This is a genomic window from Cellulosimicrobium funkei (genome assembly GCF_900155925.1).
In the GTDB taxonomy this organism is placed as follows: domain Bacteria; phylum Actinomycetota; class Actinomycetes; order Actinomycetales; family Cellulomonadaceae; genus Cellulosimicrobium; species Cellulosimicrobium funkei.
The window spans coordinates 512748-628090 of sequence record NZ_FTMI01000001.1 but is presented as its reverse complement, the minus strand read 5'-3'; the positions used below and the strand labels follow the sequence as shown (position 1 = coordinate 628090).

At 74.7% G+C, this 115343-nt stretch carries 96 protein-coding genes and 4 tRNA genes (2 of these 100 cut by a window edge); 64 read left to right on the top strand and 36 right to left on the bottom strand.

Translation table 11 applies throughout. The features are described 5' to 3' along the window. The 4 genes in view from BXA05_RS02700 to BXA05_RS02685 are tightly spaced (at most 40 nt apart) and all read right to left on the bottom strand, a layout consistent with a single transcriptional unit that may run on beyond the window. On the bottom strand, window positions 1-1270 hold the 5' portion of the coding sequence (locus tag BXA05_RS02700) for a sugar porter family MFS transporter (protein WP_076403738.1). 173 nt of this gene lie to the left of the window's left edge; the window shows 1270 of its 1443 coding nt (coding positions 1-1270); its start codon is at window positions 1268-1270; the stop codon falls past the left edge of the window. 40 nt (window positions 1271-1310) lie between these two features. Further along, window positions 1311-1733 carry a sensory rhodopsin transducer gene (locus tag BXA05_RS02695; protein WP_076403736.1) on the bottom strand — a complete coding sequence of 141 codons (423 nt, stop codon included), beginning with the start codon at window positions 1731-1733 and terminating at the stop codon, window positions 1311-1313. Beyond that, the gene (locus BXA05_RS02690) at window positions 1730-2503 is read right to left on the bottom strand and encodes an SDR family NAD(P)-dependent oxidoreductase (protein WP_009864426.1); all 774 of its coding nucleotides are present in this window, start codon (window positions 2501-2503) and stop codon (window positions 1730-1732) included. The genes BXA05_RS02695 and BXA05_RS02690 overlap by 4 nt, the downstream gene beginning before the upstream one ends. Then, the gene (locus BXA05_RS02685) at window positions 2500-3642 is read right to left on the bottom strand and encodes a mandelate racemase/muconate lactonizing enzyme family protein (protein WP_061267215.1); all 1143 of its coding nucleotides are present in this window, start codon (window positions 3640-3642) and stop codon (window positions 2500-2502) included. The genes BXA05_RS02690 and BXA05_RS02685 overlap by 4 nt, the downstream gene beginning before the upstream one ends. Window positions 3643-3753: 111 nt before the next feature. Between BXA05_RS02685 and BXA05_RS02680 the strand changes: the two genes are divergently transcribed. Together BXA05_RS02680 and bsh are read left to right on the top strand one after the other, a co-directional pair. Further along, window positions 3754-4395, top strand: coding sequence for a GntR family transcriptional regulator (locus BXA05_RS02680; protein WP_021482493.1), 642 nt, complete (start codon window positions 3754-3756; stop codon window positions 4393-4395). 122 nt (window positions 4396-4517) lie between these two features. Beyond that, window positions 4518-5465, top strand: a complete 948-nt coding sequence (bsh, locus tag BXA05_RS02675) for a choloylglycine hydrolase (RefSeq protein WP_076403734.1) — start codon at window positions 4518-4520, stop codon at window positions 5463-5465. Between the two features lie 4 nt (window positions 5466-5469). On the opposite strand, the gene BXA05_RS02670 is transcribed toward bsh, so the two are convergent. Next, window positions 5470-10140 carry a RodZ family helix-turn-helix domain-containing protein gene (locus BXA05_RS02670; protein ID WP_076403732.1) on the bottom strand — a complete coding sequence of 1557 codons (4671 nt, stop codon included), beginning with the start codon at window positions 10138-10140 and terminating at the stop codon, window positions 5470-5472. A gap of 171 nt (window positions 10141-10311) precedes the next feature. On the opposite strand from BXA05_RS02670, the gene BXA05_RS02665 reads away from it, so the two are divergent. Next, on the top strand, window positions 10312-10836 hold the full coding sequence (locus tag BXA05_RS02665; protein WP_061267213.1) for an FBP domain-containing protein: 525 nt from the start codon (window positions 10312-10314) through the stop codon (window positions 10834-10836). Then, window positions 10836-11402 carry a TetR/AcrR family transcriptional regulator gene (locus BXA05_RS02660; protein WP_205688625.1) on the top strand — a complete coding sequence of 189 codons (567 nt, stop codon included), beginning with the start codon at window positions 10836-10838 and terminating at the stop codon, window positions 11400-11402. Before BXA05_RS02665 ends, BXA05_RS02660 begins: the two co-directional genes overlap by 1 nt. Window positions 11403-11479: 77 nt before the next feature. On the opposite strand, the gene BXA05_RS02655 is transcribed toward BXA05_RS02660, so the two are convergent. Then, window positions 11480-12613 carry a diacylglycerol/lipid kinase family protein gene (locus tag BXA05_RS02655; RefSeq protein WP_076403730.1) on the bottom strand — a complete coding sequence of 378 codons (1134 nt, stop codon included), beginning with the start codon at window positions 12611-12613 and terminating at the stop codon, window positions 11480-11482. Window positions 12614-12686: 73 nt separating this feature from the next. Here BXA05_RS02655 and serS point away from each other — a divergent pair, with 73 nt between their 5' ends. Beyond that, the gene (gene serS / locus BXA05_RS02650; RefSeq protein ID WP_061267210.1) at window positions 12687-13970 is read left to right on the top strand and encodes a serine--tRNA ligase; all 1284 of its coding nucleotides are present in this window, start codon (window positions 12687-12689) and stop codon (window positions 13968-13970) included. Then, entirely contained in the window at window positions 13967-14797 is an 831-nt protein-coding gene (locus BXA05_RS02645; RefSeq protein WP_255218741.1) for an HAD family hydrolase, read from the top strand. The genes serS and BXA05_RS02645 overlap by 4 nt, the downstream gene beginning before the upstream one ends. A 93-nt stretch (window positions 14798-14890) precedes the next feature. On the opposite strand, the gene BXA05_RS02640 is transcribed toward BXA05_RS02645, so the two are convergent. After that, window positions 14891-15907 carry a hypothetical protein gene (locus BXA05_RS02640; protein ID WP_143311010.1) on the bottom strand — a complete coding sequence of 339 codons (1017 nt, stop codon included), beginning with the start codon at window positions 15905-15907 and terminating at the stop codon, window positions 14891-14893. Window positions 15908-16140: 233 nt separating this feature from the next. Continuing rightward, the gene (map, locus tag BXA05_RS02635; protein WP_021482979.1) at window positions 16141-16932 is read right to left on the bottom strand and encodes a type I methionyl aminopeptidase; all 792 of its coding nucleotides are present in this window, start codon (window positions 16930-16932) and stop codon (window positions 16141-16143) included. 172 nt (window positions 16933-17104) lie between these two features. On the opposite strand from map, the gene BXA05_RS02630 reads away from it, so the two are divergent. From BXA05_RS02630 to BXA05_RS02610, 5 genes are all read left to right on the top strand, one after another. Further along, entirely contained in the window at window positions 17105-18133 is a 1029-nt protein-coding gene (locus BXA05_RS02630) for a LacI family DNA-binding transcriptional regulator (protein WP_244550364.1), read from the top strand. 271 nt (window positions 18134-18404) lie between these two features. Then, window positions 18405-19811 (top strand): ABC transporter substrate-binding protein, encoded by a 1407-nt coding sequence (locus BXA05_RS02625; protein ID WP_061267207.1) that lies wholly within the window; start codon window positions 18405-18407, stop codon window positions 19809-19811. Window positions 19812-19988: 177 nt separating this feature from the next. After that, window positions 19989-20972 (top strand): carbohydrate ABC transporter permease, encoded by a 984-nt coding sequence (locus tag BXA05_RS02620; RefSeq protein WP_034652574.1) that lies wholly within the window; start codon window positions 19989-19991, stop codon window positions 20970-20972. Further along, a complete protein-coding gene (locus tag BXA05_RS02615; RefSeq protein WP_021483010.1) occupies window positions 20969-21919 on the top strand; it encodes a carbohydrate ABC transporter permease in 951 nt (316 codons plus the stop codon). The genes BXA05_RS02620 and BXA05_RS02615 overlap by 4 nt, the downstream gene beginning before the upstream one ends. A 110-nt stretch (window positions 21920-22029) precedes the next feature. Then, complete coding sequence (locus BXA05_RS02610) at window positions 22030-22950, top strand: EamA family transporter (protein WP_076403726.1); 921 nt, start codon at window positions 22030-22032, stop codon at window positions 22948-22950. A 13-nt stretch (window positions 22951-22963) separates the two neighbouring features. Here the strand turns inward: BXA05_RS02610 and BXA05_RS02605 are convergent, their stop codons facing one another. Both BXA05_RS02605 and BXA05_RS02600 read right to left on the bottom strand, forming a co-directional pair. Next, on the bottom strand, window positions 22964-23596 hold the full coding sequence (locus tag BXA05_RS02605; RefSeq protein ID WP_034652579.1) for a bacterial proteasome activator family protein: 633 nt from the start codon (window positions 23594-23596) through the stop codon (window positions 22964-22966). Between the two features lie 54 nt (window positions 23597-23650). Then, a complete protein-coding gene (locus BXA05_RS02600; protein WP_076403724.1) occupies window positions 23651-24628 on the bottom strand; it encodes an NAD(P)H-quinone oxidoreductase in 978 nt (325 codons plus the stop codon). A 230-nt stretch (window positions 24629-24858) separates the two neighbouring features. On the opposite strand from BXA05_RS02600, the gene BXA05_RS02595 reads away from it, so the two are divergent. The 5 genes from BXA05_RS02595 to BXA05_RS02575 all read left to right on the top strand — a co-directional run bounded on the left by BXA05_RS02595 (window position 24859) and on the right by BXA05_RS02575 (window position 30948). Next, window positions 24859-28752 carry a sensor histidine kinase gene (locus BXA05_RS02595; RefSeq protein ID WP_170963121.1) on the top strand — a complete coding sequence of 1298 codons (3894 nt, stop codon included), beginning with the start codon at window positions 24859-24861 and terminating at the stop codon, window positions 28750-28752. A 36-nt stretch (window positions 28753-28788) separates the two neighbouring features. Continuing rightward, window positions 28789-29238 carry a roadblock/LC7 domain-containing protein gene (locus tag BXA05_RS02590; protein WP_021483502.1) on the top strand — a complete coding sequence of 150 codons (450 nt, stop codon included), beginning with the start codon at window positions 28789-28791 and terminating at the stop codon, window positions 29236-29238. Between the two features lie 10 nt (window positions 29239-29248). Continuing rightward, the gene (locus tag BXA05_RS02585) at window positions 29249-29659 is read left to right on the top strand and encodes a DUF742 domain-containing protein (protein WP_021483501.1); all 411 of its coding nucleotides are present in this window, start codon (window positions 29249-29251) and stop codon (window positions 29657-29659) included. A gap of 448 nt (window positions 29660-30107) precedes the next feature. Next, window positions 30108-30761: a GTP-binding protein gene (locus tag BXA05_RS02580; RefSeq protein WP_061267205.1), complete on the top strand. Its 654-nt coding sequence runs from the start codon at window positions 30108-30110 to the stop codon at window positions 30759-30761. Window positions 30762-30860: 99 nt separating this feature from the next. Then, window positions 30861-30948 (top strand) — tRNA-Ser (locus BXA05_RS02575). A gap of 9 nt (window positions 30949-30957) precedes the next feature. Here BXA05_RS02575 and BXA05_RS02570 read toward each other — a convergent pair. Beyond that, window positions 30958-32772 carry a GMC oxidoreductase gene (locus tag BXA05_RS02570; protein WP_083711428.1) on the bottom strand — a complete coding sequence of 605 codons (1815 nt, stop codon included), beginning with the start codon at window positions 32770-32772 and terminating at the stop codon, window positions 30958-30960. Window positions 32773-32868: 96 nt separating this feature from the next. Between BXA05_RS02570 and BXA05_RS02565 the strand changes: the two genes are divergently transcribed. Beyond that, window positions 32869-34146, top strand: a complete 1278-nt coding sequence (locus BXA05_RS02565) for a threonine/serine exporter family protein (protein ID WP_076403720.1) — start codon at window positions 32869-32871, stop codon at window positions 34144-34146. 86 nt (window positions 34147-34232) lie between these two features. Next, a tRNA-Ser gene (locus tag BXA05_RS02560) sits at window positions 34233-34321 on the top strand. A gap of 179 nt (window positions 34322-34500) precedes the next feature. Here the strand turns inward: BXA05_RS02560 and BXA05_RS02555 are convergent. Both BXA05_RS02555 and BXA05_RS02550 read right to left on the bottom strand, forming a co-directional pair. Then, window positions 34501-35874 carry a hypothetical protein gene (locus BXA05_RS02555; RefSeq protein ID WP_061267187.1) on the bottom strand — a complete coding sequence of 458 codons (1374 nt, stop codon included), beginning with the start codon at window positions 35872-35874 and terminating at the stop codon, window positions 34501-34503. Next, complete coding sequence (locus tag BXA05_RS02550) at window positions 35871-36638, bottom strand: ABC transporter ATP-binding protein (protein WP_076403718.1); 768 nt, start codon at window positions 36636-36638, stop codon at window positions 35871-35873. The genes BXA05_RS02555 and BXA05_RS02550 overlap by 4 nt, the downstream gene beginning before the upstream one ends. 230 nt (window positions 36639-36868) lie before the next feature. Here BXA05_RS02550 and BXA05_RS02545 point away from each other — a divergent pair. From BXA05_RS02545 to BXA05_RS02535, 3 genes are all read left to right on the top strand, one after another. After that, a tRNA-Arg gene (locus tag BXA05_RS02545) sits at window positions 36869-36941 on the top strand. A gap of 117 nt (window positions 36942-37058) precedes the next feature. Then, window positions 37059-37661 carry a TetR/AcrR family transcriptional regulator gene (locus tag BXA05_RS02540; protein WP_076403716.1) on the top strand — a complete coding sequence of 201 codons (603 nt, stop codon included), beginning with the start codon at window positions 37059-37061 and terminating at the stop codon, window positions 37659-37661. A gap of 136 nt (window positions 37662-37797) precedes the next feature. Then, complete coding sequence (locus tag BXA05_RS02535; protein WP_170963120.1) at window positions 37798-38724, top strand: alpha/beta fold hydrolase; 927 nt, start codon at window positions 37798-37800, stop codon at window positions 38722-38724. Here BXA05_RS02535 and BXA05_RS19520 read toward each other — a convergent pair. Beyond that, entirely contained in the window at window positions 38699-38947 is a 249-nt protein-coding gene (locus tag BXA05_RS19520; RefSeq protein WP_076403714.1) for a hypothetical protein, read from the bottom strand. The genes BXA05_RS02535 and BXA05_RS19520 overlap by 26 nt on opposite strands. Before the next feature lie 324 nt (window positions 38948-39271). On the opposite strand from BXA05_RS19520, the gene BXA05_RS02525 reads away from it, so the two are divergent. After that, entirely contained in the window at window positions 39272-39895 is a 624-nt protein-coding gene (locus BXA05_RS02525; protein ID WP_076403712.1) for a GyrI-like domain-containing protein, read from the top strand. Between the two features lie 78 nt (window positions 39896-39973). On the opposite strand, the gene BXA05_RS02520 is transcribed toward BXA05_RS02525, so the two are convergent. The 5 genes from BXA05_RS02520 to BXA05_RS02500 all read right to left on the bottom strand — a co-directional run bounded on the left by BXA05_RS02520 (window position 39974) and on the right by BXA05_RS02500 (window position 48418). Beyond that, window positions 39974-40687: an anaerobic ribonucleoside-triphosphate reductase activating protein gene (locus BXA05_RS02520; RefSeq protein WP_076403710.1), complete on the bottom strand. Its 714-nt coding sequence runs from the start codon at window positions 40685-40687 to the stop codon at window positions 39974-39976. Between the two features lie 257 nt (window positions 40688-40944). Continuing rightward, complete coding sequence (locus BXA05_RS02515) at window positions 40945-44922, bottom strand: discoidin domain-containing protein (protein WP_076403708.1); 3978 nt, start codon at window positions 44920-44922, stop codon at window positions 40945-40947. A gap of 253 nt (window positions 44923-45175) precedes the next feature. Then, entirely contained in the window at window positions 45176-46078 is a 903-nt protein-coding gene (locus tag BXA05_RS02510) for a carbohydrate ABC transporter permease (RefSeq protein WP_074805223.1), read from the bottom strand. Further along, window positions 46075-46977, bottom strand: a complete 903-nt coding sequence (locus BXA05_RS02505) for a carbohydrate ABC transporter permease (RefSeq protein ID WP_061267180.1) — start codon at window positions 46975-46977, stop codon at window positions 46075-46077. The genes BXA05_RS02510 and BXA05_RS02505 overlap by 4 nt, the downstream gene beginning before the upstream one ends. Before the next feature lie 139 nt (window positions 46978-47116). Then, a complete protein-coding gene (locus BXA05_RS02500) occupies window positions 47117-48418 on the bottom strand; it encodes an ABC transporter substrate-binding protein (protein ID WP_076403706.1) in 1302 nt (433 codons plus the stop codon). Window positions 48419-48787: 369 nt separating this feature from the next. On the opposite strand from BXA05_RS02500, the gene BXA05_RS02495 reads away from it, so the two are divergent. The 8 genes from BXA05_RS02495 (at window position 48788) to BXA05_RS02460 (ending at window position 61579) form a co-directional block, all read left to right on the top strand. Then, window positions 48788-49906: an ROK family transcriptional regulator gene (locus BXA05_RS02495; protein ID WP_244550363.1), complete on the top strand. Its 1119-nt coding sequence runs from the start codon at window positions 48788-48790 to the stop codon at window positions 49904-49906. Window positions 49907-49956: 50 nt separating this feature from the next. Then, on the top strand, window positions 49957-51033 hold the full coding sequence (locus BXA05_RS02490; protein ID WP_076403702.1) for a substrate-binding domain-containing protein: 1077 nt from the start codon (window positions 49957-49959) through the stop codon (window positions 51031-51033). Continuing rightward, window positions 51030-51842, top strand: coding sequence for an ATP-binding cassette domain-containing protein (locus tag BXA05_RS02485; protein WP_083711284.1), 813 nt, complete (start codon window positions 51030-51032; stop codon window positions 51840-51842). Before BXA05_RS02490 ends, BXA05_RS02485 begins: the two co-directional genes overlap by 4 nt. Further along, window positions 51839-53053, top strand: coding sequence for a sugar ABC transporter permease (locus BXA05_RS02480; RefSeq protein WP_076403700.1), 1215 nt, complete (start codon window positions 51839-51841; stop codon window positions 53051-53053). The genes BXA05_RS02485 and BXA05_RS02480 overlap by 4 nt, the downstream gene beginning before the upstream one ends. A gap of 1 nt (window position 53054) precedes the next feature. Then, complete coding sequence (locus BXA05_RS02475; RefSeq protein WP_206158449.1) at window positions 53055-54182, top strand: LacI family DNA-binding transcriptional regulator; 1128 nt, start codon at window positions 53055-53057, stop codon at window positions 54180-54182. Window positions 54183-54467: 285 nt separating this feature from the next. After that, window positions 54468-59903 carry a GH92 family glycosyl hydrolase gene (locus BXA05_RS02470; protein WP_083711282.1) on the top strand — a complete coding sequence of 1812 codons (5436 nt, stop codon included), beginning with the start codon at window positions 54468-54470 and terminating at the stop codon, window positions 59901-59903. Window positions 59904-60053: 150 nt separating this feature from the next. Beyond that, the gene (locus BXA05_RS02465; RefSeq protein ID WP_076403698.1) at window positions 60054-61334 is read left to right on the top strand and encodes an AGE family epimerase/isomerase; all 1281 of its coding nucleotides are present in this window, start codon (window positions 60054-60056) and stop codon (window positions 61332-61334) included. A gap of 53 nt (window positions 61335-61387) precedes the next feature. Continuing rightward, complete coding sequence (locus BXA05_RS02460; protein ID WP_043652996.1) at window positions 61388-61579, top strand: hypothetical protein; 192 nt, start codon at window positions 61388-61390, stop codon at window positions 61577-61579. A 73-nt stretch (window positions 61580-61652) separates the two neighbouring features. On the opposite strand, the gene BXA05_RS02455 is transcribed toward BXA05_RS02460, so the two are convergent. Next, window positions 61653-61723 (bottom strand) — tRNA-Gly (locus BXA05_RS02455). Between the two features lie 154 nt (window positions 61724-61877). Between BXA05_RS02455 and BXA05_RS02450 the strand changes: the two genes are divergently transcribed. The 12 genes from BXA05_RS02450 to BXA05_RS02395 all read left to right on the top strand — a co-directional run bounded on the left by BXA05_RS02450 (window position 61878) and on the right by BXA05_RS02395 (window position 74172). Continuing rightward, window positions 61878-62450, top strand: coding sequence for a TM2 domain-containing protein (locus BXA05_RS02450; RefSeq protein WP_061267174.1), 573 nt, complete (start codon window positions 61878-61880; stop codon window positions 62448-62450). A 176-nt stretch (window positions 62451-62626) separates the two neighbouring features. Further along, window positions 62627-63202 carry a dCTP deaminase gene (gene dcd, locus BXA05_RS02445; protein ID WP_034652708.1) on the top strand — a complete coding sequence of 192 codons (576 nt, stop codon included), beginning with the start codon at window positions 62627-62629 and terminating at the stop codon, window positions 63200-63202. A gap of 65 nt (window positions 63203-63267) precedes the next feature. Continuing rightward, window positions 63268-64338: a hypothetical protein gene (locus tag BXA05_RS02440; protein ID WP_043653002.1), complete on the top strand. Its 1071-nt coding sequence runs from the start codon at window positions 63268-63270 to the stop codon at window positions 64336-64338. 195 nt (window positions 64339-64533) lie between these two features. Further along, window positions 64534-67605, top strand: a complete 3072-nt coding sequence (locus tag BXA05_RS02435; RefSeq protein ID WP_076403696.1) for a Na+/H+ antiporter subunit A — start codon at window positions 64534-64536, stop codon at window positions 67603-67605. An 11-nt stretch (window positions 67606-67616) separates the two neighbouring features. Next, window positions 67617-68219: a Na(+)/H(+) antiporter subunit C gene (locus BXA05_RS02430; RefSeq protein WP_083711424.1), complete on the top strand. Its 603-nt coding sequence runs from the start codon at window positions 67617-67619 to the stop codon at window positions 68217-68219. Beyond that, window positions 68216-69829, top strand: a complete 1614-nt coding sequence (locus BXA05_RS02425; protein WP_076403694.1) for a Na+/H+ antiporter subunit D — start codon at window positions 68216-68218, stop codon at window positions 69827-69829. The genes BXA05_RS02430 and BXA05_RS02425 overlap by 4 nt, the downstream gene beginning before the upstream one ends. Beyond that, window positions 69826-70425: a Na+/H+ antiporter subunit E gene (locus BXA05_RS02420; protein WP_076403692.1), complete on the top strand. Its 600-nt coding sequence runs from the start codon at window positions 69826-69828 to the stop codon at window positions 70423-70425. Before BXA05_RS02425 ends, BXA05_RS02420 begins: the two co-directional genes overlap by 4 nt. Continuing rightward, complete coding sequence (locus BXA05_RS02415; RefSeq protein ID WP_076403690.1) at window positions 70422-70829, top strand: MrpF/PhaF family protein; 408 nt, start codon at window positions 70422-70424, stop codon at window positions 70827-70829. The genes BXA05_RS02420 and BXA05_RS02415 overlap by 4 nt, the downstream gene beginning before the upstream one ends. After that, entirely contained in the window at window positions 70829-71332 is a 504-nt protein-coding gene (gene mnhG / locus BXA05_RS02410; protein WP_083711281.1) for a monovalent cation/H(+) antiporter subunit G, read from the top strand. The genes BXA05_RS02415 and mnhG overlap by 1 nt, the downstream gene beginning before the upstream one ends. A gap of 58 nt (window positions 71333-71390) precedes the next feature. Next, the gene (locus BXA05_RS02405) at window positions 71391-72383 is read left to right on the top strand and encodes a cation diffusion facilitator family transporter (RefSeq protein ID WP_083711279.1); all 993 of its coding nucleotides are present in this window, start codon (window positions 71391-71393) and stop codon (window positions 72381-72383) included. A gap of 154 nt (window positions 72384-72537) precedes the next feature. After that, window positions 72538-73494, top strand: a complete 957-nt coding sequence (locus BXA05_RS20210; protein WP_211435809.1) for a CAP domain-containing protein — start codon at window positions 72538-72540, stop codon at window positions 73492-73494. 135 nt (window positions 73495-73629) lie between these two features. Next, window positions 73630-74172: a DoxX family protein gene (locus BXA05_RS02395; RefSeq protein WP_076403688.1), complete on the top strand. Its 543-nt coding sequence runs from the start codon at window positions 73630-73632 to the stop codon at window positions 74170-74172. A gap of 29 nt (window positions 74173-74201) precedes the next feature. Here the strand turns inward: BXA05_RS02395 and BXA05_RS02390 are convergent, their stop codons facing one another. The 4 genes from BXA05_RS02390 to BXA05_RS02375 all read right to left on the bottom strand — a co-directional run bounded on the left by BXA05_RS02390 (window position 74202) and on the right by BXA05_RS02375 (window position 78141). Beyond that, window positions 74202-74783 (bottom strand): methylated-DNA--[protein]-cysteine S-methyltransferase, encoded by a 582-nt coding sequence (locus BXA05_RS02390; protein WP_076403686.1) that lies wholly within the window; start codon window positions 74781-74783, stop codon window positions 74202-74204. After that, window positions 74780-76384 (bottom strand): AlkA N-terminal domain-containing protein, encoded by a 1605-nt coding sequence (locus BXA05_RS02385; RefSeq protein WP_076403684.1) that lies wholly within the window; start codon window positions 76382-76384, stop codon window positions 74780-74782. The genes BXA05_RS02390 and BXA05_RS02385 overlap by 4 nt, the downstream gene beginning before the upstream one ends. A gap of 33 nt (window positions 76385-76417) precedes the next feature. Further along, window positions 76418-77095 carry a YczE/YyaS/YitT family protein gene (locus BXA05_RS02380; RefSeq protein WP_076403682.1) on the bottom strand — a complete coding sequence of 226 codons (678 nt, stop codon included), beginning with the start codon at window positions 77093-77095 and terminating at the stop codon, window positions 76418-76420. 68 nt (window positions 77096-77163) lie between these two features. After that, complete coding sequence (locus BXA05_RS02375; RefSeq protein ID WP_076403680.1) at window positions 77164-78141, bottom strand: alpha/beta hydrolase; 978 nt, start codon at window positions 78139-78141, stop codon at window positions 77164-77166. A 106-nt stretch (window positions 78142-78247) separates the two neighbouring features. Here BXA05_RS02375 and BXA05_RS02370 point away from each other — a divergent pair, with 106 nt between their 5' ends. After that, complete coding sequence (locus tag BXA05_RS02370) at window positions 78248-79579, top strand: enoyl-CoA hydratase/isomerase family protein (RefSeq protein ID WP_168944758.1); 1332 nt, start codon at window positions 78248-78250, stop codon at window positions 79577-79579. A gap of 74 nt (window positions 79580-79653) precedes the next feature. Here BXA05_RS02370 and BXA05_RS20205 read toward each other — a convergent pair whose 3' ends face one another. Further along, window positions 79654-81012 carry an LppM family (lipo)protein gene (locus BXA05_RS20205; protein ID WP_076403676.1) on the bottom strand — a complete coding sequence of 453 codons (1359 nt, stop codon included), beginning with the start codon at window positions 81010-81012 and terminating at the stop codon, window positions 79654-79656. 297 nt (window positions 81013-81309) lie between these two features. Here BXA05_RS20205 and clpB point away from each other — a divergent pair, with 297 nt between their 5' ends. From clpB to BXA05_RS02320, 10 genes are all read left to right on the top strand, one after another. Beyond that, window positions 81310-83931: an ATP-dependent chaperone ClpB gene (gene clpB, locus BXA05_RS02360; RefSeq protein ID WP_076403673.1), complete on the top strand. Its 2622-nt coding sequence runs from the start codon at window positions 81310-81312 to the stop codon at window positions 83929-83931. A 430-nt stretch (window positions 83932-84361) separates the two neighbouring features. Beyond that, window positions 84362-84691, top strand: coding sequence for a hypothetical protein (locus BXA05_RS19925; RefSeq protein WP_170963119.1), 330 nt, complete (start codon window positions 84362-84364; stop codon window positions 84689-84691). A gap of 25 nt (window positions 84692-84716) precedes the next feature. After that, window positions 84717-85241: a hypothetical protein gene (locus tag BXA05_RS02355; protein WP_143311009.1), complete on the top strand. Its 525-nt coding sequence runs from the start codon at window positions 84717-84719 to the stop codon at window positions 85239-85241. Beyond that, on the top strand, window positions 85238-85732 hold the full coding sequence (locus BXA05_RS02350) for a hypothetical protein (protein ID WP_076403669.1): 495 nt from the start codon (window positions 85238-85240) through the stop codon (window positions 85730-85732). The genes BXA05_RS02355 and BXA05_RS02350 overlap by 4 nt, the downstream gene beginning before the upstream one ends. Before the next feature lie 50 nt (window positions 85733-85782). After that, window positions 85783-86829 carry a peptidoglycan-binding protein gene (locus BXA05_RS02345; protein WP_143311008.1) on the top strand — a complete coding sequence of 349 codons (1047 nt, stop codon included), beginning with the start codon at window positions 85783-85785 and terminating at the stop codon, window positions 86827-86829. A gap of 56 nt (window positions 86830-86885) precedes the next feature. Then, window positions 86886-87527, top strand: a complete 642-nt coding sequence (locus tag BXA05_RS02340) for an ATP-binding cassette domain-containing protein (RefSeq protein WP_244550362.1) — start codon at window positions 86886-86888, stop codon at window positions 87525-87527. Continuing rightward, window positions 87524-88693, top strand: coding sequence for a hypothetical protein (locus tag BXA05_RS02335; protein ID WP_143311007.1), 1170 nt, complete (start codon window positions 87524-87526; stop codon window positions 88691-88693). Before BXA05_RS02340 ends, BXA05_RS02335 begins: the two co-directional genes overlap by 4 nt. A gap of 95 nt (window positions 88694-88788) precedes the next feature. Further along, window positions 88789-89772 (top strand): diacylglycerol/lipid kinase family protein, encoded by a 984-nt coding sequence (locus BXA05_RS02330; RefSeq protein ID WP_083711277.1) that lies wholly within the window; start codon window positions 88789-88791, stop codon window positions 89770-89772. 62 nt (window positions 89773-89834) lie between these two features. Beyond that, window positions 89835-90590, top strand: a complete 756-nt coding sequence (locus tag BXA05_RS02325) for a UdgX family uracil-DNA binding protein (protein WP_076403663.1) — start codon at window positions 89835-89837, stop codon at window positions 90588-90590. Window positions 90591-90664: 74 nt separating this feature from the next. After that, entirely contained in the window at window positions 90665-91390 is a 726-nt protein-coding gene (locus BXA05_RS02320; protein ID WP_170963118.1) for a YqjF family protein, read from the top strand. A 2-nt stretch (window positions 91391-91392) separates the two neighbouring features. Here the strand turns inward: BXA05_RS02320 and BXA05_RS02315 are convergent, their stop codons facing one another. The 4 genes from BXA05_RS02315 to BXA05_RS02300 form a co-directional block, all read right to left on the bottom strand. After that, window positions 91393-92052: a response regulator gene (locus tag BXA05_RS02315; RefSeq protein WP_076403661.1), complete on the bottom strand. Its 660-nt coding sequence runs from the start codon at window positions 92050-92052 to the stop codon at window positions 91393-91395. After that, window positions 92049-93353, bottom strand: a complete 1305-nt coding sequence (locus tag BXA05_RS02310; protein ID WP_076403658.1) for a sensor histidine kinase — start codon at window positions 93351-93353, stop codon at window positions 92049-92051. The genes BXA05_RS02315 and BXA05_RS02310 overlap by 4 nt, the downstream gene beginning before the upstream one ends. A gap of 145 nt (window positions 93354-93498) precedes the next feature. Next, on the bottom strand, window positions 93499-94392 hold the full coding sequence (locus BXA05_RS02305) for a hypothetical protein (protein ID WP_076403657.1): 894 nt from the start codon (window positions 94390-94392) through the stop codon (window positions 93499-93501). Then, entirely contained in the window at window positions 94392-95105 is a 714-nt protein-coding gene (locus BXA05_RS02300) for an ABC transporter ATP-binding protein (RefSeq protein WP_076403655.1), read from the bottom strand. Before BXA05_RS02300 ends, BXA05_RS02305 begins: the two co-directional genes overlap by 1 nt. A gap of 292 nt (window positions 95106-95397) precedes the next feature. On the opposite strand from BXA05_RS02300, the gene BXA05_RS02295 reads away from it, so the two are divergent. Continuing rightward, on the top strand, window positions 95398-96207 hold the full coding sequence (locus tag BXA05_RS02295; protein ID WP_061267151.1) for a peptidoglycan-binding domain-containing protein: 810 nt from the start codon (window positions 95398-95400) through the stop codon (window positions 96205-96207). Between the two features lie 88 nt (window positions 96208-96295). Continuing rightward, the gene (locus BXA05_RS02290) at window positions 96296-96967 is read left to right on the top strand and encodes a TetR/AcrR family transcriptional regulator (RefSeq protein WP_083711273.1); all 672 of its coding nucleotides are present in this window, start codon (window positions 96296-96298) and stop codon (window positions 96965-96967) included. A 21-nt stretch (window positions 96968-96988) separates the two neighbouring features. On the opposite strand, the gene BXA05_RS02285 is transcribed toward BXA05_RS02290, so the two are convergent. The 5 genes from BXA05_RS02285 to BXA05_RS02265 all read right to left on the bottom strand — a co-directional run bounded on the left by BXA05_RS02285 (window position 96989) and on the right by BXA05_RS02265 (window position 101839). Then, a complete protein-coding gene (locus BXA05_RS02285; protein WP_083711420.1) occupies window positions 96989-97651 on the bottom strand; it encodes a DUF4190 domain-containing protein in 663 nt (220 codons plus the stop codon). 170 nt (window positions 97652-97821) lie between these two features. Then, complete coding sequence (locus BXA05_RS02280; RefSeq protein WP_076403653.1) at window positions 97822-98472, bottom strand: DUF4190 domain-containing protein; 651 nt, start codon at window positions 98470-98472, stop codon at window positions 97822-97824. A gap of 90 nt (window positions 98473-98562) precedes the next feature. Beyond that, complete coding sequence (locus BXA05_RS02275; RefSeq protein ID WP_076403651.1) at window positions 98563-99348, bottom strand: exodeoxyribonuclease III; 786 nt, start codon at window positions 99346-99348, stop codon at window positions 98563-98565. Window positions 99349-99407: 59 nt separating this feature from the next. Continuing rightward, complete coding sequence (locus tag BXA05_RS02270) at window positions 99408-100148, bottom strand: response regulator (protein WP_083711271.1); 741 nt, start codon at window positions 100146-100148, stop codon at window positions 99408-99410. After that, on the bottom strand, window positions 100145-101839 hold the full coding sequence (locus BXA05_RS02265) for an ATP-binding protein (RefSeq protein ID WP_241005689.1): 1695 nt from the start codon (window positions 101837-101839) through the stop codon (window positions 100145-100147). Before BXA05_RS02265 ends, BXA05_RS02270 begins: the two co-directional genes overlap by 4 nt. 183 nt (window positions 101840-102022) lie before the next feature. On the opposite strand from BXA05_RS02265, the gene BXA05_RS02260 reads away from it, so the two are divergent. From BXA05_RS02260 to BXA05_RS02230, 7 genes are all read left to right on the top strand, one after another. Further along, complete coding sequence (locus BXA05_RS02260; protein ID WP_076403647.1) at window positions 102023-103093, top strand: Bug family tripartite tricarboxylate transporter substrate binding protein; 1071 nt, start codon at window positions 102023-102025, stop codon at window positions 103091-103093. Next, window positions 103090-103803: a tripartite tricarboxylate transporter TctB family protein gene (locus tag BXA05_RS19510; RefSeq protein WP_143311006.1), complete on the top strand. Its 714-nt coding sequence runs from the start codon at window positions 103090-103092 to the stop codon at window positions 103801-103803. Before BXA05_RS02260 ends, BXA05_RS19510 begins: the two co-directional genes overlap by 4 nt. Beyond that, a complete protein-coding gene (locus tag BXA05_RS02250; RefSeq protein ID WP_043653871.1) occupies window positions 103796-105355 on the top strand; it encodes a tripartite tricarboxylate transporter permease in 1560 nt (519 codons plus the stop codon). Before BXA05_RS19510 ends, BXA05_RS02250 begins: the two co-directional genes overlap by 8 nt. After that, complete coding sequence (locus BXA05_RS02245) at window positions 105355-105753, top strand: universal stress protein (RefSeq protein WP_061267146.1); 399 nt, start codon at window positions 105355-105357, stop codon at window positions 105751-105753. The genes BXA05_RS02250 and BXA05_RS02245 overlap by 1 nt, the downstream gene beginning before the upstream one ends. Window positions 105754-105811: 58 nt before the next feature. Next, window positions 105812-106576, top strand: a complete 765-nt coding sequence (locus BXA05_RS02240) for an SDR family NAD(P)-dependent oxidoreductase (RefSeq protein WP_061267145.1) — start codon at window positions 105812-105814, stop codon at window positions 106574-106576. Window positions 106577-106606: 30 nt separating this feature from the next. After that, window positions 106607-107194: an orotate phosphoribosyltransferase gene (gene pyrE, locus BXA05_RS02235; protein WP_021483023.1), complete on the top strand. Its 588-nt coding sequence runs from the start codon at window positions 106607-106609 to the stop codon at window positions 107192-107194. Between the two features lie 231 nt (window positions 107195-107425). Continuing rightward, complete coding sequence (locus BXA05_RS02230; protein WP_076403645.1) at window positions 107426-111820, top strand: HtaA domain-containing protein; 4395 nt, start codon at window positions 107426-107428, stop codon at window positions 111818-111820. A gap of 106 nt (window positions 111821-111926) precedes the next feature. On the opposite strand, the gene BXA05_RS02225 is transcribed toward BXA05_RS02230, so the two are convergent. Together BXA05_RS02225 and BXA05_RS02220 are read right to left on the bottom strand one after the other, a co-directional pair. Continuing rightward, window positions 111927-112700 (bottom strand): HAD-IIA family hydrolase, encoded by a 774-nt coding sequence (locus BXA05_RS02225; RefSeq protein WP_021482670.1) that lies wholly within the window; start codon window positions 112698-112700, stop codon window positions 111927-111929. A gap of 1 nt (window position 112701) precedes the next feature. Beyond that, window positions 112702-113409 (bottom strand): VTT domain-containing protein, encoded by a 708-nt coding sequence (locus tag BXA05_RS02220; protein ID WP_082774328.1) that lies wholly within the window; start codon window positions 113407-113409, stop codon window positions 112702-112704. Window positions 113410-113614: 205 nt separating this feature from the next. Between BXA05_RS02220 and BXA05_RS02215 the strand changes: the two genes are divergently transcribed. Continuing rightward, the gene (locus tag BXA05_RS02215) at window positions 113615-114322 is read left to right on the top strand and encodes a TrmH family RNA methyltransferase (RefSeq protein ID WP_128957622.1); all 708 of its coding nucleotides are present in this window, start codon (window positions 113615-113617) and stop codon (window positions 114320-114322) included. Between the two features lie 109 nt (window positions 114323-114431). Continuing rightward, window positions 114432-115343 carry the 5' portion of a class II fructose-bisphosphate aldolase gene (fbaA, locus tag BXA05_RS02210; RefSeq protein WP_021482032.1) on the top strand. 111 nt of this gene lie beyond the right edge of the window, so only the first 912 of its 1023 coding nucleotides appear in the window; the start codon lies at window positions 114432-114434; its stop codon lies off the right edge, out of view.

Here is a 115343-nt window from a genome sequence, read left to right as displayed (position 1 = left end):
TGACGGCGATGCCCGCCGCCCAGTTCGCGGCGGCGGCGAGCGACGCGGCGCGGGCGCGCAGCAGGTTGGGGAACATCTCCCCGACGAGGATCCACACCACCGGACCCCACGAGACGGCGAAGGCCACGACGAAGACGTTCGCCGCGACCAGGGTCACGACGCCCCACGCGTCGACGAACGCGACGCCGTCCGCGGTCTGCTGCGCCTGGGCGAACCCGGTCGCCATGACGGCCAGGGCGACCGTCATGCCCACCGACCCCACGAGCAGCAGGCGACGCCGACCCACGCGGTCGACGAGGAAGATCGCGACGACGGTCGCCGCGACGTTGACGAGCGACGTGAGGGCCGAGAGCCAGAAGGCCTGCTGCTCGCCGAAGCCCACCTGTGCCCAGAGCGACGTCGAGTAGTAGAAGATGACGTCGATCCCGACCAGCGCCTGGAGCGCGGCGAGCGCGATCCCCAGCCAGACGATGGGCTTGAGGCGGCCCGGGCCGGAGAACAGGTGGGACCACGCCGGCCGCGCCTCGTGGAGCGTCCCCTCGATGGTCGCGACGCCCAGCAGCGCGTCGCCCTCCGGGACGCGGTGGAGGCGGCGCAGCGTGCGGGCGGCGCCGTCCCGGTCGCCGCGCATCACGAGGTACCGCGGCGACTCGGGCAGCAGGACCGCCGCGACCACGTACGCCACCGACGGGACGACCGCGACGAGGAACATCCACCGCCAGGCGGGCAGGCCGAGGGCCAGCTCCGCCTCGGCCCCGCCCGCCGCGCGGACGAGGAACGCGTTCGAGACGAGCGCGGCGAAGATGCCCAGGACGATCGACATCTGCTGCGCCGTCGCGAGCCGCCCGCGCAGCCGGGCGGGGGCGATCTCGGCGATGTAGAGCGGGGCGACGACGGACGCCATCCCCACCCCGACGCCCCCCAGGAAGCGCCACAGCGCGAGGGTCGGGCCGTCGTGCGCGACGGCGCACAGCACCGACGTGGTGACGAACAGGGTCCCGGCGACCATCATGAGGCGCCGTCGCCCGAAGCGGTCCGCGATCGTGCCCGCGGAGAAGGCGCCCACGGCCGCGCCGAGCAGCGCGCTCGCGACGATCACCCCGACGAGCGCGCTCCCGACGCCGAGCTCGGCCTTGAGGGCGTCGACGGCGCCGTTGACCACGGCCGTGTCGAAGCCGAACATGAACCCGCCCAGCGCCGCCCCGACGGTCGACGCGACGACGAGCGGGGTGAGGGCGCCGTGGCCGAGCCGGCCCGTCGCGGCGTTCACGGCGTGCCCCGGCGGGAGGTCGTCGGGGTGGAGGTCTGCGTCATCGGAGGTCCTCTCGAAGGGTGTCGACCGGGTGGGCGATCGTGCTGAACAGGGCGTTGGCGGCCTGCCGCGAGTCGAGCCGCGTGTGCTGGACGACGACGGGCGCCGACGCGACGACGACGGCCGAGTAGTCGGTGCCGCGGGGCACGGGCTCGGGGTCGTCGAGGTCGTTGAGCGTCACGTGGCGCACCCGCTCGGCGGGCACCACCACGACGTAGGGGCCGGCCGGCGGGCGGTCAGCGAAGTAGAGCCGGATCTCGACGCGCGCGTCGTCGGGGCCGGCGTTGAGCAGGCACAGGCTCTCGTGGCTCGCGAGGGTCGGGTCGTCGCCCGTGCCGTACGGCGGGATCCAGCCGTCGCCGATCGCCCAGCACGTCGCCCCGACCCGGGGGCGACGTGCCGGGGCGTCCGGCGCGCTCATACGCTGATCGACGACTTAGCGAGGACGCCGCCGTCGCACCCGACGAGCGACCCGGTCGTGTACGACGAGCGGTCCGACAGCAGCCAGAGCACGGGCTCGGCGATCTCCTCGGGCCGCGCGAGCCGACCCAGCGGGACCTCGTGCTCGATCTGCGCGCGCGTCGCGGCGATCTCGTCGGCGGGCACGTTGGCCCACATGAGGGGGGTCTCCGTCGGGCCGGGGACGATCGCGTTCACCCGGACCCCGTGGCGCGCGTAGTCGACCGCGAGGGTGCGGACCATGGACGACACCGCGCCCTTCGAGGCGCCGTACGCCGTCGCGCCCCCGGCCGCGAAGCCGACCGTCGCGGCGGGCGAGCCGCACAGCACGACGCTCCCGCCGTCGCCGTCGATCATCGCGCGCAGCACCTCGCGCACGACGAGGAACGTGCCCGTCACGTTGACGTCGAGCACGCGGCGCCACGTGGCCGGGTCGAGCTCGTGCGCCGCCCCGCCCACGTCGATCCCGGCGCCCGCGAAGAGGCCGCGCAGCGGCGGTCCGGATTCCGCGGCCGTGCCGACCGCCGCCGCGACGGCGGCGGCGTCGGTCACGTCGAGCACGTGCGCGCGCCCGTCCCCGCCCGCCTGCCGGGCGAGGTCCACGGTGGCCGCGGCGCCGTCGGGGTCGAGGTCGAGCACGTGCACGAACCAGCCGTCGCGCGCCGCGCCCACGGCGACCGCGCGGCCGATCCCCGACGCCGCGCCCGTCACGACGAGCGACCGCGGGCTCACGACGCGCTCCCGAGCAGCGCGTCGACGTCGCAGTAGCGCGCGAGGCGGTCGCGGTCGAGCGTGATGCCGAGGCCCGGGCCGTCCGGGATCGGGAGCATCCCGTCCGCGTCGAGCGTCCAGCGGTCGGTCGTCAGGTCGTCGATGTAGGGCGAGCCGGTGACGTACTCGACGAGGTCCGTGTCCGGCAGGGCGGAGGCGAGCTGGAGGTCGGTGGCGAGCCCGACGGCGGTGTTCCACCCGTGCGGCACGAGCTTGACGCCGTGGTCGTGCGCGGACCACGCGATGCGCCGCAGCTCGCTCGTCCCCCCGACCTTCGTGACGTCGGGCTGCACGATGTCGAGGGCGCCGCCCTCGATCCACGGCTGGAACGCCTGCCGACGCGTGAGCACCTCGCCGCCCGAGATCGGCACGGGCGAGCGCCGGCGCAGGTGCGTGTAGTCCTCGATCGCGTCCGGCGGGAGCGGCTCCTCGAACCACGCGACGCCGTACGCGTCGAGCATGCGCGCGGTGCGCAGGGCCCACTTGTAGCCCTGGCTCCACGCGCTGTCGCTGCCACCGGCGTCGACCATGAGCATCGCGTCGGGGCCGACGGCGTCGCGCGCCGCGGCGACGATGCGCTCGTCGAGCCGCTCGTCGACCCGGCCGAAGGGACCCCAGCCGATCTTGAACGCGGTCCACCCCTCGGCGCGCAGCGCGGTGAGGTGGTCGCGCAGCGCGTCGGGCTGGTCCATGAGCAGGGACGCGTACGGGCGCACCCGGTCGCGGTACCGCCCGCCGAGCAGGCGCCCGACGGGCTGGCCCGTCGCCTGGCCGAGGAGGTCCCACAGCGCGGTGTCGACGCCGCTGATCGCGTGCGTGATCGACCCGCCGCGGCCCATCCAGAACGTCGTGCGGTGCAGCCGCTCGCTCGTGCGCTCCGGCTCCAGCGCGTTCGCCCCCAGGAGCAGGGGCCGCAGGACGTCGAGCGCGCCGCGCACGAGGTCCTCGGTGGTGAACACGCTGCCGACGCCGACGAGACCCTCGTCGGTGTGGACGGCGACGAGGGTGTGCACGACGTCGTCCTGCCGCAACTCCTCCTGCCAGCCGCCCTCGGGGGTGGCGCCGCGCAGCCCGGCGGCGGTGATGGCGGTGATCCTCATGGGTGTCCTCTCGTCGGTGCCGTGGACCGCGACTCTAGGTCGCTGGATGGTAGATGGTCAACCATCGGCCACCCACTAGGGTGGAGCCCTCCCGAGTGAGAGGTCGCCGTCGTGCCCGTCCTGCCCGCATCGCCGCCCGAGTCCCGGCGCGACTGGGTCCTGCGTCACCTGCGCGAACGCATCGCCTCCGGCGACCTGGCCGCCGGGGACCGCCTCGTCGAGCGCGACCTCTCCGCCGCCTACGGCATCAGCCGCGGCCCGGTGCGCGAGGCGATCATGGTGCTCGAGCAGGAAGGGCTCGTCGTCTCCCACCCGTACCGCGGCGCCGTCGTGGTGGACATCTCCCAGGAGGAGATCGCCGAGATCCTCGTCCCGGTGCGGACCGTCATCGAGAAGGTCGCGTTCCGCTCGGCGGCGCGTGCGCAGGACCCCGCGCTCCTGGACGCGCTCGACCGCACGGTGGCGGCGATGGAGCGCGCGGCGGACCCGCTTGACGCCCGTCGCCTCGCCGACCTCGACCTCGAGTTCCACGAGGCGGTGATCGCCGCCGCGAGCCACACGCAGTCGCTGCAGATCTGGCGGCTCATCCAGCCGCGCGTCCGCGCGTACTTCGTCCGCGACGCGCCGCACCACGAGGACCCGCACGCCGTCGTCGAGCAGCACCGGGACCTGCTCGCGGCGCTGCGGTCGGCCGACCCGGACCGCGCGGAGCGCGCGGTCGAGGAGCACATCGCCGTCTACCTGCAGCCCTGAGGCGCGCCCCTGCCGGTGGCCCCATCCGGAGCCCGGACGCACCATGGGAGGACGGGGCACGACGTCGTGACCCGGCGGCGCGCGGTCCCGCGTGCCGTGCCGACGACGACGGGGGCAGCGCGATGTGCACAGGGATCAGGTTCTCGGACGACCAGGGCAGCGTGTACCTGGCACGCAACCTCGACTGGACGAGCGGCTACGGGCAGCAGGTCGTGGTGACGCCCACGGGCTACGCGCCGCGCTCGCCGTTCGGCGCCGTGCGCTCGATCGAGCACGCGGTCATCGGCATGGGCATCGTGGAGGAGGACACCCCGCTCTACTTCGACTGCGGCAACGACGCGGGCCTGGCCGTCGCGGGGCTCAACTTCCCGGGCTACGCGGCCTACGCGCCCGGGCCGGTCGACGGCGCGGTCAACGTCGCCGCGTTCGAGCTCCCGCTGTGGGTGTGCGCGCAGTTCGCGAGCGTGGACGAGGTCGAGGCGGCCCTCGCGGACGTGGTGGTCGTCGACCGTCCCATCAACGAGAAGTACCCCAGCTCGTTGCTGCACTGGATCGTCGCCGACGCGCAGCGGGCGATCGTGCTCGAGCACACGGCGGACGGCCTGCACGTGTTCCAGGACGACGTCGACGTGCTCACGAACCAGCCCGGGTTCGACTGGCACCACGAGAACCTGCGCAACTACCTCAACGTCTCGCCGGACTTCCCCGAGGACACGGTCGTGGGCCGGGCCCACCTCGCCCCGTTCGGCTCGGGCTCGCACATGCGCGGCGTCCCCGGCGACTACTACTCGCCGTCCCGGTTCGTCCGGGCCGCGTACGTCAACTCCCACTACCCGACGAAGGGCACCGAGGAGGAGAACGTCAGCCGCGCCTTCCACACGCTGCAGCAGGTCGCGATGGTCGACGGCTGCGCCGCGATGGGGTCGGGCGAGTTCGAGATCACGGTGTACACCGGGCTCTTCTCGTCCCGCACCTCGACGTACTACTGGAACACCTACGAGGACCCGGCGATCCGGAGCGTCGCCCTCGGTGACCACGCCACGGGCGGCACGGAGCTCGTGCTCGTCTAGCGCGTCACGACGCGGCGCTCTCGACGCGCGTCGCGGAGCCCGCCCCGGTGCGCTCGTCCGGGTCCTCGCCCTCGCCCTCGGCCGTGCCGTCGGCGTCGTCCGCCGCATGGAGCGCGGCGACGGTGAGCAGCGGCACCGCCGGGATGAGCGCGACGAGCGCGATCCGCACGCCGAAGTCGTTGACGAGGGAGCCCGCGACGGCCACGATCCACAGGGCGAGCAGGGTCGGGCGCACGAGCGGCCACGCGGCCTCCGTGCGTGCGAACCAGCGCGGCGTGAAGCGCCGGGGCCAGAAGAGCAGCAGCGCGGTCGCGACGAGCACGGCGATGGTCAGCCACACGGGCACCCCGCCCAGCACGGACCGCGCGGCGTAGCCCGCCTTGCGGAGCAGCGTCTCCCACGCCGACCCGTCGACCACCTGCTCGACGAACCGCCCGAGGTGCGAGCGCTCGTCGGCCGGGCGCAGCCAGTCGAGCACGCCGACGGCGGCGACGAGCGCGACGCCCGCCGTGGCGACGAGCAGGAAGCGGCGCCACGTGACGCGCGCGCCCGAGGCGGCGAGGCCCAGCACCGCGAACGCGGGCACGACGACGAGACCGCCGCCGAGGTCGGCGCCGAGCGTCGGCCACACGTCCACGACCATCGTCACGAGGCCGATGACCCCCACCGTCGCGGCGGCGACGTAGCGGTGGCCGCGCGCGACGAGCCACTGCGCGAGCGCCGCGGCGACGACGAGCGCCGCGACCGCGTACACGGAGAACGTCGGGTTCCCGAACCCGTAGAACCGGGCGCCGAACGTCGGTGCCGAGCCGAGCGGGCTCGCCCGGTTGAGCGGGGTGCCGACGAGCGCGTCGAGCGTGAGCACGGCGAACGTGATGCCCGCGACGATCCCGGGCCCGAGCCACACCGGCCGACGCGGGGCGAGCGCGCCCAGGCCGGCGACGGCCGCCGTCGCGAGGACCGTGGAGACGACGATCGCGAGGGTCTGGTTCCCGAACCGCCACCAGCCCGTGAGCGACACCAGGAAGGCGGCGGTGGGCACGGCGGCGACGACGAGCGCGGAACCCCGGGCCCAGTGCGCCGCCCGGGCCCAGCGGGCGCGCGCACGGTCGCCCGTCGCTCGCCTGGCGCGCGGCGCGAGCAGGAGGCAGAGCCCGGCGATCGCGAGCCCCGCGTAGAGCGGCACGTCGACGAACGCGGTGTAGACGGCGCGGCGCACGTGGTCGCGGGTCGTGAGGTCGGCGAGGGCGTCGGCGGTCGACGTCGCGTCGGCCGGGCGCGGCGAGCCCCAGGCCAGCGGCGTGTCCTGGATCCGCGCCGGGGTGGCTGCGCCCGCGGCGTCGAGCACCGTCGCGGGGACGTCGAGCACGCGCGCGACGCCGTCGGTCCGGGTGGCGGCGCTCGTCAGGTAGCGCGACTGGTCGGGGCCGTCGGACGACGGGCGCACGAGCGCCGTGCCGAGCGCCGGGCGCGTGCCGGGCGTCCCGGCGACGTCCACGACGAGCACGGTCGTGCCGCTCGGAGCGGCGTCGAGCACGGCACCGACGGTCGCGTCGACCGCGGTGAGGCGGTCGGCGCGCAGGGTGCTGCGCAGCGTGGCGCGCTCGTCCGCCGGGAGGTCGGGGTCGACGAGCGGCGGGGTCGCGTCGCCCGCGTCGACGACGGTCACGGGGCACGCGAACGCGTCGGAGCCGGGTGCGGTCGCGCCTGCGAGGTCGCGGTAGCGCGCGACCTGGCCCGCGGAGTCCGCGAGGGCGACCGCGGCTCCGGGGCCCACCGCCGTCGCGCACACCGCGCCGTCGGCGCCGGCTGCGGCGAGCGCGTCGCCGAGGACGCCGAGGCGCGCCTGGTAGCCCGAGCCGCGCTGGAGCGCGACCAGGTCGTCCCACCCCTCGACCCGCGCACCGTCCACGCCGTCGGGGGCGGGCTGTACCGTCGGGCACGCCCACGCGCCGTCGGGCGCGCGCTCGGTCGTGACCTCGGCGAGCTGCCCGGCGGAGAGCGCGAGCCAGCCGCCGACGGTGCAGCGGCTCGCCGCGCCCGTGGGCTGGGAGACGCCGCCGGCGCCCGCGCCGTCGGTGAGCAGGGCGTGGAGGTTCGGGGTGGCGGACGACGTGACGTCGCTCCACGTGACGCCCGTGGTCCCGACGACGACGACCGGCCGGTCCGTCGCGATCGCGTCGGAACGGGTCACCGACGCCTCGCCGCCCGCCGGGGCGGCGCTGGCCGCCGGTCGGAGCCCCGTCGAGGCGAGCACCGTGGCGGCGAGCAGGACGACGAGCAGGAGCCCGCCTCCCACCGTCGCGAGCATCGTTGGCATGCGCCGGATCCCCGGCTCGGGGACGGCTCCCGCGGTCTGCCGGGGCGCGGGGCGCGCGAGGAACCCCGGGACGATCATCGCGGTCGCGACCACCACGACCATGACGGCGATGATGACGCCCGAGTCGTTGAGGACGGAGCCGACACCCGCGACGACGACGAGCGCGACGACGAGCGGGCGCAGCACCGGCCAGGTCTCGTAGGCCCGCGCGACCTCCGGGAGGCGGAAGCGCTCGGGGCGCAGCACGGCGACGGCCACGAGGACCACGAGCACCGCGGCGACCGCGCCGAGCGGGTTCGCGAGGGTCGCCCACGCGCCGAGCGCCTTGCGGCCGATCACGTCGAGCGCGGCGCCGTCCACGACGGTCTGGACGAACCCGCCGAGGTGGGACCGCCCACCCGGCAGCAGCCAGTCGACGACCGCGACGACCACGACCACGAGCACCGTCGCGAGCGCGACGACGAGCGCGCGCAGCCAGGTGATGCGGATGCGGCCCACGAGGAGCGCGAGGACGGCGAACGCGGGGACGAGGGCGAGGATGCCGCCGAAGTCGGCGCCGAAGGCTGGCCAGCCGTCGATGACGACCGTGACCACCCCGACGGCGACGACGGACCAGGCCGCGAGCCGACGCCGTCCGCGGGCGGTCGCGGCCGACGCGAGGCCGCCCGCGAGCACGAGGCCGGCGACGGCGTACACGGCGAAGGTCACGTTGTTGAAGCCGTAGAAGCGCGTGAAGCCCACGACGGCGGACGTCCCGAGCAGGGACGCCTGCTGGAGCGTCGTGCCGGTCGCGCCGTCGACGGTGAGCACGAGCCACGTCACCCCCGCGAGGGCCGACGGCAGCGCCCAGGGGCGCCGCGGGAGGAGACGTGAGACGACCCACGCGACGAGGGCGACGACGACCGCGCTCACCGCGAGCGCCAGCGTGAGCGCCGGGGCGGGCGCGCTCCACACCCACCAGCGGGACAGGCTCGCGAGCGACGCCGCGACGGGAGCCGCCGCGACCACCATGAGCACGGCGGAGAGCACGCGCAGGCCGCGCGGCCCCGGGCCGGGCTCGCGGCCGCGGCGGACGGCGGCGCGGCGCGCCCACAGGACGCCGCCGAGCGCGAGGACCAGGGTGGCGACGAGGAGGCCCACGAGCACGGGGTAGAGCGTGGGGATGGTGCTCGTGAGGACGTTGAGGTATTGCCGGTTCTCGACCGTCCGGGCCACGTCCATGCGACGGACCTCGCCCTGCTCCAGGGCGGCGCCCTCAAGGCCTTCGGTGCTGCCGCCCGCCGACTCCACGACGGTCGCCGTCAGGTCGGTGAGCTGGACGATGCCGTCCTTCTGCGTGCTCGGCGAGTGGAGCCACCGGCTCGTCGGCTGCCCCTTGCGCCAGTCGACGACGACCTGGAGCCCCGTCTCGCCGACCGGTCCGGCGGACACGCCGGCCACGACGACGCGCGTGCCCCGATCGACCTCGTCCATGATCCGGGCGAGGGCCTCGTCGAGCTCGTCGAGGCTCTCCCCGCGCCCGGTGGCCGAGTCGACGATCTCGCCCTGGTCGACGACCGTCACGTCGCACGCGTCGAGGCCGCCGGCGGGGAGGGCGGCGAGCGAGGGCGTGTACCGCTCGACGTGACCGACGGCGTCCGCGAGCATCACCGCGGCACCCGGCCCGACGGCGGTCGTGCAGACGCCCGTCCCGGCGATCCGGGCTGCGGCGGTCCCGGGGTCGTGCCGTGCCGCCTGCGCGGGCGTCTCCTCCGTGGCAGGCGCCGTGAGGACGGCCCAGCCGGGGACGTCCGCGGGGCGTGCGTCGGGCGTGGTCGTGCCGGTCGTCGCGACGGCGGGCACGGGCACGGGGAGGCAGCCGCTCGCCGGCTCCTCGGCGTCGGCGGGGAGCGGCTCCGCGGGCTGCTCCGCCGTCTGGGCCGAGACCATGCGCCCCGCCGACAGCGTGAGCCACGCGTCGGTCGTGCACACCGTGCGCCCGAGGTTGAGCGACGCGACGGACCCCGTCCGGATCATCGACCACAGCGTGGGCGTCGCGGTGGGGGAGACGTCGCTCCAGTACAGGCCGGCCACCGCGACCAGGACGACGGGCCGCGGGTCGTGCGTCGGCGCGGCGGCGAGCGGGCTCGCGGTCTCGGCGACGCCGGCCGCTGTGCCCGGGCCTCCCGACGCGACCGCCGGGGGCGCCCCGGTCGTCGCCGCCGCGGTGGTCGCCGTTGCCGGGCCCGCCGTCGCGAGGAGCGTCAGCAGCAGCGCGACGGCGGTGGCGAGCGCCGCCGTCCGCCGCCCGAGGCCCCGGTCCCGGCGGACGGGCTGGGTGCGGGCAGGGGGGAGCGCGGCGGCCGGGAACGTCACCGGACCAGCCTACGGGGGCGCGACGCGCCGCCCCCGACCGCCCCGGCCGCGTCCGCGCAGGTCCGCGCGCGACGCTCACGCGGCCTCCACGGGGGCTGCGCGCAATCTTCTGGACGGGCAGACTTGGGAACGTGTACAAATTGTATCCATGTACAAGTTTAAGGAGCGACGGTGCGTGCGCTGACCCGCGCCGAGGCGCGGTCCGCGATCGTCAACGTCGACCCGGCGGAGGGGAAGGTCCGCCTGCCCGGCCACTTCGACGCGCTGCGCTGGGAGGAGCTCGACTACCTCGGGTGGCGCGACCCGCGCGCGCCCTCCCGCGCGTTCCTCGTCGCGGACGTCGACGGGCGCGCGGTCGGGGCGCTCCTGCGCCAGAGCCCGAGCCACGCCGAGGCCGGGTCGCGCGCCGTGATGTGCGCCCTGTGCCGCTTCTCGCGGCGCTTCAACGAGGTCGCGCTGTTCGCGGCGCACCGGCCGTCGCGTGACCCGCGGAAGCGGCTCAGCAGCGTGGGCCTCCTGCTGTGCACCGACCTCGACTGCCATCGCAACGTCGGGACCGTCCGGTCCGGCGGTCCGCTCGACCCCCCTCCCGACGAGGTCGTGCGGACTCGTCGGGAGGGCCTGCGGGCGCGTACCGTCGCGTTCCTGCACACCCTGACCGACGGCGCCCCGACGGCGCGGACGAGGAGTCGTTGATGGCCTACCTGCCGCGCGCGGAGCGTCGGGACTCCATCGTCGCGGCAGCGGCGGCCGTCGTGCGCCGCGACGGGCTCGGCGCCGTCACCGCGCGCGTCGTCGCCGACGAGCTCGGCGGGTCGCCGGGGCAGATCCACCACCACTTCGCGTCGACGGACGAGCTCGTCGCCGAGGCGTGGCGGCGGTACGCCGACGTCGAGATCGGCGCCTTCGAGGAGGCGGCCCGCGGCCGCTCCGCCCGTGCCGCGCTCGAGCTCTTCTTCGAGGACCTGCTCGGGCCCGGCGGTGACGGCCAGGCGCTCGCCCGGTGGGCGGAGGCCGGGGCGCACGCGCAGCTGCGGCCCGCCGTCGCGCGGGCGTACGTGGAGACGCTCGGGCTCCTGACCGACGTCCTGGCGGACGTCCTCGGCGACCGCGGCGACGCGCGACGTCGGGAGGCGGCGGGACGCCTGCTCATGGTCGGCGTCGGTCTCGCGGGCCTCACTCGCGTCGGTGGGGAGCGGGTCGTCCCGCCGGCGGCGGTCATGCGGTCGGCGATCGACGCGGAGACGGCCCGCGCGGACTGACCGCGTGGACCGACCGCGTGGACCGACCGCGCGGCGCCGACTGCGGGCCGGCCGTGCCCGTGGCCCGCCGCCGCGCGTCAGGCCGTGCGGACCACCAGCGCACCCGGGTCGACGCGCGTCTCGATCTCGACGGCGAGGCCCAGCACGTCGCCGTCGACCTGCGCCTGCTCGCCCTCCTCGACGCGCACCCGGACCCGCCGGGCGCGCGCGTGGTCGATGCGCCCGATCTTGGCGGGCAGGTCGTTCCGCACGCCGAGGCCCTGCATGACGACCTCGCCGAAGAGCTGCGCCCACCCCACGACGCCGCCGCGCGTGTCGACCGCGGCGACGTCGAGCACGCCGTCGTCGATCACGGCGTCGGGCAGGAGCGTGATGCCGCCGGGGAGCCGCCCGCAGTTGCCGATCATGAGGGAGCGCAGCCGCGCGTCGACGGGCGGCGAGTCGTCGAGCTGGATGCGGGCCCGCATGCGCCGGCCGTGCAGGTGGCGGATCCCGGCGACGAAGTACGCGACCCACCCGACCTTGGCCTTGAGCTCGTCGTCGGCGTCGGCGACCATCGCGGCGTCGAACCCGAGGCCCGCGATGACGAGGAAGATGTGCTCCTTGCCGGGCTCCCGGACAGGGTCGAGGGTCGTGCCCTCCACGTCCCCGGGGCCCGCGGGGTCCGCGTACCGCAGGACCGTGACCCAGCCGACGTCGATCGGGCGGTCCGACCCCGCGATCACGACGGCGAGCGCCGCGCGGGCGTCGCCCACGGGCAGGTCGAGGTTGCGCGCGAGGAGGTTGCCGGTGCCGACGGGCACGAGGCCCATCGTTCGGCCGCTGCCGACCATGCCCTCCGCGACCGCCCGCACGGTGCCGTCCCCGCCCACGGCGACGACGACGTCCGCCCCCTGGGCGAGCGCGGCACGGGTCTGCCCGACGCCCGGGTCGGCGACCGTCGTCTCGAACCACAGCGGGTCCGGGAGCGCGGCGTCGGCGAAGGCGCGGCGCACCACGGCCTCCAGCCCGACGACGTCGGGCTTCGACGGGTTGGCGACGAACGCGACGAGCTCGCGCGGGTCGTCGTCGAGGGGCGTCTCCTCGACGGGGAGTTCCGCACCGTGCGCGCGCCGCAGGCGCGACTGCTGGGCGCGCAGCCCCAGCGCGACGACGAGGGCCACGACGGCGACGGCGAGCGCCGCGATCGCGACCCAGAGGGTCCAGGCCATGGCGACACCGTAGCGGGGTCGTGGCTGTGGAGGACCACGACCGCTGCGCCGCCGGGTTCGTTAGGCTGCTGGCGTGATCGACCTCCGCCTCCTGCGCGACAACCCCGACATCGTCCGTGCCAGCCAGGTCACCCGTGGTGACGACCCCGCGCTGGTGGACGCCGCCCTCGACGCCGACGCGCGCCACCGCGCCGCGCTGAGCGAGTTCGAGAGCCTGCGCGCCGAGCAGAAGTCCCTCGGCAAGCAGGTCGCGCAGGCGCAGGGGGAGGAGAAGCAGGAGCTGCTCGCGCGCACCAAGCAGCTCGCCGCCGACGTCAAGGCGCGCCAGGCCGACGCGGACGCCGCGGCGGAGGAGCTGCGCGGGCTGCTGTTCCGCATCTCCAACGTCGTCGAGGGGGCGCCTCCCGGGGGCGAGGACGACTACGTCGTGCTGCGCGAGGAGGGCACGATCCGCGACTTCGCGGCCGAGGGGTTCACGCCGCGCGACCACCTGGAGCTGGGCGAGGGCCTGCGCGCGATCGACACCGAGCGCGGTGCGAAGGTCTCGGGCGCCCGGTTCTACTACCTCACGGGCGTGGGTGCGCGCCTCGAGCTCGCGCTGCTCAACGCGGCGATGGACACGGCGGTCGCGGCGGGCTTCACGCCCGTCATCACGCCGACCCTCGTGCGGCCCGAGGTCATGCAGGGCACCGGGTTCCTCGGCGCGCACGCGGACGAGATCTACCGCCTGGAGAAGGACGACCTCTACCTCGTCGGCACGAGCGAGGTCGCGCTCGCGGGCTACCACGCGAACGAGATCGTCGACCTGTCGGGCGGCCCGCTCCGGTACGCCGGGTGGAGCGCCTGCTACCGCCGCGAGGCCGGCTCGCACGGCAAGGACGTGCGCGGCATCATCCGCGTGCACCAGTTCCACAAGGTCGAGATGTTCTCCTACTGCGACCCGGCCGACGCCGCCGCGGAGCACCAGCGCCTGCTCGGCTGGGAGGAGCAGATGCTGCGCCTCGTCGACCTGCCGTACCGCGTCATCGACACCGCGGCGGGCGACCTCGGGTCGAGCGCCGCGCGCAAGTTCGACTGCGAGGCGTGGCTGCCCACCCAGCAGCGCTACCTGGAGCTCACGTCGACGTCGAACTGCACGACGTTCCAGGCGCGCCGCCTCAACGTGCGCGAGCGGGTCGAGACGGACGGCAAGACGGAGACGCGGACCGTCGCCACGCTGAACGGCACCCTCGGCACGACGCGCTGGATCGTCGCGATCCTCGAGAACCACCAGCAGCCCGACGGGTCGGTCCGCGTGCCCGAGGGGCTGCGGCCGTACCTCGGCGGCCTCGAGGTCCTCGAGCCGGTGGTGGCGTGACGGACCCCCGGGAGACCACCGATGCGGCCGAGCCGCTGCTCGTCGCGCTCGACATCGACGGCACGCTCATGTCCTACGACCAGGAGCTGTCGGACGACGTGCGCGACGCCGTCGCGGACCTGCGCGCCGCGGGGCACCACGTGGTGCTCGCGTCGGGACGGTCGCTCATCGCGATGACGCCCGTCGCGGAGATCCTCGGGATCGACCGCGGCTGGGTCGTCGCGTCCAACGGCGCCGTGACCGCGCGGCTGGACCCCGACGAGCCCGACGGGTACGTCCTCGAGGACGTCGTGACGTTCGACCCGGGCCCGGCCCTGCGGCTCCTGCGCGAGCACCTGCCCGACGCGCGGTACGCCGTCGAGGACGTCGGCGTCGGGTTCCGCATGAACGAGCTCTTCCCCGACGGCGAGCTCGACGGCGTGCACCGCGTGGTCGAGTTCGACGAGCTGTGGTCCGGCGAGGTGACGCGCGTCGTCGTGCGGGCGCCGGGGTCGACGAGCGAGCAGTTCCACGAGCTCGTGGAGCGGCTCGGCCTCGACGACGTCACGTACGCCGTGGGCTGGACGGCGTGGATGGACCTCGCGCCCCTCGGCGTCACGAAGGCGACCGGCCTGGAGCTCGTGCGCCGCACCCTGCACGTCCAGCCGCACCGGACCGTCGCGGTCGGCGACGGCCGCAACGACGTCGAGATGCTCCGCTGGGCGTCGCGCGGCGTCGCGATGGGCCACGCGGACGACGTCGTGCAGGCGGCGGCCGACGAGGTGACCGGCACCATCGAGGACGACGGCGCGGCGCGCGTCCTGCAGAGCCTCCTGCCCGCGCGGTAGAGCTGCGGTACCCCGAGGTAGAGACGCGGTCATCTCCGGGCTCCCACCGGGGGCAGGACGGCGGGCCGGTCCGCACCCGACCGGGCGTACGCCTCAGGGCCGTGTGAAGGTGACCTTTCCCGCCGCGTCGCGCGAGACGGTCCCGGTGTACGAGGCGCGCACCTCGGCGGGCAGGTCGCCGTCGTCCCAGAGCAGGACGGTGTACTCCGCCGTGGCCTGGTACGCCCCCTCGACGTACCGGATCTCTGGCCCGGGTTCGGCGAACCACTCCGTGCGGGAGGTCTCGCGTGCGTTCTCGACGAGCTCCGACGGGCACGACGGACCGGTGAGACCCTCGTCCTCGCAGGCGGCCCGCAGATCCTCGATCGCCTCCTCCACCCCCGGCTCGACGTCGGGCCGCAAGGTCGGGGTGAACGCGAAGCCCTCGGCCACGACCCCGTCCTCCCGGACGACGTCGGGCACGTAGGCCGTGAACGACGAGCCCCGGCGCAACCCTTCGAGGAGACCGGTCGGGTCGGTGTACTCGACGGCATAAGCACCGGGGAGCAACGTGACGGGGGTGAGCTCTGCCGCCGGGTACTCGACCTGGCCGTTGACCGTCAGCGTGCCGGACACCGGCTGACCCGCACCGATCGTGTCGGCGGTGCCCAGGTCGCTGATCGTCGTGCGGTCGCCGTCGCGGGTCGTCCGGACCTCCAGGCTCACGGGGCCGTCGACGCCGTCGAGGGTGAACTCGACCGTCACGCTCGCGCCGGCCGACGAGCCGGAGGACGCCACCACGCGTGCGTCGGTGGGCCGAGCCACGGAGGCACGGTAGAAGTCGTCGTCGACGAGATCCTCGTCGAGGTCGACCGTGGTGAGCGCCGCCGCGTCGCTCGCCCTCCCGGCCTCCAGGCTCGCGAAGAAGTCCTCGACCACCGCGACGCTCTCGGTCGTGTCGGTGTCGACCGTGCCCGGCGCGCACCCGGCGAGCACGACGGCGACGGCGAGACCGCCGGTGAGGCGGGCAGCGGCTCGCCGCCGCCGAGCGTCGCGGGGGCAGTCGGCCACCCTGGTTCGCGCGTCCCCGGAGCCTCGGTCGAGGTCGCGTCCGTGAGCGTCGTGCGTCATCCCTACATCCTCTTCGATCGACGACGAGAGCGTGGCGCCACGCGTCACGCGCGCCCGGACGGTGCGGCCGAGGGGGGAGGGCGGTGACGTCTCACGGTGCTCGGACGTCGCTCGGCGCCTGCAGCGACGATGCCCGCCGGCCCGGGTACCGCGGCTCTACCTCGGTGGACCGGGGCTCTACCTCGGCGGACCGGGGCTCTACCTCGCGGTACCGGGGCTCTACCTCGGGACGGTCAGTCGCGGGGCTCGCGCGCGGTGAGCACGACGGGGCCGTCCTCGGTGATCGCGACTGTGTGCTCGCTGTGCGCGCCGCGCGACCCGTCGGCGGAGCGGAGGGTCCAGCCGTCGGGGTCGGTGTAGATCTCGTCGGTGGTCTCGAGGAACCAGGGCTCGATCGCGATGACGAGGCCCGGCTTGAGCGGGAACCCGCGCTTGCGGCGGCCGTCGTTCGGGATGTGGGGCTCGCCGTGCATGGTGCGGCCGACGCCGTGCCCGCCGAAGTCGGTGTTCACCGAGTAGCCCGCGGCGTGCGCGACGTCGGCGATGGCGGCGGAGATGTCGCCGACCTTCTTGCCCGGCTGCGCGGCGGCGATGCCCGCCTCGAGCGCGCGCTCGGTCGTCTGGATGAGCCGGGCGTCCGCCTCGCCGAGCGCGCCCGCGCGCGGCGTGCCGACGACGAACGACAGCGCCGAGTCCGCGACCCACCCGTCGACCGAGGCGGCGAAGTCGATGCTCAGCAGGTCGCCGTCGCGCAGCGCGTAGTCGTGGGGGAGGCCGTGCAGCACGGCGTCGTTCACGGACGTGCAGATCACCTTGCCGAACGGGCTCGCGCCGAACGACGGGTGGTAGTCGATGTAGCAGGACTCGGCCCCGCGGTCGCGGATCATCCGGTGCGCGACCTCGTCGAGCTCGAGCAGGTTCGTCCCGACCTTCGTGGCGGCGCGCACCGTGGTGAGGACGTCGGCGACGAACCGTCCGGCGGGCCGCATCTGCTCGATCTCCCGCGGGGTCCTCAGCTCGATCATCGTGGTCCTTCCGGTTCGCAGGTGGTGGTGCCCGACGACGGCACGGCGGGCTCGTACGTACCGAGCGGTGCCGAGGGGCGGGCTCGACCACGATATCGGTCCCGGCGAGGGCAAGCGCTTGCATCGATCTGCTCACGATGCGGCACGGCGCCTCGCCAGGGTCCGTCCCGGCGTGGCAGCATCACCCGTCGTGGCAGGTATCGACGACGTCGCCCAGGCCGCCGGGGTGTCCACGGCGACCGTCTCGCGCGCCCTGCGCGGCCTGCCGAACGTCTCGGAGGCGACGCGCCTGCGGGTGCTCGCGGAGGCGGCGCGGCTCGGGTACGTGCCCACGCCGTCGGCGTCGTCCCTGGCCACGGGGCGGACCCGGACGATCGGCGTGCTGACCCCGTGGGTGAACCGGTGGTTCTTCGCCAACGTCATCGAGGGCGCCGAGCGCGCCCTGCGCGACCTCGGCTACGACGTGCTGCTCTACACGTTCGACGTCCGGCGCACGTCGTCGCGCCGCCGGGTCGACCCGAGCGTGCTGCGCCACCGCGTGGACGGGACGCTCGTCGTCGGGCTGCCGCTGGACGACGACGAGGTGCGCTCGCTCGTCGGGCTGGCGCGCCCGCTGGCGTTCGTGGGGTCCGGGCCGGCGGAGCAGGTGACGGTCCGGCTCGACGACGTCGCGACCGGGCGCGCGGCGACGCGCCACCTGCTGGACCTCGGGCACCGGGTGATCGGGCACGTGACGGGGGTGCCGGACCTGGTGTCGTCGTGGTCCCCGCCCGTGGAGCGCGCGCGGGGGTACGTGCGCGCGCTCGAGGAGGCGGGTGTCGTCGTGCAGCCGGACCTGGAGGTGAACGGCGACTTCGACGTCGCGGGCGGCCGCGAGTCGACCGCGGAGCTGCTGCGCCGCCGCCCGGACGTGACCGCGGTGTTCGCGGCGTCGGACGAGATGGCGATGGGCGCGATCCTCGCGGCGCGCGACCTCGGCCGGCGCGTGCCGGAGGACCTGTCCGTCGTGGGCGTGGACGGCCACGACCTCGGCGAGCTCGTCGGCCTGACCACGATCGCGCAGGACGCCTACCAGCAGGGCTTCGACGCGGCGCTCCTGCTGCTCGACATGATCAACGGTGCCCCGGTGCCCGAGAGCCTGACGTACCCGACGGAGCTCGTCCGGCGCGGTTCGACGGCGCCGCTCCCCCCGGGCGCGTAGGGCCGGCCGCGACCCCTGCCCACACCGGGACGCCCTGCGGGCGCACGGTGTGGGAGCGCGGCCAGCCTTCCGGGCCCCGAGAGAGCGCGCACCCGCCGCGCGTGACGGAATCGTTACGCAAACTCACCTCCGCTGTGCTTGCACCCCGGGGATGCAACCGCTTGCATGGTGGGAGGGCGAGAGCGCACCCGCGCTCGCGACGTCGCGATGCGCCCGGTCCTCACCGGACCGGGGTGACGGCGTCCGGACCCACGACGAGGTGGAGGCTGAGATGACCAGGACCACGAGGACCAGCGCGGCGCGTCGCCGCACGCTGGCGGTCGCCGCCGGCGGCGCGAGCCTCGCGCTCGTGCTCGGGGCGTGCAGCAGCGGGGGCGGCGGCGGGGGCGACGACGAGTCGCCCAGCGCCGAGGTGGACTGCGCCGACTTCGAGCAGTACGGCGACCTGTCCGGCAAGACCGTCACGGTCTACTCGACGATCGTCGACACCGAGGCCGAGCAGCAGCAGGCGTCGTACGAGCCGTTCGAGGAGTGCACCGGCGCGACGATCGAGTACGAGGGCTCCAAGGAGTTCGAGGCCCAGCTCCCCGTCCGCATCCAGTCGGGCAGCGCGCCCGACATCGCGTACCTGCCGCAGCCCGGCCTCCTGCGCCGCATCGTCGCGGACTTCCCCGACGCGATCCAGCCGGTCGGCGACCAGGCCGCGGCCAACGTCGACCAGTACTACACGGAGTCCTGGAAGGAGTACGGCACCGTCGACGGCACGCTGTACGCGACGCCGCTCGGCGCGAACGTGAAGTCGTTCGTCTGGTACTCGCCGTCCATGTTCGAGGAGGCGGGCTACGAGGTCCCGACGACGTGGGACGAGCTCATGGAGCTCTCCGACCAGATCGTCGCCGACAACCCGGAGGGCGACGTCAAGCCCTGGTGCGCCGGCATCGCGTCCGGCGAGGCGACCGGCTGGCCGGCCACCGACTGGATGGAGGACGTCGTCCTGCGCACGGCGGGCCCCGAGGTCTACGACCAGTGGGTCAACCACGAGATCCCGTTCAACGACCCGCAGATCGCCACGGCCCTCGCGACGGTCGGCGACGTGCTGAAGAACGAGGACTACGTCAACGGCGGCCTGGGCGACGTGAGCAGCATCGCGACGACCGAGTTCACCGAGGGCGGGTACCCGATCATCGACGGCCTGTGCTACATGCACCGCCAGGCCACGTTCTACCAGGCGAACTGGACGACCCTCGACCCCGACCTCGAGGTCGCCGAGGACGGCGACGTGTGGGCGTTCTACCTGCCGGGCGAGTCGGCCGACGACAAGCCGCTGCTCGGTGGCGGCGAGTTCGTCGCGGCGTTCAACGACCGTCCCGAGGTCCAGGCCTTCCACGCGTACCTGTCGAGCCCCGAGTGGTCCAACGCCAAGGCGAGCGTGACCCCGCAGGGCTGGATCAGCGCCAACAACGGCCTCGACCCCGAGCTGCTGCAGTCGCCGATGGACCAGCAGGCGTACGAGCTGCTCACGGACGAGAGCTACACGTTCCGCTTCGACGGCTCGGACATGATGCCCGCCGCCGTCGGCGCCGGCTCGTTCTGGTCCGAGATGACCGAGTGGATCGCGAGCGACAAGTCCGACCAGGCCGTGCTCGACGCCATCGAGGCGTCCTGGCCGACGTCCTGACCCGCGAGCGGCCCGGGGGCTGACGGCGCGGCGCGAGCCACGTCGTCGGGCCCCGGGCCCGCGCGTCGACCCGGGGGCGGGTCGCCCTGGCAGGACCCGGGCGGCCCGCCCTCGCCGACCGTCCCTCGTCGTCCACCTCGTCCTCCCGGCCGCCGCCGGCCACCTCAGGAGCCTCACATGGACTGGTTGCTCGAACCCTCCGGGACGGGGGGCAAGCTCGCGGTGATGGTCGTCGCGATCCTGCTCTTCGTCGTCGTCATGGGTCTGATCCTCTTCCTCGTCGACCGGCCGAAGCGCGTGCCCGGCTGGGTCGTCGCGATCGCGTTCGCCGGGCCCGCGGTCGTCATGCTCGCGTTCGGCCTGCTGTACCCAGGGCTGCGCACCATCCGCGACTCGTTCTACAACCGCACGGGCTCCGCGTTCGTCGGGCTCGACAACTACGTCACCGCGTTCACGCGGGACGAGTTCCAGATCGTCCTGCGCAACACGGCGATCTGGGTCATCGTCGTCCCGCTCGTCTCGACGTTCCTCGGGCTGGTGTACGCGGTCGTCGTCGACCGGTCCCGCTTCGAGAAGCTCGCGAAGACCCTGATCTTCCTGCCCATGGCGATCTCCATGGTCGGCGCGGGCATCATCTGGAAGTTCATGTACGAGTACAAGCCGGCCAGCCAGCCGCAGATCGGCCTGTTCAACCAGGTCCTCGTGTGGCTCGGGCTGGAGCCGCAGCAGTTCCTGCTCAGCGCGCCGGCGAACACGTTCTTCCTCATCCTCGTGATGATCTGGATCCAGGCCGGGTTCGCCATGACGATCCTCGCCGCCGCGATCCGCGCCATCCCGGACGACATCGTCGAGGCGGCCCGGCTCGACGGCGTCGGCGGCATGCGGATGTTCCGCTACATCACCGTGCCGAGCATCCGCCCGGCCCTCGTGGTCGTCCTCACGACGATCGCCATCGGCACGCTCAAGGTCTTCGACATCGTCCGCACGATGACGGGCGGCCGGTTCGAGACGTCGGTCGTGGCGAACGAGTTCTACACGCAGGCGCTGCGCCAGGGCGAGCAGGGCCTGGGCGCCGCGCTCGCCGTCATCCTCTTCGTGCTCGTCATCCCGATCATCGTGTACAACGTGCGGCAGCTGAAGCAGGCGGAGGAGATCCGATGAGCACCCCACTGTCCGCCTCCGTGCCCGACGCCCCGCTCGTCGACGAGACCGTCGAGGAGGGCAGCGGCAAGGGCGTCGTCGCCGGCCTGGACGCGCGCGCCGACAAGGTGCGCCGCAAGGTCTCGTCCCGGCCGGCGTCGATCATCGCGATCGTGCTCGCCGTCCTGTGGACGATCCCGACGTTCGGGCTCCTCGTCACGTCGTTCCGGCCGCCGCGCGAGATCCGCCGGTCGGGGTGGTGGGAGGCGTTCGCGAACCCCGAGTTCACGGTCGACAACTACACGGACGCGCTGTTCGGCGGCTCGACGAGCTTCGCGACCTACTTCGTCAACTCCCTCGTCATCACGCTGCCCGCGGTGATCATCCCGATCACGCTCGCGTCGCTCGCCGCGTACGCGTTCGCGTGGGTGAACTTCAAGGGCCGCAACCTGCTGTTCGTCGCGGTCTTCGCGCTCCAGATCGTGCCCATCCAGGTCACGCTCGTCCCGCTGCTCACGCAGTACGTGGACTGGGGGATCGACGGCTCGTTCTGGCCCGTGTGGCTGTCGCACTCGATCTTCGCGCTGCCGCTCGCGATCTTCCTGCTGCACAACTTCATGAAGGACATCCCGCGCGAGCTCGTCGAGGCCGCCCGCGTCGACGGCGCGGGGCACGTGAAGATCTTCTTCCAGGTCCTCATGCCGCTCCTCGTCCCCGCCATCGCGGCGTTCGGCATCTTCCAGTTCCTCTGGGTGTGGAACGACCTGCTCGTCGCGCTGACGTTCGCGTCCGGCCAGGACACCGCACCGATCACGGTGCGGCTCGCCGAGCTGTCCGGCTCGCGCGGCGCGAGCTGGCACCTGCTCCCGGCGGGCGCGTTCATCTCCATGGTCGTGCCCGTGGTCGTGTTCCTGGCGCTCCAGCGGTACTTCGTGCGCGGCCTGCTCGCCGGCTCGGTCAAGGGCTGACGCCGGCCGCGGCGAGATGGTGGCGGCGGCCCGTCCCGCACGGCGGGCGGGCCGCCGTCGCACGACCGGCGTGCGACGTCTCCGGGCGGGCGCGGTCGTAGAGTCGGTCGGTGCCCACCCGAACCGCCGCCCTCGACCGCGTCCCGGCACCGGCGCTGTTCGTCGTCTCGGGCCTCACGCAGTACCTGGGCGCGGCGATCGCCGTCGGGCTGTTCGCCGTCGCCGGGGCGGTCGAGGTGGGCTGGCTGCGCATCGCGGCCTCCGCGCTGCTCCTGCTGGCCTGGCGCCGCCCGTGGCGGCGGCGCTGGACGCGGCACGACCTCGCGTGGGCCGCGGTCTTCGGGGTCGCGCTCGCGGCGATGAACCTCGCGTTCTACGTCGCGATCGACCACCTCCCGCTCGGCACCGCCGTCGCGATCGAGTTCCTCGGCCCGGTCGCGGTCGCGGCGGTCACGGGCAGCGGCTGGCGCGAGCGCGGCGCCATCGCGGTCGCGGCGGCCGGGGTCGTGCTGCTCGCCGGCGTGACGGTCGGGTCCGACCTCCCGCACGACGACGCCGTGCTCGGCCTCGCGGCGATCGCCGTCGCCGCCGCGTGCTGGGCCGCGTACATCGTGCTCGGCCGCCGGGTCGCCGTCGGGGGCTCGGGCGTCACGTCGCTCGCGGTCGGGATGGCCGTGGGCGCGCTCGCGTTCGCGCCGTTCCTCGCGCCGGACGCCGTCCCGGTGCTCGGCGACTGGCGGCACGCCCTGGCCGTCGCGGGGATCGCGCTGTTCTCGTCCGTCGTGCCCTACGCGCTCGAGCAGGTGATCCTGCGCCGCGTCAGCGCGGCGACGTTCTCGGTGCTCCTCGCGCTGCTCCCGGCGACGGCGGCCGTCGTGGGCGCCGTCGTGCTCCGGCAGGTCCCGAGCCCCCTGGAGCTGGTCGGCCTCGTGCTCGTCTCCGGGGCGATCGCCATGACCGCCGCGCGCCCGGGCGCGAGCGGGCGCGGGGAGCCGGACGGCGTGCTGCCGACCGACCCCCCGCCCGCCTGAGCGGACCGGGGCCTCAGAGGTACTGGCCGGGCGAGGGGCGTCCGTCGTGCTCGTCCGGGCGCGGCTGCTGCCCCGGCATCCCGCCGGGCGCACCGTGGCCCATGGGCGGCAGCGAGCCGGGCGGCAGAGCCCGGCGCATCTGCGAGAGCTGCGCCTGCGCGGCCATCTGCTGCGCGACGAGCGCCGTCTGGATGCCGTGGAACAGCCCCTCGAGCCAGCCCACGAGCTGCGCCTGCGCGACCCGGAGCTCCGCGTCCGTCGGGACGCTGTCGTCCGAGAACGGCAGCGTGATGCGGTGCAGCTCGTCGACGAGGTCTGGCGAGAGGCCCTCCTCGAGCTCCGTGAGGGACCGCTCGTGGATCTCCGCGAGCCGCGAGCGCGCCGCCTCGTCGAGCGGGGCGTCGCGCACCTCGTCGAGGAGCTTCTTGATCATGCCGCCGATGCGCATGACCTTGGCCGGCTCCTCGATGACGGTCGCCGGGTTGCGGTCGGGGTCGGTCGAGTCGTCGCTCTCGACGACGCTCACCCCCGTGCCGTCAGGCATGACCACGGTGGAACGGCCGGGCTCGTCGTCGCCCTGCGCGGTCGCCGCAGGGTCGGGAGCGGTGGGCTCGTCGGGACGGGGGTCGCGCGGTTCGTCAGCCATGGGTCCAGTCTTGCGCGTGCCACCCCCGCGCGCACCGACGGGCGCGACCCGCCGTCACGGGACGAGCAGCACCTTGCCGAACACCTCGCCCGAGTCGAGCAGCTCGTGCGCGCGCGCCGCCTCGTCGAGCGGCAGGCGCGCGTGCACGACCGGCCGCACCCGGCCGTCCTCCACCAGCGGCCAGACGTGCGTCAGCACCTCGTGCACGATGCGCGCCTTCTCCTGCGGCGGGCGGGCCCGCAGCGTCGTGCCGGCCACCGTGGCACGCCGGGCGAGGAGGAGGCCGAGGTCGAGCTCCGCGCGTCGTCCCTTCTGCATGCCGATGACGACGAGGCGACCGCCCGTGGCGAGGACCTCGAGGTTGCGCGGCAGGTAGGCGGCCCCGACGACGTCGAGCACCACGTCCGCGCCGTGGCCGCCCGACGCGTCCCGCACCGCGGCGACGAAGTCCTCCTCACGGTGGTCGACGGCGAGGCTCGCCCCGAGCGCCAGGCACCGGTCGGCGCGGCCGCGACCGCCCGCGGTCACCGCGACGTGCGCCCCCAGCGCCGCGCCCAGCTGGACGCCCACCGTCCCGACGCCGCCCGAGCCGCCGTGCACGAGCAGCCACTCGCCGGGCGCCAGGCGGCCCACGTCGACCACGTTGCTCCAGACCGTGCACACCGCCTCGGGGAGGGCGGCCGCGTCCACGAGGTCGACCCCCTCGGGGACGGGGAGCACCTGCGTCGCGCGCACCCGCACCTGCTCCGCGTAGCCGCCGCCGTCGAGCAGCGCGACCACCCGGTCGCCGACCGACCAGCCCGACACAGCGTCCCCGACGCGGGCCACCGAGCCCGAGACCTCGAGGCCCGGCCAGTCGGGTGCGCCGGGCGGGGGAGGGTAGGATCCAGCGCGTTGTAGCAGGTCAGCACGGTTCACGCCAGCGGAAGCGACGTCGACCACGAGCTCGTCCGGCCCAGGGGTCTGGTCAGGGAGCGTGGAAACCGTTAGTTTCTCAGGGCCACCGGGGCCCGATATCGTGACGCCTCGCATCTCGCCGAGACTACGCGGACGGCCCCGGAGGCGCCGGATCACCGACGGGGGCACCGCGTGACGAGGGCGATTGTTCGTGCTCCTCGCGGATTAGGTGTCCGGGGGAAGTGCACCGATAGTTAGTACGCACGACCGGGGAGCGAGCCCGGGAGGCGCCGCTGCCACGCGCGTCGACCATGCCGCCGAACGGGTGGACCAGGTGATGGAGGCAGGTTCGTATGCTCCGCAGGTTGAGCGTCCGCGGGAAGATCCTTGCGGCACTCGCGGTGCCCGTCCTCGTCCTCTTCGCCGCCGCGGCGATCATCTCGGCCCAGGCCATCGGGACCGCGCGCGACGCGAGCCAGACGAGCGCGCTCGTCGCGGCGCTCGCGGCGCAGGACGCGGCCGGGACGGAGATCGCGGCCGAGCGCACGTACTCGTTCCTCGACGCCAACAGCACGCGCGACACGGCCGAGGAGGCCGAGGCGCAGATGATGGCGCAGCGCGAGAAGACCGACCGCGCGCTCGACGCGCGCGACCGCGCGTACGAGCGGCTCAACACCTCCGCGCTCGACCCCCGCGTGCGCAAGGCCGTGGCCGACACGATCGGTGACCGGTCTGAGCTCGTGGGTGTCCGCCAGGCGATCGACCGGTCCGGTCTCGGCCAGCTGCAGCGCAACTCGATGTACAGCGACCTCATCGACGCGGCGCTGGACGTGCCGCGCACGCTCGCGGACACCACCCCCGACCGCAGCCTCGCGCAGTACCTCGACACCTACGTGCTCCTCGACGAGCTGCTCGCCCAGCAGGCGCTCGAGCAGCCGCTGGCTGGAGCGGTGCTGCAGGCCGCGCAGGCGGGCCAGCAGAACACCGTCACCAACCAGCAGGCCGCCGTCCTCGTCACCACCGGAGACACGCTCGCCGCCCGCGCGCGCGCCGCGGTCCGCCAGCTGCCCGGGGAGTTCCGCCTCGAGACGCCGACGGCGACCTACAACCAGATCCGGCAGAACCTCATCGGGTCGCGCCCGGCAGCCACCCCGCCCAGCCAGGCGGCGCAGTGGCCGACGCTCTCGCAGGAGGACCGCGACCAGACCGCCCCCGTGCGCGACGCGGTGCGCACCGAGACCGCGGAGAAGGCCTCGGACCTCGCGGGGGCCGCCACGACGCGCGCCGTGATCACCATCCTCGTGACGCTCGCCGCGGTCGTCGCCTCGATCCTCGTGGCCGGCTTCATCGCGCGTGCGATCGTCAACCCGCTGCGGCGCCTCACCGACGCCGCCGAGGACGTCCGTGACCAGCTCCCCAAGCTCGTCGAGCAGGTCGCCGTGCCTGGCCAGGGTCCGGGCATCGACCTCGCGCCGATCACCGTCGAGTCCAGCGACGAGGTCGGCCAGCTCGCCACCGCGTTCAACGACGTGAACCAGACGACGATCAAGGTCGCCCGCGAGCAGGCCGCGCTGCGTGGCTCGATCGCCGAGATGTTCGTCAACGTGGCCCGCCGCGACCAGGTGCTCCTCAACCGCCAGCTCGCGTTCCTCGACGACCTCGAGCGCTCCGAGGAGGACGCGGGCACGCTGTCCAACCTCTTCCGCCTCGACCACCTCGCGACCCGGATGCGCCGCAACGCAGAGTCGCTGCTCGTGCTCGCCGGCATCGACTCGGGCCGTCGGGTGCGCCAGCCGATGCCGGCCTCCGACGTGATCCGTACCGCGTCCTCCGAGATCGAGCTGTACGACCGCGTGCGCCTCAACCTCGTCGTCGACCCGCTCATGCTGGGGCACAACGCGCTCAACGCGGCGCACCTGCTCGCCGAGCTCCTCGAGAACGCCACGATGTTCTCCGAGCCGCACACGCCCGTCGAGGTCACCACCGGCCGCGACGCGGACTTCGTGCACATCACCGTCCGGGACCACGGTCTGGGCATGACGGCCGAGGAGATCGCGGAGGCGAACCGGAAGGTCGCGACGCACGCGGCCTCGGACGTCGTCGGCGCCCAGCGCCTGGGCCTGTTCGTGGTCGGCCGCCTCTCGGAGCGGCTCGGAGCCAAGGTCCGCTTCAGCGCCGGGGGCGACGAGCAGGGCACCGAGGTCGTCGTGTCCTTCCCGGCCGTCCTCTTCGTGCCCGACTCGAACGTCCCGCTCCCGCAGCCGACGGACCCGTTGGAGACGAGCACCCAGGCCGCCGCGCAGCAGCTCACGAGCACGGGCGTGATGCCGGCCCTCCCCGCCGAGCCCGCCGCTCCCGCACCCGTCCCGACGGCGTCCGTCGCGGCCGTGGAGCCCGAGGCGCCCGCCGCCGTGCCGGTCGACCTCGACGCGCTCACCGACGGCACCACGCAGACGGGCATGCCGCGCCGTCGCTCCCGCACGGTCGACCCGGCGGCGGCCGCGCCCAGCGCGTCGTTCGCGTCCGGCCCGCAGACGGGCGCGATCGTGCTCCCGCCGCTCGCGACCCCGGCCCTGCCGGACGAGCTGCCCGCCGCGGACGAGGCCTGGACCCCGCCCGCGGAGGTGGCTCCCGCCGCGTCCGCGCTCCCGAGCCGGTCGCGTGCCGCCGCGACCCCGGTCGAGCCCGTCTCGGCCGAGATCCCGGTGCTCGACGTCAGCACCCGCAGCGCGCTCTTCTCGAGCTTCCGTCCCGTGGGCGAGCGGCCGGTCACCGAGAACCCGGTCGAGCTGCCGGTCGCGCCGGACGTCACGGCGACCGACATCCCGCTGGTGAGCGACGTGCCGACGGCCGAGGCCGCCGTCCACCACGAGGTCGTCTGGACCCCGCCGGAGGTCGCGGAGCAGCCGGCCGCCCCGAACGCCGTCACGGGCGCGGGGCAGGCCTGGGCACCCGAGCAGGGCTGGGTCCCGGAGCAGCCTGCCGAGCAGACGTGGACCCCGGAGCAGCCCGCCGAGCAGGCCTGGGAGCCCGAGCCTGCGCAGGAGACCGCGTCCGCGGGCTGGGCGCCGTCGTCGTTCGCCGAGGAGCCGCTCGACGCGACCCGCGTCGTCCCGCCCGTGGCGGCGCAGCCGGAGCAGCCCGCGGCCGAGCGCGCGCCGCTCGCCGACCGGAGCCGGGCCGCGGCCGACGCGACCGAGGTCCGGCCCGTGGCGCCCTCCGCCCCGGAGCAGACGGACGTCCCGGTCGTGGCCGAGGGACGTGCCGCGGACGGCGCCGAGGAGATCCCCGCCGAGCTCTCGTTCGAGGCGCTTCCCCGCTTCGAGGAGCTCATGGCCGACCTCCCGACGCGCCGGTCGCTGCGCGAGAGCCAGGCGCGCAAGCGCGGTCTCTTCGGTCGTCGTCCGCGGACGACCGCCACGCCGCAGGCGACGCGACCCGCCGGCCCCTCGGCCGAGGCGCTCGCCTCGCGCCCGGCCGGGTCGACGCCGGCACCGGCGGCGGCCGCACCCGCGGCGTCGAACCCGGTGGCACCTGCGCCCGCGGCGCCCGCCCCGGTCCAGGCGGCCCCGGCCGCGCGGCAGGAGCCGGGCGCGCCGGCGCGCACGTCCGCGTTCGCGCCGCGCGCCGACCTCCCTGCTGCGCCCACGCCGTCCTTCGCCCCCGAGGCGCCGGCGGCCGCGGTGCAGGAGACGCGGAGCCTCCCCCCGGTCCAGGACGACCCGTACCCCGCGGCCCGGCCGTCCGTGCCCGAGCCGGCGGCCTCCGCCGCCGCGTGGGACGCCGCTCCCGCCAGGGACGCGGCGTCGGGCTACGGTCCGCCGAGCCCGCTCGCCCGGCGTCCGGTCGCGGAGTCCCTCGAGCCGCTGGACGCGGGCTACGTCTCCGACTCGGTCGAGGCGCGGTCGGACTGGATGGCGTCGGCGGTGCTGTACGAGGAGATGTCCACCCTGCTGCAGGGCAGCACCGATTTCCAGGAAGCGACCTTGGCGGACCCGAACGACGGCATCTACCAGCCGCTCAAGGTCGACGCCGCGGCGTCGGGCCTCGCGCGACGCTCGCGCGGCGAGGAGCGCGACGGGTACGTCGACCGCTTCACGGCGCGGATCGACCGCGACCCGGAGCAGCTGCGGGCGCGCCTGTCGGCGTTCCAGTCGGCGACCGCCCGCGGGCGCGTCGAGGGGCAGGACGAGACGAGTTCGACGTGGAACCCCGAGGCCATGGATTATGTCCCTGATTCAGCGCCGCAGGCGCGGTGACGACATGCCGTCTGCGGCAACTGACGAGGAGGAACAGTGAACGCGCTCAGCACCGAGGCCACGAACTTCGGGTGGCTGCTCGACAACTTCGTGCGGACCGTACCGGGCAGCCGGCACACGCTCGTGGTGTCGGCGGACGGCCTGCTCATGGCGATGTCCGACCAGCTCGACCGGACGAGCGGTGACCAGCTCGCCGCGATCGTCTCGGGCATGTCGAGCCTGACCCGCGGTGCGGCCCGCCAGCTCAACGGCGGGAACGTCCGGCAGGCCATCATCGAGATGGACAACGGGTTCCTGTTCCTCATGAACGTGTCGAACGGCTCCGTCCTGGGCGTGGTGGCCGAGGCGAACTGCGACATCGGCCTCATCGGCTACGAGATGGCGCTCCTCGTCTCGCGCACGGAGGCGACCCTGACGCCGCAGCTCATCTCGGAGATGCGGGGTAGCCTTCCGGTCGACGGTGCGACCCGAACCCCGGTGGGATGAGGACTGATCGATGACGAACGTACCTTTCGGCAGCATGGGAGCCCACGACGGGTACGAGGCGGCGACCGTCCGCCCGTACGCGGTGACGGGTGGTCGCGTGCGGTCCGCCACGTCCGACCTCCCGCTCGAGGCGCTCGTCGAGGTCATGCCGGGTGCCGTGAACAGCTTCGGGCTGCCGCCCGAGAAGCGCTCGATCCTCCAGCACGCCGCGCACACGTACGTCTCGATCGCCGAGCTCTCCGCGCTCCTGCGCCTGCCGCTCGGCGTGACGAAGGTGCTCGTCGCGGACCTGCAGGAGGACAACTACATCACCGTCCACACGTCGACCCCGCTCAACGTCCACACGGGTCACGGCAGCAACCACTCGGGCCTGTCCCTGAGCGTCTTGGAGAGTGTTCTCAATGGCATTTCCACCCTCTGACGGCTCGGGGAGCGGGCCGCAGGCAGGGCAGCCGTCCGGGGCGAGCGGGGGTGCGCCCGGCGGTCAGCCGGCGCTGCGCCAGACGGCGTGGGCTCCGGTGAGCGCACCCGTCGGCGTGCCGACCCAGGCGGCTCCGGCGACGCCCGGCCAGCCCGCGGCACCGCAGCAGCCGGCCGCCGCCCAGCCCGTCGCTCCGGCGGCACCGCAGCCGGCGGCACCGCAGCCCGCCGCGCCGGTGGCCACGCAGCCCGCGACGGCTCCGGCCGCACCGCAGCCGGTCGCTCCGGCTCCGGCCGCCGCGCAGCCCGCCCCGGCTCCGGCCGCCGCGCAGCCTGCGTCGGCTCCCGTCGCGCAGGCCGCGGCCCAGCCGCGCACCGCGCCGCAGCCCCTGGCCGCCGCGCAGCCCGTGGCTCCCGCCCAGCAGGCGCCCGCTCAGCCGGTCGCCCCGGTGCAGCAGGCGGCCCCCGCGCGCCCGGTCGCGGCAGCGCCCGCGGCTCCGCCCGCTGCGGCGGCGCAGCCCGGTGGTGCCGCAGCGGCGTCCCGAACCGCGCCGACGGTCGTGAAGATCGTCGTCGCGGGCGGCTTCGCCGTCGGCAAGACGACGTTCATCGGCTCGATCTCGGACGTGGAGCCGCTCAACACCGAGGCCGCGATGACGGAGCACTCGGTAGGCGTCGACGACGCGGGCGGCGTGTCCGACCGCAAGACGACGACGACCGTCGCGATGGACTTCGGCCGCGTCTCGCTGCCGGGCAACCTGTGGCTCTACCTGTTCGGCACGCCGGGCCAGGACCGCTTCCTCTTCATGTGGGACGACCTGGTCCGCGGCGCGATCGGCGCCGTCGTGCTCGTCGACACCGACCGCCTGGAGCAGTGCTTCCCGGCGATCGACTACTTCGAGTCGCGCAACATCCCGTTCGTCGTGGGCGTCAACTGCTTCGACGGCGTCGCCAAGCACAAGCTCGAGGACGTCCGCGAGGCGCTGCAGATCCCGCCGCACGTGCCGATGCTCTACACGGACGCGCGCTCGCGCGCGGCGACGAAGCAGACGCTCATCGCGCTCGTCCAGCTCGCGATGCGCCAGCTCCGCGGCGCGGCCTGACCGCTCCCGCACCCCGCGCCACGCACGACGGCGGGCCGCCCTCCACGGGTCGGCCCGCCGTCGTCGTGCAGGGGCGGGGCGTGCCACAATGGCTCGCCGGGAGGGCTGACAGAGCGGCCTAATGTGACGGTCTTGAAAACCGTTGTGCGGCAACGCACCGGGGGTTCGAATCCCTCGCCCTCCGCCAGTCGTGCCGTCAGGCCGGGTCGGGAGCCGTGCTCCGTCCCGGCCTGACGCGCGCCGGGCGCAGGGCCGCCGGGGCGTGCGCCGGGACGAGCGGGTGCCGCGGTGCGACCGGGCCCAGCACCGCGTACGCAGCGCCGAGCGGCGGGCGCACGTCCTTCTCGCCCGCGTTGGGCCAGAGCGCACAGGCCCGTTCCGCGAGCGCCGTGATCGTGAGCGACGGGTTCACCCCGAGGTTCGCGCTCACCGCGGACCCGTCCATGACGTGCAGGCCGGGCTGACCGTGGACACGGTGGTACGGGTCGATCACGCCCGTCCGCGGCGAGGTGCCGATCGCGCACCCGCCGAGGATGTGGGCCGTCATCGGGACGTCGAAGGGCTCGCCGACGGTCCCTCCGGGCATGCCGCCCATGCGCCGGGCCATGCGCCGTGCGGTGTCGTTCCCGGCCGGGATCCAGGTCGGGTTGGGCGCGCCGTGCCCCTGGCGGGACGTGAGGACCTTGCGGCCGAGGAACCCGCGCCGCAGCGAGGTGGTGAGCGAGTTGTCGTGGCTCTGCATGACGAGCGCGATGATCGTCCGCGACGACCAGCCGCGCAGGTCGGCCATCGCCGGCAGGTCCCGACGTCGGCGCCACAGCTCGCGCAGCCAGGTGCGCCACCGGCTCGGACCACCGTCCGTGAGGACCGTCTGGAGCAGCCCCATGGCGCCCGACCCCTTCCCGTACCGGACGGGCTCGACGTGGGTCCGGGCGTCCGGGTAGAACGACGACGTGATCGCGACGCCGCGCGAGTAGTCGGGCGCGTCGGGCCGTCGCTGGTGGTCGCGACGCCGGACCGTGGCGCCGAGCAGGGCCTCGGAGTTGGTGCGCGTGAGGTGTCCCAGCCGCTCGGAGACCCCCGGCAGGTGTCCCGAGTCCCGCATGGCGTGGAGGAGTCTCTGCGTGCCCAGCGCCCCCGCGGAGAGCACGACGTGGCGTGCCGTGTAGCGCTGCCGTCCTGCCCAGGGGCGCCCCGAGCGGTGGGCGAGGACCTCGTGCAGGACGCCGCCCGCGCCGTCGGGCACGGGCCGCACCTCGGTGACGGTCGTGAGCGGCAGGACCTGGGCGCCGCCGCGCTCGGCGAGGTAGAGGTAGTTCTTCACGAGCGTGTTCTTCGCCCCGACCCGGCACCCCGTCATGCACGCGCCGCACTCGGTGCAGCCGCGCCGCGCGGGCCCGGCCCCGCCGAAGTAGGGGTCGGGGGCGGTGACCCCCGGCTCCCGTGTCCCGCCTCGGCCGAAGAACACACCGACCGGCGCCTTCACGAAGGTGTCGCCCACCCCGGTCTCGCGGGCCACGTCCTCCAGGACGTCGTCCGCGGGGGTGCGCCCGGCGTAGGTGGTGACGCCGAGCATCCGGCGCGCCTGGTCGTACCAGGGCGCCAGCTCGGTCCGCCAGTCGGCGACGTCGGCCCAGGCGGGGTCCGTGAAGAAGTCGTCGAGCGGCTCGTACAGCGTGTTCGCGTACACGAGGCTGCCGCCGCCGACACCGGCGCCGGCGAGGACGAGCACGTCGCGGAGGCGGTGGATGCGCTGGATCCCGAAGCATCCGAGGGCGGGTGCCCACAGGAACGACCGGAGACGCCACGACGTGCGGGGGAGCTCCTCGTCGGTGAAGCGGCGGCCCGCCTCGAGGACGCCGACGCGATAGCCCTTCTCGGTGAGGCGCAGGGCGGTGACGCTCCCGCCGAACCCCGAGCCGACCACCAGCACGTCGAAGTCGGTCGGGACGCGCGGGCCACCGCGCCCGGGTACGTCGGCGGGGGCGGTGCGGAGGACGTCGGCGGCCATGGGCAGACGGTACGTCACGACGGCGCGGGGCTCTGGCCGGGAGGTCCGGGACCTTCGGCGAGTGCCGGGCGCGGGACGGTACGGGATCATGGCGTCGTGACGCCTGAGCCCTCCCCGGCCGACGAAGCCGGTCTCGAGCCCGTCGACCTCATCCGCCGGTCGGGCACCGTGCTGCGGATCGGTCGGCTCGCGCTGTCGGCGGGCACCGGCAGCTACCGCGTGAAGTCGCACATGACGCGCGCGGCCCGGGCGCTGGGCCTGGACCGCATCGCGGCGCACGTGACGCTGACGGAGATCACCGCGACGTCGTACCGCGGGCCGATCTTCCGCACGGAGCTCACCGAGGTGCGCTCCATCGGGATCAACGCGGACCGGCTCGCGCAGCTCGAGCGCTTCTCGGCCACGCTGCCGGCGGGGGCCGACCTCGACGAGGTCGACGCGGAGCTCGACCGGATCGCGCGCCGACCGCCGCTCTACGGGGCGTTCCTCAACGCCCTGTGGGCAGGGATCGCGTGCGCCGCGTTCGCGTTCCTCAACCACGGCGGCCTCGTCGAGTGCGGCGCCGTGCTCGTCGCGGCGGCGCTGGGGCAGGGTGTCCGGCGCGCGATGCTGCACCGGGGCATCAACCAGTTCGGCGTGACGATGCTCGCGGCCGCGGTCGCGAGCGTCGCGTACCTGGGGCTCGTGTTGGGGCTCTCCGCGCTGGCCGGGGTCGAGGGCGGCCACGAGGCGGGGTACGTCTCGGCGGTGCTGTTCCTCGTGCCCGGGTTCGCGCTCGTGACGGGCGCGCTCGACCTCGCGAAGCTCGACTTCTCGGCGGGCGTCGCGCGCGTGACGTACGCGCTCATGATCCTCGCGTCCGCGGCGCTGGCGGTGTGGGGCGTCTCCGCCGCCGCGGGCCTCGCCCCGGACCCGGTGCCCGCCCCGGTCCTCGCGGAGCCGCTGCTGTTCGGCCTGCGCGCGGTCGCGAGCTTCCTCGGGGTGCTGGGGTTCGCGCTGATGTTCAACAGCCCCTGGGCGATGGCGCTCGGGGCGGCCTCGATCGGCATGGTGGCGAACGTGGGGCGCCTGCTCCTCGTCGACGCCGACGTCGTCCCGCAGGCGGCCGCCGCGGCGGCGGCGCTGCTCGTGGGCCTGCTCGCGGCGACGGTCGCGCCCGCGCTGCGCGTCCCGCGCATCACGGTGTCCGTCCCGGCCGTGGTCATCATGGTCCCCGGCGTCACGGCGTACCGGGCGGTGTACGAGTTCAACAGCGGCGCGACGGCGCAGGCCCTCGCCTACGCCGTCGAGGCGGGTCTCGTGATCGTCGCGCTCGCGATCGGGCTCGCCGTCGCCCGCATGCTCACCGACCGGGAGTGGACCTTCGAGCGGTAGGAGGGGACGCCGTCGGGCCGGCGGTTTGGTCTGGTGGCGACGCCCTTGTACCCTGGGCGACGCAGGCTCTCCGCGGAGTCCTGCGAGGAGACGTCGCATAGTCAGGTCTAGTGCGCCACCCTGCTAAGGTGGTAACGGGGCAACCCGTTCGAGGGTTCAAATCCCTCCGTCTCCGCTCAGGAAGGTCTCGGTGTGCACGCACCCGGGGCCTTTTCTGTTGCCCGGGATCATGCGGCCTGCACCGCCCGACGCGCGGGCGGGGCGGCCGGGCTCGTGGCCGAGCCCCTGCCGCCCCGGCGCCGTCACCGGCGCTGCGTGACAGCCCGACGTCGGGCCTGCTCCGTGGGCCGTGCCCTACGCCGTGCCGGTCGTCGCGAGCGCCGACCGCACGACGAACCGCGACGCGCCCGCCCCGGCGAGCACGAGCGCGGACGCCCCCAGGACGCACAGCAGGAACTGCAGGGCGACGCTCGCGTTCGTGAAGGCGTTGATGCCGAGGACGGGCACCATGAACAGCAGCACGGCCGCGGTCGCGACGCCCACGCTCACGACGAGCGGCACGAGCGTCTCGCGGAAGCGCGCCCGGTCGAGCGTCCGCAGGTCGGTGCCCGCGAGGACGAGCGTGCGGTACTCGCCGCGCTGGTCGATGACCCGGCCCGCCTGCATGACGCCCGTCGAGACGGCGGCCAGGACGCCCGCGATGGCGAGGGTGAGGAAGCCGCCCGTCTTGATGTCGACGAGGAACTGGGCCTCCGCCGGGTCGGACGCCATGCCCGGGTCGAAGAGCGCGAAGATGCTCGCGAGGCCCGCGATGAACGTCGCGAGCGCGACCCCGCCCACGGACCGCCACGCGGTCTTCGGGTTGTCCACGATCCGCCGCCCGGCGAGCAGCGTGGGCACGCGGCGCGCGGAGCCGGCGGTGATCCTGCCGACGACCCAGATGACGAACGGCCCGACGAGGTTGAGCGTCGCGAAGCCGATCAGCAGGATGACGACGACGACGGTGATCCCCACCGCGGCCGAGCCGAACGACAGGTTGGTCGCGACGATCATCGCGACGGCCGCGAGCCCGGTCGCGAGCAGGCGCACCGCCTTGAGGCCCGGGGGAGTGACGCGCGCGGCGACGCCGAGCGGCGTGATCGCGACGCGCCGGAGGCTGACGAGCGCGGACACGAGCGCGACCGCGACCACGAGGACGACGGCGCCCAGCAGGGCGGGCACGCCGACCCACAGCTCGGCGACGTCGAACGTGCGGCCCTGGAAGCGCAGCTGCGCGACGAGCGGCAGGAGGGCGCCGTAGCCGACCAGCCCGACGAGCGCCCCCGTGACGGCCTGGGCGGCGGCGTCGAGCACCGTGAGGGACGTGACCTGGCCGGTCGTGGCCCCCGCGAGCCGGAGCGCCGCGAGGCGCGCGTCGCGGCGCGCGACGGCGAGCCGCGCGGCCGCCCCGCCGAGCGTCACGAGCGGGATGAGCAGCAGGAGCGAGGCGATGCCCGCGAAGATCGGGTACTGCGTGTCGTACGACGTCACGGCCGCGTCCACGCCCTCCTGCATGCCCTCGATCCCGCCCGCGCGGCCGAGGAACGCGCCGAACCCGCCCACGACGACGAGCAGGATCGCGGTGGTCGTGGCGAACGCGATGACGGCGAGCACGTTGGTCAGGCCCTGCGGGTCGCGCTCGTCGGCGCTGCGGCGCCGCAGGAGCCACCAGAGGTCGACGGTCCTCATCGGGCGCTCTCCTGACCGGGGACGGCCGGGGCGGCCACGTCGTGGCCGGGCGCGAAGAACTCGCCGGAGATGACCCCGTCGCGCATCGTCACCGTGCGCGAGCAGTGCCGCGCGACCCCGGCGTCGTGCGTCACGACGACGAGCGCGGCACCCGAGTCGCGGGTCGCGCGCGTCAGGACGTCGAGCACCTCGGCGCCGGTCGACTGGTCGAGGGCGCCCGTCGGCTCGTCGGCGAACACGACGCCCGGCGACCCGACGAGGGCACGCGCGATCGCGACGCGCTGCGCCTGCCCGCCGGAGAGCTCGCCCGGCCGGCGCTGCTCCATCCCGGCGAGGCCGAGGTGGGCGAGCCAGCGGGCGGCGACCGCGGTGGCCTCCGCGCGGGCCGTGCCGGCGAGCATGAGCGGCAGCGCCGCGTTCTCGACGGCGGGCAGCTCGGGCAGGAGCTGGCCCGACTGGAAGACGAAGCCGAAGTCCTGGCGGCGCAGGATCGTGCGCCGCGCCTCCGAGAGCGTCGCGACGTCCTCGCCGCGCCACGACACCGAGCCGGACGTCGGCGTGATGATGCCCGCGAGGCAGTGCAGGAGCGTCGTCTTGCCGGACCCGGACGGGCCCATGATCGCGAGCGACTCCCCGGGGCGGACCGTGAGGCTCACCCCCGCGAGGGCGTGCGTCGCGGTCTGCGCGGAGCCGTAGACCTTGGTGAGCGCGCTCGCGACGAGGGGCGAGCCGCCGGGGACGGGAGTGGGGCCGGTGAACGTCATGCGTCGATCGTCCGCCGGGGAGCGGTGCCGCCGCGTCGGGCTGGGGACGGGACGTCGCCCGGCGCGGGTCCGACCGTGGGGGGACCGTGCGGCGTCGTCCGTGCGGCGAGGGTCGGACGGCGTGGCGTCCGTCACGCCGCGGCCTCCGGGCCCGGATCCGGTTTGGGATCAGGGCGAGGACGCGGTAGTGTTCTCGACGGCCGGTGAGCGATCAACGGCCAGCACGACCAGCGCCCGTAGCTCAACGGATAGAGCATCTGACTACGGATCAGAAGGTTGGGGGTTCGAATCCCTCCGGGCGCACAGCGGAACGGCCCCACCCGACGGGTGGGGCCGTTCGTCGTTTCCCGCGCGTCTCGTGACCCCGCGTCCGGGCGACCGGCCCTCCCGGTTTCCGCACGATCGTGCTACGTTCGCCGGGTGACCAAGGGCGACGACACGCGGCAGGCGATCCTGCACCGCGGCGTGGAGGCCGCGTACCGCGTCGGCCTGGCGGGCCTGACGATCGGTGAGCTCGCGCGTGCCACGGGCATGTCGAAGAGCGGGCTCTACGCCCACTTCCGCTCCAAGGAGTCGCTCCAGCTCGCGGTGCTCGACCAGGCGCGCGCGGAGTTCGTCGACACGGTCGTGGCGCCCGCGCTGCGCACGCCCCGCGGCGAGCGGCGCCTGCGCGAGCTGTTCGAGCGCTGGCTCGTGTGCGACCTGCGGCAGCAGCCCGGCGGCTGCCTGTTCGTCAAGGCGGCGACCGAGCTCGCCGCCCAGGAGGGGCCGGTCCGCGACCAGCTCGTGCGCGACCACCAGGACCTGTACGACGCCGTCGCACAGGTCTACCGGACGTGCGTCGCCGAGAGCGGCTTCCGCGACGACGTGGATCCTCAGCAGTTCGCGTCGGAGCTGTACGGGGTGATGCTCGCGCTGCACCACGCGCACGTCTTCATGGCCGACCCGCTGGCCGAGGACCGGGCGCGCCGCGCGTTCGAGGCGCTCCTCGACGCGTCGCGCGCACCGGTGCCGGTCGCCTGAGCGCCTGCCCCGCACCCGACCCACCCCGACGGAGAGGATCCTCGTGACCACCTCGCGAGCCGAGAAAAGCACGACCGTTCGGCTGGAACGACGGCGCGCCGCGCGCCGTCGGAAGGCCGCGGCTCGACTCGCCCTCGTGCGCGCTCGGTTCGCGGTGCTCCAGACGGTGTCGCCCCGGCGGGCCGCCCGGCTCGCCCTCGACCTGTGGTGCACCCCGCCCGACGGCGCAGGTCGTCGCCGCGACGACCGCGCCGTCGCCGGTGCGCTGAGCACCGTGACGACGTCGTCCGGCGCGCGGGTCGTCGTCGAGACGTGGGACCCGCACGCCTCCGCGGACGACGCGCCCGACGGGACCGCGGGACACGGGGCGGGGGCCGGCGTCGTCTACCTCGCGCACGGGTGGGGCGGGCGGCGCGGCCAGCTCGGCGCGTTCGTCGAGCCCCTGCGTGCCGCGGGCCACCGCGTCGTCGCGTTCGACGCGCCGAGCCACGGGGACTCCGGGCCCGGCCGCCTCGGGCCGCGGCGCAGCACGATGCCCGAGCTCGCGGACGCCCTCGCCGCGGTGGTGCGCGAGCACGGGGAGGCGACGGCCGTCGTCGCGCACTCGCTCGGTACAGCGACGACCGTGCTCGCGGTGCGCGACGGCCTGCCCGCGGGGCGCCTCGTGCTCGTCGCGGCGATCGCCGACGTCCTCGGGCAGCTCGACGGGTTCGCCGACCTGCTCGGCCTGTCGCGCCCGACGCGCGAGCTCCTCCGGAGCCGACTCTCCGACCTGGCCGGGCGCCCGCTGCCCGAGCTCGACGTGCGCGAGACGCTGCGCACCCACCCGGTGCCGCCGGCGCTCGTCGTGCACGACCGCGCCGACAAGGAGGTCCCGTACCCCGTGGGTGCCGCGCTCGCGGCGGCCTGGCCCGAGGGCGAGCTGCTCACGACCGACGGGCTCGGGCACCACCGGCTGCTGCGCGACCCCGACGTCGTGCGGGCGGTCGTCGACTACGTGACCCCGCCTGCCGCGCGGCCCGACCCGGAGCCCGTCGTCAGGCCGGCGGCCGGTAGCCGGTGACCTGCGTGAGCGCCCGTGCCCGGTTCGAGCGCGCGAGCATCACGCAGCCCGGGACGAACGCGCCGAGCAGGAGCGGCCCGACGACGAGCATCGCGGCCCACATCATCAGGGCGAGGTAACCGGCGGCCGAGTTGTTCGACGGGTCGCTGTCCGCGTAGGCGAGCAGGCCGATGCTCAGCGCGCCCGCGGCGACCATGAGGACGACCGGCACCCAGATGAGCACCCAGGCGGTGCGTCGGTACCTCGGTGTGAAGGCGGCCACCGGCGGCGGGGGCGGCGGTGCATACCCCGGTGCCGGATATCCGAGGCCCGGGTGCTTCGGGTGCGCGGAGTGCGGCGGATACCCGGGACCCGGGTGCCCGGGGTGCGGCGGGTAGGCGGGGTGCGGCCCCGCTGGGGGGCCGCCGTACGCGGACCCGTGCCGCGGGTCGTGCGGGGGTTGGGGCGGCGGTGAGGTCACCCGTCCTGGATATCAGGCGTGCGGGCGTCGTGCGCGGACCGTCCGGCGGCGCGCCCGCGTGTCGGCGGGGCCCGGTAGCGTCGGACCATGCCGTCGGACAAGGTCGACCTCAAGGCGTTCCACCGCGAGCTCTACGCGCCGCCCCGCGGCCGGTTCGTCGAGGTGGACGTGCCGACCCTGGCCTACCTCGCCGTCGACGGCGAGGGCGACCCCAACACGGCGCCCGCCTACGCGCAGGCGGTCGAGGCGCTGTTCTCCCTCTCCTACGCCGTGAAGTTCGCGAGCAAGCGCGCGGGGCGGGACTACGTCGTCGGGCCGCTCGAGGGGCTGTGGACGGCCGACGACCCGGGGACGTTCGCGCGCCGCGAGAAGGGCGCGTGGCGGTGGACCCTCCTCGTCCTCCAGCCCGACTGGGTCGACGAGGACACGGTGGTCGCCGCCACGGAGACGCTCCGGGCGAAGAAGGAGCCCCCGGTCGCGCTCGACCTCGTGCGCCGCACGAGCCTCACGGAGGGGCGGTCGGTGCAGACGCTGCACGTCGGCCCGTACGACGACGAAGGCCCGGTGCTCGCCGAGCTGCACGACGTCTACCTGCCCGAGCACGGGCTCACGTTCGCCGGGCCCCACCATGAGATCTACCTGAGCGACGTCCGGCGCACCGACCCCGCGAGGCTGCGCACCGTGCTCCGCCAGCCGGTCCGCCCGGTCTGACGCGCGGGCCCGCCCGGCGCCGCCACGCCCGATCGGGCCGTCGCATGCGGCCCGACCCCGCGCACCCGCGGCGCGACGTCAGGCGGCGACCCGCCGCCGCGCCCAGGCGAGGTCGGTCGCGTCGAGCACGTCGGTGAGGCGGCGGCCCGCGAGGCCGCGCGCCCAGGCGGGGGACGCGCCGTCGGGCACGGCCTCCTGGAGCACCCACTCGCGCACGCCGAGACGGCGCAGGTGCGTCCCGAGGGCGAGGAGCTCGGTGCGCGAGTGCACGCTCGGGTCGACGGTCGTGCGCACCTCGTGGTCGACGCCCGAGCGCAGGATCACGGCCAGCGCCTCGAACGCGCGCCGGCCCGACGGGATCGTGCCCGTCACGACGGGGTAGCGGGACGGCAGGTGCTTGATGTCGAGGCCGACCCAGTCGACGAACGGCAGGAGCCGGGCGAGCCGCGCCGGCCACGGGCCGGCCGTGTGGAGCCCGACGTCGAGGCCGAGGCCCTGCACGTCGTCGATCGCGCCGAGCAGCCCTGGGTGCAGGGTCGGCTCGCCGCCCGAGAACACGACGCCGTCGAGCAGGCGACGGCGCGGCGCGAGGAACGCGACGACCTCGGACCAGGGGACCGTGTCCTGCGGCGGCGGGCCGCCGAGCGCGGCGACCGCGCACAGCCCCGGGTGGTGGCAGTAGCCGCAGCGCCACGGGCAGCCCTGGGTGAGGACGGTGGCGACCCGACGGCCGGGCCAGTCCGTGACGGACAGCCGGTCCAGTCCGGCGACCACGAGGCCGGGGCGGGTCATCGGCGGCTCCTTCGGACCACGACGGCCCGGCGGTCCGGACCTCCCGGCGGCGGTGCCGTCAGGACCTCGAACGTATCCTCGCGGGCCCCCGCGCCGGACCGGCCGAAGGTCCCGACCTGGCGGGCCCGATCCAGGCCAGATCCGCGCCCGGTCCAGGCCCGACGCAGGCTCACGCGGACGCGCGTGCCGGACGCGGCGGACCCGGGGCCGCGCGCCCTGGGCGGGCGCACGACCCCGGGTCCGGGGGACCGGGACGGTCAGCCGCAGGCGGGCTGCCCGTGCTCCGGCGTCGCGACGGTCTCGCGCTCGTCGGCGTCGTCGGACGGCGCGGCCGTCGCGGTCACGGGGCCGGTCGTGGTCCCGCGGACGGCGAACGACTGGTACGCGTTCTTCCCCGGGCTGACCGCGGGGAAGCTCTTCGTGCCCCACGGGGTGGCGACGTCGACGTCGAGCGGGACGTCGTCGTCGTTCACGACGCGCACCGCCAGGTACGCCTTGCCCGCGAGGCACCGCACCTCGGCCGTCGCGGTCACGGCGACGGCGGCCGGCGACGCCGGGTCCGCCGCGCCGGGCGCGAGCACCCGGAGGGCCGTGAGGCCCGGGTCGCCGTCCTGCCACGACGTGCTCAGCGCGACGTACCGCGCCGTGCGGTCGACGGCGAGCGTGCCGCGCACGCCACCGGCGCTGATCGTGCCGACGTCGGTGAAGGTGAGGCCGTCGTCGCTCACGGAGACGACGGACCCCGGCGCGCCGCCGCGCTCCCACGCGGCGACGACCGTGCCGATCTCGCGCGGCGACCCCAGGTCGGTGACCATGCGGCCGTCCGGTCCGGGGACCCACGACGTCGCGGCGTCGCCGTCGACGGCGCGCGAGGGCGACGTCATGCCCGTGGGCAGCACGGACGCGGGGAACGTGAGCGTGCTGAGCGCGTGGTCCGCGACGGGGAACGGGGTCGCGTCCCGGAGGGTGACCCGCGTGCCCGACGGCGTCGCCCCGACCGTGCGCGTCGCGCCCGTCTCGGCGTGGCGCAGCTCGACCGGCGCCCCGTCGCCGGTGACGCGGAACGAGCGCGCGTCGGCGACGGCGACCGTCACCCCCGCGGGAGCATGCCCGGCCGGCGTGGCGACCGTCGCGCGCGGCGCGAGGACGACGGCGTCGCCCGCGGGGACGGTGACCGCGAGCGTCGAGGCGTCCGCCCCGACGGTCTGGGTGCCGGCGTAGACCGGGACGGCCCCGCCGTCGTGCGGGACGGTGAGGGTCGTCGCGACGTCGGCGCCCGTGAGGTTGAACGCGACGACGTACCCGTCGACCGCGCTCACGAGCACGCCCGCCGTGTCGGCCGTGGGCACGCGGGCCCCGGCCTGCGCGGCCGTCGCCGCGGCGTCGCCCGGGACCATCTCGACGAGCCGGGGCCCGGCCGCGCCGTCGGTGAGCCGCACGACGTGCCGCGTGTCGGTCGCGCGCGAGACGGTCACGGGGGCGTCCGAGCCGCGCACGACGAACCCGGCCTCGCCCTCGACGTTGAGCCAGTCGCCGTCGCTGCTCAGCACCTGGTCGCCCGTGTATCGGAACGACGCGGCGTCGTGCCACGTCTGCCCGTCGAGCGACGTCTGGACGCGGTACTCCTGGCCCGCGGCGACCTCCCAGCCGAGCTGGACCTGGCTCACCGCGGTGGGTGCGCCGAGGTCGACCTGGACCCACGAGTCGGGCTTGGTGCGGTCCGCGACCGCGACGGCCCAGCGAGTCGTGGCGGAGCCGTCGGTGACGGCGCTCGCGGGGTTCGACCCGTTGGCGCTCGACGCGGTGGCCGGCTTGCCCGCGGCGACGTCCGTCCCCGTGGGCGAGAAGGCGCGCAGGTGGTAGAGCGAGTAGCCGTACGTCGCGTCGCCGCGCACGCCCTGCATGCGGACGTAGCGCGTGGTGACCGGCGCGGGCTCGTCCGCGCCCGCCGGGGTGAGGTCGACGGTGTCGAGCCGCGCGACGTTCACGTCCGCCGGGGCCTTGCCGTACGCGGTCGCGGTGGTCCACGTCTGGCCGTCGGTCGACGTCTGGACGAGGTACCGCGCGCCCGCGCTCGCCTCCCACGCGAACCGCACGGCGCCCACGGTCGTCTCCTCGCCGAGGTCTACCTGGATCCACGAGTCCGGTCGCGTGCGCTCGCCGACCGCGACGGCCCAGCGGGTCGACGGGTTGCCGTCGGTCACGCGCGCCGCGGTGCGGCCGCCCGCCGTGTCCTGGCTGGACGCGGTCGCGACCTTCCCGGCGGCGAGGTCGGTCGTCGACCCCTCGTCGCCGTAGGCGTGGAACGCGAACATCGAGTAGCCGTACTGCGGGTGGCCCTGCTGCCCGAGGAGCCGGACGTACCGCGCCGTGACGGGCGCGAACGACAGGTCGTCGACGCGCGCGGCCTTCGCGTCCGCGGGGTCGGCCGGACGCGTCACGGGGAGCGTCGCGGTGGTCTCGCCCTCGGCGGTCGTGTAGGTGCGCGACCCGTCGAGGCCCGAGTAGCCGTTCATGGCGAGGTTGCGGACCGACAGGCTGGCGTCCTCCGTGCCCGCCCCGGTCGACGCGTAGACGGCCGCGCCGGTCGGGAGCGTGACCTGACCCGCGTAGCCGCTGCCGACCCGGAACACCGACGACGTGCCCTCGAAGCCGTCGCGCGGCCCGGTGTACGTCCGCACGTGCCGGTCGTCGACCGTCGCGCCCGTCGTCGGGTAGAGGAACGGGGTCGAGCCGGAGACGTGGAACAACCACGAGTCGTGCGCGGGGACCCAGGGGAACTTGACGAAGCCCTTGCGGCTCGACGCCGCGGCCCACGCGTCCGCCGTCTGCTGGACGGTCAGGCCGGGCCCGGCGCCGAAGTCGCGCACGCCGGAGAGGCGCTCGAAGAACTCGTCCTGCGGCGTCGGCTCGACGGGGCCCTCGGGCGACTCGGCGGCCTCGACGTGCAGGAGGTAGGAGATCGCGATCTCGGCGCGCGCCTCGGGCTCGTACTTGGGCTCGCCCGAGAACTTCGCGAGCCGGTAGACCGGTGCGTACGACTGGTAGTCCTCGAGCGCGGCGGCGAGGTTCGCCTCGGCGCGCGCGGCGTCGGGGTCGCGCAGGACCTGGCCGAGGAACGCCATCGGGATGGCGTCGCGGCCGTAGAGGAACTCGCGGTCGGCGACCATGGGCATGAACGGCTCGCCCGCGTCGGACATGACGAGCTTGATCGACTCCCACAGCTCCGCCGAGTTGGGCTGGTGCGTGAGGATCTCCGGCAGCGGCTCGTCGCGCAGGAGGAAGTGGATCGCGTTGCGCCCGCCTGACCGCCAGATGTCGGACTGGTAGTGCGGGCCGAACGACCCGTGGTTCTCCACGAGGTACGTGTCGTGGATGGTCTGCATGGTGTTCGTCGACACGGGCCTGCCCGCGACGACGGCCGGGTTGTTCCGGTCGGCCGTCGGCTGGCCCGCCGCGTTGCGGCCCCAGTCGCCGAGCTGCTCGGCCCAGCGCGCGGCGTCGGGGTCGTCGGGCGCCCACGCGAGGCCGGGCGCGAGGGCCTGCGTGTAGACGCCGACCTCCTCCTGCGCGGTGTCGCCCTCGTGCTTGCCCGTCGGCCAGTCCGCGGTCCACGAACCCGAGAGCGGGTCCTTGCCGAAGTCGAGGTCGGCCGTGTACGTCGACTGGCCCGTCGCGATCGTCGTGAGGTTGGCCTGCGTCGTGGCGTCGAGCTCGTCCCACAGCAGCGTCCCGGCCGCGAGGAAGTAGGACTGGAACGTCGAGTCCCAGAACAGCTTCTTGCCCCACGCGCCCGCCGGGTCCACGAACCGGTTGGTCGCTGCGTAGTGCCGGATCGTCGCGAGCGTGCGGGCACGCAGCGTCTCCTCCGGGACCCCCGCGAGCTCGGCGTCGTACTCGCCGTGGGTCAGGAGCACGGCGTTGCCCAGCACGACGGCGAAGTTGAAGTCCTTGAGCTGGTACACCCCGGCGGACTCGTCCCAGACGGTCTCGACCCAGCGCGTGTGCCGCAGCAGGGCGCCGTAGTAGTCGGCGGCGGTCTCGTCGGGGGCGCCGTACGCGGGCGCGGCATCGGCCGTGGTCGACGCCGGGGCCGCGGGCGGGGCGGCCGGCGCGCCCTGGGCGGTCCCGGGGGCCAGGAGGAGGGAGCCGGCCGTCGCGAGGGCGAGGGCGGCGGTCGTGCTGCGGCGTCGCGCGCGGCGCGCGGCCGGAGGCCGGGCGGGTGATCGGGTCATGGTGGGGTCTCTCGTCGTCGTCGTCGGGAGCGGGGTCCGCCGTGGACGGCGGTGCGGCGCGAGGTGCGGGTGCGGGGTGCGGAGCGCCGGTGCCCGCCATCCTGACAGCGCTGTCTGGCAGAGTCCAGAGGTTCGGCGAAACTGCCGCGGGTGAAGCCGCGGGCGGTGGGGAACGCGTCGAGGCCCGTCGGGGAGCGTGGCGGTGGCCATGCTCCCCGACGGGCCTCGGGACCGCGGTGGGCGGCCGGTCGGGTCAGCCCTTGACCGAACCGGACATCAAACCCCCGACGAAGTACTTGCCGAGGACGATGTACACGAGCAGCGTCGGGAGCGACGCGAAGAGCGCGCCGGCCATCGAGACGCCGTAGTTCTGCAGCAGCGCGCCGTTCGCCAGGTTGTTCAGCGCGAGCGTCACGGGGCCGTTCTGGCTGGAGGAGAAGAACACCGCGAAGAGGAAGTCGTTCCACGCGGACGTGAACTGCCAGATGAGCACGACCACGAAGCTCGGGATCGAGATCGGCAGGATGATCGACCAGTAGGTGCGCAGCATCCCGGCGCCGTCGACGCGCGCTGCCTCGACGAGCTCGTGCGGCACGGTCATGTAGTAGTTGCGGAAGATGAGCGTCGTGATGGGGATGCCGTAGATGACGTGCAGCAGGATCAGCGACGGCACGCCGCTCGGGATGCCCAGGCCCAGCACGAGCTGGTTGAGCGGGATCATCACGGCCTGGTACGGGATGAACATCCCGAAGAGGATGAGCGTGAAGACGATGTTCGCGCCCTTGAACGACCAGCGGGAGAGCACGAACCCGTTGAGCGACCCGAGGAAGGCCGCGATGATCGCGGACGGCACGACCATCTGCACCGTGCGCCAGATGGCGGGGGACAGCGCGGTCCACGCCGTCTGCCAGTTCTCCGTCGTCCACGTCTGCGGGAGCGACCACGCGCGCGCCGGCGACGCGTCGCCCGCGCCCTTGAAGCTCGTCACGAAGAGCACGTAGACGGGGATGAGGACGATGACGAGGAACAGCACGAGCGCCGCGTACTTGAGCGTGCGGCCGACCGAGAAGCGTTCGCGCGGCGTGCGGCGCGCGGGCCGGCGCGGCGTGCCGACGACGTCGGGGGCGGGGACGGCCGGCGTCGAGGTGGTCGTCATCGCTTCTCCTGACGGTTGGTGCGGATCAGGTAGGGCACGATGACGACGGCCACGATGATCAGCAGGATCGAGCCGACGGCTGCCGCGTTGGCGTAGTCGAAGCTCGACTTGAAGACGTACATGTCGACGGCCGGAACCTTGGTCTGGTAGTTCGCGGGCTTCGAGATCGACATGATGAGGTCGAACGCCTTGAGCGACATGTGGCCGATGATGATGAGCGCCGAGAGCGCGATGGGCGAGAGCTGTGGGAACAGCACGTGGCGGTAGAGCTTCCACTCGCTCGCGCCGTCCATGCGGGCGGCCTCGCGCAGCTCGTCGGGGATGCCGCGGAACCCGGCGAGGAACAGCGCCATGACGTAGCCGGAGAGCTGCCAGATCGCGGGGATCGCGATGGCCGTGATGCCCCACGTGACGTTGTTCCACCAGTTGTTCTGCAGGAAGTCGAGCCCGACGATCTGGAACAGCCGGTTGAGGCCGCTCGCCTGCTCGCCCTGGTTCGAGTTGAGCAGCCAGCGCCACACGACACCGGACGCGACGAACGACACGGCCATGGGGAACAGGTAGACGGAACGGAAGATCCCCTCACCCTTGACGGGCTTGTCGAGCATCCACGCCCACAGGAAGCCCATGAGCATCGTGCCGGCGAGGAAGACCACCGTGTAGAGCACGAGGTTCTTCAGCGAGTGCTGGAACGCTTCGCTGCCGAGGAGGGCCGTGTAGTTCTCGAACCACACGACGACCGACGGCTTCTGGCCCGTGGCCTGTGCCGCGGTGTGGTTGTCCGTGATCGACGTCTGGAAGTTCGCGCCGATCAGGCCGTAGACGAACACGCCGACGAGGATCAGCGAGGGCGCGAGCAGCAGCAGCGCTGGGCCGGCGCGTCGCAGTGACTTGAGCATGGTGGGTCTTCCCGGTCGTGGGGGCGTGGGCCGCGGCGCGGGGAGCGCCGGCGTCCCGGGGACGTGTTCCGGTCGCGCTGGTCCGCCGCGCGCCGTCGGGACGTGCCCGACGACGCGCGGCGGCTCCGGCGGAGCGGTGTCAGCCCTGCGCGGTGGCGGCGGCGAGCTCGGACTGGTAGGTCGCGAGGTCGGACCCGCCCGACGTGAACTTGCTCGTCGCGTCGGAGATCGCGTTGAGCGTCGCGACCGGGGCGGCGGCGCCGTGCGCGAGCGAGGAGACGATCGTGTCGTTGCCGAACGACTCGATCGCCGTCTGCTGGTACTCCGAGAACTCGGCGGGGTCGGCGTCGGTGCGGGCCGGGATGGAGCCCTTGGCCTTGTTGAACGCGACCTGGCCCTCGAGCGAGCCCACGGTCTCGAGCCACGCCTTGGCGCCGTCGGGGTGCGGGGCGCCCACCGGGAGGGTGAACGAGTCGGCGAGGAAGTCGAACACGCCGTCGGTGCCCGGGACAGGGAACGCGGTGAAGTCGGTGCCGAGCGTCTTGCCCTGCTCCTCGAACGCCGCGACGGCCCAGTCGCCCATGACGTTGAACGCGGCGTTGCCGTCGATCACCATCTGGGTCGCCTCGGGCCAGTCGAGCCCGTCACGGTCGGTGTTGGTGTAGCTCATGAGCTTCTCGAAGTCCTCGAGGGCGGCCGTGACATCGGCACCCTCCCAGTCCGTCGAGCCGTCCCACAGGCCGTTGTAGCCCTCGGCCCCGAGGTCCGCGAGGAGCACGGTCTCGAGGAGGTTGACCTGGGTCCAGGTCGTCGCGACCGACAGCGGCGTGACGCCCGCGGCCTTGAGCTTGTCGAGGTCCGCCATCCAGGCGTCGAGGTCCGCGTAGGTCGCGGCCGGGTCGACGCCGTTGGCCTCGAGGACCGTCGGGTTCGCCCAGACCACGTTCGCGCGGTGGATGTTCGACGGGATCGAGTAGATCGCGCCGTCGTCGGACTTGAGGCGGTCCACGAGGTCGGCCGGGAAGACGTCGGTGAGGCCGAACTCGTCGTAGAGCGAGGAGACGTCCTCGATCTGCGCGGCGTCGATGTAGTCCTGGAGCTCGGCACCGGCGTGCGCCTGGAACGTGTCCGGCGGGTCCTGGGCCTGGAGGCGGGACTGGAGGAGGTCCTTGGCGGCCGAGCCGGCGCCGCCGGCGACCGCGCCGTTGATGAACTCCACGTCGGGGTGCTGCTCCTCGAACACGCCGACCAGCGCGTCGAGACCCGCCTTCTCGGAGCCGGCGGCCCACCAGGTGAAGACCTCGACCTCGTCGCCGCCCCCCGAAGCGCCCCCGTCACCGGTGCCCCCGTCACCGGAACCACCGCCGCTGCACGCGGCGAGTGCGAGACCCACGAGGGCGGCCGTCGCCACCGTCGCGCTCGTCCTGCGATCGATTCGCATCGTGATATCCCTACGCCTTCTTCGGTCGTGGGGGACCGGCGGACGACCACGTCGCACCGGCCGGGCGCATCGGTGCGCCCTCGAACCCGAGGCCCATACAACGGCGGCCGACGCTTGATGTCAAGAAATGAACGCAAGCGACGCCGAATCGTGATGTTCGCGTCAAGGCATGGATTCAAGGCCGAGCGCCGCGCGGCCAGCATCATTCTGACAGCGCTGTCCAATTCCTGTCGAGCCCTGCCCCCGACCGGCACCGCGACGCGCCCACCTGGGCGCGCGCGTCCCGGCGGTATCCTGGCCGACGTGCGCGCTGACCGGGTGACACCGGGCTCGCAGACTTCACTGCGTGAGGCCAACCGAGCCCGGATCGTGAGCGCCGTCCAGCAGCGTGGCTCCCTCACGCAGATCGAGCTGGCCGGCGTCACCGGGCTGTCCCCGGCGACCGTCTCCAACATCGTCAAGGAGCTCACCGGCGCGGGCGTCCTGCACACCTCGCCGTCCACGCGCAGCGGACGGCGCGCCCTCCAGGTGACCCTCGCGCGCAACCTCGGGCTCGTCGCGGGGGTGCACTTCGGCACGCGCTCGATGCGCGTCGCGCTCGCGGACGCGTCCATGCGCGTGCTCGCCGACCAGCGCATGCCGCTCGCCCCGGACCACCGCGCCGACACCGGCCTCCAGCGCGCCGCGCTCCTCGTGGGGGAGATGGTCGCGTCGGTCGACGCGTCCCCCGACGAGCTGCTCGCCGTCGGGGTCGGGGTGCCCGCGCCCGTGGACGTGCGCGCCGGGCGCATCGCGACCGTCGGCATGATGCGCGGCTGGGACGGCGTCGTCGTCCCCGAGCTGCTCGAGGCCGAGCTCGGCGCGCCCGTGACGGTGGACAACGACGCCAACCTCGGCGCCCTCGCCGAGACCCGGTTCGGGGCGGCCGTCGGGCACGACGCCGTCGCCTACCTGCGCGTGTCCCACGGCGTGGGCGGCGGGCTCGTCCTGGGCGGGCGCGTCGTGCACGGCCGCGCGGGCGTCGCGGGAGAGATCGGGCACGTGACGATCGACGAGAACGGCCCGGTGTGCCGGTGCGGCAACCGCGGCTGCCTCGAGATGTACGTCGGCGCGGGCGTGCTGCTGTCCATGCTCTCCGAGAGCCGCGGCCACCTCACGTTGCGCGACGTCATCGCGCGGGCCCAGGAGGGGGACCCGGGCTGCCGCCGCGTCCTGTTCGACGCCGGTCAGCACCTCGGCGTCGCGGCCGCGAACCTGTGCAACCTCGTCGACCCGGAGATCGTCGTCGTCGGCGGGCAGCTCGCCGAGGCGGGCGAGTCGCTGCTCGGCCCGCTCCGCACCGCGCTCGAGCAGCGCACGGTCCCCAGCACGGCCGGCCCGGTGCGCGTCGTCGCGTCCGAGCTCGGGTCGGCCGCCGAGGTGCGCGGTGCGCTCGCCGTCGCGCTCGACCTCGCGCGCGTCAGCGGCTCCCTGGGGGTGAGCGCATGAGCGGGGACGGGGCTCGCCCGGGGAATGCCCGCCGTCGCGCGCGGGGTGCAGTGACGACGGGTGTGGCGGCCGTCGTCGTCGCGCTGCTCGCGCTCGTGGGCTGTGCGCCGCCGGAGGAGCCGGCCGGGCCGTCGGAGGGGACCATCGGGCTCCTGCTGCCCGAGGCCAAGACCGCACGCTACGAGACGACCGACCGCCCGACCTTCGTCGGGGTGGTCGAGCGGCGCTGCCCGTCGTGCGAGGTGCTGTACGCGAACGCCGCCCAGGACGCCGCGAACCAGCAGCAGCAGGCCGAGTCGATGCTCGCGCGCGGCGCGGACGTCCTCGTGCTCGACGCGGTCGACGCCGTCGCCGCGGTGAGCGTCGTCGCCGAGGCCCAGCGACTCGGCGTGCCCGTCATCGCCTACGATCGCTTCGTCGACGGCGCGGACTACTACGTCTCGTTCGACAACGAGCTCATCGGGTACCTCATGGGGGAGGCGCTCGTCGGCGCGGTCCTCGACCGTGCGGAGCAGGACCCGCCGGCGCAGGGCCGGCGGCCGGGCGTCCTGCTCGTCCAGGGCTCGCCGACCGACCCGAACGCCGCGGAGCTCACCGCCGGCGCACACCGCGCGCTCGAGGGAGAGGACATCGACGTGCTCGCCGAGTACGACACGCCCGACTGGAGCCCCGACAAGGCGACCGAGTGGGTCGAGGGGCAGCTCACGCAGTACCCGGGTCGCGTCGACGGCGTCTTCGCGGCGAGCGACGGCATCGCGGGCGGCGCCATCGCCGCGATGAAGGCCGCCGGCCTCGACCCGGTGCCGCCCACCACGGGCCAGGACGGCGAGCTCGCGGCCGTCCAGCGCGTCGTCTCGGGCGACCAGTACATGACCGTCTACAAGGCCACGACGGAGCAGGCGCGCACGGCCGCCGAGCTCGCCGTGCGGGTGCTGCGCGGCGAGGACCCGCGCGCGACCGTGGTGATCGACGGCGTCCCGAGCCTCCTGCTCGCGCCGCGCGCGGTCGGCGTCGACGACGTCCGGCGCGTCATCGTCGACGGCGGCGTCTACACGGTCGACGAGATCTGCACCCCGTCGTACGTCGACGCGTGCGTCGACGCGGGTCTCCTGGAGGCGGCACCGTGAGCGCCCCCGTCCTGACCCTGCGCGGGGTCTCCAAGAGCTTCGGCGGCGTCCGGGCGCTTGTCGACGTCGACGTCGAGGTGCGCGAGCACGAGGTCCTCGCCGTCGTGGGCGACAACGGCGCCGGCAAGTCGACGCTCGCGGGCGTCGTCGCGGGCGCGTTCCGCCCCGACGCGGGCGAGGTGCTGCTCGACGGCGCGCCCGTCGTGCTCGACTCGCCGGCGGCCGCGCGCCAGCACGGGATCGCGGCGGTGTTCCAGCAGCTCGCGCTCGTCGACGACCTCGACGTCGTCGAGAACGTGTTCCTCGGGCAGGAGGTCCTCCACGGGCCGTTCCTCGACGAGATCGCGATGGAGCGCGAGGCGTGGGGCCTGCTCGACCAGCTCGCCGCGACCGTCCCGTCCGTGCGGCAGCCGGTGCGCACGCTCTCGGGCGGCCAGCGGCAGGTTGTGGCGGTCGCACGCGCCCTCCTGGGGTCGCCGCGCGTGCTCGTCCTCGACGAGCCGACGGCGGCGCTCGGCGTCCGGCAGACGGCCGAGGTGCTCAACCTCATCGAGAAGCTGCGCGAGCGCGGGCACGCCGTCGTCCTCATCAGCCACCAGGCGGGCGACCTCCAGGCCGTCGCCGACCGCATCCTCGTGCTGCGGCTCGGCCGCGTGCACGGCGAGTTCCCGGGCGACACGTCCTACGAGGACCTGCTCGCCGCGATGACCGGCGCCGTGCGCCCGGCGCGCCCGGGCGGACCGATCGGGAGCGCGGGCGGGACCGAGCGCGAGCGGCGCACGGGCGGCACCGGGGCGGTGCACCGATGAGCGTCCCCGGCCGCACCTCGGGCGCGGCGCTCGACCGGCCCCTGACGGGCGCGCTGTCCGGGTCCGTCGTGCAGCAGCTGCGCGGCGCGCACCTCGGCATGCTGCCGATCGTCGCCGCGCTCGTGCTCATCTGGGTCGTGCTCGGCGCGATCAACCCCGCGTTCCTCTCCGCGGAGAACCTCGTCAACCTCACGCTCCAGAGCGCCCCCACGGGGATCATCGCGCTCGGCGTCGTGCTCGTGCTGCTCGTCGGCCAGATCGACCTGTCGGTCGGTTCGGTGAGCGGGCTCGCCGCGGCGGTGCTCGCCGTCGGGACGGTCGGGCTGGGCTGGCCGGTCGGGATCGCGATCGTCGCGGCGTTGGCCGTCGGGGTCGTCGTCGGGCTCGGGTACGGGCTGCTCTCCACGCGCCTCGGGCTCGCGTCGTTCGTCTTCACGCTCGCGGGCCTCCTGATCCTCGCGGGCGTGCAGCTGCGCGTCCTCGGTCCCAAGGGTTCGATCAACCTGCCGTTCGAGTCGTGGCTCGTGCGCACGGTCCAGCAGGGCTTCCTCGCCCCCGCGGTCGCGTGGGGCCTCGTGGTCGTGGTCGTGGCGGGGTACGCCGCGCTGCGGGTGACCGACCACGTGCGCCGCGTCCGGGCGGAGCTCCCCAGCCCGGGCCTGGCCCGCGTCGCGGTCCGGACGGCGGTCCTCGCGGCGGTGCTCGTCGCGACGGTCGCGTACCTCGGGACGGCGCGCGGGATCGGCTACACCGTGGTGCTCTTCGTGGCGCTCGTGGTCGTGGTCGACGTGCTGCTGCGCCGCACGCGGTGGGGACGCTCCGTGCGCGCCGTCGGGGGCAACCGGCGCTCCGCGCTCCTCGCGGGCGTCGCGGTGCGCCGCACGGTCGTCTCGTGCTTCGTCGCGTGCTCGACGTTCGCGGCGCTCGGCGGCGTCCTCGCCGCGGGGCGGCTCGCGGCGGCGAACCAGGGGACCGGCGCGGCGGACACCTACCTGACGGCGATCGCGGCCGCGGTCATCGGCGGCACGAGCCTGTTCGGCGGGCGCGGGAGCGCGTGGTCGGCGCTGCTCGGCGTGCTCGTGCTCCAGTCCATCGCGAACGGGCTCACGCTGCTCAACCTCGACACGGCCACGCGGTACATCGTGACCGGAGCGGTCCTGCTGCTCGCTATCGTCGTCGACATGCTGATTCGTGGTCGACGGGAGGTCTGAGATGGTGATGCAGGGGGAGAGCGCGGGGACGGTCCCGCCGGGCGAGGTCGGGGTCGTGGTCCCCGACATCCCGACGGGGGCGGCCGTGGCGCGTCCGCACGGCGGACGCGGAGGCCGGCGCCCGACGCTCGCCTCCGTCGCGGAGGTCGCCGGCGTGAGCCTCAAGACGGCCTCGCGCGTCCTCAACGACGAGCCGAACGTCGCGCCGCAGACGCGCGCCAAGGTCCAGGAGGCCGCGCAGCGGCTCGGCTTCCGGCGCAACGCCGTGGCCGCGGACCTCGCGCGCGGCGGCTCGTCGCGGCTCGTCGGCTTCGTCACCGGCGACCTCGCGAACCCGTTCTACTCCGCGCTGGCCAGCGGCATCGAGCGTGAGCTCCGCCACCACGGCCTCCAGCTCATCACCACGAGCTCGGACGAGGAGCCGGAGCGCGAGCGGTCGCTCACCGAGGCGCTCGTCGAGCGCCGCGTCGGCGCGCTCGTCGTCACCCCGACGTCGACGGACCACTCGGGCCTGCGCCGCGAGCTCGAGGACGGCCTGCCGGTCGTGTTCATCGACCGCCCCGCGCGCGGCGTCGAGGCGGACACGGTCGTCATCGACAACCGCGGGGGAGTGCGCGACGCCGTGACGCACCTCCTCGCGCACGGGCACCGCCGGATCGCGCTCGTGGGCGACGTGTCGCGCCTGTGGACGTTCCAGGAGCGTCGCGACGAGTTCGTCGCGACGCTGCGGGCCGCGGGCGTCGAGGACCCGGGCCGGTACGTGCGGGACGGCGCGCACGACGCCGACCTCGCGCGCGTGTTCGTCGCGGACCTCCTCGCCCTGCCCGAGCCCCCGACGGCGTTCGTCACGGCGAACAACAAGATCACGGTCGGCGCGCTCCACGCCCTGCGCGACCGCGAGTCGTCGGGCGGGGCGGCGGACGTCGCGCTCGTCGGCTTCGACGACTTCGAGCTCGCGGACCTCCTGCACGTGACGGTCGTGGGGTACGACGTCGTCGAGATGGGCCGGCAGGCGGCGGCGCTCGCGGTGTCCCGCGCCGAGAACCCGGAGCTCGCCCCGCGGCTCGTCGTGGTGCCGACGCGGCTCGTCGTCCGCGGCACGGGGGAGGTCCCCGGCCCCGCGGCCTAGGCGTGGCCGCGGTGCCCGTGCGCGTGTCGGTGCGAGCGCGGTCGTGCTGACGGCGTACGACCTCCTCCGCGGTCGAGCGGGTGGCGCGAAAGTCACACTGAGCGTGACTTTTGCGCCAGGGGGTCCTCTTGTCGGCGCCCTGTCGGCAGAGCCCTGACCGCGTTGACAAAGCCCGGAGCCGACGCATAAGTTCAGGTCGCCCCTGACAACGCTTCCCCCCTGCGCGTTGTCAGGGGCACCCCTGCAGCCTGACAGCGCTGTCAGACGATCGAAGGAGATCGCGGCATGACCAGACCACTCCCGTCCGGACGCGCGGTAGCGCGGTCCGGCAGCGGCCGCGCCCGGCCTCTCGGCCTCGTGCTCGCCGCCGCACTCGCCGTCCCGCTCGGGGTGCCTCTCGCGGCCCCCGCGGGAGCCCTCGCCGCCGCTCCCGCCGCGGCCGCCGAGCCGGGCGACTTCTCGTCGTCGTTCGAGTCCGGCGACCCGGCGGCGCTGCCCACCACGGTGGCCGAGCGCGACGGCGCGCCCTGGCAGGCGAACGTCGGCTCGTTCACGGCCGGCCTGCCCGGGAGCGTCCTCGGGCAGCTGAAGGGCGTCACCGCGAGCGCGCAGAACCTGCCCAACGAGGGCGCGGCGAACCTCGCCGACGGCAGCTCGGGCACCAAGTGGCTCGCGTTCGCGTCGACCGGCTGGGTCCGGTACGAGTTCGCCGAGCCCGTCTCGTTCGTCGCGTACACGATGACCTCCGGCGACGACGCCGCCGGTCGCGACCCGAAGACCTGGACGGTCGAGGGGTCGAACGACGGGTCCACGTGGACCGCGCTCGACCGGCGGACGGACGAGGACTTCCCGAACCGCCAGCAGACGCGCACGTTCGAGCTCGAGGCGCCCACCGCGGCGTACACGTACCTGCGCCTCAACGTCACGGCGAACTCGGGCGACTCCATCGTCCAGCTCGCCGGGTGGGACCTCTCGGCCGACCTGAGCGCCGGCCCGTCCGCGGCACCTATGACGACGAAGGTCGGCACCGGGCCGCGCGTCAGCTTCACCAACAAGGCGGGCGTCGGTTTCTCCGGCCTGCACTCGCTCCGGTACGACGGCTCGCACCTCGCCGACGGCGAGACCTACGCGACGAACGTGCTCTACGACGACGTGGACGTCGTCGTCGGCGAGGACACGCGCCTGAGCTACACGATCTTCCCCGAGCTGCTCGACGACCTGCAGTACCCGTCGACGTATGCGGCGGTGGACGTCCTGTTCACCGACGGGACCTACCTGTCCGACCTCGGCGCGCGCGACGCGCACGAGACGGTCGCGACCGCGCAGGCGCAGGGCGAGGGCAAGATCCTCTACGCGGACCAGTGGAACTCCGTGCGGGTCGACCTCGGCGACGTCGCCGCGGGCAAGACCGTGGACCAGGTGCTGCTCGGGTACGACAACCCCGGCGGCCACGCCGGGACGAAGTTCGCGGGCTGGCTCGACGACGTCGCGATCACGGCGGAGCCGGCCACGATCGACGGGTCGAGCCTCGCCAACTACGTGGACACGCGCCGCGGCACGCTCGCGTCGGGCAGCTTCTCGCGCGGGAACAACATCCCCGCGACGGCGACGCCCAACGGGTTCAACTTCTGGACGCCGTACACGAACGCCTCCTCGCAGAGCTGGCTGTACGAGTACCACAAGGCCAACAACGCCAACAACAAGCCCGTCCTCCAGGGCTTCGGGATCTCGCACGAGCCGAGCCCGTGGATGGGCGACCGCAACCAGCTGACGTTCCTCCCGTCGACGGCGTCGGGGACGCCCGACGCCACGCTCTCGACGCGCGGCCTCGAGTTCGACCACGCCGACGAGACGGCGCGGCCCGACTACTACGGGGTCACGTTCACCAACGGGTCCGCGATCGAGGCGACGCCCACCGACCACGGCGCGGTGCTCCGCTTCAGCTACCCCGGAGCCAAGGGCCATGTGCTCGTGGACAAGGTGGACGGCTCCTCCAAGCTCACGTACGACCAGGCCACGGGCACGATCTCCGGCTGGGTCGAGAACGGCTCGGGCCTGTCCGTGGGCCGCACGCGGATGTTCGTCGCCGGCACCTTCGACCGTAGTCCGACGGCGGTCGGGACGGCGGCGGGCAACCGTGCGGACGCGCGCTTCGCGACGTTCGACACGTCGTCCGACAAGACGGTCGAGCTGCGCGTCACGACGTCGTTCATCAGCCTCGACCAGGCGCGCAAGAACCTCGACCTGGAGGTGACGGGCAAGACCTTCACGGAGGTCAAGGCCGCCGCCGCGCAGGCGTGGAACGACCGCCTGGGGGTCATCGAGGTCGAGGGCGCGAGCGAGGACCAGCTCGTCACGCTGTACTCGAACCTCTACCGCCTCAACCTGTACCCGAACTCGCAGTTCGAGAACACGGGCACGGCGCAGGAGCCGGTGTACAGGTACGCGAGCCCGGTCTCCGCGACCACGGGCTCCGCGACGGACACGCAGACCAACGCGAAGATCGTCGACGGCAAGATCTACGTGAACAACGGGTTCTGGGACACGTACCGCACGGCCTGGCCGGCGTACTCGCTCCTCTACCCGGAGCTCGCGGCCGAGCTGGTCGACGGGTTCGTCCAGCAGTACCGCGACGGCGGCTGGATCGCGCGCTGGTCCTCGCCGGGCTACGCCGACCTCATGACGGGCACGAGCTCCGACGTGGCGTTCGCGGACGCGTACCTCAAGGGGTCGCTCCCCACGGGCACGGCGCTGGAGGCGTACGACGCCGCGCTGCGCAACGCGACCGTCGCGCCGCCGAGCAACGCCGTGGGCCGCAAGGGCCTGCAGACCTCGCCGTTCCTCGGGTTCACGCCGGAGTCCACGCACGAGTCCGTGTCGTGGGGCCTGGAGGGCCTGGTCAACGACTTCGGCATCGGCAACATGGCCGCCGCCCTCGCGGAGGACCCGGCGACGCCGGAGGAGCGCCGCGAGACGCTGCGCGAGGAGTCCGCGTACTTCCTCGAGCGGGCCACGCACTACGTCGAGCTGTTCGACCCCGAGGTCGACTTCTTCGTGCCGCGGCACGAAGACGGCACGTGGGCCGTCGACCCCGAGACGTACGACCCGGAGGCCTGGGGCGGCGGGTACACCGAGACGAACGGCTGGAACTTCGCGTTCCACGCCCCGCAGGACGGCCAGGGCCTCGCCAACCTCTACGGCGGCAAGCAGGGCCTCGAGGACAAGCTCGACGAGTTCTTCTCCACGCCGGAGAAGGGCGCCGGCAACGGCGGCATCCACGAGCAGCGCGAGGCGCGCGACGTCCGTATGGGCCAGTGGGGCATGAGCAACCAGGTGTCGCACCACATCCCGTGGCTCTACGACGCCGCGGGCGCGCCGTCGAAGGCGCAGGAGAAGGTCCGCGAGGTCACCCGCCGCCTGTTCGTGGGCAGCGAGATCGGCCAGGGCTACCCGGGCGACGAGGACAACGGCGAGATGTCGTCGTGGTGGATCTTCGCCTCGCTCGGCTTCTACCCGCTCCAGGTCGGCTCGGACCAGTACGCGGTCGGTTCGCCGCTGTTCGACAAGGCGACCGTGCACCTGCCGGACGGCGACCTCGTCGTCAACGCCGAGAACAACTCGGTCGACAACGTCTACGTGCAGTCCCTCGCGGTGGACGGCGAGGCCCGCACCTCGACGTCACTCTCCCAGGCGGACCTCTCGGGCGGCACGACGCTGGACTTCGTCATGGGTCCGGAGCCGTCGGACTGGGGCACGGGCGAGGACGACGCGCCGCCGTCGCTCACCGAGGGCGACGAGCCCCCGACGCCGGTGCAGGACGCGACGACGGCGGGCCTCGGCACCACCACCGTCGCCGACGGCGACGCGACCACGAGCGCCGCGGCGCTCACGGACAACACGTCCGGGACGCGCACGACGTTCGCCACCACGACGCCGTCGATCACGTGGGCGGGCAACGGCATCCGCCCGACCGTCGGGTCGTACACGCTGACCTCCGGGGCGAGCGGGACGGCGTCGCCGTCCGCATGGACCCTCGAGGGTTCCGACGACGGCGAGACGTGGACGACGCTCGACGAGCGGTCCGGCGAGCAGTTCCGCTGGGCCCTGCAGACGCGGCCGTTCACGGTCGCGGAGCCGACGGCGTTCGCGCGGTACCGGGTCACGGTCACCGCGACGTCGGGCTCCGGCGCGCTGTCGCTCGCCGAGGTCGAGCTCCTCGCCGACCCGAAGGAGTCGGGGGCCGAGGAGCTCACCCTCTCGGCCGCGCCGGACCGTGACGGCGTCACGGGCCGCGAGGTCTCGGGCTCGTTCGCGACCCTCACCGGGGTCGAGGGCGACGTCGCGGCGCTCGACGTGCAGGTCGCGTTCGGCGACGGCTCCGAGCCGGTCGCCGGGACGCTGCGGGCGGGCGCGTTCGGCGGGTACGCGGTGGACGCCGCGCACACGTGGACCGCACCCGGCGTCTACCCCGTGACCGTCACGGTCTCGGGCGAGGGGATCGAGACCGTCTCGGCCTCCTCGTACGTCAGCGTCTCGCTCCTGCGCGAGGGCTCGCTGCTCGCCGCGTACGACAACGTCTGCATCGGCGACGCCGGGACGACGGTCGGCTCGTGCGACGGCCAGGGCGTGTTCTTCGACCGGGCGCAGCTCGCGGCGAAGGGCTTCGTCCAGGGCGAGCGCGCGACGGTGCCGGGCACGGACCTCGCGTTCGACGTCCCGGCGGTCCCCGCCGGGCAGCCGGACAACGCCACGGGCGACGGGCAGACCATCGAGCTCGACGTCCCCGCGGACGCGGAGCAGCTCTCGGTGATCGGCACGGGCACGGAGAAGAACCAGCAGGCCACCGGCACGCTGACCTTCGACGACGGCTCGACCCAGCCGATCGACCTGAGCTTCGGCGACTGGTCGGGCGCGGCCCGCAACCCCGTGTTCGGCAACATCCCCGTCGCGGTGACGGACAGCCGCCTCCGCGGTGGCAGCCCGCAGACCGGCACCCCCGCCGCGTTCTTCGCGACGGCGCCGATCACCCTCCCCGAGGGCAAGCGGCCCGTGAGCCTCACGCTCCCGGACCAGCCGGGCGAGCTCTCGCGCGACGGCCGCATCCACGTGGTCGCGGTCGCGCACGACGGCACGTTCGCCGAGCACCCCGCGCTCGAGGTCACGGCCGCGGAGGGCGTGACGCTCGCCGTCGGGCAGACCTCGGACGTGGCGCTCGCCCAGGTGGCGGGCGGCCGCGAGGGCGCCGACCTCCGGGCGGCGGTCACGTGGGGCGACGGCTCCGACGTCGCGGCCGGCACGGTGGCCGACGGGTCGGTCTCCGGCTCGCACGCCTACACGGCGGCCGGGACGTACACCGCGTACGTCGTGGTCGACGACGGCTGGACCAGCCGGGTGGTCGAGGTCCCCGTGACCGTGACCGAGGCGGAGCCGGCCCTCGCCGTCGACGTCACGGTGAGCACCCGCTGCCTCGCCGGCAAGGCGTACGTCGCGGTCCGCGCCGAGAACGGCGAGGACGTGCCGCTCGCGATCCGGCTCGTCACGCCGTTCGGCACCAAGGAGGTCGCGGCCGTCGCGCCGGGCGCCAACGCCTACCAGTCGTTCGCGACGCGGGCCACGGCGGTCGAGGCCGGCACCGTCACCGTCGAGGCGACGCGCGGCACCGGCGACGAGGAGGTGACGGCGTCGATCCAGGCCGACTACGCCGCCGTGACCTGCGGCTGAACCCCTGAGCCCGCCCCGCCCCGCGTCCGACCGGGGTGAGGCAGGCATGCACCACCGGCGGTGCCCCGGGATGATCGTCCCGGGGCACCGCGCCGTACGGGCACCGCGCCCGGTGCGGCGCCACGCACCCAGCACGAGAAGGACCGAGAGATGACCGAGCACCCGACCGAGCAGCCCACGCCAGCGACCGACCTGCGGCGCTGGCGTCGCGAGCAGCTCGCCGACCTGCTGCGCTTCGGCGAGGCGTCGCTGCGCGCGGACGGCGCCGCGCAGTGGCTCGACGACGACGGGCGCCCCGACCTGTCGCAGCCGGTGCACACGTGGATCACGTCGCGCATGGCGCACGTGTACGCGTTCGCGTCGCTCCTCGGCGTGCCGGGGGCGGGGGAGCGGGCCGACGCCGCGCTTCACGGGCTGCGGGCGGTGCTCGTCGACGCCGAGAACGGCGGCTGGGTCTCGTCGCGCGGCCCCGCGCGGCGCCCGGGCGACGGCCACGACCCGGCGGCGGGCGAGGCCGTCCCGGTGGACGGGACGAAGAGCGCCTACGCGCACGCGTTCGTGGTGCTCGCCGCGGCGTCGGGCACGATCGCTGGCCGCGAGGGCGCGCGCGAGCTGCTCGACGCGGCGCTCGCCGTGCTCGACGAGCGGTTCTGGGAGCCCGGACCGCGGATGCACGCCGACGAGTGGTCGCGCGACTGGACCGTGCTCGACGAGTACCGCGGCGTCAACGCGAACATGCACTCCGTCGAGGCGCTCCTCGCCGCGCACGACGCGACGGGCGACCCCGAGTGGCTCGCGCGCGCGGCGTCGGTCGCGGACCGCGTCGTGGGGTGGGCGCGCGAGAACGCCTGGCGCATCCCCGAGCACTTCGACGCCGGCTGGAACCCCCTGCCGGACTACAACGCGGACCGCCCCCGCGACCCCTTCAAGCCCTACGGGTCGACGCCGGGCCACGGCCTGGAGTGGGCACGCCTGCTGCTCCAGGTCGACGTCGCGGCCGGGACCCCCGGCGCCCGCACCGACGCGGCGGTCGCCCTCTTCGACCGGGCCGTCGCGGACGGCTGGGACGGCGAGCACGGCGGCGGCTTCGTGTACACGGTCGACTGGTCGGGCACGCCGGTCGAGCCCCGGCGCTACCACTGGGTCGCGGCGGAGGCCGTCGCGGCCGCCGACGTGCTGGGCCGCGTCACGGGCGACCCTCGGTTCGCCGAGGCCGCCGCGGGCTGGTGGGAGTGGATCGACGAGCACCTCGTCGACCACGAGCGCGGGTCGTGGCACCACGAGCTCGACACCGCCAACCGGCCCGACGGCGTCACGTGGGTCGGCAAGCCCGACGTCTACCACGCGGCCCAGGCCGTGATCCTGCCCGACCTGCCGCTCACCGGCTCCCTCGCCGCCTCGGCCAAGGCCGCGGGCAGCATCCTGGGCTGACGCCCGGGCCTCGGACCGCCGAACCCGGGGTCGCGCGCCACGTCACCGTCGCCGTGGCGCGCGACCTCGGGCTCGGCGACGACACCCCCATCAAGAATCGTTTTCTTGAGGGGGGTTCCGTGTTCGTCGGGAGCGTCCGGTGGCACGCTCGCACGCTCTTCGCCGCGCGTGACGTCGCCACCGAGGGCGATCTGCGCCTGTCCCGGGTGTGGACGGCAGACGATCTGCTGGCGGCGTGGCCGTGACGAAGCGCGTCCGGCCTGAGGCCCACGACGACGAGAGCCCCGCACCGGACCGGTGCGGGGCTCTCGCAGGCTGAGCGGGTGACGGGAATCGAACCCGCGCTATCAGCTTGGGAAGCTGAAGTTCTACCATTGAACTACACCCGCGCGGCGCCGGTGGCGTCCGCCCCGGGCCCTCTGGGAGGATCCTCGGCGAACCAGCGCGCGACCCGATCATAGCGGACGACGCCGGTGATGCCAGAACCGCCCGCACCACGACCAGTCCCGCGCCGACGAGCGGCGCGCCGCCCGAGGAGCCGCCTTGTCCGAGAACCCGTACCAGCAGCAGCCCGACCCGTCGCAGGGGAGCCCCGCCCCCGGCGACCCGGTCTACGGCGGCCCCGCCACGCCGTCGGGCCCGACGCCGGGCTCCGGCCAGCAGCCCGGGGCCGGTGACGCGTACGGCCAGCAGGCGTACGGGACGCCGGGTGCTCCGGGCTACGGACAGCCGACGCCCGACCAGGGCTACGGCTCCGCCCCGCAGCCGGGCTACGCCCAGCAGGGATACGGCCAGCAGCCGGGCTACGCGCAGCCCGGCGCCTACGGTCAGCCCGGCGCGTACGGCCAGCCCGGCTACGACCCGGCGTACGACCCCCAGGCGAAGTCGCGCCTCGCCGCGGGCCTGCTGGGCATCCTCGTCGGCAGCCTCGGCATCCACCGCTTCTACCTCGGGTACACCGGCATCGGCCTGACGATGCTGCTCGTGTCGGTGCTGTCCTTCGGGTTCGCGGCGCCGGTCATCGCGATCTGGGGCCTGGTCGAGGGCATCCTCTACCTGACCTCGAAGACGGGCTACTACTCCGTGGACTCGACGGGCCGCCCGCTGCGCGCCTGACCTCCCGTCCGCGGGCGGGGGCCGCGCCGCCTCGACGACGAGCCGGCGCGGCCCCGCGCCCGACGGCGCTCGGCCCGCGCTGACCCAGGGCGCCGGTCGGGGGTGCCGATCCAGGGCGCCGATCCACGGTGCGGAGCCCGGTCCGGGCACGCTCCGGCGTCGGCTAGCGTGGGCCCGTGCTGCTCTCCGACCGCGACATCCGGGCCGAGCTCGACGCCGGCCGCGTCCAGCTCGAGCCGTACGACCCGGCGATGCTCCAGCCGTCGAGCATCGACGTGCGCCTCGACCGGTTCTTCCGGCTGTTCGACAACCACAAGTACCCCTTCATCGACCCGTCGCAGGACCAGCCCGACCTCACGCGGCTCGTCGAGGTCGACCCGGCCGAGCCGTTCGTGCTCCACCCCGGGGAGTTCGTGCTCGGGTCGACGTTCGAGACGGTCACGCTGCCCGACGACGTGGCGGCGCGCCTGGAGGGCAAGTCGAGCCTGGGCCGCCTGGGCCTCCTCACGCACTCCACGGCGGGGTTCATCGACCCGGGCTTCTCCGGGCACGTGACGCTCGAGCTGAGCAACGTGGCGACGCTGCCGATCACCCTGTGGCCGGGCATGAAGATCGGCCAGCTGTGCTTCTTCCGGCTGTCCTCGCCCGCCGACAACCCGTACGGCTCCAGCGTCTACGGCTCCCGCTACCAGGGCCAGCGCGGCCCGACGGCCTCCCGCTCGTGGCAGAACTTCCACCGCACCGACGTCTGAGCGCGGCCCGCCGCGTCGGACGCCGCTCGACCCCGCAGGACCCGAGGACCGGAGGACCGCACCGCATGAGCCCGCTCCCGCCGCTGCCGCACCCCGCCGGGCCCGGCGCCGCGCAGTCCTACCAGGCGCGGCACGTGCTGGGGCTGCCCGCCGACGTCCACGTGGACGAGGTCGAGACGCTCGCGCTCTCGCGGTTCGCGGGCGCGCGCTGGGACGTCGCGCCGGAGGGCACCGAGCCCCTCGTGCCGCCCGCGCGCACCGCGCGGCCGGGCGAGCCGGGGGTCCTGCGCACGTCGCGCCACACGACGCTCACCGGCCCGTACGCGGGCCCCGGCTCGGGCGTGCCGGGCACCGCGCTCGTGTTCGACGTCGTCTGCCCCCGCGAGCGCGGGGACGTCCCCTACCCGGGCGGCGGGGACCGGGACGGCGTCGGGCGCGCGTTCCCCGGCGGCCTGCCGGTCCGGGAGGAGGAGCGCGTGGTCGCGTTCCTCGTCGCGGCGGCGCGCCGCCTCGGCGGGTCGGTCCGGACCGACGTCGGCAACCCGGCGGGGGCGGGCGTCGTCCTCACGCCGGACCCGGGTGTCGCCGTCGACATGACGCTGTACTCGGACGTGTGGCTCGACCCGCACGCCGCGCTCGCGCTCGTCGGCCGGCTCCACCCCCGCACGCGGCTCGCGACGGAGGGCAAGCCGTACGAGGGGCCGCCGAAGGGCATCGCGGAGCTGCCGCTCTACCCGGGCGAGAAGATGGACCCCGAGCTGCGGCGCGCGCTGCACGCCGCGGCGGACGACGTCGACATCAAGGCGCTGACCGCCGGTGCGGTGCTCGACGGGTACGGCCTCCTCGTCGACCTGGGCATGGACGGGCTCGTCGCGGTCGAGGTCGGCGGCGAGGAGGCGCTGCCCCTCCTGCTGCGCGGGCTGCCGTGGACGGTGGGCGGGGCGGTGAGCTACCGCGTGCGCTGGGAGCCGCAGGACCTCGCGGAGTCCCAGCGGGAGCAGCCGTCGCTCGACCACCAGATCGCGCGCAAGCGCGCCGCGGAGGTGGTCACGCAGGTCACGCGGACGCTGCACCAGGCGGTCGGCGGGGAGATCGCGGACGAGGCGGAGTTCCTCGTGGACCCCGAGGATCTGTGACGGCCTACTGAGGAATCGGTCACGGACGGGGCTACGGGCGCCCCGCACGGCTGAGGAGTCGGTAAAATGGTTCTCGGCCCGGCCTCGTCGGCGCCGTGAACTGTCGTGCCCTGCGGCTTCCCCCCGCCCGGGCGCGGCGATGACAAGTCCAGCAAGAACTTCGCCCACCCGCCCCCGACCCGGACGGAGCGGCCCGTGCTCTACGTGCTCCTTGCCCATCTCGTGATGGCACTGGGCGCGCCTGCACTCGTCTCGTTCCTCGGCCGCCGGGCGTTCCTCGTCATGGCGCTCGCGCCGGCGTCCGCGGCGGCCTACGCGCTCGCCTGGACCGACCGCGTGATGTCGGGGGAGCACCCGACGCAGGTCATCGAGTGGGTGCCCGGGCTGGGGCTCGAGCTCGCCTTCCGCATGGACACGCTGTCGTGGCTCATGCTGCTGCTCGTCGGCGGCGTGGGCGCCCTCGTCCTCGTCTACTGCTCGGCCTACTTCTCGCCCACCGCGCAGGGCCTGCGGCGGTTCGGCGGCGTCCTCACCGCGTTCGCGGGGGCGATGGTCGGGCTCGTCACCGCGGACGACATGCTGCTCCTGTTCGTGTTCTGGGAGCTCACGACGGTCTTCTCGTACCTGCTGATCGGCCACTACGCCGACCGCAAGGCGAGCCGTCGCGCCGCCATGCAGGCGATCATCCTCACCACCGCGGGCGGCCTCGCCATGCTCGTGGGGGTCGTGATCCTCGGTGTCCAGGGCGGGACGTTCCGCATGTCCGAGATCATCGCGGACCCCCCGACGGGCGGCGCCGTGACCGCCGCGATCGTCTGCCTCCTCGTGGGCGCGGCGAGCAAGTCCGCGCTCATCCCGCTGCACTTCTGGCTCCCCGCCGCGATGGCGGCGCCTACGCCGGTGAGCGCCTACCTGCACGCGGCCGCGATGGTCAAGGCCGGTGTCTACCTCGTCGCGCGCTTCGCGCCCGCCTACTCGGACACGACGGTCTGGCGCACGCTCGTCGTCGTGCTCGGCGCGGGCACCCTGCTCGTGGGCGGCTACCGCGCGCTGCGGCAGTACGACCTCAAGCTCGTCCTCGCGTTCGGCACCGTGAGCCAGCTCGGCCTCATCATCCTGCTCGTGGGCCTCGGGACGCGCGGGGCCGCGCTCGCCGGGCTCGCCATGATCGGCGCGCACGCGATGTTCAAGGCCTCGCTGTTCCTCGTCGTCGGCGTGGTCGACGCCGCGGCCGGCACGCGCGACCTGCGCCGCCTCACGGGCGTGGGCAAGGCCCTGCCGTGGACCGCGGTCGCGGGCGGGCTCGCCACCGCGTCGATGATCGGGCTGCCGCCGTTCGCCGGGTACGTCGCGAAGGAGGCGGCGCTCGAGTCGCTCCTGCACGGCGAGGGGCCGGTCTGGGTCGACACGGTCGTGCTGTGGTCGGTCGTCGTCGGCTCGATGTTCACGGTCGCGTACGGCCTGCGCTTCTGGTGGGGCGCGTTCGCGTCCAAGCCGCACCTCGGCCGGTCGCCCGCGCGCGCCAACGCGCACGAGAAGGCGTGGGGCGCCGGCGCCGGTACCGGCACCGCGCGCCGCCCGGTCGTCGAGGCCGAGGAGCCGCCGATCGACCCGGCGCGTATCCACCGCCAGCCGTTCCTGCTCGTGGGCCCGGCCGTCGTGCTCGCGGTCCTCGGCCTCGCGACGGCGCTCGTGCCGCACTTCGGCGAGGACCTCCTCGCCCCGTACGCGGACACGTACCCCGTCGGCGAGCCCGGGCACCTCGTCCTGTGGGCCGGCTTCACGCCCGCGCTCGCCCTGACGGTCCTCGTGCTCGCGGTCGGTGTCGTGCTGTTCTGGCAGCGGTCGCGCGTCGAGCGGTTCCAGGCGTCGCTGTGGACGGGGCCCGAGGCCGACGTCACGTACCGCAAGGTCATGCGCAAGCTCGACGACCTGGCCGCCGACATCACGGCCGTCACGCAGCGTGGTTCGCTCCCGTTCTACCTCGGCGCGATCCTCGTGGTCCTCGTGCTCGGCCCGGGCGTCGTCATGGTCGCGCAGACCGCGTGGCCCGAGCAGCTCCGGGCCTGGGACCGTCCCGCGCAGCTCGTCGCCGTCGCCGCGATCTGCATCGCCTCGGTGCTCGCCGCGCGCTCGCGCCGCCGGCTCAAGGCCGTGATCCTCGTCGGGATCGCGGGGTACGGCAACGCCGTCCTCTTCCTCCTGCACGGCGCGCCCGACCTCGCGCTCACGCAGGTCCTCGTCGAGACGATCACGCTCGTCGTCATGGTGCTCGTGCTGCGGCGCCTGCCCGCGTACTTCTCGAACCGGCCGCTCGCGGCGAGCCGGTGGGTCCGCCTGGGCATCGGCCTCGCGGTGGCCGTCGTCATGATGGGCTTCGCGCTCGTCGCGCCGCTCGCGCGCGTCGCGACGCCCATCTCGGTGGACTTCCCGGCCGAGGCCTACGAGTTCGGGCACGGCAAGAACATCGTCAACGTGACCCTCGTGGACATCCGCGCGTGGGACACGATGGGCGAGATCTCCGTCCTCCTGGCCGCCGCGACGGGCGTCGCGTCGCTCGTGTTCCTGCGCTCGCGCAGCGGCGAGATCCTGCGCGCGTCGGGGGCCCGACCCGCGACCACGGCCACCGGCTCCGGCGTCTGGAGCGACACCGACGACCCGGGTGCCGCGCTGCGCCGCCGCGGGGTCACGGAGAAGGACCAGCCGCGCATGCTCGTGTGGCTGAGCGCCGGGCGCACCCTCGCGCCCCAACGGCGCTCGGTGATCTTCGAGGTCGTCACGCGCGTGCTGTTCCACGCCATGATCGTCTTCGCGCTCTTCCTGCTGTTCTCCGGCCACAACGCGCCGGGCGGCGGGTTCGCGGCGGGGCTCGTCGTCGGCATCGCGCTCATCGTGCGCTACCTCGCGGGCGGGCGGTACGAGCTCGGCGAGGCCGCGCCCGTCCACCCGGGTCTGCTCCTCGGGACGGGCCTGTTCCTGTCCGCGGGCGTGGGTCTCGTCGCGTTCCTGCTCACCGGCAACGTGCTCGGCAGCGAGGCCTACGACCTCGCGCTCCCGCTCGTCGGGGAGATCCACCTCGTGACGTCGCTGTTCTTCGACGTCGGCGTGTTCCTCGTCGTCGTGGGCCTCGTCCTCGACATCCTGCGCACGCTCGGCGCCGAGATCGACCGGCACGCGGAACGCGCCGCCGCGGGCCGCGAGCCCGGCGAGGACACGGGGCCGTTCGAGGCCATGGAGCCCGACTCGATCGGAGGTGGCCGCCGGTGAACGTCATCGACATGACGCCCAGCGTCGTCCTCGTCCTCGCGATCGGCGTGCTGTTCGCCGCGGGCGTCTACCTGCTCCTCGAGCGGAGCCTCACGCGCGTCCTGCTCGGGTTCATCCTCATGGGGAACGGCGCCAACCTGCTCTTCCTCGTCGCCGGCGGGCGCGCCGGGGGCGCGCCGCTCATCGGCACGACGCCCGAGGAGGACATGAGCGACCCGCTCGTCCAGGCGATGGTCCTCACGGCCATCGTCATCACGCTCGGCATCACGGCGTTCGTGCTCGCGATGGCCTACCGCTCGTGGCAGCTCCACGGCCACGACGAGGTGCAGGACGACCTCGAGGACCGCCGCGTCGCGCGGCACGCCGCGCGCAACGCGCCCGCGTTCGAGGACGCGGACACGGAGGAGAGCGGCGCCACCCTGGACGACGAGGCCGCCCAGGTCCGCGACGAGACCGACGGCGACGGCGACGGCGTCACGGACGGCGAGGAACCGCCGTCGGGCCCGGCGGGCCAGGACGCCGGGGACGCGACGGACGGCCGCACCGTCGGCTCCGACGCCCGGGACGACGCACGACCTGACGACCGACGGACCGACGGGAAGGAGCTGCGATGAGCCTCACCGCCGCGGCCCTCGTCCCGCTCCCCGTCGTCCTGCCGCTCGTCGCGGCCGGCCTCGCGCTCGCGCTCTGGCGCCACCCGCGCGCCCAGCGCATCATCACCGTGGCCGCGCTCGCGCTCGTCCTCGCGGCGTCCGTCGGCCTCCTGGTCGCGGCCGACTCGGGGCCGATCGTCGTCGACGTCGGCGGCTGGGCGGCGCCCGTCGGGATCGACCTCGTCGCGGACCGGCTCTCGTCGCTCATGCTCGTGGTGTCGAGCTTCGTCATGCTGTGCGTTCTGCTGTACTCGCTCGCGCAGGGCGTGGCGGACGGCGACGAGGAGGCGCCGGTCGCCATCTACCACCCGACGTTCATGGTGCTCGCGGCGGGCGTGTTCAACGCGTTCCTCTCGGGCGACCTGTTCAACCTCTACGTCGGGTTTGAGATCTTCCTCGCCGCGAGCTACGTGCTCCTCACGCTCGGCGGCACGGGCGAGCGCATCCGCGCCGGGTCGATCTACGTGGTCGTGGCGCTGCTCTCCTCGATCGTCTTCCTCGTCGCGATCGCGCTGACCTACGCCGCGACCGGCACGGTCAACCTCGCCCAGCTCTCGGAGCGGTACGCGGAGATCGACCCGGGGACGGCGCTCGCGATCCAGCTCCTGCTGCTGCTCGCGTTCGGCATCAAGGCGGCCATCTTCCCGCTGTCCGCGTGGCTGCCCGACTCCTACCCGACGGCGCCCGCGCCCGTCACGGCGGTCTTCGCGGGCCTGCTCACCAAGGTGGGCGTCTACGCGATCATCCGCACGCAGACGCTGCTCTTCCCCGAGGACAGCGTCGTCGACGACGTCCTCATGTGGCTCGCGCTGCTGACCATGGTCGTCGGCATCCTCGGCGCCGTCGCGCAGAACGACATCAAGCGACTGCTGTCGTTCACGCTCGTGAGCCACATCGGCTACATGATCTTCGGCATCGCGCTCGCGTCCGAGCCGGGCATGGCGGCCGCGATCTTCTACGTGGTGCACCACATCACGGTGCAGACGACGCTGTTCCTCGTCGTCGGCCTCGTGGAACGCCGCGGCGGGTCGACGTCGCTCGACCGGCTCGGCGGGCTCGCCAAGCTCGCGCCCGGGCTGGCCATCCTGTTCTTCATCCCGGCGATGAACCTCGCGGGCATCCCGCCGCTGTCGGGCTTCCTCGGCAAGGTCGGCCTCCTCGAGGAGGGCGTCGCCCAGGGCACGCCGCTCACGTGGGCGCTCGTCGTGGGGTCCGTCGTGACGTCGCTGCTCACGCTGTACGCGATCGTCAAGGCGTGGAACAAGGCCTTCTGGCAGACGGCGCCCGTCGAGATCCCCGCGGACGCGCGCCTGCCGCGCGGCATGGTCGGCCCGGCGACGGCGCTCGTCGCGTTCGGCCTCGCGCTCACCGTGGTCGCGGGCCCGCTCTACTCGTACACCGAGCGCGCCGCCGCGACGCTGCTCGACGGCCACACGTACGTCGACGCCGTGTTCCCCGGCGACTCCGACCGCGGCCAGGGCGAGTCGAACGAGGTCGCGACGGGCGAGAGCGACGGCACGGAACCTGTCGGCACCGAGCCGGCGGGCACGGGCGGAGGTGCGGACGGATGAGCCTGCACCGCCGCCGCCGCGCGCTCGCTTCCGGCTGGTTCGCCCGCGTCACCACGCAGTGGCGCACCGTCCTGTGGCTGACGATCGTCTGGGTCATGCTCTGGGGCGACCTGTCCGTGGGCAACGTGCTCGCGGGCGTCATCATCGGGTTCGCCGTCATCACCTTCTTCCCGCTGCCGTCGATCGCGGCGCGCGGGAAGTTCCGGCCGTGGCCGTTCCTCGTGCTCGTGGGGCGCTTCGTCTCCGACCTGGTCGTCGCGTCGTTCCAGGTGAGCCTCCTCGCGCTGAACCCGCGGCACACGCCGCGCGGCGCCGTCGTGGGCGTGCGGCTGCGGAACCCGTCCGACATCTACCTGACCATCACGGCCGAGCTGTCGTCGCTCGTGCCCGGCTCGATCGTCGTCGAGGCGCACCGCCTCACCGGGATGCTCTACCTGCACGTGCTCGACGTCGAGACCGCGGGCGGCGTGGAGAAGGTCCGCGAGGACACGCTCGCGCTCGAGGCGCGCGTGCTGCACGCGTTCGCGTCGAACGACGAGCTGCGGGCCGCCGGCCTGTACGACGTCCCGTCCGCGCGAGAGGTGGCCGAGGCATGAGCGACACCGTCTACCTCGTGATCGTCGTGGTGAGCGCCGTGCTGCTCGCCGCGGGGGCGAGCCTCGCCGTCGCGCGCGCCGAGCGCGGTCCGTCGATGCTCGACCGCACGATCGCGCTCGACGTCTTCACCACGACGCTGGTCGGGGCGATCGCGCTCGAGGCCGCGTTCTCCCGGCGCACGGACACCATCCCGATCCTCGTCGTGCTCTCGCTCGTCGGGTTCGTGGGCTCGGTGACGATCGCGCGGTTCGCGTCGGTCGAGCCCGAGGACGAGGGCCGCATCCGCACGGCCGAGGAGATCGCCGCCGAGGACGCCGCCCGCCGCGAGGCCGAGGAGTCCGACCGGGACTCGGCGGTCGACGCCGAGCACCACGGCGGCGCTCCCGAGGGGGAGGTGCGCTGATGGACCCGACCACCGGCCTGTGGGACACGATCGCCGACGTCGTGTCCGCGCTCTTCCTCCTGTGCGGCGCGTTCCTCGCGTTCGCCGCGGGCGTGGGCGTCGTGCGGTTCCCCGACCTGCTGGCGCGCATGCACGCGGCGACCAAGCCTCAGGTGCTCGGGCTGATCCTCGTGCTCGCGGGCCTGAGCCTGCGGCTGCGCTCGTGGGGCGCCGTCGCGACGCTGTTCCTCGTCGTCGTGTTCCAGCTCCTCACGTCGCCCGTCGCGGCGCACATGGTCGGCCGTGCGGGCTACCGCACGGGCAAGGTGCGCACGGACCTGCTCGTCGTCGACGAGCTCACGCGCGACCAGGAGGCGGCCGAGCGCGAGGACATGGGCGAGCACGACGACGCCGACCCGCACGGCGAGCCGGGCGCCACCGGCGGCGTCGAGCTCGCCGACACGGGCGACCCCGGGCCCGACGGCGCGGGACGCCCTGCCGACGCGGAGGGCTCGTCGCGCTGACACCGCCGCGCGCCCGGTCCCGCGCGCGGGTCCCGCACGCGGCTGGTAGACCGGCAGCATGCCCGACGCCCCCACGCCCGCCCCGCCGCAGCCGGAGTCGCGCAACCCGCGCGTCGCGCGACCGGAGGGTGGCGGCGACAGCACCGTCACGGTGATCGTCGCGTTCCTCGCGAACGCGCTCATCGCGGGCGCGAAGACGGTCGCCGCGACGGTGACCGGCTCGGCGTCGATGCTCGCGGAGGCCGTCCACTCGTGGGCGGACACGGGCAACGAGATCTTCCTCCTCGTCGCCGACCGGCGCTCGCGCCGCCCGGCGGACACCGAGCACCCCCTCGGGTTCGGCCGCGAGGCGTACGTGTGGTCGATGTTCGCGGCGATCGGGCTGTTCGCGGTCGGCGCGGGGGTGTCGATCACGCACGGCATCCAGGAGCTGGTGCACCCGCAGCCGGCGGACGACTTCGTGGTCGCCTACGCGGTCCTCGCCCTGGCGTTCGTGCTCGAGGGGGTGTCGTTCCTGCGCGCCCGGCGGCAGGCGCGGGCCGAGGCGCGGGCGGCGGACCGCGACACCTTGCACCACGTGCTCGTCACGTCGGACCCGACGCTGCGCGCGGTGTACGCGGAGGACGCCGCCGCGCTGATCGGCCTCGTGGTCGCGTTCGGGGGCGTCCTGGCCCACCAGCTCACCGGGTCGCCCGTGCCCGACGCCGTCGGGTCGATCGTCGTCGGCCTCGTCCTCGCGGTGGTGTCCGTCGTGCTCATCGACCGCAACCGGCGGTTCCTCGTGGGGGAGGCGGCGATGCCGGCGACGCGCGCCGCGGTGCTCGCGGGCATCCGCGACCTGCCGGAGGTCGAGCGCGTCACGTACCTGCGGCTCGAGTACGTCGGGCCGCGCGCGCTGTACCTCGTGGCGAGCGTGGACCTGCGCGGCGACGAGTCCGAGACGTCCGTCGCCCGTCGGCTCGACGAGCTCGAGCGCCGGGTGACGTCCGTGCCGCTCATCGCGGGCGCGGTGTTCACGGTCTCCGCCCCGGAGGAGCCGTCGATCGTCTGACCCGGCGGCCGACCCCCCGTCGAACGGGCGCAGAACGGACGAAGCGGTACACATCCATGTTCCTGATGGGTAGGGTCGAGCGATGGTCTCGCAGCGCACGCCCCGGCACCGTTCGGCGGGGGCGGCGCCCGCGCCGTCTTCCGAGTCGTCTCCTGTGCCCGCGTCCTCCGCCGCGCCCGCACGCCGGCGCGGCGGCCCGTTCGCCCGGCACCTGCGGTCCGGTCCGCGCGTCGCGGTGACGTCGGGCGTCGCCGCCGCCCTGCTCCTCGGCCCTCCGCTGGGCCTCACGGCCGCGACGGTGACGGGCGAGATCCGGCCCGAGCACGTGGGCTCGCTCGGCCCCGTCGTCGCGGCGCTCCCGTGGCAGGGGAGCGCGCCGCAGGAGTGGCTCGCGGGGCGCGACCCGCGCGACGACCGCGCGTCGCGCACCCTGGCCGACGCGCGGGACGACCAACCCGCGGACGCCCCGACGGCGCCCGGCGCGCCCGGGGCCGACGACGCGCCGCCCGCGGAGACTGCGCCCGCGCCCGCGGCGACCGAGGAGCCTCCCGCCGAGCCGGTGCCGACGCCCACGCCGGAGGACGTGCCGCCCGCCGAGGGCGCGGCGGACCCGGCCGGCCCGGACGGCGCGACCGCGTCGGGCCCGACGCCCGGCAGCGGAACGGCCGACGGCGCCGCGCCGGCTGCCGGGACCGCCTCGGCCGCCGGGGCGGCGGCGCCGGGCGGAGCCGGTCCCGGGGCGCTCACGGCGGAGGGCGCGGCGGTCGTCGAGCTGACGAACGCGGAGCGGGCCGCCGCCGGGTGCGAGCCGCTCGCCGTCGACGACCGGCTCACCGCCGCGGCGCAGCTCCACAGCGAGGACATGGACGCGCAGGGGTACATGGACCACACGAGCCTCGACGGCCGCTCGCCGTGGGACCGGGCGCACGCGCAGGGCTACCTGAACCCGGGCGCCGAGAACGTGGCGAAGGGCTACCGGACCGCCCAGGACGTGGTGCGCGGGTGGATGGACTCGCCGGGCCACCGCGCGAACATCCTCGACTGCGGCCTGCGGGAGATCGGCGTCGGGCACGCGAACGGGGCGTGGACGCAGGTCTTCGGCTGGGGCTGAGCCCCGGCCCCTCTCGGCGGCGGGCGCACCGCCCGTCCCGCGTGTCGCGGGAGCAGCCCCACGCGCGGTGAATATCGCAGGTCCGCTATCTTATCGCCGGAAAGTGGAACGCTACTGCTCGACGAGGAGTTCAGAATGGCCCCCACCGGACCCGCCGCACCGACCCCGTCCACCCTCGCCCCCGCTGCGGAGGGGCCGCGGCGCGCCGCGGCCCGGCGGCTCCGCGAGGGGCTCTGCGAGCGCCTCGCCGCCTGGTCCGTGCCGGCCCTGCGGGTCGCCCTCGGCCTCGTCTTCCTCGTCTTCGGGGTGCTCAAGTTCTTCCCGGGCGCGAGCCCGGCGGAGCAGATCGTGCGCCGCACGGTCGAGGCGCTGACCTTCGGCCTCGTCGACGGCACCGCCGCCGTGGTCCTCACGGCGGTCGTCGAGACGGCGGTCGGGCTCGCGCTCCTCACCGGTCGTGCGCTGCGGGCCGGGCTCGTCGTGCTCGCCGTCACGCTGGCCGGCGTCCTCTCCCCGGTCGCGCTCTTCCCGGGCGACCTGTTCGGCGACGGCATGACCCTCATGGGTCAGTACGTGCTCAAGGACGTCGTGCTCGTCGCCGCCGCCGGGGTGGTGGCGGCGGCGACGCTCGGGGCCCGGTTCACGCTCGCGGAGCCGGCGCGCGCTCCGGCGGCGTGAGATGCCGGGCCGGTCCGTCCGCGCCGGGCTCAGCGCGCCGGTGCAGAGACGGTCGCCCGGGCCTCGCGGTCGAGGAGGCTGCGCTTGACGTCCAGTCCGTAGCGGAAGCCGCCGAGGCTGCCGTCCGTGCGCAGGACGCGGTGGCAGGGCACGAACAGGGCCGCCGCGTTCATCGCGCAGGCGCCCGCGGCGGCGCGCACGGCGGCGGGCCGCCCCGACAGCTCGGCGTACCGGGTGTAGGTCACCGGGTCGCCGGGCTCGACCGTGCGCAGCACGTCCCACGCGTGCGCGCGGTAGGGGCCCGAGGCCTGCCGCACCGGCACGGCGTCGATCGCGCGCACGTCGCCCGCGTAGTAGGCCCGGACGGCGGCGACGGCGGTCGCGACGGCGGGGTCGCCGTCGGGCACGGGGGAGACCGTCGCCGGGCGCAGGCCGGGGTGCACGAGCGCGACGAGGTCCGCGGGCTCGTCCGTCCAGCCGGACGCGAGGACCGCGCCGGCGGCGTCGACGACGACCGTGAACGGGCCGTCGGGCGTGGTGAGCGTCGTGGTGGCGGCCGGGCTCGTGCCTGCCGTCGCGGTGGTGGTGGTCGGGGCGGGTGCGGTGGTCACGGGGTCTCCTTCGCAGGGGTCGGGGTGGGCGCGGAGGCGCGCCAGAGGTGCATCGCGGCGTACGAGCGCCACGGCGCCCAGAGCTCGGCGCGGGCGGCGAGCGCGCGGCGGTCGTCGGGCAGGCCGAGCGCGGCGGCGCCGACGCGGAGCGCGAGGTCGCCGTCGAGCAGGACGTCGGGGTCGTGCAGCACGCGCATCGCCACGTACCCGGAGGTCCACGGCCCGACGCCGGGCATCGCCTCGAGCGCCGCGCGCTGGGCCGCGGGGTCGTCGGCCGGGGAGAGGGCGAGCGACCCGTCGGCGAGGGCGTGCGCGACGCCGAGCACCGCGGCCGTGCGCCGGGCGGGACCGCGCAGGTGGTCCGCGCCCCCGGCGGCGAGCTGCGCGGGCGTCGGGAACAGGCGCGTCGGCCCGAACCGCGACGCGAAGGGCGTCCCGAGCGCGACGGCGAGCCGCGACAGGTGCGTCCGCGCGGCCGCGACCGAGATCTGCTGCCCGACGAGCGCGCGCACGAGGATCTCGGCGGGGTCCACCGCCCCCGGGACGCGGATACCCGGCACCGCGCGCACCGAGGCGGCGAGCGCGGGGTCCGCCGCGAGGGCCGCGTCCACGGCGGCCGGGTCGGCGTCGAGGTCGAACAGCCGCCGGACGCGCGCGATCGCGGCCGGGAGGTCGGCCACGGACGTCAGCTCGAGCTCCACGTGGAAGCGCGGTGCGCGCCGTCGGCTCCCGGGCGGCGGCCCGTAGGTGGCCCGGAACGCGCCCGGCCCGTGCGGCAGCGCGAGCGTCCGCGCGTAGGAGAGCAGCGGGCCGTCGAGGTCGACGACCTCGACGCCGTCGACGGCGCGTGCCGCGAGGAACGCGAACACGCCGCGCGCGTCGAACGGCTCGCGCAGGGGAAGGGTGAGGTCGAGCGCGGCGGTGGCGCCGCCGTCGTCCGCGGTGGACCCGGCGGGAGCTGCGGCGGGCGGGCGGCGCGGGTCGCCGGTCGACGGCGCCCGGTCCGGTCGGGCCCGACGCCGCAGCTCACCCGGCGTCGTGTCGAAGACCTCGGTGATCGTGTCGTTGAACTGCCGCACGCTCCCGAAGCCGGCGGCGAACGCGACGTCGGCGAGCCGCAGGTCCGTCCCCATGAGCAGCGCCCGCGCCGTCTGGGCGCGCAGCGCGCGGGCGAGCGCGACCGGGCCGGCGCCGAGCTCCGCGACGAGCACGCGGTGCACGTGCCGGGCCGAGTACCCGAGGCGGGCGGCGAGGCCGTCGACGCCCTCGCGGTCCACGACGCCGTCCGCGACGAGCCGCATGGCCCGGGCGGAGAGGTCGTGCCCGAGGTCCCAGCTCGGCGTGCCCGGCACCGCCTCCGGGAGGCAGCGCTTGCACGCGCGGTAGCCGGCCTCGTGGGCGGCGGCCGAGGTGAGGTAGAAGGTGACGTTCTCGGGCTTCGGGGTGCGCGCCGGGCACGACGGCCGGCAGTAGATGCCGGTGCTGCTCACGGCGGTGATGAACTGCCCGTCGAAGCGGCGGTCGCGCGACGCGATGGCGCGGTAGCGCTCGGCGAACACGGGGTCCGTGGTCGCCGGGGGCGTCGCGAGGGTCGTCGTCATGACTCGATCCTCACTCGCCGGACCACGCCCTGGCTAGCGGGATTCGGACACGACGCTGTGGTCGTCGTCGGGCAGAGCGCGGCGGAGCAGGGGCTTGTTCACCCGCTCGGTGAAGAAGTCGATGAGCGGACCGGCGAAGAACGCGGTCATGACCGTCCCGACACCGACCGGGCCGCCCAGCGCGACGGCCAGACCGAGGAACCCGAGGTCCTGCGCGACTCGGACGACGCGGTACCGCGCGCGCGTGCGGTCGACGACGATCGGTGCGACAGCGTCGTACGGCGCGGTCCCCACGCCCGCCGTCATGTACGCGGACGCGCCCGCGGTGAACAGGACGATCCCCACGACGAACAGCCCGGTCTGGACGAGGTGGCTCGGAGGGTCCGGGACGAGCGGGGCGAGGAGCGCGGAGAACCACTGGACGAAGAATCCCGTCATGACCATGTTGATGATCGTTCCGACACCGATGTAGGTCCGCCCCCACACCACGACGGGGACGAGCAGCACCGCGTTGACCGCGAGCTGGTAGACGCCGAGGTCGATCCCGAGCAGCGTGCTCGCACCGATGTTCGCGGCGGTGAACGGATCCACGCCGACCTGTGCGGACAGCAGCACCGCCGACCCCAGGCCGAGCACCGCCACACCGACGAGCGCCCAGGCCGCGCGCAGCACGACGTGGGAAGGGCGGGTCCGAGGTGCGCGCGTGGTCACACGGCGACGCTAGGGGCGCGTCCCCGCGGGCGCGACCGCGGAGACCGGGGTGAGCAGACCGTCGCGGCTCAGACGCGCGCGTCGAGCCAGTCGAGGACCTCGCGCAGGTACGCCGACCGGGCGGGCTCGGGGGAGAGCGCCAGGTCGTGCGCGCCGCCCTCGACCGTGACGACCGTGACGTCGTCGCCCAGCCGCTCGGCGCGCGACGTGATGTGCCCGACGTCGAGCACGCTGTCGGTCGTGAGCAGGGCGTCGTGCCAGCCCGACGCCGGGCCGCTGCGCGCGGACGCGAGCACGAGCACCGGGCAGTCGACGTGCAGCCCGCGTGCGACGCGGGCGTGGCCCCGGCGCACCGCCCGCAGGAACCCGGCGCGCACCGGGAACCCCTCGATCGGCTTCCACGCGAGGTCGAAGTCCCACTCGCCGCCGGTGCTCGCGTGCAGCGCCTCCGCCCAGTGCGGGTCGAGCGCACCCACGACGAGCCGCGGCGCGACCCGCCCGACGACGTCGACCACCCACGTCACCGGGCCGCGGAACACCCACGGCTTGTTGAGGTCGAACCACGGGCTGTTGAGCACGAGCGCCGCGAGCCGGCCGGGCCGCGCGTCGGCCCACAGGCTCGCGAGGAGACCGCCGGTCGAGTGCCCGAGCACCACGAGCCGGTCGTGCCCCTCGGCGCGCACCGCGCGCGCCGCCGCGTCGAGGTCCTGCGCGTAGACGGCGAGGTCGGTGACGAAGTTCGGGTCGTCGTCGGGCCGCGACGGCGCGCCCGAGCCGCGGCCGATCGAGCGCCCGTAGCCGCGCAGGTCGACGGCGTAGAACCGGTACCCGCGCGCCTCGACCGCCTCCGCGACGTGCGTCTGGAAGAAGTAGTCGATGAACCCGTGCACGTACAGCACCGCGGGCCGGTCGCCCGCGGGCGCCGCGGCGTCGCGCCGCACCAGGGTCGCCACCGCGCCGTCCGGGAGGTCGAGGTCGCGCGCGACCCAGTCCCCGCCCAGCACGTCGGGCCGCCAGGTCCCGTCCGTCCACGTCGCCTCGTCCACCGCCGCCTCCTCGCTGCCGCCGGCACCGCCGGCCCGACCCCTCTGCCGTGCCAGGGTCCCACGTCGTGCGCGCCCGCGGACGCCGACGGGCGGTAGCGTGACGCGGATGACGAGCGAGATCCTCGCCCGCGTCGACGACGGCGTCGGGCACCTCACCCTGGACCGGCCCCGCGCGCTCAACGCGCTCGGGTACTCGATGCTCGGCGAGATCGCCGACGTGCTGGACGAGTGGCGCGTCGACCCGACCGTGCGGCTCGTGCTGCTCGACGGCGCGGGCGACCGCGGCCTGTGCGCGGGCGGCGACATCCGTGAGCTGCACGCGTCGGTCGTCGCCGGGCGGCAGGCCGACGCGCGCCGGTACTTCCGGCGCGAGTACGCGGTCGACGCGGCGCTCGCGGAGCTGCCCGTGCCCGTCGTGACGATCATGGACGGCATCACCATGGGCGGCGGCGTCGGCCTCGCGGCCCACGCGCCGGTCCGCGTCGTCACCGAGCGCTCGCGCGTCGCGATGCCCGAGACGCGGATCGGCTTCACGCCCGACGTCGGCGGGTCGTGGCTCCTCGCCCGCGCGCCCGGGCGGCTGGGGGAGATGCTCGCGCTCGGCGCGGTGACGATGGACGCCGCCGACGCGATCCACGCCGGGTTCGCCGACCACTACGTGCCGAGCGAGCGGCTGCCCGTGCTCGGCGCGGACCTCGCCGCGCTCGCGAGCGCGGGCGTCGACCCGCTCGACGTCGAGGCCGTGCGCGACGTCGTGCGGCGGCACGCCCTCCCGGCGCCGGTGTCCGGGCTCGTCGCGCGCCGCGCCGCGATCGACGCCGCGTACGCGGCGGACACGGTGCCGGAGATCGTGGCGCGCCTGCGCGCGGCCGCCGCCGACGGCGACGAGCGCGCGGGTGCGGAGGCGGACGAGCTCGAACGGCTGTCGCCCACGGCGGTCACCGTCGCGCTCGCGGCCGTCCGCAGCGCGCGCGACCTGCCCGACCTCCGCGCGGCGCTCGCCCAGGAGTACGGGCTCGTCTGCTGGTTCGTCGACACGCAGCCCGACCTCGTCGAGGGGATCCGCGCGCAGGTGGTCGACAAGGACCGCGACCCGTCGTGGCGCCCCGCGACGCTCGCGGAGGTCGACCCCGCGCTCGGCGCCGAGGCGCTCGCCTACGTGCCCGCGGAGGCGCTGTGGGACGACGCCCTCGGCCCGCGGCTCGCGCGCCGCGCAGTCGAGGCCGTCGTGCGCCGCTTCAGCGAGGGGGATCCGACGCCCGACGAGCTCGCCGCGGCGCACGACGACCTCGTCGTCGAGCTCGTGGAGCGGCACGAGGACGGGAGCGTCGTCGTGCACCTCGCCGACACGTGCGGCGAGCACTTCCTCGACGGCTACTGGCCCGCGGTGCGGCTCGACGCCGTCGGCGACGTCGTCGAGGTCACCGTCGAGTCCTGAGCGGTCCCGGACGCACGACGGCCCGCCCCCGGTCTCCCGGGGCGGGCCGTCGTGTCGTGCGGGGTGCGGACCGCTCAGTCGGTCGGCGGGCGCAGGCGCGTCGCGTCGTCGATCTCGTCGTCGGGACCGGCCTGCGCGCCCGGGCCGTCCTGGCCCGCGGGGCCCGGCTGCGGCGGGAGCGGCTGGGTCGGTGCCGGCGGCTGGTGCGGCGGGAGCGGCTGGGTCGCTCCCGGCGGGACGGGCGGCTGGGCGGGCAGCGGCGTCGTCGGGGACGACTGCGGGTGCGGCGCGCCGGGGGGCGCGAACGGCGCGGCGCCCGGGTAGCCGCCCTGCTGCGGCGGTGCCGGCGGCTGGCCGCCGTACGGGCCACCCTGCTGACCCAGGCCGGACGGCGTCCCGTAGCCCTGCGGCTGACCGGGCTGGCCCGGGTGCTGGCCCTGCTGGCCGGGGTACTGGCCCGGCTGACCCGGGTACTGACCCTGCTGGCCGGGCTGACCGGGGTACTGGCCCTGCTGGCCGGGGTGCGCGCCGGGCTGGCCGTACTGGCCGGGGTACTGGCCCTGCTGGCCCTGCCCGGGGTACTGGCCCTGCTGGCCCGGGTACGGCTGCTGGCCGGGGTACTGACCCTGCTGGCCGGGCTGGCCCGGGTACTGACCCGGCGCGCCGTAGACGCCCTGCTGGCCGGGCTGGCCGGGGTACCCGCCCTGCGGGAAGCCCGTGCCCTGGCCGTCCTGCGTGCCGGGCTTCGAGCGGAGCACGAGCCACAGCACGAGGCCGATGATGCCGAGCAGCACGAGGCCGCCGACCAGGAACCAGATCCACGCCGACGAGCCGGACCCGTCGGAGCTCTCGGCGTCGGGCGCGGTCGCGCCGTCGTCGGTGCCCTCGTCCGTGCCCTCGTCCGTCCCCGAGCCCGCGGAGCCGCCGGGCACGGCCGAGCCGCGCGCCGTCATCTCGTTGACCTCGCCGACCACCGGGGTCCACGTCACGGTGTTGCCGTCGACCTCGCCGTTGGACTCCGCCACCTCGCCGGGGAACGTGATGGCGATCTTGATGTCGAGGCCCTCCATCATCTGCCGCGACATCTCGTCGGTCGCCGCGTCGCCCGTGTCCGGGTTGAACTCCTCACCCGTCATGTCCATCGAGCCGCTCACGACGTACTCGTCGCCCTCGCGGGTGACGGAGATCGAGTCGGCGGCGCCGGTGTCGAGCTGCGCGATCGGCTGGTCGGCGTAGGTGATCTTGGTGCCGGTGTAGCCGTCCTGCGCGTACGGCTCCTGCGTCGCGCCTTCCGGCATCTCGGACTCCATCTCGGAGCCCATCTGGTCCCAGAGCTCCTGGGGGTCCGAGCCCATCGACTCGGCGACCTCGTCCGAGAACGCCATGACGACGCTGCCGTCGAACGTGTCGTCCTCGTTGAGGGTGATGGCCATGTCCATCCTCATGCACCCCGCGAGGAACAGTGCGAGGGTGGCGAAGAGGGCGCCGAGGCCGAGTCGTCTGCGCAAGGGTGAGGAGTTCACCCGCCCAGCATGTCTCGGATCGTCGCCCGGGGCGAGGGTCGATGCCGATTTGAGACGGAATGCGGCCGGACTTCATCCGCTCCGAGGGCGTGCGAGGACGGCGAGCGGTCGTCCGGGAGTGCCGAACGAAGTTGAGCGGAATACACTCAACTTAGGAGTCGTTCCACTGGTCAGACCAGATTTTCGAGGCATCACATCGGAGCACCTATGGAAACGAAGTTCACCACGATGTCGCAGCAGGCGATCGGCGAGGCGATCCAGACCGCGTCGGCCGCCGGCAACCCGCAGCTCGAGCCGACCCACCTCCTGGCCGCGCTGCTCACGCAGGAGGGCGGCGTCGCCGTCGGGCTCCTGGACGCCGTCGGCGCGGACAAGCAGGCCGTCGGGCAGAAGGTGCGCGCGGCGCTCGTCGCGCTGCCCACCGCGAGCGGCTCGGCCGTCGCGCAGCCGACGCCGTCGCGCGCCACGTCCGCGGCCCTCGACGCCGCCGCGAAGGAGGCCCAGGCGCTCGGCGACGAGTACGTCTCGACGGAGCACCTGCTCCTCGGCATCGCGGCCGGGTCGTCGCAGGCCGCGACGATCCTCCAGCAGGCCGGCGCGACCGCCGAGGCCTTGCGCTCCGCGCTGCCCGCCGTCCGCGGGAGCGCGCGCGTGACGAGCCCCAACCCGGAGGGCACCTACAAGGCGCTGGAGCAGTACGGGACCGACCTCACGGCGCGCGCCGCCGAGGGCAAGCTCGACCCCGTCATCGGTCGCGACTCCGAGATCCGGCGCGTCGTGCAGGTGCTCAGCCGCCGCACCAAGAACAACCCGGTGCTCATCGGCGAGCCGGGCGTCGGCAAGACCGCCGTCGTCGAGGGTCTCGCCCAGCGCATCGTCGCGGGCGACGTCCCGACCTCGCTCCAGGGGAAGCGCCTCGTGTCGCTCGACCTCGCGAGCATGGTCGCGGGCGCGAAGTACCGCGGCGAGTTCGAGGAGCGCCTCAAGGCCGTCCTGGAGGAGATCAAGTCCTCCGACGGCGAGGTCGTCACGTTCATCGACGAGCTGCACACGGTCGTCGGGGCGGGCGCGGGCGGCGAGGGCGCCATGGACGCGGGCAACATGCTCAAGCCGATGCTCGCGCGCGGCGAGCTGCGCCTCGTCGGCGCGACCACGCTCGACGAGTACCGCGAGTACATCGAGAAGGACCCGGCGCTCGAGCGCCGGTTCCAGCAGGTGTTCGTCGGCGAGCCCTCGGTGGAGGACACCGTCGCGATCCTGCGCGGGCTCAAGGAGCGGTACGAGGCGCACCACAAGGTGACGATCGCCGACTCCGCGCTCGTCGCCGCGGCGTCGCTCTCCGACCGGTACATCACCGGGCGCCAGCTCCCGGACAAGGCGATCGACCTCGTCGACGAGGCGGCGTCGCGCCTGCGCATGGAGCTCGACTCCTCGCCGATCGAGATCGACGAGCTGCAGCGCGCCGTCACGCGGCTCGAGATGGAGGAGGTCGTGCTGTCCGAGTCGACGGACCCCGCGTCGCTCGAACGGCTCGAGAAGCTGCGCGCCGACCTCGCGGACCGTCGCGAGGAGCTCGCCGCGCTCACCGCGCGGTGGGAGGCCGAGAAGGCGGGTCACAACCGCGTCGGCGACCTGCGCGCGAAGCTCGACGAGCTGCGCGTCCAGGTCGAGCGCGCGATCCGCGAGGGCGACCTCGAGACCGCGGGCCGGCTGCAGTACGGCGAGATCCCGCAGGTGCAGCGCGAGCTCGACGAGGCCGAGGCGGCCGAGCAGGCCGACGACGCGTTCGCCGCGTCCGGCCCCGAGGCCGCGCCGATGATCGCGGACAAGGTCGGCGCCGACGAGATCGCGGAGGTGGTGTCCGCGTGGACGGGCATCCCCGCCGGCCGCATGCTCCAGGGCGAGAGCGAGAAGCTCCTGCACATGGAGGAGGCCATCGGGGAGCGCCTCATCGGCCAGCAGGCCGCCGTCCGCTCCGTGTCCGACGCCGTCCGCCGCTCGCGCGCGGGCGTCGCCGACCCGGACCGCCCCACGGGCTCGTTCCTCTTCCTCGGCCCCACGGGCGTCGGCAAGACGGAGCTCGCGAAGTCGCTCGCCGACTTCCTCTTCGACGACGAGCGCGCCATGGTGCGCATCGACATGTCCGAGTACTCCGAGAAGCACTCGGTCGCCCGGCTCGTCGGCGCGCCCCCGGGGTACGTCGGCTACGAGGAGGGCGGCCAGCTCACCGAGGCCGTCCGGCGCCGGCCGTACTCGGTCGTGCTGCTCGACGAGGTCGAGAAGGCGCACCCCGAGGTCTTCGACATCCTGCTGCAGGTGCTCGACGACGGCCGTCTCACCGACGGCCAGGGCCGCACGGTCGACTTCCGCAACGTCATCCTCGTGCTGACGTCGAACCTCGGCTCGCAGTTCCTCGTCGACCCGATGCTCGACGACGCGGAGAAGCGCGAGGCCGTCATGAGCACGGTGCGGGCGTCCTTCAAGCCCGAGTTCCTCAACCGGCTCGACGACGTCATCGTGTTCGAGCCGCTGACGATCGAGGAGCTCGGCCGGATCGTCGACATCCAGGTCGCCGCGCTCGGCCGGCGCCTCGCGGACCGGCGCATCACGCTCGACGTGACGACGGCCGCCCGCGAGTGGCTCGCGCTCGAGGGCTTCGACCCGGCGTACGGCGCGCGCCCGCTGCGCCGCCTCGTGCAGCGCGAGATCGGCGACCGCCTCGCGCGGATGCTGCTCTCGGGCGACGTCGCCGACGGCGACGTCGTGCGGGTCGACCGCGACCCCGAGGGCGACGGTCTCGCCCTCGGCACGGAGATCCTCACAGCCTGATATCCCGCTCGGCTGCCCCCCGCGCCACGTGCTGTCGTCGAACGGCTGGCACGTGGCCTGGGGCGGGGTCGTGCCCTGCCCGCCCTGCGGCTAGGGCCGCGCTCTCGAGCCTTGAGGAGAGGGTGCGGCCGGGTGCCCGGGACGACGTCCGTAGCCCCCCGGACCGGCGCCGGGAGGCATCCTGATCCTCGATTCGCGCGTTCACGCGGACCTTTGCGCACCCGGTCCGTCATCACGGTCACGATGCGTCACGTCCATGGCTCGCCAGAGGCGACCCCCGGGGAGTCGCGCCGTCCCAGGTAACGCTGCCCGTCCGCGTCCCCGGCGGCTCTTTGTTAGCACCTCAGATTGAGGTCTTGTGGCGCGCGCACTGGCGTGCAATCCTCGTGCCAGCCGCCCAGGGGGGGGCGGCAAGACAGGGGAAATCGCGATGAAGCGAAGATTGGTCTCAGCCATTGCGGCGTCAGCCCTCGTGATCGGTGCGGTCGTGGCAGTGCCTGTCACAGCTGCGGCGACACCCGGGATCAACGGCTGCCACTTCCAGATCTACGACTGGGCGACATACACCGAGACCTTTCGTGGAAACTGTGGACTGACGCGTGCGCGGTTCGACTATCGCACCACCAACGGTGGGGTGTTCCAGGACATCGCCTACTGGCACACATGGTCCGAGACGAGTCGTTACCCGTCGTCCTGGAGAGTCGCGAACTACGGTCAGGTGTGGGACCGCAATCAAACCAGCGGGTGGAAGGTGCCGTGATCGTATGACGGTGCCGGGACGATGGTTGTCGACCGTCGTCGCTGCGGTTGCTCTCCTGTCCGGCTGTTCCCAGAACGCCGGGCAGGAGGGCCCGTACGCAGCAGAGTTCGATGCTGCATACGAGGCATCGACGTCCGATTTCGAACGGGGCGTGCTGCGCGACGGAACCATCTCGGACGCGGAGATGGTCGAGGCTCGGAGCCGACTCGTCGCGTGCTTGGAAGACCGTGGCGTCCCGGTGGAAGCTCTCGGTGACCGGTATCGGCTCGGACCGTTCGAGGACGAAGCGGAGTCCCGAGGCGCGGACTCGATCCTCGCAGAGTGCGAGACCGGGACGACAGCGCTCATCGAGCCTCTCTACGCGGCTGTCCTCGGGAATCCTCAGGACGAGGACGTGAACACCGCCGTCGCAGAGTGCATGGTCCGGCACGGTGCGCGAGGGGCCGACTATTCCGCCGACGACGTCGTCCGCGAGATCGGTGAGAGGGCTTTCGACGGGCTCGAGCCGGATGCATGGGAAGTGCGATGCATGAGGAATCCGGACTCGTGAGAAGCGACGCCGGCCGTGCGACGGTATCGCTGCTCGTCGCCTGTGCCGTCGCGTTCGCGGGGGCGTGCACGGCCCGTCCGACCGTCCCTCCGCTGACTCTCGAGGAGAGCCGTGAGCTCGTGGACGCAGCAGATGTTCGGACAGTCGTGCTGCCCGAGGGTTTTGCGTATGACGGGGTGGTCCGAGATCGGGCGATCGACGAGTCGCTCAACGATGTCCCGATCGGTTTCTCCCGCGAGTGGGGGCAGGCCCTGGGGAGGCCCGTGTTCGTCGTCTACGAGTTTGTCGGATCGTGCGGGGGCGAGCCGGAGCGCGGATGGACGTACGTCTTCGACGCCGACTCGGAACCGGAGTGCATCATCGAGCCGACGTCCGATGAAGCGCTCGAGAGGGTCGTGGATCTTGCCGATCGCTCGGTCGGCTCGCGTGGTCCCGTCGTCGTGGTGATGGACCGCGACCGCTCGCTGGTCGTCGATCTCGCGAAGGACTGATCCAGGCAGGAACCTCTCGGAGTGCCTGGGTTCGAAGAAATGCAGGGGTGATGACGGTGAGCAAGAGTGACGGGCCCGGGGTCACGGTGGCCACGATCATGCTGGGCGTGGTGACGCTTCTTGCGGGTGGCGTGGCCGCAGGTGTGGTTCTGGCGCCGGATCGTGTGCCGCAGAGCGTACGGTCGCCGGAGGCGGTGGCTACGGCGCCGGTCTCGTCGCAGGCATTCGACGACATGCGGCGGGTGAAGGTGACGCCGCAGGTCGCGCAGGATACGCCGCTGTCGTTGGCGGGCTCGGGTCGGGTGACGGCGTCGTCGTGCGTGCCGGGTGGGGTGATCGAGTCGGGATCGAGCCCCGTGACGATCGACGACCGGCCGGTTCTGGCGCTGGCGACGTCGATCCCGCTGTGGCGTGACCTCGCCCCGGGCGCGGAGGGTGACGACGTGCGTGCGCTCCAGGCCGAGCTCGCGCGGATCGGGTTCCCTGTTCGTGCGGACGGGGAGTATGGGGACGCGACGAAGACGGCGGTGGCGCGTCTGTTCGAGGAAGCCGGGGCTGCAGAGCCGTCGGATGACCTTCCGGCGGCGTCCGTGCTGTGGTTGCCGGCGCCGTCGGTGGCGGTGGCGGAGTGCGGGGCGCCGTTGGGCACGGTCGCGGGCGACGAGTCGTTCATGACCGTTGCAGGCGGGCTGTCGTCGTTGCAGCTCGCTGACTCGGTCAGGGACGGCGCCCCGGGTGCGCGGGTGGTGCGGTACGGAGAGCTGACCGCGCCGGTGGGCGAGGGCGGCGTGGTGACGGACCCGACGTTCCTGGAGGAGGTGCAACGAGGTCCGGAGCTCGAGGCGTGGCAGCGTTCGGAGGGCTCGGAGCCGGTGACGCTGGAGTACGTGCTGGCCGAGCCGCTGGACGTGGCGGTGGTGCCCCCGGGCGCGTTGTTCGCGCTGTCGGGCAGTTCGGGGTGTGTCGTGGGAGACGGTAGCCCCCGGCCGGTGACGGTGGTGTCGTCGTCCTTGGGGCAGACGTTGGTGACGTTCGACGGCGCTGCGCCGTCCGTCGTCGACCTCACGCCGCAACAGGGGCAGTCATCGTGCGCATGAGGCCGCGCAGAGCGGGCCGAGGGAGCCCAGACGCAGGAGCGCCGAAAGACAAGTACGTGCGCACGTCCGGTTTGTCTCACGCGTTCGACGGGACGCGCACCCTGTTTACAGGCTTGGACATGGTGCTGCGACCAGGTGAGGTCGTGGGGCTGGTCGGCCCGTCGGGCTCGGGCAAGTCCACGCTGCTCAGCCTGCTCGCAGGCTGGGTGACGCCTCGGGCGGGCACGATCGAGCGGGTCGGGGTCGATCACACGGGCTGGGTGTTCCAGAATCCGCACGGGGTGGCAGGGCGGGCGGCCCTGGACCACGTGGTGCTGCCGTTGCTGGCACGGGGGGCCCGACGCCGCGACGCGGAGACCCAGGCGCTGGAGGTCCTGGACCGGTTCGCGCTCGCGCCGGTCGCGGGCCGGCCCTTCCGCGCGCTGTCGGGCGGAGAGGCGCAGCGGCTCATGCTCGCGCGTGCGGTCGCGATCGCTCCGGACCTGCTGCTCGTGGACGAACCGACCGCGCAGCTCGATCTCGCGACCGCCGGGACCGTGAACGATGTCCTCGAGGGGATCGCGCAGCAGTCCTCGATCGTCGTCGTCGCGACGCACGACCCGAACACGCGCGACGCGTGCACGCGCATCGTCGATCTCGCGGACCACCAGGAGGAAACGTCCCGCCTCGCGGCGCAGCGGGACGGAGGGGCGGGATGACCACCACCCCGCCCGCAGCGACGGCTCCGCCCACGAACGTGCCTGCCTCCACGCCCGCTGGGATACCCGACCAGACCCCGCCGCGCCGTCGTCGGTCGATGCGGGCCGGGTCGACGATGTCCGAAGCGTGGCGCAACGTCCTGACCGGCACCACACGTGCGGCGCCGTACGCCGTCGTGCTGCTGCTCGCCGTCGGCGTGCTCGCCGCGGTGGATGTGCGTGCGGTGGTCGACGTCGTCCGCGGCGCGCAGGACTTCCGCGACGCCGGTGCGAGCGTGCAGGTGCTCGAGTCGCCCGAACACGTGGACGCGGTGCGGTGCGAGGCGCTGACCCAGATCGCCGGGGTGCGCGCCGCCGGTGCACTGCGTGCGGGCGAGCCGGTTCGTGCTCTGAACCTCCCGGGGTCAGAACTCTCCACCTACGAGATCACTCCCGGCCTGGCGCGCGTTCTCGACCCGTCGGCCACGACCGCCTCCGGCGTGTGGCTGGCGAGCGATCTCGCAGAGGCGCTCGGCATCCGCGCTGGCGACCAGATCGCGACCAGTACGGGGACGGCCGTCGTCGCGGGCGTTTACCCCTACCCCGACGACGGCCGGGTCCGCACGCTCGGCTACACCTTGCTCGCCCCGGTACCGGCCACCGGGTCCTTCGACGCGTGCTGGGCCGAGATCTGGCCCGCCGATGCGACCACGGCCGCCTACCTACGCACCGCTCTCGTGCCCGACCCGTCCGGTGAGACCAGGCCCACCCAGAGCCAGCTCAACGCTCGCCTCGGCACCAGCTATGATGCGCCGGCCCTGCTCGCCGAGCGCCTGACCCGGCATGCCCCGGTCGCCGCGCTCGCCGTCGGGATCGCCTTGGGCTACACCGCGATCCGCTCCCGTCGCCTCGAGCTCGCCGCCGCCCTGCACGCCCGCGTCCCGCGACCTGCACTCGCTTGGCAGGCCCTGCTCGAGACGCTCGCGTGGACACTCGCCGCCACCACCGTCGCCGCCACCGCACTGTGGTGGGTCGCCGCCTGGGAGAACCCTGACCTCGGCATCGAGACCTGGGCCACGGGCGCGCGGTCCCTGGCCGCCGGCGCGGTCGGCACCTTCCTCGGCGCCCAGACCGCCGTCCTCACCACGCGAGAGAAGCACCTCTTCCGCTATTTCAAGGAGCGATAGGCCGCAGCCCGTCCCACCACCCGGCTCCCGTTCGTCAACGAGCAGTCTCGGCCGGAGCCCGGGCGGACAGCGCGCCGCCAGGACATACTCGGTCCGTGCCGACCGACGAGACGACCTCTTCCGCGACCACCTCCGCGCAGCGGCGGCCCGACGACGTCCCGCGCCGCTCCGCGGTCATCGTCAACCCGAACCGCGTCGAGGGGCTCGACGCGCTGCGCGAGCTCATCGTCGCGCGCCTCACGGACGCCGGGTGGCCCGAGCCCGCGTGGCTCGAGACGACGGCCGAGGACCCGGGGACGGGCCAGGCGCGCCAGGCCGTCGAGGACGGCGCCGAGGTGGTCTTCGTGAGCGGCGGGGACGGCACGGTCCGCGCCGTCGTCGAGGGGCTCGCGGGCACCGACGCCGCGCTGGCGATCCTGCCGGGCGGCACGGGGAACCTGCTCGCCGCCAACCTCGGGGTCCCGTCGGACGCCGAGGAGGGGATCCGGCTCGTGCTGCGGGGCGGCCGGCGCACGATCGACGTCGGGGTGGCCGACGGGCAGACGTTCGCGATCATGGCGGGCATGGGCCTCGACGCCGCGATGATGCAGGACGCGCCGACGGCGCTCAAGGCCCGCGCGGGCTCGATCGCGTACGTCTTCTCCGCGCTCAAGCACCTCGCCGACGACGAGATGCACGTCGAGGTCACCGTCGACGGGCGGACGCGCCGCCGCCGGGCGCGCACCGTGGTCATCGGGAACGTCGGACGGCTCCAGGCCGGGACGAACCTCCTCCCGGACGCGGAACCCGACAACGGCCAGCTCGAGGTCGCGATCTTCGCGCCCCGGAACCTCAAGCACTGGGTCCAGCTCCTGTGGGGCGTGGTGCGCGGCAAGAGCCGGGTGCCGAGCCGCGAGGTCGTGCGGGGGCGTGAGGTGTCCGTCGTGTCCGACCGGCCGCAGCCCCGCCAGCTCGACGGCGACGTCATCGATCCGGACGAGCGCCTCGACGTCAGTGTGCGACCGGACGCCCTGCACGTGTGCGTCTACCACCCCGAGGAGTCCGAGGACCTCACGCGCGGTGCTCCCGGCAACCGCTGAGCCTGTTCTGACCGGTGCGCCGACCTCGTGCGAGGGCGAGCGCGCGGGAGCACCGTAGGGCCATGAGCCCACGACCGCCCGAGCGTCCCGGCGCGCAGGAGTGGCTGCCCCGCGGCCGCGCCGTGCACGACGTCGAGGCGCTCGACAGGGCGGCGCACGACTGCCACGGGTGCGAGCTCTGGGCGGACGCGACGCAGGTCGTGTTCTCGCGCGGGCCGCACGACGCGCGGCTCGCCCTCGTCGGCGAGCAGCCCGGCGACCACGAGGACCGCGAGGGCGAGCCGTTCGTGGGCCCGGCCGGGCGCCTCCTCGACGACGCCCTCGACGCGGCCGGGCTCGCGGCCGACGACGTGTACCTGACGAACGCGGTCAAGCACTTCCGGTTCGAGCAGCGGGGCGGGCGCCGCCTGCACAAGAGCCCGGACGTCGCCCACGTCCGTGCGTGCCTGCCGTGGCTCACCGCCGAGGTCGCCGCCGTGGGGCCGCGCGTCGTCGTCGCGATGGGCGCGACCGCGGGGCGCGCCGTCCTGGGGCGGCCCGTGCGCGTGACCGCCGAGCGGGGACGGGTCCTCGACCTCGGCGACGCGGAGCCGGCGTCGCCGTTCTCCCCGGGCGCACCCGGCGGCGGTGGGCGCTCCGAGCCGCCCGACGGCGCCCGCCCGCCTCGGCCGACGGACGCGCCGCGCGTCGTCCTCACCACCCACCCGTCCGCGCTGCTGCGCGTACGTGACCGCGCCGAGCGCGAGGCGGCGTTCGCCGCGCTCGTCGACGACCTCCGCCTCGCGGCCGACGCGGCCGACGCGGCGGGCACGCGGTGAGCGACCACCCGAGCGCGCCCGGTGCGGGGCGGGGCACGCCGCCCGGCGCGTCGCCGCACCCGACACCGCGGGTGGTGGTGAACGCCCAGCGCTGGGAGGCCCTGACGTTCCTGCACTGGCCTGTCGACCCGGCCGTCGTGCAGGGCTGGCTCCCGCCCGACCTCACCGTGCAGCAGGCGGGTGGGACGACGTGGCTCGGGGTGGTCCCGTTCCGCATGGCGGGCGTCCGGGTCCCGCCGCTGCCGCCGCTGGGCGCGTGGTCGGCGTTCCCCGAGCTCAACGTCCGCGTGTACGTGCGCGACCGTGCGGGCACCGAGGGCGTGTGGTTCCTCGGCCTGTGGGCGACGTCGCGCGCGTTCGTCGCCGCGACGCGCGCGGCCGGCGTCCCGTACCACCCGGCCCGCGCGGCGGTGCACGCGCGCGGCGACCGGGCCGGGGCGCCGTCCGCGGTGCGCTACCGGTTCCGGTCCGACGGCCGCGGGCCCCTGCGCGTGCCGCACGAGCACCCGGGGCTGCGCGACCTCTCCCTGCACGCCGAGGTGCGCGCGCACGAGGAGGTGGACGCGTCGTCGGGCCTCGTGCGGTGGCTCACGGCACGGTGGTCCGCGTACGGCGCGCGGGCCGGGCGGCTGTGGCGGTTCCCCGTCGTGCACGAGCCGTGGACCCTGCGACGCGGAACCCTCGACGTCCTCGACACCGACCTGCTCGACCGCCTCGGGCTGCCCCCCGCGGACCCGCCGCTCGTGCACGTCGCCGCGCCGGTGCACGCCCGGTTCGCGGTCCCGCGGCCGGTGGGCTGAGGTCAGGCGGCCGGGTCGACGATCCCGTGCCGGAACGCCCACACGACGAGCTGCACGCGGTCGCGCGCGCCCGTCTTCGTCATGGCCCGGCTCAGGTGCGACTTCACGGTGCTCGGCTCGAGGAACAGCGCCGTCGCGATCTCCGCGTTCGACGACCCCCGGCACAGCAGCGTCACGATGTCGAGCTCGCGCGGCGTGAGGAGCGCGGCCGCGTCGTCGTCCCGCGACACCGGGGCACGACGCCGCGCGAACTCGCCGAGCACGCGGCGCGTGAGCGACTGGTCCACGAGGCCGTCGCCCGACGCGACGCGGCGGACGGCGTCCACGAGCACCTCCGGCTCCGCGTCCTTGAGCAGGAACCCGCTCGCCCCGGCCTCCAGCGCCCCGAACACGTAGTCGTCGAGGTCGAACGTGCTCACCACGAGCACCGGCACCGGGTCCGCGACGTCGGGCCCGGCGAGCGCGCGCGTGGCCGTGATGCCGTCGCCGCCGGGCATGCGCACGTCCATGCACACGACGTCGGGGCGCTCGCGGCGCGCGACCCGCACGGCGTCCGCGCCGTTCGACGCCTCGCCGACGACCTCCAGGCCCTCGCTCTCGAGGATGACGGTGAAACCGGCGCGGACGACGGCCTGGTCGTCCACCAGCACGACGCGTGTCACGAGGCCTCCTGGGCGGGGGTGCGGGGGTCGCGCGCGGGCGCGCGGGGGACGGTCAGCCGGACGAGCCACGCGCCGTCGGGCGTGCGCCGCGCGTCGAGCGTGCCGCCGAGCACGGCCGCGCGCTCGCGCATCCCGACGAGGCCGTGGCCCGGTCGCGCGTCCTGCGGGGGAGCGACGCGACCGGCGGGGTTGCGCACGGTGACGACGACGGCCGCCGGGCTCCACGCGAGCCGCACCGCGACCGGTCGCCCGGGTGCGTGCCGCCGCGCGTTGGCGAGCGCCTCCTGCAGCACGCGGTAGACGGCGATCTGCGCGGTGGGCGCGGGCTCCCAGGGCTCGCCCTCGGTCTCGACGGTGACCGTCGTGCCCGCCGCGCGCGCCGTCTCGAGGAGCGCGGGGAGGTCGGCGAGCGTCGGCTGCGGGGCCTCGCGCTCGTCGCCCTCGTCGTCGCGCCCGCGCAGGATGCCGACCACGAGGCGCAGGTCGTCGAGGGTCTCGCGGCCCTGCGACCGGATCCAGCGCACCGACTCCTTGGCGCGCTCCGGGTCGGCGTCGACGAGCCGTTCCGCCGCGGACGCCTGCACGACGATGCCCGAGAGGTGGTGGGCCGCGACGTCGTGCAGCTCGCGCGCCATGCGGGCACGCTCCTCGAGCACCGCCTGCGCGGCGAGCGCCTCGCGCTCGCGCTCGGCGCGCACCACGCGGTCGCGCAGCTCGGCGACGAGCTCGCGCCGCGTCGCGACGTACGAGCCGACGAGCGCCGCGCCCACGAACGTGAGGACTGCCGAGAGCAGCGCGCCCCCCACCTGGAGCGCGTGCTGCGCGGGCCCGGCCCCGGCGGGGACACCGAACCCGCCGAGCGCGAAGACGAGCAGGACCTGCGCGAGCGCCGCGAGCGCCGGCGCCCCGAGGCGCGCGCGGCGGGGCGCGTAGGCCCCGGCGGAGTAGGCGGCGACGAGCGTCGCCGGGGCCTGGAACCCGACGTACGGCGGCAGGAGGGCGGTGATCGCCACCTGCGCGACGACGGTCAGCGTGAGGCAGACCAGCGGCGCCCGACGGCGGAGCACGAGCGCCGCGGCCTGGCCGACGACGAGCGCGAGCACGGTCGCGCGCACGCCCGGACTGATCAGGCTCTCCCCCGGCGCGCCGAACGTGGCCCCGACCTCCGTCGCGAGGACGCGCTCGATGCCGAGGAACAGCACGACGGTCGCGAGGGCGACCACACCGGCCAGCACGGCGTCGCGGCCGGTGTCGGTGCGGACGCCGACCCGGTCGAGCGCGCGGCGCAGGGTCTCGGTCACGGTCCTCCTCCAACGGGCGACGGGTGCGGGGACGGGGTGCGCCGTCGGGCCCGCCCACCCTACGGGGCGGGCGGGCCGACGGCGCCGTGCGGCTCCCGGCCTGTGGACGACCGGGTCGTCGCGTCGGGAGCGGGACGGGCTGTGGTCAGACGAGGTCGCGCCGGCGCAGGCTCACGGCGCCCCCGCCGAGCAGGACCGCGGCCCAGGCCGCGAGCCCGGTGAGGGCGGCGAGCGCGCCGAGCGGGGCCGCGCCGCCGAGGAGCGTCGCGGCGGACCCGCCGGTCGACGCGAGCGCGCCCAGCCCGAGCGGGAGCCACTCGGCCGCGGCCGAGTCGCCGCCGGACAGGAGCGTCACCGCGCCGCGGACGATCGGCTCGGCGAGCGCGAGCGCGGCGACCGTGACGACGCCCGCGACCTGGCCGCGCACGAGGGTGCCGATGCCGAGCCCGAGCCACGCGAGCAGGACGAGCACCGCGAGCCCGCGGGCCCAGACGCCGAGGACGTCGCCGGGGCCGAGCGCGAGGCCCGCGCCCGGCGTCGTGACGATCGCGACGAGCAGGCCCAGGGCGCCCAGGAGGGCGAGGACGACGCCCACGCCGAGCGCGACGGTCGCGGTCGCGCCCGCCTTCGCGCCGAGGATGCGCAGCCGCGACGGCTGGACGAGCGCCGTGGGCACGATGCCGCCCGTGCGGAAGTCGGTCGTCACGGCGAGCACGCCGAGCAGGAGCATGCACACGGTCGCGACGCCGACGGAGCCGGAGCCGCCGAGGCCGGTGCCGAGGAGGTCGAGCATCGAGCGCTGGAACGCGGGCTGCGAGACGTCGGCGAGCGCGCCGAGGTCCGGCGCGAGCTCGGCCACCATCTCGGGCGGGGCCTGGAGCCCGACGGTCGTGCCGCCGCCGGCCGCGTCGGCGCTGCGCAGGATCGTGGGGAGCAGCAGGGTGAAGGACTGGACGACGAGCATCCCGGCGACGGCGACGGCCGCGACGACCCACGTCGCGCGGGTCGTGCGGAGCTTGAGCATCTCGGCGCGGTACATCAGCGCACCCCTTCGGTCGTGGCGGTCAGGTCGAGGTAGAAGTCCTCGAGGGACTCCCCGTGCAGCAGCTCGTCGAGCGGCCCCTCCGCGACGACGCGCCCCTGCCCGACGACGACAAGGTCGTCCGCGACCTGCCGCACCTCGGACAGCACGTGGCTCGCGAGGAGCACGGTGCCGCCGTCGTCGGCGAACGCGCGGACGAGGTCGCGCAGCCAGCGCATCCCGGCGGGGTCGAGACCGTTCGCGGGCTCGTCGAGGACGAGGACCTCCGGGTCGCCGAGCAGCGCGGCCGCGATCCCGACGCGCTGCCGCATCCCCAGCGAGTACGTCCGGACACGGCGGTCTGCGGCGGGGGTCATGCCGACGAGCGCGAGCACCTCGTCGACGCGACGCGCCGGGATCCGGCCGGCGGACGCGAGCACGCGCAGGTGGTCGCGGCCCGTGCGTCCCGGGTGCAGGCCGCCCGCGTCGAGCAGCGCGCCGACGGTGCGGGCCGGGTGCGTCAGGTCCGCGAACGCGCGGCCGTCGAACGTCGCGGTGCCCGCGGTCGGGGCCGCGAGCCCGAGCAGGACGTGGAGCGTGGTCGTCTTGCCCGCGCCGTTCGGGCCGAGCAGCCCGACGACGCGGCCCGGCGCGGCGGTGAACGTCACGTCGTGCACGGCGTCGAACGCCCCGTACGCCTTGCGCAGCCCGGAGACGTGGATGGTGGTCATGCCGGTCCCTCCCTCGTGCGTCCCGCACGGGCCTCCCGTGCGGTGCCCCACCAGGCTGTCGCGCGGGCCCCCGCCGGGTCTTGCGGCGCAGGGCGGAACCTGCGTTGCGACCTCCGTGGGAGGCGCGGCGCCGCCCCGCTGGACCGGGGGAGCCGTGGCGGGTATCGCCGCAGGTGAGGGCGTCGGGCGTGACACACGAGCCGGGATGGGGCAGGGTGGACGTCCACCCGATCGCCCTGGTGGGCAGCGTGTCGCGCCGTCCGCCCCCTCGACAGCCCCGGAAGGAGGCGACGTGCGCCGACGCCACGACCGGTCCGGACCCGCCGAGCGGGACCGCACCGCCCCCCTCCAGCGGCCCGCGCGCCGCACCGCCACGCCGTGGGTCACGGTTGCCGCCGGCGCCGGGGCGGTGACGCTCGTCGTCGCCGTCGCGGGCATGGTCGGTGCCGCGACGGGCGGTGGCGAGGCGGTCGTCGTCGGCGGGGTCTCCGCCGAGGGCGGCGCGAACGGCGAGGACGCGGTCCCCGCGGTCACGCCGCGCCCCGACACCCCCCGCCCCGAGGTGACCCGCATCCCTCCGCCCGACGCGGCGGACGGCACGTCCGACGACGCGCGCCCGGCCCCGTCCCCGCGCCCGTCCGCGAGCGGCCCGGGAGAGCAGGCCGCGCCCGGCGCGCCCTCGCCCACCACCGAGCCCGCGCCCGCTCCCACCGCGTCCGAGCCGACCCCGGGACCGACCGCGCCCACCCCCACGCCCTCCCCGACGACCGACCCCGGCACGGCGTCCGTCTCGTGGGTCCAGGAGCGGCTCCGCGTGCACGGTGCCGACGTCGCCGTCACGGGGACGATGGACGACGCCACGCGCACCGCGCTGCGGTCGTTCCAGAAGGCGCACGGCCTCACGCCCGACGGCACCGTCACCGCGGCGACCGCCGAAGCCCTGCGGGCCGCGCCGCCCGACGTCGAGGACCCCACCGGACCTGGCCCGACGCCCCCGGCCGAGCCCGCGCCGACGCCCTCCGCCGACCGGCCGTCGGTCGCGGTGCCCGGGCCGTCGTCGAGCGCCGACGAGCCCGCCCCGACGCTCGCCCCCGCACCCTGAACCTCCTCCGCCCGGGCGCGGGCACCCCGCCGGGCCGCACCGCGGTCGGTAGGGTGTGCCCTCGTCGGACGACGGACGGAGCAGTGCCATGACGAGCGCGGCCATCGGCGCCGGGCAGGACCCCACGGGCTCCCGCCGCGCCGCGGCGCCCGACCCCGCCCGCGGGTACGCGAAGGGACGCGCCAAGCGTGAGGAGATCCTCCAGGCGGCCGTCGTGCTCTTCGGCGAGGTCGGCTTCCACGCCGCGTCGCTGCGCGAGCTCGCGTCCCGAGTCGGCATGTCCCACCCCGGGCTGCTCCACCACTTCCCGACGAAGGCGGCGCTCCTCGAGGCGGTGCTCGACCACCGGGAGACCGTCGACCGCGCCGACCTCGAGGAGGACCTCGCGCGCGGGACCGACTTCTTCGACGCGCTCGTGCGGCTCGTCGAGCGCAACGCCCTGCGCAGGCCCATCGTCGAGCTGTTCACGGCGCTCGCGGCCGAGGCGACGTCGCCCGACCACCCGGCGCACGCGTACTTCGTCGAGCGCTACGAGTCCACGGTCGCGCGCATCGGCGAGCAGCTGTCCCGGCGCGCCCGGGCGGGCGGCCTGCGCGACGGCGTCGAGCCGGAGGTCGCGGCCCGCCAGCTCGTCGCGCTCATGGACGGTCTGCAGGTCCAGTGGCTGCTGTCCCTCGACCGCCCGCGGCCCGAGCGCGTCGACATGGCCGCGGACCTGCGCGCGTACCTGCGCCTCGTGCTGTCCGACGCCGAACGCTGACGGCGCGGTCCGCCCGGGACGTCAGCCGATCAGGTCCGCCGGGAGCGGGGCCTCGCTGCTCGCCAGGCACAGCCCCGTGCGGTCGCCGCCGCGCCAGGACGCCTCGGTCGGTGCCCACACCACGAGCCGCACGTCCTCCGGGGCATCCGGACCGAGGGTCTCGGGCGTGCACACGCGCGCCACGCGGCGGTCCACGGCGTCCTGGCCGGGCCAGACCTCGTCCGCGCCCAGGTCGGTGCGCCCGACGACCTGCGCACGGTGCTCGTCGGCGCACGGGACGGCGCGCACGCGCGACACCTCGCCGTCGGGCGGGAGCTCGTCGAGGCACGTCCCCAGCACGAGCTGCACCGCGCTCACCGTGCGGGGTGCGTCCACGTCGCCCGCGAGCGGCGTGCGCGCCTGCTCGCCCTGCCACCAGGCGATCCCGCCCACCACCCATCCGAGCGTCGCGACGGCGCCGAGCACCATCCCGGTCACGGCCAGGCCGCGTCCGCGGGTGCCGCGGGAGCGGACGCGCGACAGGGCCGCGGCGCCGAGGCCGACCCCGACCGGCCCGAGCACCACGCCCGCGGGCACGCTCGCGACGGCGAGCGGCTCGACGCCGGGCGTTGCGGGCTGCCACCCGGGCGCGTAGTACGTCTCGGGGGCGAAGCCGGGCCGGTCCCCGGGCCCGGGCGGCGGCACGGGTGCCGCCGCACCGGAGGGGCCGTGCGGCGTCGGGCCGGGCCGGGGCGCTCCGGCTTCCGCGGCGCGAGGCTCCGCGGCCCCGGGCGCTCCCGAGGGGGGCGGGACGGGCGGGCGTCCCGAGGGCCCGGACGCGGCGTCGCCGGGCGGGGCGAAGAGGTCGTCGTCGCTCACGGTGCCGAGTCCCCGAGCGTGCCGGCGAGGACCACGAGCATCGCGAACGCCGTGCCGACCGCGCCGACGACGATCCCGGTCACCGCGAAACCGCGCCCGCGCGTGCCGTCGCGCATGACCTGGTTGAGCGCCACGATGCCCAGCACGAGGCCGACGAGGCCGGGGAAGCCCGCGCAGAGCACGAGGCTCGCGATCGACACGATCATGGACGCGAGCGCGAGCCCGTTGGTCCGCGGCGGGGGCGCGTAGGGCGCGCCGTACGGCGGCGGGTAGCCCCCGTAGCCCGGCGCCGGGTACGCCGCGGGTCGGGGCGGCGCCGCGTACCCGGGCGTCCCGCCGTACGACGGCGTCGCCCCGGGGGCGTAGGGGGAGCCGGGGCCGTAGGGGGACCCGGCGGGCGCGGCCGGCGCGCCGTACGGGGCGCCGGCGCCCGACGTGCTCCCGTACCCGCTCCCGCCGCCCGGCGTGCTCCCGTACCCGCCCCCGGCGCCCGACGGCGCGACGAACCCGCCGTCGTCCGGCGCGGCGGGGGCGTCCTCGGTGGGCGGGTGGTACGGCGTGAGCGGCGGCTGGTGCGGACGCCGCGGGGCGTACGGGTCGGCGGGCTCGTCGGGGGACCCGTACGGAGGGACGGGTGGCGTCGTCATGGACACACCGTAGCGAGGGGACGCGCCCTGCCCGGCCCGGACCCGCGGCGCCGACCCGCGGCCCGAGCCCGACGGCGGACGCCCCGGAGGTCAGCCCGCCAGGTCGACGACGACCGGCACGTGGTCCGACGCGCCCTTGCCCTTGCGCTCGTCGCGGTCGATCGTCACGCCCGTGACGCGCGCGCGGGCGGCGGGCGACAGGTACGCGAAGTCGATGCGCATGCCCTCGTTCCGCGGGAACCGCAGCCGCTGGTAGTCCCAGTAGGTGTAGGTGCGCTCGGCGGGGATCGCCTCGCGCGTGACCTCGGTGTACCCGGCGGCGCCGAACGCGGCGAAGGCGTCCCGCTCGGCGGGGGTGACGTGCGTCTTCCCGGCGAAGTACGCGACGTCCCACACGTCGGTGTCGAGCGGCGCGACGTTCCAGTCCCCGACGAGCGCGACCTGCGCCGCCGGGTCGGCGGCGAGCCAGCCCGCGGCCTGCGCGCGCAGCTCGTCGAGCCAGCGCAGCTTGTAGGCGTAGTGCGGGTCGCCGACCTCGCGCCCGTGCGGCACGTAGAGGCTCCACACGCGCACGCTCCCGCACGTCGCGCCGAGCGCGCGCGCCTCGACCTTGTCGCCGAACGCGGGCTGCCCGGGGAACGACGTCTCGACGTCGTCGAGGCCCACGCGCGAGACGACGGCGACGCCGTTCCACTGGTTCACGCCGACGTGCGCGACCTCGTACCCGGCCGCCTCGAACGGCGCGACGGGGAACTGCGCGTCCGTGCACTTGGTCTCCTGGAGCGCGAGGACGTCGGTCCCCGTCCGCTCGAGGAACGCGACCGCGCGGTCGACGCGGGCACGGACGGAGTTGATGTTCCAGGTCGCGAGGCGCACGGGCCCCACCGTACGGCGTCGCGGGCGCGACCCGCAGCGACCCGCAGCGGCCCCGACGGTCAGGCGGGCCGGTAGCCGTTTTCCGGTCGCCCGGCCGCGCCGTACCGGGGTGCGACGTCGGCGCGCCCCGTCGCGACGAGGTGCTCGAGGTAGCGGCGCGCGCTCACGCGCGACATCCCGGTCCGCGCGGCGACCTCGCCCGCCGACGCGTCGCCCGCGTCGGCGCACGCGGCCCCGAGCGCCTCGACGACGAGCCGCAGGCTGCGCTCGGACAGCCCCTTCGGCAGCGCCGCGGCCTCCGGCGTCCCGCGCCGCACGAGGCGGTCGACGGCGTCCTGGTCGAGCTCGTCGCCCGCGGTGCGCAGCGAGTCGCGCAGACGGGCGACCTCGTCGAGCCGGCCGCGCAGCGCCGCGGCCGTGAACGGCTTGACGAGGTAGTGCTGCACGCCGCCCGCCATGGCCTGGCGGACGCTCTCCAGCTCGCGCGCGGCGGTCGTCGCGACGACGTCGACGGGCGGGGACGGCCGGCGCCGGATCTGGCGCAGCACGTGCAGCCCGGTCGCGTCCGGCAGGTAGATGTCGAGCAGCACGACGTCCGGGTCGAGCACGGCGAACGCGCGCAGCGCCTCGGCCGCGGTGCGCGCCTCACCGACGACGACGAAGCGCGGGTGCGACTCGACGAAGCCGCGGTGCAGGCGCGCGATCGTCGGGTCGTCCTCGACGACGAGGACGCGCAGCCGGTCGCCCGGCGGCGCCGTGGGCGCGCCGGTGGGGGCGGGGGAGCGGCCGGCGGGGGTCACGACGCCGTCTCCGGCGTCCGGGCCCGGGCGCCCGCGGCCGCGTCGACGGGCTGCGCGGGGAGGGCCACGGCGACGCGCGCCCCGCCGAGCACGGAGGTGGTCACCTCCACCGTCCCGCCGCGGCGCGCGGCGACGCGCCGTACGAGGGCGAGGCCGATCCCGCGCCCGGGCGGGCCCGCCTTCGTGGTGTACCCGGCGGCGAAGACGTCGGCGCGCGAGCCCGCGGGGATGCCAGGCCCGTCGTCCTCGACGACGACGACCACCCGGTCGCCCGGCGTCGGGCCCGTGCCGTCGGGCGCGCGGTCGGTCACGAGCACGCGGACGCGGCCCCCGGGCCCGACGGCGTCGACCGCGTTGTCGACGAGGTTGCCGAGCACGGTGAGGGCGTCGCCGTGCAGGGCGGCGTCGTCGGGCCCCGCGGGCGCGGCGAGGTGCGCGGACGGCGACACCTCGAGGCGCGAGCCGCGCTCGCGCGTCGTCGTGGCCTTGACCAGGAGCAGCGCCGCGACCTCGGGGGAGTGGACGCCGGGCGCGACGCCCGACGCGGTGAGCAGCCCGCCGTGCCCGGCGCGCTCGATGAACGCGACGGCCTCGTCGGCCTGCCCGAGCTCCAGCAGGCCCGAGACGACGTGGAGCTTGTTGGCGAACTCGTGGGACTGCGCGCGCAGCGCGTCGGTGAGGCCGCGCGCGCCGTCCAGGTCGCGCAGGAGCGCGTGCAGCTCGGTGTGGTCGCGCAGGAGCAGCACGGTCCCGACGGCGCGCCCGTCGACGCGGGCCCGGTCGGCGCGCGCGAGCAGCACGCGCTCGCCCGCGAGGACGAGCGCGCCGCCCTCCTCGGGCCCGGCGGCGGGCGCGTCGGCGTCGTCGGCCGTCTCCGCGGTGTCGGGCACGAGCGCGAGGAGCTGCGGGTCGAGGACGTCGTGCGCGGGCCGCCCGACGGCGTCGGCCGCCGCGATCCCGAGGAGGCGCTGCGCCTCGTCGTTGACGAGCACGACCGCGCCGTCGCGGTCGAGCGCGACGACGCCCTCGGAGATGCCGTGGAGCATCGCGTCGCGCGTCTCGAGCAGCCGGCCGATCTCCTCGGGCTCGAGCCGGAAGATGCGGCGGCGCACGGCACGCGTCACGAACGCCGCGCACACGACCCCGAGCGCCGCCGCGACGCTGAGGGCCGCGAGCAGCCACCCGAGGTCGTCGGCGAGGTCGTCGGCCAGGTCGGACTCGAGGATGCCGACGCTCGCCGTCCCGACGACGTCGCCCTCGGGCCCGAACACCGGGACCTTGACGCGCCACGACTCGCCCAGCGTGCCGGTCTGCGTGCCCGTCCACACCTCGCCGGAGAGCGGGACCGACGGGTCCGTCGAGACCCTCTCGCCGATGCGGGTCGGGTCCGGGTGGGAGTACCGCACGCCCTCGTCGTCCGTGACGACGACGTACGTGACGTCGGAGGCCTCGCGGATGACCTCCGCGATCGGCTGGATCGTCGCGGCGGGGTCGTCGTCGTCGAACGCGTCGATGATCGCGGGCAGCCGCGCGACGGAGAACGCGACCGCGGTCATGCGGTCGAGGTAGGCGTCGCGGAGCTGGCGGTGCTGCAGGGTCGAGGCGACGGCCCCCGCCGACGCCACGACCAGGAGCACGATGGCGACCTGCAGCACGAGGAGCTGCACCCGGAGCGACACTGCTCGACCCACCGCACCAGTGTGCCCCAGGTCCGCCGCACCCGGGCCTCGGCCGTGACCACAACGACCGCAACCACCGGATCGACCACAACGTCCAGTACGACCGCAGCCCTCGCCGTGCCGCCCGGCGCTCCTAGGCTCCCCGGATCAGGTCGTGAGGCCCGCGCCGTTGCGGGTCCCGCTCAAGGAGGAGACATGCGATCCGTCGTCCGCCCGCGCTCCGGGCACACCGTCAGCCCGCGGCACGCTCTCACCGCGACGCTCGCCGCAGGACTCGTCCTCGGTCTCGCCGCGTGCTCGGGCCTCGAGCCCGGCGCCCCCACGACGGGCGGCTCCGGCGACGCGTCCGGCGGGGCCGCCGCGTCGGTCGACGAGCTCGCGATCGTCGTCCCGGCCGACCCCGGCGGGGGCTGGGACCAGACCGGCCGCGCGATGCAGCAGGACCTCCAGGGTTCCGGGCTCGTGCGCACCGCGACCGTCACGAACGTCGGCGGCGCCGGCGGCACGGTCGGTCTCGCGTCGCTCGCCAACACCACCGACCCCCACACGCTGCTCGTCATGGGCCTCGTCATGGTCGGCGCGGTCGAGACCAACGAGTCGCAGGCCCGCATCGAGGACACCACCCCGATCGCGCGCCTCACCGAGGAGCCCCTCGTCGTCGTCGTGCCCGCGTCGTCGCCTTACCAGACGCTCGAGGACCTCGTCGACGACGTCGTGGCGAACGGCAAGTCCGTCTCCATCACCGGCGGCTCCGCCGGCGGGGCCGACCACATCCTCGCGGGGATGCTCCTCCAAGCGGCCGACGTGCCGTCGGCCGAGGTGGGCGGGCTCCTCAACTACGTCGCCTACTCGGGCGGCGGCGAGTCGCTCGCCGCGCTGCTCGGCAACAAGGTCAGCGCCGGGATCTCGGGCGTCGGCGAGTACGCGGAGCAGGTCAAGGCCGGGACCGTCCGGGCGCTCGCGGTCTCGGGCGCCGAGCGCACGGACCTGCTGCCCGACGTGCCGACCATGACCGAGGCCGGGTACGACGTCGAGCTCACGAACTGGCGCGGCGTCGTCGCGCCGGGCGACCTCTCCGACGAGGACCGCGCCGCCCTCGAGCTGCTCGTCAGCGAGATGGTCGCGTCCGACGAGTGGCAGGCGACGCTCGAGGAGAAGGGCTGGGACGACGCGTTCCTCGTGGGCGAGGAGTTCGACGGCTTCCTCACGGAGAACATCGCCGACATCAAGATGACGCTCACCGACGTCGGGCTGGTCGCGCCGTGACCAGGCGTCGCGCCTCGCGCGACGCGCCACCCGACGCGTCGCGCGAGCCGGGGTCGTCGGAGGCTCCGTCCGCGGGGTCGTCCGCCGCGGCTCCCGAGCCAGGACCGTCCGACGCCGAGCCCCGCCCCGGGCCGGCGCCGGCGACGGCCGTCGGCGACCCCGCCGACGGCCAGGCCGCCGGGGACCCCGCAGGCGCCACCCCCGCCGCGGGTCCCCGGCGGCGACCCGGCGAGCTCGTCGTCGCCGGCGTCACCGCCGCCCTCGGGGTGTTCGTGCTCCTCGACGCGGGGACGATCGTCGTGCCGGGCTCGTCGAACACGCTCGGTCCCCGTGCGTTCCCCTACCTCGTGGGCGCGCTGCTGCTCGCCACCGGGCTCGTGCTGCTCGTCGCCGTCTGGCGGGGGCACGGCGGCCAGGAGGAGGACAGCGAGGACGTCGACCCCGACGCCCGCACCGACTGGCTGACCGTCGGTCTCCTCGGCGCGGTGCTGTTCGTCCACGTCTACGCGATCAACCTCGTCGGGTGGCCGCTCGCCGCGACGCTCCTGTTCGCCGGGGCCGCGATCGTCCTCGGCGCCCGCCCGTGGTGGCGCGCCGCCGTGCTCGGCCTCGTCCTGGCCCTGGTGATCCAGGTCCTGTTCGGGGGCGTGCTCGGGCTGTCGCTCCCGCCCGGCCCGCTCCTGGAGGGGGTGACCTGGTTCCGTGGATAACCTCACCGCGCTGCTCGACGGGTTCGCGACCGTCGTCCAGCCCGTCTACCTGCTCTACGCGCTGTTCGGCGTGTTCGTCGGGACCGCGGTCGGGGTGCTCCCCGGCATCGGCCCCGCGATGACGATCGCGCTGCTCCTGCCGCTCACGTACTCGCTCGACGCGACGGCCGCCATCATCGTGTTCGCCGGCATCTACTACGGCGGCATGTACGGCGGGTCGACGACGTCGATCCTGCTCAACACGCCCGGCGAGTCGTCGTCGATCGTCACGGCGCTCGAGGGCAACCGGATGGCCCGCATGGGCCGCGGGGCGGCCGCGCTCGCGACCGCCGCGATCGGCTCGTTCGTCGCGGGCACCATCGCGACCGTCGCCCTGACGTTCGTCGCGCCGTACGTCGCGCGCTGGGCCGTGCAGCTCGGCGAGCCCGACTACTTCGCGCTCATGGTCGTCGCGTTCGTGACCGTCGGCGCGCTGCTCGGGTCGTCGGTGCCGCGCGGCATGGCGTCCCTGTCGCTCGGCCTGTTCCTCGGGCTGATGGGCACCGACACGCTCACCGGCCAGCAGCGGTTCACGTTCGGCGTCCCGACGCTCGCCGACGGGATCGACGTCGTCATCGTCGCCGTCGGCCTCTTCGCGGTGGGCGAGGCGCTGTACGTCGGGTCGCGCCTGCGGCACGGTCCCGTGCACGTCATCCCCGTCGAGAAGGGGTGGCGCTCCTGGATGAAGCGCGAGGACTGGCGGCGCTCGTGGAAGCCGTGGCTGCGCGGGACGGCGATCGGGTTCCCCGTCGGCACCATCCCGGCGGGCGGCGCCGACGTCGCGACCTTCCTGTCGTACGCCGCCGAGCGCAGGTCCGCCGGGAAGCACAAGGACGAGTTCGGCAAGGGCGCGATCGAGGGCGTCGCGGGCCCGGAGGCGGCGAACAACGCCGCGGCGTCCGGCGTCCTCGTGCCGCTCCTCACGCTCGGCCTCCCGACGACGGCGACCGCCGCGATCATCATCGTCGCGTTCCAGTCGTACGGCATCCAGCCGGGCCCGCTGCTCTTCGAGAGCCAGTCCGCGCTCGTGTGGGCGCTCGTCGCGAGCCTCTACGTGGGCAACCTCATGCTCATCGTGCTCAACCTGCCCCTCGTGGGCATGTGGGTGAAGGTGCTCCAGATCCCGCGGCACTACCTCTACGCGGGCATCCTGCTGTTCGGCGCGCTCGGCTCGTACGCGCTGAACTTCTCCCCGGTCGACGTGCTCATCCTGCTCGTCATCGGCGCGATCGGGTTCTTCATGCGGCGCTACGGCTACCCCGTCGCGCCCATGGTCGTCGGCATGATCCTCGGGCCCATGGCCGAGGACCGCCTGCGCCGCTCGCTCGCGATCAGCCAGGGCGACCTGACGACGCTCGTCACCAGCCCGTTCGCCGCGACGGCCTACGCCCTCGTCGCCGTCGTGGTCCTCGCGGGCCTCTGGCTGCGCCGGCGCGAGCGCCGCACCGGCGCCGAGCTCGCGGCGCTCGCGGAGGACGTCCGCGTCGAGGCCCAGGACCAGGAGGTGCGCTGATGACCGTCGTCCTCGCCTACGCGCCCGGCGAGCTCGGGACCGCCGCGACGCGGGCCGCGGCCCGGGCGGCCGTCCTGCTCGGCGCCGGCGTCGTCGTGGTCAACACGACGCGCGGCGACCGGCTCGTCGACCCGCGCTGGGCCGACCACGACCAGCTCGTCGAGGTCGGCACGATCCTCGAGGAGGCGGGCGTCGAGCACGAGGTGCGGCACCTGCAGTCCTCCGCGCTGCCCGCGGAGGTCGTGCTCGGTGTCGCGGCCGAGGTCGACGCCGACCTCGTCGTCGTGGGGGTGCGGCACCGCACGCCCGTGGGGAAGCTCGTGCTCGGCTCCACCGCCCAGCAGATCCTGCTGGGCGCCGCGTGCCCCGTGCTCGCCGTCAAGCCGCCGGCCCGGTGACGCGACTCCACCCCGCCTGCGGGCGCCCGGGTCACCCGGGCGCCCGTAGGCTGTGACCATGGCGACAGCACTCATCACCGGCGCGAGCGCCGGCCTGGGTTTGGAGTTCGCGTGGCAGCTCGCCACGGCGCGGCACGACCTCGTCCTCGTGGCGCGCGACGAGGCGCGCCTCGAGGAGACCGCACGGCAGATCCGCGCCGCGGCCGGGGTGCGCGTCCAGGTGCTGCGCGCCGACCTCTCCGTGCCCGACGACGTCGCGCGCGTCGCGGAGCGCCTCGCCACGACCGGCGGCCCGGACGAGCGCCCGGTCGGCCTGCTCGTCAACAACGCGGGCTTCGCGACGCACCAGCACTTCGTCGGGGGCGACCTCGACGTCGAGCTCGAGGCGCTCGACGTCATGGTCCGCGCCGTCATGGTGCTGTCGCACGCGGCGGCGGGCCAGATGACGGAGCGCGGGCGCGGCGCGATCCTCAACGTCGCGTCGGTCGCGGCCCTCACCGCGGGCGGCACGTACGCGGCGGCGAAGGCGTGGGTGCGGTCCTTCACGGAGGGGCTCGCCGTCGAGCTGCACGGCACGGGCGTCACGGCGACCGTGCTGTGCCCCGGCTTCACGCACACCGAGTTCCACGACCGCGCCGGCATCGACAAGTCGGTGCTCCCCGACCTCGCGTGGCTCGACGCCGACCGGGTCGTCGCGGAGGCGCTCGCGGACGTCCGGCGGGGCGTCGTCATCTCCACGCCGTCGGTGCGGTACCGGGTCGCGTCGGCGGCCCTGCGCGCGATGCCGCGCTCTGCCGTCCGCGCGATCGGCAAGTACCGCTAGGCACGGGGCGGGCCCGATACCCTGGCGGTCGTGACTACCGACCCCGCCTCGACGCTCGCCTCGACCCCCCGCGAGCAGCTGCTCGGCCTCATCCGTGAGCTCGCCGTCGTGCACGGCCGCGTGACGCTCTCCTCGGGCAAGGAGGCGGACTACTACGTGGACCTGCGCCGCGTGACGCTGCACCACCGCGCGGCGCCGCTCATCGGCCACCAGCTCCTGGACCTCCTCGAGGAGCAGGGGCTCGGCACGGCGGAGATCGACGCCGTCGGCGGCCTGACGCTGGGTGCCGACCCCATCGCGACCGCCCTCCTGCACGCCGCCGCGTCCCGTGGTCAGGACCTCGACGCGTTCGTGGTGCGCAAGGCGGCGAAGGCGCACGGGATGCAGCGCCAGATCGAGGGCCCCGACGTCGCGGGCCGGCGCGTCGTCGTGGTCGAGGACACCACGACGACGGGCGGCTCGCCGATCACGGCGATCGAGGCCGTGCGCGCGGCCGGGGGCGAGGTCGCGGGCGTCGCGACGATCGTCGACCGTGCCACGGGTGCGGGCGCGAAGATCGAGGCGCTCGGCGTGCCGTACCACTACCTGTTCAGCCTGGAGGACCTCGGCCTCGCCTGAGCCCCTCCCGCTCCGTCTCCCGCCGCTCGACGCGGCGCACCGCCCCGCGGCCTCCTGGGCCGCGGGGCGTCGTCGTGGAGGGAGGAGGCGCGCGTCACATCTCGATAGGTCAGCCTTACCTTGCTTTGGTGAGGCGACCCTTATATGGTCCGTCTCGGCGGAGCGTGAGCACGCTCCCGTCTCGGTCCCGCTCCCCGCCGGGACCTCGCCCGGACCAGCACGGGAGACCTTGTGCGCACTTCATCGTCGAGACGCGTCCGACGCGCCCTCGCCTCGTTCCTCGCCGCGGCGCTCGCCGCCGGCCTCACCGTCGCCGGCACCGGCGCCCCGGCCCAGGCGGCCGCGGCCGACGTGATCGGCGGGTCGGCCACCTGGAACTTCGTCGACTCGTGGACGTCGTACGTCACGGGCGGCATCGCCCAGGGCACGATCACCCCGGCGCTCCAGGGCGGCCAGGCGTCCTACGGACCCGCGTCCGGCAGCTACGACGACGCGTCCGGGACCGGCTCCGTCCGTCTCGGCGGATCGACCCGGTACGAGGGCCACCGCGGCGCGCTCGACGTGACGATCTCCGACGTGCGGCTCGACCTCACCGGCCCGACCACGGGCGCGGTCTACGCGGACTTCGCGGGCACGGTGAACCCCGGCGCGGGGAACGACGTCAAGGTCGCCGACGTCACGGTGTCCGCGACGCGCACCGGCGACGAGGTCACGTTCGTGGCCGACGGGACCGTCGTCGGGACGCTCGGGAACGTCTCGCCGTACTTCTCGTCGTACGCGGGCAAGCCCCTGTCGACCTTGACCGCCCGCGTCGTGTCGCCCGAGCCCGTGGCGCCCGCGCAGGCGACGACGACCGCGCTCGCCGCAGCGCCCGCGGGCACGTCCGCGGCCGGGGCGAGCGTGACGCTCACCGCGACCGTCGCGCCCGCCGCCGCGGGCACGGTCGAGTTCCGCGACGGCGGCACCGCCCTCGGCACCGCTCCCGTGGCCGACGGCGTCGCGCGCCTCGAGACCGCGGCCCTCGCCCCGGGCAGCCACCAGCTGAGCGCCGCCTTCGCGCCCGCCGACCCGGCCGCGTTCGTCGCCTCGGCCTCCGCGGCCGTCGCGCACACGGTGACCGTACCCGAGCCCGAGCCCGAGCCCGAGCCCGAGCCGGAGCCCGCCGTCGACCCCGCGGTCACGGTGTCGCCGTCGGCGCCCGTCGACCCGGCGGTGGAGAACACGTTCACGATCCAGGGCACCGGGTTCGTCGGCGCGGGCGCCGCGAACGGCGCGTACGTGCTCCTCGGCGACGCCTCGATCTGGGGCGGCAGCGGCCCCCTGGTCGCGAGCGGGTGGCTCGCCCAGGGCTGGGTCATGCCGCAGCAGGTGCGCGACGGCGCGTTCACGACGACGCTGACCGTCCCGGGCGGAAAGCTCGACCCGGCGAAGCAGTACGTGGTGGCGACGTCCGCCGCACACGGCCTCTCGGTGACCGACCGCAGCCTCGACACGTTCACGCCCGTCGCGGTCCAGGGCAGCACGACGCCCGAGCCGGTCTGGGAGCCGCGGATCACCCTCTACGCCGCCGATGGCACGACCCCGCTCGGGGACGCGCCCGTCCGCCCGGACGACAGGATCGTCGTCAAGGGCTCGGGCTTCGACCCGGCCGCGAACGTCGCGCCGGCGGGCAACCGTCCGCCGATCTCCGGCGGCATCCCCGCCGGCACCTACGTGGTCTTCGGCAGCTTCGCGGCCGACTGGCGCCCGTCGGAGGGTGCCCCGTCGAGCGCGCGCACGGCCGGCTCGCAGCGGTGGGCACTCTCGTCCGCGGCCCTCGACCAGGTGGACCCGCGCTACCAGTCCGCGATCCGCGGGCAGTGGGCCGAGCTCGCGCCGGACGGCACGTTCACCGCCGAGCTCGTCGCGAGCGAGCTCGAGCGTGAGGGCGGCCGCTACGGCGTCTACACGTACGCCGCGGGCGGCACGGTCAACGCCGCGCAGGAGCTGTACGCGCCCGTCGCGTTCACGACGGAGCCCGAGGCGCCCGTGTGGGAGCCCGAGATCTCGGTGCTCGCCGCGGACGGCACGACGCCCCTCGGCGACACCCCGGTCGCAGCGGGCGACACGATCGTCGTCCGGGGCACCGGCTTCGACCCGGCGGCGAACGTCGGCGGGCGCGGCGTCCCGATCCCGGCGACGCTCCCGCAGGGCACCTACGTCGTGTTCGGGAGCTTCGCCGAGCAGTGGCGGCCGTCCGAGGGCGCCGCGGCGTCGACCCGCAAGGTCGGCTCGCAGGTGTGGGCCCTCGCCGAGCCCGTGCTCGACCAGGTCCCCGCGCAGTACCAGTCGGTGGTCCGGGCGCAGTGGGCGGACATCACGCCGGACGGCACGTTCGAGGCGCGTCTCGTCGTGAAGAACCCCGCCGCGCTCGAGGGCGGTCGCTACGGCGTCGCCACCTACGGCGCGGGCGGCGTGAGCAACGCCGCGCAGGAGCTCTTCGTCCCCGTCGCGTACGACGCGCCGGGCACGCTCACCGTCACGCCCGCGTCCACCACGGTGGAGGCCGGCTCGACGGTCCGCCTCGCCGTGCGTGGCCTCGCTGCGGACGACGCGGTCAAGGCCGTGACGCTCGGCGGCGCCCCGGCGTCGTACTCCCGTGACGGCGCGACGCTCGTGCTCACGGTCCCCGCCGACACCGCCGCCGGGCCTGTCCCCGTGGTCGTCACGTCGGAGCTCGGCCTGACCGGCAGCACCACGCTGACCGTGACCGCCCCGGTCCCCGGGGGCGAGGCGAAGTCGACCACGACGACGCTCGCGTCGTCGGCGACGTCGGTCGTCGAGGGCACGGCGGTGACGCTCACCGCGACGGTCGCGCCGAAGACCGCCGGCACGGTCCGGTTCGTCGCGGGCGGCACCACCCTGGGCACCGCGACCGTCACGGACGGTGTCGCGACGTTCCGGACGGCCCCGCTCGCCGTCGGGTCGCACGCCCTGAGCGCGACGTTCGTCCCCACGGACGCCACCGCCTACCGCGGCTCGACGTCCGCGCCGGTGACCGTCGCGGTGACCGCCACGCCGGTGACCCCGGCGCCGACGACGGCCGGCAGCCTCACGTGGGGCGTCAAGGAGTCGTTCCGCAGCTACATCGTGGGCCCGGTCGCGAAGGGCGGCGCGACGGCGACGAGCGGCGCGAGCGTCGTCGACGGCGTCTTCCGCTTCGGCCAGGCCGACGGCGGCACGTGGACCGCGTCGAGCGGCCGGGGGACGGCCCGGTACGCCGGGACGGTCCGCTTCACCGGCCACGCGGGCGCGCTCGACCTCACCCTGTCGAACCCGGTGGTCGAGATCACCGGCCCGGGCACGGGTCGCCTGCTCGCGGACGCGCGCTCCACGGGGCTGGACGGCTCGACGTTCGACCGCACGGGCGTCGCCGTCGCGACTCTGGCGCTCGGTGCGCCGACGACGAGCGCGGACGGGGCCGTGACGTTCCGCGACGCGGCCGCGACGCTCACCGCGGACGGCTCGCTCGCGTTCGTCGGCTTCTACCCGGCCGGGACCGCGCTCGACCCCGTGACGTTCACGGTCGGCGCGAAGGCGATCGCGCCCGGGGGCGGCGGCACCATCGGCGCCCCGGGCGACGGCTCGACCGGCGGGTCCGTGGACCCGGCGAAGGCGACGCTCTCGGTGGCGCAGGCTCGCCCGGGCGACGAGGTGACGATCAGCGGCGTCGGGTTCGGCGCGCGCGAGTCCGGCATCCGCACGGAGCTCCGCTCCACGCCGCGCTCGCTCGCGACGGGCACGACCGCGAACGCCGGTGGCGCCGCGAGCTCGACCGTGACGATCCCGAAGGACGTGGCCCCGGGCGAGCACACGCTCCTCCTCGTCGGTGCGGACCACACGGCGTCCGCGCCGATCACGATCGTGGGCGCCGGCACGACCGGCACCGGCTCCGGTTCCGGCAGCGCGACGGAGCAGTGCTTCGCGCAGGGCGTCAACGGCGCGACCCTCTCGTGGGGCGTGAGCGACCGGTTCAAGTCGTACGTCACCGGCCCGATCGCGAAGGGTTCGGTCTCGACGGACGGCGTGCGGGACGGCGGCTCGGCGTTCACGTGGAGCGGCGGCAAGGGCTCGTTCAACACGGACCTCGGCAAGGGCCGCGCGAGCTTCGGCGGGTCGGTGTCGTTCTCCGGGCACGAGGGCATCCTCGACCTGCGGATCAGCAACCCGCGGGTGGTCGTGGACGGGTCGTCGGGCACGCTCGTGGTCGACGTGCAGAGCAGCGACATGGAGGGCAACAAGTCCTCGTCGACCGGCGTCGCGTTCGCGAGCCTGGACCTGTCGGGGAAGAAGGCGACGTCGGACTCCACGATCACGTGGAGCGGCGTCCCCGCGACCCTCACGGCCGCCGGCGCGAAGGCGTTCGCCGGGTTCTACGAGGCCGGGACCGCGCTCTCGCCGGTGACGGTGAGCTTCCCGGTCGGCGGCGACGTCGAGTGCGACGCCTACTCGGGGGCGCTCGCCACCACCGGCTCCGACGCCGGGAGCCTCGCGCTCCTGGCCGGGACGCTGCTGCTCACCGGTGCGGCCCTCCTGGCGGTGCGCCGCCGTCGCGCGGGTCGCGTGGAGGTGGCCGCGGCCGGCTGACCCCGGTCCCCGGCACGACGACGCCCGGTCACCTCGCGGTGACCGGGCGTCGTCGTGCGTGCGGGGCCTGCGGGAGCTGGACCGGCCGGACCGGCCCGGCGTGCCCTCAGACGAGGTCGACGAGGTCCGCGACGGAGTCGACGACCTTGCTCGGCCGGAACGGGTAGCGGTCGACGTCGGACATCGTCGTGGAGCCCGTCATGACGAGGTAGGTGTACAGGCCCGCCTCGATGCCCGCGACGACGTCGGTGTCCATCCGGTCGCCGATCATCGCGGTCGTCTCGGAGTGGGCGTCGATGCGGTTGAGCGCGGAGCGGAACATCATCGGGTTGGGCTTGCCGACGAAGTACGGCTTGCGGCCCGTCGCCGAGGTGATCATCGCCGCGACGGCGCCCGTGGCGGGCAACGGTCCCTCCTGCGAGGGTCCGGTCGTGTCGGGGTTGGTGCAGATGAACCGCGACCCGCCCAGCACGAGGCGGATCGCCTTGGTGATCGCCTCGAACGAGTACGTCCGCGTCTCGCCCAGCACCACGTAGTCCGGGTCGGACTCGGTGAGCGTGTAGCCGGCCTCGTAGAGCGCCGTCGTCAGCCCGGCCTCGCCCACGGCGTACGCGCTGCCCTGGGGGATCTGGTCGGTGAGGAACTGCGCCGTCGCGAGCGCCGACGTCCAGATCGACTCCTCCGGCACGTCGATGCCTGACGTCGCGAGCCGCGCCCGCAGGTCGCGTGCCGTGAAGATCGAGTTGTTCGTGAGGATGAGGAACGGCCGACCCTTGTCGCGCAGCGCGCGCACGAACTCCGGTGCGCCGGGGATCGCGTGGCCCTCGTGGACGAGCACGCCGTCCATGTCGGTGAGCCAGCTCGTGATCTCTCGGGTCATGTCAGGCGTCCTTCCCGTCCGTGTCGGCCTGGCCGACGGCGGTCGCGTCCTCCGCGACCCCGGTCCTCTGCTGGGCGTCGGCCGCAATCTGCGCCTCGAGCGCCGCCGCCCGCTTCTCCGCCCGCCGCCCGCGCCAGACCTCGACGACCATGGGCAGCACGGACAGGAAGACGATGAGGAGGACGAGCGCCTCGATGTTCTCCTTGACGAACGTGATGTTCCCCAGGAGGTAGCCGAGCCACGTGAGGCCGACGGCCCAGAGCAGCGCGCCGAGCGCGTTGAAGCCGACGAAGTGCCGGTAGTGCATCTTGCCGACACCCGCGGCGACGGGGGCGTACGTGCGCACGATGGGCACGAACCGCGCGATGACGATCGTCCGGCCGCCGTACTTCTCGAAGTAGGCGTTCGTCTGGTCGATGTACTTGCGCTTGAAGAACCGGGAGTCGGGCCGGTCGAACACCTTGGGCCCGACGGTGCGTCCGATGAGGTACGCCGTCTGGTCGCCGAGGAACGCTGCGGCGAACAGCAGGACGAGCAGCACGGGCAGGCTGATCTGCAGCGACTCCTGCGCGACGAGCGCACCCGCGGTGAACAGCAGCGAGTCGCCCGGCAGGATCGGGAAGAGCAGGCCCGTCTCGATGAAGATGACGACGACGATCCCGACGAGCGCGGCGTCGCCGAAGCGCTCGATGAGCGTCATCGGGTCCATCCAGTCGGGGCCCAGGGCGGCGACCGGTCCGGCGGCGCCGAGGCTCGCGGCGTGCGCGGCTCCCGGGAGGGCGGAGGCGAGCTCGGCGAGGGTGGTCACGGGTCACCAGCGTAGCCGGGCGCGGCTGCGTGGCCCGGCGGTCGGTGTGGACCCGCCGTGGAGGTCCGGCGACGACGGACCTGCGGGTCCCGGCAGAATGTGCGCCATGGCGAGCAGCGCGGGCGAGCGGGAGGCGGACGAGCGCGAGGTCGGCGTCGGCCCGTGGCCGGGCGGCCCGGAGGCGTGGCCCCGCGTCCCGGACCCCGCCGGACCGCCCGGAGCGACGCGGCTCGACCCTCGGTACGACCCCGAGCTGCTCGCGCACGGCGACCGCCGCAACGTCGTCGACGCCTACCGGTACTGGACGGTCGAGGCCGTCGTCGCCGACCTCGACGCGCGCCGCGACCCGGCCCGCCGGCTCCACGTCGCGATCGAGAACTGGGCGCACGACCTGAACATCGGCTCCGTCGTCCGCACCGCCAACGCGTTCAACGCGGCCGGGGTGCACGTCGTGGGGCGACGGCGGTGGAACCGCCGCGGCGCCATGGTCACCGACCGCTACCTGCACGTCCACCACCATGCGTCGGTGGCGGACCTCGCGGTCTGGGCGGCGGGGGAGGGGTTGCCGCTCCTCGGGGTCGACAACGTCCCGGGGTCGGTGCCGATCGAGGGCTACGCGCTGCCCGCGTCGTGCGTGCTGCTCCTCGGCCAGGAGTCGGCCGGGCTGACGCCCGAGGCGGTCGAGGCGTGCCGCGCGGTGCTCCACATCACGCAGCACGGGTCGACCCGGTCGATCAACGCCGGCGCCGCCGGCGCGATCGCCCTGCACGCCTGGGCGGCGCAGCACCTGGGGCCGACGGGGTCGCCGAGGTAGAGGCGTGGTCATCCGGGGACCACAGGTCGAACGGCCCTGACCTCGCGCTGTCATCCATGCCAGACTTTGACCTGACAGTCCACCCCGCACGACTCCACAGGAGCTCCGCATGCCCATCGCAACCCCCGAGGTCTACGCCGAGATGATCGACCGGGCGAAGGCAGGCTCGTTCGCCTACCCGGCCGTCAACATCACCTCGTCGCAGACCATCACCGCCGCGCTCCAGGGCTTTGCCGAGGCCGAGTCCGACGGCATCATCCAGGTCTCCGTGGGCGGCGCCGAGTACGGCTCGGGTTCGACGGTCAAGGACCGCATCGCCGGTTCGCTCGCGCTCGCGGCGTACGCGCGCGAGGTCGCGAAGAACTACCCGGTGCAGATCGCGATCCACACCGACCACTGCGTCAAGAAGAACCTCGACTCCTGGGTCCGCCCGCTCCTGGCCATCGAGGCCGAGCAGGTGAAGAACGGCGGCCTGCCGACGTTCCAGTCGCACATGTACGACGGCTCGGACGTCCCCCTGGACGAGAACCTCACCATCGCGGCCGAGCTGCTCGAGCTCTCGCAGGCGGCGCGCACGATCCTCGAGATCGAGGTCGGCGTCGTCGGCGGCGAGGAGGACGGCCACGAGGCCGAGATCAACGAGAAGCTCTACACGACGGTCGAGGACGGCCTCGCGACGATCGAGGCGCTCGGCACGGGCGAGAAGGGCCGCTACCTGACGGCCCTCACGTTCGGCAACGTGCACGGCGTGTACAAGCCGGGTGCGGTCAAGCTCCGCCCGGAGATCCTCAAGGAGATCCAGGAGGCCGTCGGCGCGAAGGTCGGCAAGGAGAACCCGTTCGACCTGGTCTTCCACGGCGGCTCCGGCTCCACGGCCGAGGAGATCTCGGCGGCGGTGGACTTCGGCGTCATCAAGATGAACATCGACACCGACACGCAGTACGCGTTCACGCGCCCCGTCGTCGGGCACATGTTCTCGAACTACGACGGCGTCCTGAAGATCGACGGCGAGGTCGGCAAC

Bases quoted from the DNA above. Each gene is read 5' to 3' on its own strand.
- BXA05_RS02695 (WP_076403736.1), bottom strand. From the start codon at position 1,733: ATGAGCGCGCCGGACGCCCCGGCACGTCGCCCCCGGGTCGGGGCGACG.
- BXA05_RS02685 (WP_061267215.1), bottom strand. From the start codon at position 3,642: ATGAGGATCACCGCCATCACCGCCGCCGGGCTGCGCGGCGCCACCCCC.
- bsh (WP_076403734.1), top strand. From the start codon at position 4,518: ATGTGCACAGGGATCAGGTTCTCGGACGACCAGGGCAGCGTGTACCTG.
- BXA05_RS02660 (WP_205688625.1), top strand. From the start codon at position 10,836: ATGGCCTACCTGCCGCGCGCGGAGCGTCGGGACTCCATCGTCGCGGCA.
- BXA05_RS02655 (WP_076403730.1), bottom strand. From the start codon at position 12,613: ATGGCCTGGACCCTCTGGGTCGCGATCGCGGCGCTCGCCGTCGCCGTC.
- BXA05_RS02640 (WP_143311010.1), bottom strand. From the start codon at position 15,907: ATGACGCACGACGCTCACGGACGCGACCTCGACCGAGGCTCCGGGGAC.
- map (WP_021482979.1), bottom strand. From the start codon at position 16,932: ATGATCGAGCTGAGGACCCCGCGGGAGATCGAGCAGATGCGGCCCGCC.
- BXA05_RS02625 (WP_061267207.1), top strand. From the start codon at position 18,405: ATGACCAGGACCACGAGGACCAGCGCGGCGCGTCGCCGCACGCTGGCG.
- BXA05_RS02620 (WP_034652574.1), top strand. From the start codon at position 19,989: ATGGACTGGTTGCTCGAACCCTCCGGGACGGGGGGCAAGCTCGCGGTG.
- BXA05_RS02615 (WP_021483010.1), top strand. From the start codon at position 20,969: ATGAGCACCCCACTGTCCGCCTCCGTGCCCGACGCCCCGCTCGTCGAC.
- BXA05_RS02605 (WP_034652579.1), bottom strand. From the start codon at position 23,596: ATGGCTGACGAACCGCGCGACCCCCGTCCCGACGAGCCCACCGCTCCC.
- BXA05_RS02600 (WP_076403724.1), bottom strand. From the start codon at position 24,628: ATGCGAGGCGTCACGATATCGGGCCCCGGTGGCCCTGAGAAACTAACG.
- BXA05_RS02585 (WP_021483501.1), top strand. From the start codon at position 29,249: ATGACGAACGTACCTTTCGGCAGCATGGGAGCCCACGACGGGTACGAG.
- BXA05_RS02570 (WP_083711428.1), bottom strand. From the start codon at position 32,772: ATGGCCGCCGACGTCCTCCGCACCGCCCCCGCCGACGTACCCGGGCGC.
- BXA05_RS02555 (WP_061267187.1), bottom strand. From the start codon at position 35,874: ATGAGGACCGTCGACCTCTGGTGGCTCCTGCGGCGCCGCAGCGCCGAC.
- BXA05_RS02550 (WP_076403718.1), bottom strand. From the start codon at position 36,638: ATGACGTTCACCGGCCCCACTCCCGTCCCCGGCGGCTCGCCCCTCGTC.
- BXA05_RS02525 (WP_076403712.1), top strand. From the start codon at position 39,272: ATGCCGTCGGACAAGGTCGACCTCAAGGCGTTCCACCGCGAGCTCTAC.
- BXA05_RS02520 (WP_076403710.1), bottom strand. From the start codon at position 40,687: ATGACCCGCCCCGGCCTCGTGGTCGCCGGACTGGACCGGCTGTCCGTC.
- BXA05_RS02515 (WP_076403708.1), bottom strand. From the start codon at position 44,922: ATGACCCGATCACCCGCCCGGCCTCCGGCCGCGCGCCGCGCGCGACGC.
- BXA05_RS02510 (WP_074805223.1), bottom strand. From the start codon at position 46,078: ATGACGACCACCTCGACGCCGGCCGTCCCCGCCCCCGACGTCGTCGGC.
- BXA05_RS02505 (WP_061267180.1), bottom strand. From the start codon at position 46,977: ATGCTCAAGTCACTGCGACGCGCCGGCCCAGCGCTGCTGCTGCTCGCG.
- BXA05_RS02500 (WP_076403706.1), bottom strand. From the start codon at position 48,418: ATGCGAATCGATCGCAGGACGAGCGCGACGGTGGCGACGGCCGCCCTC.
- BXA05_RS02480 (WP_076403700.1), top strand. From the start codon at position 51,839: ATGAGCGTCCCCGGCCGCACCTCGGGCGCGGCGCTCGACCGGCCCCTG.
- BXA05_RS02475 (WP_206158449.1), top strand. From the start codon at position 53,055: ATGGTGATGCAGGGGGAGAGCGCGGGGACGGTCCCGCCGGGCGAGGTC.
- BXA05_RS02470 (WP_083711282.1), top strand. From the start codon at position 54,468: ATGACCAGACCACTCCCGTCCGGACGCGCGGTAGCGCGGTCCGGCAGC.
- BXA05_RS02465 (WP_076403698.1), top strand. From the start codon at position 60,054: ATGACCGAGCACCCGACCGAGCAGCCCACGCCAGCGACCGACCTGCGG.
- BXA05_RS02440 (WP_043653002.1), top strand. From the start codon at position 63,268: ATGAGCCCGCTCCCGCCGCTGCCGCACCCCGCCGGGCCCGGCGCCGCG.
- BXA05_RS02430 (WP_083711424.1), top strand. From the start codon at position 67,617: ATGACGCCCAGCGTCGTCCTCGTCCTCGCGATCGGCGTGCTGTTCGCC.
- BXA05_RS02425 (WP_076403694.1), top strand. From the start codon at position 68,216: ATGAGCCTCACCGCCGCGGCCCTCGTCCCGCTCCCCGTCGTCCTGCCG.
- BXA05_RS02420 (WP_076403692.1), top strand. From the start codon at position 69,826: ATGAGCCTGCACCGCCGCCGCCGCGCGCTCGCTTCCGGCTGGTTCGCC.
- BXA05_RS02415 (WP_076403690.1), top strand. From the start codon at position 70,422: ATGAGCGACACCGTCTACCTCGTGATCGTCGTGGTGAGCGCCGTGCTG.
- mnhG (WP_083711281.1), top strand. From the start codon at position 70,829: ATGGACCCGACCACCGGCCTGTGGGACACGATCGCCGACGTCGTGTCC.
- BXA05_RS02405 (WP_083711279.1), top strand. From the start codon at position 71,391: ATGCCCGACGCCCCCACGCCCGCCCCGCCGCAGCCGGAGTCGCGCAAC.
- BXA05_RS02395 (WP_076403688.1), top strand. From the start codon at position 73,630: ATGGCCCCCACCGGACCCGCCGCACCGACCCCGTCCACCCTCGCCCCC.
- BXA05_RS02385 (WP_076403684.1), bottom strand. From the start codon at position 76,384: ATGACGACGACCCTCGCGACGCCCCCGGCGACCACGGACCCCGTGTTC.
- BXA05_RS02370 (WP_168944758.1), top strand. From the start codon at position 78,248: ATGACGAGCGAGATCCTCGCCCGCGTCGACGACGGCGTCGGGCACCTC.
- BXA05_RS20205 (WP_076403676.1), bottom strand. From the start codon at position 81,012: ATGGCCATCACCCTCAACGAGGACGACACGTTCGACGGCAGCGTCGTC.
- clpB (WP_076403673.1), top strand. From the start codon at position 81,310: ATGGAAACGAAGTTCACCACGATGTCGCAGCAGGCGATCGGCGAGGCG.
- BXA05_RS19925 (WP_170963119.1), top strand. From the start codon at position 84,362: ATGAAGCGAAGATTGGTCTCAGCCATTGCGGCGTCAGCCCTCGTGATC.
- BXA05_RS02345 (WP_143311008.1), top strand. From the start codon at position 85,783: ATGACGGTGAGCAAGAGTGACGGGCCCGGGGTCACGGTGGCCACGATC.
- BXA05_RS02335 (WP_143311007.1), top strand. From the start codon at position 87,524: ATGACCACCACCCCGCCCGCAGCGACGGCTCCGCCCACGAACGTGCCT.
- BXA05_RS02325 (WP_076403663.1), top strand. From the start codon at position 89,835: ATGAGCCCACGACCGCCCGAGCGTCCCGGCGCGCAGGAGTGGCTGCCC.
- BXA05_RS02305 (WP_076403657.1), bottom strand. From the start codon at position 94,392: ATGTACCGCGCCGAGATGCTCAAGCTCCGCACGACCCGCGCGACGTGG.
- BXA05_RS02300 (WP_076403655.1), bottom strand. From the start codon at position 95,105: ATGACCACCATCCACGTCTCCGGGCTGCGCAAGGCGTACGGGGCGTTC.
- BXA05_RS02290 (WP_083711273.1), top strand. From the start codon at position 96,296: ATGACGAGCGCGGCCATCGGCGCCGGGCAGGACCCCACGGGCTCCCGC.
- BXA05_RS02280 (WP_076403653.1), bottom strand. From the start codon at position 98,472: ATGACGACGCCACCCGTCCCTCCGTACGGGTCCCCCGACGAGCCCGCC.
- BXA05_RS02260 (WP_076403647.1), top strand. From the start codon at position 102,023: ATGCGATCCGTCGTCCGCCCGCGCTCCGGGCACACCGTCAGCCCGCGG.
- BXA05_RS02245 (WP_061267146.1), top strand. From the start codon at position 105,355: ATGACCGTCGTCCTCGCCTACGCGCCCGGCGAGCTCGGGACCGCCGCG.
- BXA05_RS02240 (WP_061267145.1), top strand. From the start codon at position 105,812: ATGGCGACAGCACTCATCACCGGCGCGAGCGCCGGCCTGGGTTTGGAG.
- BXA05_RS02225 (WP_021482670.1), bottom strand. From the start codon at position 112,700: ATGACCCGAGAGATCACGAGCTGGCTCACCGACATGGACGGCGTGCTC.
- BXA05_RS02220 (WP_082774328.1), bottom strand. From the start codon at position 113,409: ATGGACCCGATGACGCTCATCGAGCGCTTCGGCGACGCCGCGCTCGTC.
- BXA05_RS02215 (WP_128957622.1), top strand. From the start codon at position 113,615: ATGGCGAGCAGCGCGGGCGAGCGGGAGGCGGACGAGCGCGAGGTCGGC.